Origin of the sequence: Burkholderia sp. BCC0405 (assembly GCF_902833075.1) — a bacterium.
Taxonomy (GTDB): domain Bacteria; phylum Pseudomonadota; class Gammaproteobacteria; order Burkholderiales; family Burkholderiaceae; genus Burkholderia.
The window spans coordinates 1-115,343 of record NZ_CADFEO010000025.1 but is presented as its reverse complement, the minus strand read 5'-3'; the positions used below and the strand labels follow the sequence as shown (position 1 = coordinate 115,343).

At 64.7% G+C, this 115,343-nt stretch carries 93 protein-coding genes and 1 tRNA gene (1 of these 94 running past the window's edge); 38 read left to right on the top strand and 56 right to left on the bottom strand.

What is annotated here, in order from left to right; all coding sequences use genetic code 11:
- On the bottom strand, positions 1-8 hold the beginning of the coding sequence (locus HWX36_RS31445) for an MltA domain-containing protein (protein ID WP_244136581.1). The gene continues 1,147 nt to the left of window position 1, outside the view; 8 of the gene's 1,155 nt are visible here — the first part of the coding sequence; the start codon lies at positions 6-8; the stop codon falls past the left edge of the window.
- Here HWX36_RS31445 and HWX36_RS37440 point away from each other — a divergent pair.
- On the top strand, positions 7-150 hold the full coding sequence (locus HWX36_RS37440) for a hypothetical protein (protein ID WP_226243402.1): 144 nt from the start codon (positions 7-9) through the stop codon (positions 148-150). The two genes, HWX36_RS31445 and HWX36_RS37440, sit on opposite strands and share 2 nt — an antisense overlap.
- A 22-nt stretch (positions 151-172) precedes the next feature.
- Here the strand turns inward: HWX36_RS37440 and apaG are convergent, their stop codons facing one another.
- The gene (gene apaG / locus HWX36_RS31440; protein ID WP_175957721.1) at positions 173-547 is read right to left on the bottom strand and encodes a Co2+/Mg2+ efflux protein ApaG; all 375 of its coding nucleotides are present in this window, start codon (positions 545-547) and stop codon (positions 173-175) included.
- Positions 548-724: 177 nt separating this feature from the next.
- On the opposite strand from apaG, the gene rpe reads away from it, so the two are divergent.
- The 8 genes from rpe (at position 725) to HWX36_RS31400 (ending at position 8,033) form a co-directional block, all read left to right on the top strand.
- Positions 725-1,411, top strand: coding sequence for a ribulose-phosphate 3-epimerase (gene rpe, locus HWX36_RS31435; RefSeq protein ID WP_011883156.1), 687 nt, complete (start codon positions 725-727; stop codon positions 1,409-1,411).
- A gap of 4 nt (positions 1,412-1,415) precedes the next feature.
- Positions 1,416-2,180, top strand: coding sequence for a phosphoglycolate phosphatase (locus HWX36_RS31430; protein ID WP_175957720.1), 765 nt, complete (start codon positions 1,416-1,418; stop codon positions 2,178-2,180).
- Between the two features lie 357 nt (positions 2,181-2,537).
- Complete coding sequence (gene trpE / locus HWX36_RS31425) at positions 2,538-4,031, top strand: anthranilate synthase component I (RefSeq protein ID WP_175957719.1); 1,494 nt, start codon at positions 2,538-2,540, stop codon at positions 4,029-4,031.
- A gap of 13 nt (positions 4,032-4,044) precedes the next feature.
- Positions 4,045-4,632 carry an aminodeoxychorismate/anthranilate synthase component II gene (locus tag HWX36_RS31420; protein WP_175957718.1) on the top strand — a complete coding sequence of 196 codons (588 nt, stop codon included), beginning with the start codon at positions 4,045-4,047 and terminating at the stop codon, positions 4,630-4,632.
- Positions 4,633-4,645: 13 nt separating this feature from the next.
- Entirely contained in the window at positions 4,646-5,677 is a 1,032-nt protein-coding gene (gene trpD / locus HWX36_RS31415) for an anthranilate phosphoribosyltransferase (protein WP_043191545.1), read from the top strand.
- Positions 5,678-5,706: 29 nt separating this feature from the next.
- Positions 5,707-6,492, top strand: coding sequence for an indole-3-glycerol phosphate synthase TrpC (gene trpC, locus HWX36_RS31410; RefSeq protein ID WP_175957717.1), 786 nt, complete (start codon positions 5,707-5,709; stop codon positions 6,490-6,492).
- A complete protein-coding gene (locus HWX36_RS31405; RefSeq protein WP_175957716.1) occupies positions 6,492-7,118 on the top strand; it encodes a CYTH domain-containing protein in 627 nt (208 codons plus the stop codon). Before trpC ends, HWX36_RS31405 begins: the two co-directional genes overlap by 1 nt.
- Before the next feature lie 12 nt (positions 7,119-7,130).
- Positions 7,131-8,033, top strand: a complete 903-nt coding sequence (locus HWX36_RS31400) for a uracil-DNA glycosylase (protein ID WP_175957715.1) — start codon at positions 7,131-7,133, stop codon at positions 8,031-8,033.
- 97 nt (positions 8,034-8,130) lie between these two features.
- Here HWX36_RS31400 and HWX36_RS31395 read toward each other — a convergent pair whose 3' ends face one another.
- From HWX36_RS31395 to HWX36_RS31380, 4 genes are all read right to left on the bottom strand, one after another.
- Complete coding sequence (locus HWX36_RS31395) at positions 8,131-8,727, bottom strand: NAD(P)H-dependent oxidoreductase (protein WP_175957714.1); 597 nt, start codon at positions 8,725-8,727, stop codon at positions 8,131-8,133.
- A gap of 147 nt (positions 8,728-8,874) precedes the next feature.
- Positions 8,875-10,674: a PDZ domain-containing protein gene (locus tag HWX36_RS31390; protein ID WP_175957713.1), complete on the bottom strand. Its 1,800-nt coding sequence runs from the start codon at positions 10,672-10,674 to the stop codon at positions 8,875-8,877.
- A gap of 103 nt (positions 10,675-10,777) precedes the next feature.
- Positions 10,778-11,506, bottom strand: coding sequence for a DsbC family protein (locus HWX36_RS31385; protein WP_175957712.1), 729 nt, complete (start codon positions 11,504-11,506; stop codon positions 10,778-10,780).
- Between the two features lie 90 nt (positions 11,507-11,596).
- Entirely contained in the window at positions 11,597-12,775 is a 1,179-nt protein-coding gene (locus HWX36_RS31380; RefSeq protein ID WP_175957711.1) for a UbiH/UbiF family hydroxylase, read from the bottom strand.
- 246 nt (positions 12,776-13,021) lie between these two features.
- Between HWX36_RS31380 and ychF the strand changes: the two genes are divergently transcribed.
- The gene (gene ychF, locus HWX36_RS31375; protein WP_069247026.1) at positions 13,022-14,116 is read left to right on the top strand and encodes a redox-regulated ATPase YchF; all 1,095 of its coding nucleotides are present in this window, start codon (positions 13,022-13,024) and stop codon (positions 14,114-14,116) included.
- Positions 14,117-14,612: 496 nt separating this feature from the next.
- Here the strand turns inward: ychF and gabP are convergent, their stop codons facing one another.
- The 3 genes from gabP to HWX36_RS31360 form a co-directional block, all read right to left on the bottom strand.
- Positions 14,613-16,004, bottom strand: coding sequence for a GABA permease (gabP, locus tag HWX36_RS31370; protein WP_175957710.1), 1,392 nt, complete (start codon positions 16,002-16,004; stop codon positions 14,613-14,615).
- 416 nt (positions 16,005-16,420) lie between these two features.
- Positions 16,421-16,765: an MmcQ/YjbR family DNA-binding protein gene (locus HWX36_RS31365; RefSeq protein ID WP_175957709.1), complete on the bottom strand. Its 345-nt coding sequence runs from the start codon at positions 16,763-16,765 to the stop codon at positions 16,421-16,423.
- 81 nt (positions 16,766-16,846) lie between these two features.
- Positions 16,847-18,163 (bottom strand): MFS transporter, encoded by a 1,317-nt coding sequence (locus tag HWX36_RS31360; RefSeq protein WP_175957708.1) that lies wholly within the window; start codon positions 18,161-18,163, stop codon positions 16,847-16,849.
- 193 nt (positions 18,164-18,356) lie between these two features.
- On the opposite strand from HWX36_RS31360, the gene gcvA reads away from it, so the two are divergent.
- From gcvA to ettA, 3 genes are all read left to right on the top strand, one after another.
- Complete coding sequence (gene gcvA, locus HWX36_RS31355) at positions 18,357-19,274, top strand: transcriptional regulator GcvA (protein WP_175957707.1); 918 nt, start codon at positions 18,357-18,359, stop codon at positions 19,272-19,274.
- Between the two features lie 80 nt (positions 19,275-19,354).
- Positions 19,355-19,663, top strand: a complete 309-nt coding sequence (locus HWX36_RS31350) for a DUF3761 domain-containing protein (protein WP_175957706.1) — start codon at positions 19,355-19,357, stop codon at positions 19,661-19,663.
- Positions 19,664-19,865: 202 nt separating this feature from the next.
- Positions 19,866-21,533 carry an energy-dependent translational throttle protein EttA gene (gene ettA, locus HWX36_RS31345; RefSeq protein WP_175957705.1) on the top strand — a complete coding sequence of 556 codons (1,668 nt, stop codon included), beginning with the start codon at positions 19,866-19,868 and terminating at the stop codon, positions 21,531-21,533.
- Between the two features lie 131 nt (positions 21,534-21,664).
- Here the strand turns inward: ettA and HWX36_RS31340 are convergent, their stop codons facing one another.
- From HWX36_RS31340 to HWX36_RS31325, 4 genes are read right to left on the bottom strand one after another with little or no spacing between them, the layout of a single operon-like run.
- Positions 21,665-22,288, bottom strand: coding sequence for an HAD-IA family hydrolase (locus HWX36_RS31340; RefSeq protein ID WP_175957704.1), 624 nt, complete (start codon positions 22,286-22,288; stop codon positions 21,665-21,667).
- Positions 22,285-22,836, bottom strand: a complete 552-nt coding sequence (locus HWX36_RS31335) for a cysteine hydrolase family protein (protein ID WP_175957703.1) — start codon at positions 22,834-22,836, stop codon at positions 22,285-22,287. The genes HWX36_RS31340 and HWX36_RS31335 overlap by 4 nt, the downstream gene beginning before the upstream one ends.
- Before the next feature lie 55 nt (positions 22,837-22,891).
- Positions 22,892-24,706, bottom strand: a complete 1,815-nt coding sequence (locus HWX36_RS31330) for an aminopeptidase P family protein (RefSeq protein ID WP_175957702.1) — start codon at positions 24,704-24,706, stop codon at positions 22,892-22,894.
- 18 nt (positions 24,707-24,724) lie between these two features.
- Complete coding sequence (locus HWX36_RS31325; RefSeq protein WP_175957701.1) at positions 24,725-24,979, bottom strand: hypothetical protein; 255 nt, start codon at positions 24,977-24,979, stop codon at positions 24,725-24,727.
- A 171-nt stretch (positions 24,980-25,150) separates the two neighbouring features.
- Between HWX36_RS31325 and HWX36_RS31320 the strand changes: the two genes are divergently transcribed.
- From HWX36_RS31320 to HWX36_RS31290, 7 genes are all read left to right on the top strand, one after another.
- Positions 25,151-25,912, top strand: a complete 762-nt coding sequence (locus HWX36_RS31320) for a response regulator transcription factor (RefSeq protein ID WP_175957700.1) — start codon at positions 25,151-25,153, stop codon at positions 25,910-25,912.
- A gap of 26 nt (positions 25,913-25,938) precedes the next feature.
- Entirely contained in the window at positions 25,939-27,237 is a 1,299-nt protein-coding gene (gene hemA, locus HWX36_RS31315) for a glutamyl-tRNA reductase (protein ID WP_175957699.1), read from the top strand.
- 82 nt (positions 27,238-27,319) lie between these two features.
- Positions 27,320-28,402, top strand: coding sequence for a peptide chain release factor 1 (gene prfA, locus HWX36_RS31310; protein WP_175957698.1), 1,083 nt, complete (start codon positions 27,320-27,322; stop codon positions 28,400-28,402).
- 7 nt (positions 28,403-28,409) lie between these two features.
- Positions 28,410-29,252 (top strand): peptide chain release factor N(5)-glutamine methyltransferase, encoded by an 843-nt coding sequence (gene prmC, locus HWX36_RS31305; protein ID WP_175957697.1) that lies wholly within the window; start codon positions 28,410-28,412, stop codon positions 29,250-29,252.
- Positions 29,253-29,319: 67 nt separating this feature from the next.
- Complete coding sequence (gene grxD / locus HWX36_RS31300; protein WP_006477066.1) at positions 29,320-29,631, top strand: Grx4 family monothiol glutaredoxin; 312 nt, start codon at positions 29,320-29,322, stop codon at positions 29,629-29,631.
- A gap of 19 nt (positions 29,632-29,650) precedes the next feature.
- Positions 29,651-30,247 (top strand): UbiX family flavin prenyltransferase, encoded by a 597-nt coding sequence (locus HWX36_RS31295; RefSeq protein WP_175957696.1) that lies wholly within the window; start codon positions 29,651-29,653, stop codon positions 30,245-30,247.
- A 210-nt stretch (positions 30,248-30,457) separates the two neighbouring features.
- On the top strand, positions 30,458-31,249 hold the full coding sequence (locus tag HWX36_RS31290) for a class III extradiol ring-cleavage dioxygenase (RefSeq protein ID WP_175957695.1): 792 nt from the start codon (positions 30,458-30,460) through the stop codon (positions 31,247-31,249).
- Positions 31,250-31,368: 119 nt separating this feature from the next.
- On the opposite strand, the gene HWX36_RS31285 is transcribed toward HWX36_RS31290, so the two are convergent.
- Positions 31,369-32,967 carry an APC family permease gene (locus HWX36_RS31285; RefSeq protein WP_175957694.1) on the bottom strand — a complete coding sequence of 533 codons (1,599 nt, stop codon included), beginning with the start codon at positions 32,965-32,967 and terminating at the stop codon, positions 31,369-31,371.
- 420 nt (positions 32,968-33,387) lie between these two features.
- On the opposite strand from HWX36_RS31285, the gene HWX36_RS31280 reads away from it, so the two are divergent.
- Positions 33,388-33,591: a cold-shock protein gene (locus HWX36_RS31280; protein ID WP_006477070.1), complete on the top strand. Its 204-nt coding sequence runs from the start codon at positions 33,388-33,390 to the stop codon at positions 33,589-33,591.
- A gap of 100 nt (positions 33,592-33,691) precedes the next feature.
- On the opposite strand, the gene HWX36_RS31275 is transcribed toward HWX36_RS31280, so the two are convergent.
- The 3 genes from HWX36_RS31275 to HWX36_RS31265 all read right to left on the bottom strand — a co-directional run bounded on the left by HWX36_RS31275 (position 33,692) and on the right by HWX36_RS31265 (position 37,184).
- The gene (locus tag HWX36_RS31275) at positions 33,692-34,942 is read right to left on the bottom strand and encodes an Hsp70 family protein (RefSeq protein ID WP_175957693.1); all 1,251 of its coding nucleotides are present in this window, start codon (positions 34,940-34,942) and stop codon (positions 33,692-33,694) included.
- A 188-nt stretch (positions 34,943-35,130) separates the two neighbouring features.
- Positions 35,131-35,736: a nitroreductase family protein gene (locus HWX36_RS31270; protein WP_175957692.1), complete on the bottom strand. Its 606-nt coding sequence runs from the start codon at positions 35,734-35,736 to the stop codon at positions 35,131-35,133.
- 164 nt (positions 35,737-35,900) lie between these two features.
- Positions 35,901-37,184 carry an MFS transporter gene (locus HWX36_RS31265; RefSeq protein ID WP_175957691.1) on the bottom strand — a complete coding sequence of 428 codons (1,284 nt, stop codon included), beginning with the start codon at positions 37,182-37,184 and terminating at the stop codon, positions 35,901-35,903.
- 218 nt (positions 37,185-37,402) lie between these two features.
- Between HWX36_RS31265 and HWX36_RS31260 the strand changes: the two genes are divergently transcribed.
- Positions 37,403-38,023, top strand: coding sequence for a TetR/AcrR family transcriptional regulator (locus tag HWX36_RS31260; RefSeq protein ID WP_175957690.1), 621 nt, complete (start codon positions 37,403-37,405; stop codon positions 38,021-38,023).
- Between the two features lie 55 nt (positions 38,024-38,078).
- A complete protein-coding gene (locus HWX36_RS31255) occupies positions 38,079-38,651 on the top strand; it encodes a DUF1415 domain-containing protein (RefSeq protein WP_175957689.1) in 573 nt (190 codons plus the stop codon).
- 25 nt (positions 38,652-38,676) lie between these two features.
- On the opposite strand, the gene HWX36_RS31250 is transcribed toward HWX36_RS31255, so the two are convergent.
- The 3 genes from HWX36_RS31250 to HWX36_RS31240 form a co-directional block, all read right to left on the bottom strand.
- The gene (locus HWX36_RS31250; protein WP_175957688.1) at positions 38,677-39,567 is read right to left on the bottom strand and encodes an SAM-dependent methyltransferase; all 891 of its coding nucleotides are present in this window, start codon (positions 39,565-39,567) and stop codon (positions 38,677-38,679) included.
- A gap of 89 nt (positions 39,568-39,656) precedes the next feature.
- Positions 39,657-40,790 (bottom strand): class I SAM-dependent methyltransferase, encoded by a 1,134-nt coding sequence (locus tag HWX36_RS31245; RefSeq protein ID WP_175957687.1) that lies wholly within the window; start codon positions 40,788-40,790, stop codon positions 39,657-39,659.
- 136 nt (positions 40,791-40,926) lie between these two features.
- The gene (locus tag HWX36_RS31240; RefSeq protein ID WP_175957686.1) at positions 40,927-41,421 is read right to left on the bottom strand and encodes an LEA type 2 family protein; all 495 of its coding nucleotides are present in this window, start codon (positions 41,419-41,421) and stop codon (positions 40,927-40,929) included.
- Between the two features lie 642 nt (positions 41,422-42,063).
- Between HWX36_RS31240 and HWX36_RS31235 the strand changes: the two genes are divergently transcribed.
- The gene (locus tag HWX36_RS31235; protein WP_175957685.1) at positions 42,064-44,232 is read left to right on the top strand and encodes a M1 family metallopeptidase; all 2,169 of its coding nucleotides are present in this window, start codon (positions 42,064-42,066) and stop codon (positions 44,230-44,232) included.
- Between the two features lie 163 nt (positions 44,233-44,395).
- Here HWX36_RS31235 and HWX36_RS31230 read toward each other — a convergent pair whose 3' ends face one another.
- Entirely contained in the window at positions 44,396-45,316 is a 921-nt protein-coding gene (locus HWX36_RS31230) for a LysR family transcriptional regulator (protein WP_175957684.1), read from the bottom strand.
- A 161-nt stretch (positions 45,317-45,477) separates the two neighbouring features.
- On the opposite strand from HWX36_RS31230, the gene HWX36_RS31225 reads away from it, so the two are divergent.
- Complete coding sequence (locus HWX36_RS31225) at positions 45,478-46,455, top strand: zinc-binding alcohol dehydrogenase family protein (protein ID WP_175957683.1); 978 nt, start codon at positions 45,478-45,480, stop codon at positions 46,453-46,455.
- A 24-nt stretch (positions 46,456-46,479) separates the two neighbouring features.
- A complete protein-coding gene (locus HWX36_RS31220; protein ID WP_122944340.1) occupies positions 46,480-46,632 on the top strand; it encodes a DUF1427 family protein in 153 nt (50 codons plus the stop codon).
- 24 nt (positions 46,633-46,656) lie between these two features.
- Here the strand turns inward: HWX36_RS31220 and HWX36_RS31215 are convergent, their stop codons facing one another.
- Positions 46,657-47,682, bottom strand: coding sequence for a transporter (locus tag HWX36_RS31215; protein WP_175957682.1), 1,026 nt, complete (start codon positions 47,680-47,682; stop codon positions 46,657-46,659).
- A gap of 206 nt (positions 47,683-47,888) precedes the next feature.
- Positions 47,889-48,836 carry a phage tail protein gene (locus HWX36_RS31210; protein ID WP_175957681.1) on the bottom strand — a complete coding sequence of 316 codons (948 nt, stop codon included), beginning with the start codon at positions 48,834-48,836 and terminating at the stop codon, positions 47,889-47,891.
- A 121-nt stretch (positions 48,837-48,957) separates the two neighbouring features.
- On the opposite strand from HWX36_RS31210, the gene HWX36_RS31205 reads away from it, so the two are divergent.
- The 4 genes from HWX36_RS31205 to HWX36_RS31190 all read left to right on the top strand — a co-directional run bounded on the left by HWX36_RS31205 (position 48,958) and on the right by HWX36_RS31190 (position 56,004).
- Positions 48,958-49,803, top strand: a complete 846-nt coding sequence (locus HWX36_RS31205; RefSeq protein ID WP_175957680.1) for a M15 family metallopeptidase — start codon at positions 48,958-48,960, stop codon at positions 49,801-49,803.
- A gap of 300 nt (positions 49,804-50,103) precedes the next feature.
- Positions 50,104-54,051 (top strand): type VI secretion system membrane subunit TssM, encoded by a 3,948-nt coding sequence (gene tssM, locus HWX36_RS31200; protein ID WP_175957679.1) that lies wholly within the window; start codon positions 50,104-50,106, stop codon positions 54,049-54,051.
- Entirely contained in the window at positions 54,048-55,037 is a 990-nt protein-coding gene (tagF, locus tag HWX36_RS31195; RefSeq protein ID WP_175957678.1) for a type VI secretion system-associated protein TagF, read from the top strand. The genes tssM and tagF overlap by 4 nt, the downstream gene beginning before the upstream one ends.
- 4 nt (positions 55,038-55,041) lie before the next feature.
- Positions 55,042-56,004, top strand: a complete 963-nt coding sequence (locus HWX36_RS31190) for an OmpA family protein (protein ID WP_175957677.1) — start codon at positions 55,042-55,044, stop codon at positions 56,002-56,004.
- An 82-nt stretch (positions 56,005-56,086) separates the two neighbouring features.
- Here the strand turns inward: HWX36_RS31190 and HWX36_RS31185 are convergent, their stop codons facing one another.
- From HWX36_RS31185 to HWX36_RS31125, 13 genes are all read right to left on the bottom strand, one after another.
- Positions 56,087-58,348 (bottom strand): DUF2235 domain-containing protein, encoded by a 2,262-nt coding sequence (locus tag HWX36_RS31185; RefSeq protein ID WP_175957676.1) that lies wholly within the window; start codon positions 58,346-58,348, stop codon positions 56,087-56,089.
- Positions 58,335-59,255 (bottom strand): DUF3304 domain-containing protein, encoded by a 921-nt coding sequence (locus tag HWX36_RS31180; RefSeq protein ID WP_175957675.1) that lies wholly within the window; start codon positions 59,253-59,255, stop codon positions 58,335-58,337. Before HWX36_RS31180 ends, HWX36_RS31185 begins: the two co-directional genes overlap by 14 nt.
- Positions 59,256-59,410: 155 nt before the next feature.
- Positions 59,411-60,460, bottom strand: a complete 1,050-nt coding sequence (locus HWX36_RS31175; RefSeq protein ID WP_175957674.1) for a DUF4123 domain-containing protein — start codon at positions 60,458-60,460, stop codon at positions 59,411-59,413.
- On the bottom strand, positions 60,460-63,018 hold the full coding sequence (locus tag HWX36_RS31170) for a type VI secretion system Vgr family protein (RefSeq protein ID WP_175957673.1): 2,559 nt from the start codon (positions 63,016-63,018) through the stop codon (positions 60,460-60,462). The genes HWX36_RS31175 and HWX36_RS31170 overlap by 1 nt, the downstream gene beginning before the upstream one ends.
- A 121-nt stretch (positions 63,019-63,139) precedes the next feature.
- Positions 63,140-64,261, bottom strand: a complete 1,122-nt coding sequence (tssA, locus tag HWX36_RS31165) for a type VI secretion system protein TssA (RefSeq protein ID WP_175957672.1) — start codon at positions 64,259-64,261, stop codon at positions 63,140-63,142.
- A gap of 42 nt (positions 64,262-64,303) precedes the next feature.
- Positions 64,304-66,982 carry a type VI secretion system ATPase TssH gene (tssH, locus tag HWX36_RS31160; RefSeq protein WP_175957671.1) on the bottom strand — a complete coding sequence of 893 codons (2,679 nt, stop codon included), beginning with the start codon at positions 66,980-66,982 and terminating at the stop codon, positions 64,304-64,306.
- 43 nt (positions 66,983-67,025) lie between these two features.
- Entirely contained in the window at positions 67,026-68,126 is a 1,101-nt protein-coding gene (gene tssG / locus HWX36_RS31155) for a type VI secretion system baseplate subunit TssG (RefSeq protein ID WP_175957670.1), read from the bottom strand.
- A complete protein-coding gene (tssF, locus tag HWX36_RS31150; RefSeq protein WP_175957669.1) occupies positions 68,090-69,925 on the bottom strand; it encodes a type VI secretion system baseplate subunit TssF in 1,836 nt (611 codons plus the stop codon). The genes tssG and tssF overlap by 37 nt, the downstream gene beginning before the upstream one ends.
- Before the next feature lie 76 nt (positions 69,926-70,001).
- Positions 70,002-70,487 (bottom strand): type VI secretion system baseplate subunit TssE, encoded by a 486-nt coding sequence (gene tssE / locus HWX36_RS31145; protein WP_006477092.1) that lies wholly within the window; start codon positions 70,485-70,487, stop codon positions 70,002-70,004.
- A 62-nt stretch (positions 70,488-70,549) separates the two neighbouring features.
- Complete coding sequence (locus HWX36_RS31140) at positions 70,550-71,053, bottom strand: type VI secretion system tube protein Hcp (RefSeq protein WP_006477093.1); 504 nt, start codon at positions 71,051-71,053, stop codon at positions 70,550-70,552.
- Positions 71,054-71,123: 70 nt separating this feature from the next.
- On the bottom strand, positions 71,124-72,614 hold the full coding sequence (gene tssC / locus HWX36_RS31135; RefSeq protein ID WP_011350759.1) for a type VI secretion system contractile sheath large subunit: 1,491 nt from the start codon (positions 72,612-72,614) through the stop codon (positions 71,124-71,126).
- A gap of 15 nt (positions 72,615-72,629) precedes the next feature.
- Positions 72,630-73,145: a type VI secretion system contractile sheath small subunit gene (gene tssB, locus HWX36_RS31130; RefSeq protein ID WP_006484395.1), complete on the bottom strand. Its 516-nt coding sequence runs from the start codon at positions 73,143-73,145 to the stop codon at positions 72,630-72,632.
- A 45-nt stretch (positions 73,146-73,190) separates the two neighbouring features.
- The gene (locus HWX36_RS31125; protein ID WP_175957668.1) at positions 73,191-73,817 is read right to left on the bottom strand and encodes a tetratricopeptide repeat protein; all 627 of its coding nucleotides are present in this window, start codon (positions 73,815-73,817) and stop codon (positions 73,191-73,193) included.
- Positions 73,818-74,191: 374 nt separating this feature from the next.
- Between HWX36_RS31125 and tssJ the strand changes: the two genes are divergently transcribed.
- From tssJ to icmH, 3 genes are all read left to right on the top strand, one after another.
- Positions 74,192-74,803: a type VI secretion system lipoprotein TssJ gene (tssJ, locus tag HWX36_RS31120; protein WP_011350757.1), complete on the top strand. Its 612-nt coding sequence runs from the start codon at positions 74,192-74,194 to the stop codon at positions 74,801-74,803.
- Between the two features lie 103 nt (positions 74,804-74,906).
- Positions 74,907-76,253 carry a type VI secretion system baseplate subunit TssK gene (gene tssK / locus HWX36_RS31115; protein ID WP_175957667.1) on the top strand — a complete coding sequence of 449 codons (1,347 nt, stop codon included), beginning with the start codon at positions 74,907-74,909 and terminating at the stop codon, positions 76,251-76,253.
- Positions 76,250-77,032 carry a type IVB secretion system protein IcmH/DotU gene (gene icmH / locus HWX36_RS31110; RefSeq protein ID WP_175957666.1) on the top strand — a complete coding sequence of 261 codons (783 nt, stop codon included), beginning with the start codon at positions 76,250-76,252 and terminating at the stop codon, positions 77,030-77,032. The genes tssK and icmH overlap by 4 nt, the downstream gene beginning before the upstream one ends.
- Positions 77,033-77,118: 86 nt before the next feature.
- Here the strand turns inward: icmH and HWX36_RS31105 are convergent, their stop codons facing one another.
- The 5 genes from HWX36_RS31105 to HWX36_RS31085 form a co-directional block, all read right to left on the bottom strand.
- Positions 77,119-77,436 (bottom strand): hypothetical protein, encoded by a 318-nt coding sequence (locus HWX36_RS31105; RefSeq protein WP_175957665.1) that lies wholly within the window; start codon positions 77,434-77,436, stop codon positions 77,119-77,121.
- A 287-nt stretch (positions 77,437-77,723) separates the two neighbouring features.
- Positions 77,724-78,068, bottom strand: coding sequence for a hypothetical protein (locus HWX36_RS31100; RefSeq protein WP_175957664.1), 345 nt, complete (start codon positions 78,066-78,068; stop codon positions 77,724-77,726).
- A 253-nt stretch (positions 78,069-78,321) separates the two neighbouring features.
- Positions 78,322-78,717, bottom strand: a complete 396-nt coding sequence (locus HWX36_RS31095; protein ID WP_175957663.1) for an immunity 50 family protein — start codon at positions 78,715-78,717, stop codon at positions 78,322-78,324.
- Positions 78,714-83,321 carry an RHS repeat-associated core domain-containing protein gene (locus HWX36_RS31090; protein WP_175957662.1) on the bottom strand — a complete coding sequence of 1,536 codons (4,608 nt, stop codon included), beginning with the start codon at positions 83,319-83,321 and terminating at the stop codon, positions 78,714-78,716. The genes HWX36_RS31095 and HWX36_RS31090 overlap by 4 nt, the downstream gene beginning before the upstream one ends.
- Positions 83,322-83,375: 54 nt before the next feature.
- Complete coding sequence (locus HWX36_RS31085) at positions 83,376-86,543, bottom strand: type VI secretion system Vgr family protein (RefSeq protein WP_175957661.1); 3,168 nt, start codon at positions 86,541-86,543, stop codon at positions 83,376-83,378.
- 367 nt (positions 86,544-86,910) lie between these two features.
- Here HWX36_RS31085 and HWX36_RS31080 point away from each other — a divergent pair, with 367 nt between their 5' ends.
- Positions 86,911-87,711, top strand: a complete 801-nt coding sequence (locus tag HWX36_RS31080) for a transporter substrate-binding domain-containing protein (RefSeq protein ID WP_011350749.1) — start codon at positions 86,911-86,913, stop codon at positions 87,709-87,711.
- Positions 87,712-87,770: 59 nt separating this feature from the next.
- Here HWX36_RS31080 and HWX36_RS31075 read toward each other — a convergent pair whose 3' ends face one another.
- Positions 87,771-87,974 carry a hypothetical protein gene (locus tag HWX36_RS31075; RefSeq protein WP_175957660.1) on the bottom strand — a complete coding sequence of 68 codons (204 nt, stop codon included), beginning with the start codon at positions 87,972-87,974 and terminating at the stop codon, positions 87,771-87,773.
- Between the two features lie 355 nt (positions 87,975-88,329).
- Positions 88,330-88,872 carry a hypothetical protein gene (locus HWX36_RS31070; protein ID WP_175957659.1) on the bottom strand — a complete coding sequence of 181 codons (543 nt, stop codon included), beginning with the start codon at positions 88,870-88,872 and terminating at the stop codon, positions 88,330-88,332.
- Between the two features lie 417 nt (positions 88,873-89,289).
- On the opposite strand from HWX36_RS31070, the gene HWX36_RS31065 reads away from it, so the two are divergent.
- Together HWX36_RS31065 and HWX36_RS31060 are read left to right on the top strand one after the other, a co-directional pair.
- Positions 89,290-90,375, top strand: coding sequence for a histidine kinase (locus HWX36_RS31065; RefSeq protein WP_175957658.1), 1,086 nt, complete (start codon positions 89,290-89,292; stop codon positions 90,373-90,375).
- A 1-nt stretch (position 90,376) separates the two neighbouring features.
- Positions 90,377-91,111 carry a LytTR family DNA-binding domain-containing protein gene (locus tag HWX36_RS31060; protein WP_175957657.1) on the top strand — a complete coding sequence of 245 codons (735 nt, stop codon included), beginning with the start codon at positions 90,377-90,379 and terminating at the stop codon, positions 91,109-91,111.
- A 185-nt stretch (positions 91,112-91,296) separates the two neighbouring features.
- Here the strand turns inward: HWX36_RS31060 and HWX36_RS31055 are convergent, their stop codons facing one another.
- Together HWX36_RS31055 and HWX36_RS31050 are read right to left on the bottom strand one after the other, a co-directional pair.
- Positions 91,297-91,575, bottom strand: a complete 279-nt coding sequence (locus tag HWX36_RS31055) for a hypothetical protein (protein ID WP_244136579.1) — start codon at positions 91,573-91,575, stop codon at positions 91,297-91,299.
- A gap of 351 nt (positions 91,576-91,926) precedes the next feature.
- A tRNA-Thr gene (locus HWX36_RS31050) sits at positions 91,927-92,012 on the bottom strand.
- Positions 92,013-92,157: 145 nt separating this feature from the next.
- On the opposite strand from HWX36_RS31050, the gene HWX36_RS31045 reads away from it, so the two are divergent.
- On the top strand, positions 92,158-93,522 hold the full coding sequence (locus tag HWX36_RS31045; protein ID WP_175957656.1) for an integrase family protein: 1,365 nt from the start codon (positions 92,158-92,160) through the stop codon (positions 93,520-93,522).
- Positions 93,523-93,544: 22 nt separating this feature from the next.
- On the opposite strand, the gene HWX36_RS31040 is transcribed toward HWX36_RS31045, so the two are convergent.
- The 7 genes from HWX36_RS31040 to HWX36_RS31010 all read right to left on the bottom strand — a co-directional run bounded on the left by HWX36_RS31040 (position 93,545) and on the right by HWX36_RS31010 (position 99,874).
- On the bottom strand, positions 93,545-94,000 hold the full coding sequence (locus tag HWX36_RS31040) for a hypothetical protein (protein WP_244136578.1): 456 nt from the start codon (positions 93,998-94,000) through the stop codon (positions 93,545-93,547).
- A gap of 27 nt (positions 94,001-94,027) precedes the next feature.
- Positions 94,028-95,587, bottom strand: coding sequence for an SEL1-like repeat protein (locus tag HWX36_RS31035; RefSeq protein ID WP_244136577.1), 1,560 nt, complete (start codon positions 95,585-95,587; stop codon positions 94,028-94,030).
- Positions 95,580-96,464, bottom strand: a complete 885-nt coding sequence (locus HWX36_RS31030; protein ID WP_175957655.1) for a hypothetical protein — start codon at positions 96,462-96,464, stop codon at positions 95,580-95,582. The genes HWX36_RS31035 and HWX36_RS31030 overlap by 8 nt, the downstream gene beginning before the upstream one ends.
- A gap of 167 nt (positions 96,465-96,631) precedes the next feature.
- Entirely contained in the window at positions 96,632-98,074 is a 1,443-nt protein-coding gene (locus tag HWX36_RS31025; protein ID WP_244136576.1) for a DUF746 domain-containing protein, read from the bottom strand.
- 68 nt (positions 98,075-98,142) lie between these two features.
- Entirely contained in the window at positions 98,143-98,817 is a 675-nt protein-coding gene (locus HWX36_RS31020; protein WP_175957654.1) for a DUF799 domain-containing protein, read from the bottom strand.
- A 10-nt stretch (positions 98,818-98,827) separates the two neighbouring features.
- The gene (locus HWX36_RS31015) at positions 98,828-99,199 is read right to left on the bottom strand and encodes a DUF4810 domain-containing protein (protein ID WP_175957653.1); all 372 of its coding nucleotides are present in this window, start codon (positions 99,197-99,199) and stop codon (positions 98,828-98,830) included.
- A 45-nt stretch (positions 99,200-99,244) separates the two neighbouring features.
- The gene (locus tag HWX36_RS31010) at positions 99,245-99,874 is read right to left on the bottom strand and encodes a CsgG/HfaB family protein (RefSeq protein WP_175957729.1); all 630 of its coding nucleotides are present in this window, start codon (positions 99,872-99,874) and stop codon (positions 99,245-99,247) included.
- 93 nt (positions 99,875-99,967) lie between these two features.
- Here HWX36_RS31010 and HWX36_RS31005 point away from each other — a divergent pair, with 93 nt between their 5' ends.
- Complete coding sequence (locus HWX36_RS31005) at positions 99,968-100,273, top strand: hypothetical protein (RefSeq protein ID WP_175957652.1); 306 nt, start codon at positions 99,968-99,970, stop codon at positions 100,271-100,273.
- Between the two features lie 199 nt (positions 100,274-100,472).
- Here the strand turns inward: HWX36_RS31005 and HWX36_RS37435 are convergent, their stop codons facing one another.
- From HWX36_RS37435 to HWX36_RS30985, 4 genes are all read right to left on the bottom strand, one after another.
- Complete coding sequence (locus HWX36_RS37435; RefSeq protein WP_244136575.1) at positions 100,473-101,057, bottom strand: hypothetical protein; 585 nt, start codon at positions 101,055-101,057, stop codon at positions 100,473-100,475.
- A gap of 404 nt (positions 101,058-101,461) precedes the next feature.
- Positions 101,462-103,222 carry a ShlB/FhaC/HecB family hemolysin secretion/activation protein gene (locus HWX36_RS30995; protein ID WP_175957651.1) on the bottom strand — a complete coding sequence of 587 codons (1,761 nt, stop codon included), beginning with the start codon at positions 103,220-103,222 and terminating at the stop codon, positions 101,462-101,464.
- 693 nt (positions 103,223-103,915) lie between these two features.
- Positions 103,916-104,380, bottom strand: coding sequence for a hypothetical protein (locus HWX36_RS30990; protein ID WP_175957650.1), 465 nt, complete (start codon positions 104,378-104,380; stop codon positions 103,916-103,918).
- Positions 104,381-104,402: 22 nt separating this feature from the next.
- The gene (locus HWX36_RS30985) at positions 104,403-115,175 is read right to left on the bottom strand and encodes a hemagglutinin repeat-containing protein (RefSeq protein WP_279613407.1); all 10,773 of its coding nucleotides are present in this window, start codon (positions 115,173-115,175) and stop codon (positions 104,403-104,405) included.
- Positions 115,176-115,343 lie beyond the last annotated feature (168 nt).

Sequence of the window (115,343 nt, the reverse complement as noted above, 5' to 3'; positions counted from 1 at the left end):
ACCGCCATGTCAGATTTTCTCGACCAATATCCGATGCTCATCTTCGCGCTCGAAGCCTTCGTAGCGCTTGCCCTGCTGATCTTCATCGTCGTGTGGACGTCGTCGGGCAGAAAGAAGCACGCCCGCAACCACGACCGCCAGCCGCGCTAACGCACTGACGCGCCTAGCACGCTCAATGCAGCGTGCGCGGCATGTGCAGGGCAAACTCGTCGACCGGCGCCTCGAAACGCTCGCCGTCCTCCGCCACGCAGAAGTACGCGCCACGCATCGTGCCGACCGGCGTCGCGATCACGGCCCAGCTCGTGTACTCGAAGTGCTCGCCCGGCTGCAGCAGCGGCTGGTGCCCGACGACGCCAAGCCCCTTCACCTCCTGCACGTGGTTGTCGCTGTCCGTGATGATCCAGTGACGCGCGATCAACTGCGCCGCGACCTGCCCCGTGTTGCGAATCGTCAGCGTGTACGCGAATGCGTATTGACGGCGATCGGGGTCGGATTGTTCCGGCAGGTAGCTGGTTTTCACCGAAACGGTGAATTGATACTGACTCATGGTGTTTCCGCTGGAAGATGACTGCCCGCGCCGGCATGGGCAACGGGGCCGCGGGCGCGCCGCGTTGGTTCGGCATTCTATGCGCAATCGGGCCTCGGCCGCACGGCCCGCCTCCGCGCACCGGGTCGCCGGACGGTAGAATGACGGTTTTGCGCCGCAACGTCCCGCTCCCCTGCCATGACCCAATTCCGCATCGCTCCCAGCATCCTGTCGGCCGATTTCGCACGGCTCGGCGAAGAAGTCCGCAACGTGGTCGCCGCCGGCGCCGACTGGATCCACTTCGACGTGATGGACAACCATTACGTGCCGAACCTGACCATCGGCCCGCTCGTGTGCGAAGCGATCCGCCCGCACGTGCAGGTGCCGATCGACGTGCACCTGATGGTGCGCCCGGTCGACCGGATCGTGCCCGATTTTGCGAAAGCCGGTGCAAACCTGATCAGCTTCCACCCGGAAGGCTCCGATCACATCGACCGCACGCTGTCGCTGATCCGCGACCACGGCTGCAAGGCCGGCCTCGTGTTCAACCCGGCCACGCCGCTGAATTACCTCGACCACGTGATGGATCGCCTCGACTTCGTGCTGCTGATGTCGGTCAACCCGGGCTTCGGCGGCCAGTCGTTCATTCCTGAAACGCTGAACAAGCTGCGCGAAGCACGCGCGCGCATCGACGCGTACACCGAGCGCACCGGCCGCGAGATCCTGCTGGAAGTCGACGGCGGCGTGAAGACCGACAACATCGCGGAAATCGCGGCGGCCGGTGCCGACACCTTCGTCGCGGGTTCGGCGATCTTCGGCAAGCCGGACTACCGTAAGGTGATCGACGAGATGCGCGCCGCGCTCGCTACCGTCGAGCGGAGCTGACGCCGTGGCCGAATCGTCGCTCGCCGGCCATGCGCCGGCCCGGGCCGCAACGGAAGCCGCCCCGATCCGCTTCGCCACGCCGCGCATCGATGCGGCGCTGATCGATCTCGACGGCACCATGGTCGATACGGCCGACGATTTCACGGCCGGCCTGAACGGGATGCTCGCGCGGCTCGGCGCACCGGCCACGTCGCGCGACGAGGTGATCGGCTACGTCGGCAAGGGCTCCGAACACCTGATCCAGAGCGTGCTGAAGCCGCGCTTTCCGGCCGAAGAAGCGCACGAACGCTTCGACGACGCGCTGGCGATCTACCAGACCGAGTACGCGAAGATCAACGGCCGCCACACGCGCCTCTATCCGGACGTGGCCGCCGGTCTCGACGCGCTGCGCGCAGCCGGCATCCGGCTCGCGTGCGTGACGAACAAGCCGCACCGCTTCGCGGTCGAGCTGCTCGAGCAGTACGGGCTGGCCGATCGCTTCGGCATCGTGCTCGGCGGCGACAGCGTCGCGCGCAAGAAACCCGATCCGCTGCCGATGCTGACGGCCTGCAACGCGCTCGGCGTCGCACCGGACGCGGCAGTCGCGATCGGCGACTCGGAAAACGATGCGCTGGCAGGCCGCGCGGCCGGGATGGCGACGCTGACGGTGCCGTACGGCTACAACCATGGCAAAGCTATACAAACGATAAATTCGGATGGTATAGTCGATTCGTTGCTGGTCGCAGCTCGCGCGATCTCCGCGCACAACGCCGGCCGGCCAACCCTCTGATCATTTCTTCCATCTGCATGTTTCTGAATAAAAAACGGAGTCTGAGCAGCATCGACCGGGGAGCCTGGCCCTGGCGTCGCTGGTCGCGCTAACCTCTTCGATGAGGTACGCTGAAGTACGTCTTCAGCGCCGTTTTTTATCTCGCTGCGCATCCGCGCGCCGATCGTCGCACCACCTCGAGTTCTACCGCGTCCGAACGCTTGCGTTCAGGCTCGGCCGCAGGCTCGCGACGTTCACGCCCGGAGTGCCGGCCGGCAACAGGCACTTCTCGATCGACCGCCCTTTCGCCGACGGCACCCCGCGCAGCGTCAAGTGATCCCTGGCGCCCGCGCCGCTCGTCCCGAACAGGACCGGAACATGACCGAACTCGAATTTCAATCGCTCGCGAACGAAGGCTACAACCGCATTCCGCTGATCGCGGAAGCCCTCGCCGATCTCGAAACGCCGCTGTCCCTCTATCTGAAGCTGGCCCAGCCCGAACGCTCGGGCGCCAACTCGTTCCTGCTCGAATCGGTGGTCGGCGGCGAACGCTTTGGCCGCTACTCATTTATCGGCCTACCCGCCCGTACGCTCGTGCGTACCCGCAACGGCGTGTCGGAAGTCGTGCGCGACGGCCAGGTCGTCGAGACGCATGACGGCGACCCGTTCCAGTTCATCGAGTCGTTCCAGGCGCGCTTCAAGGTGGCGCAGCGCCCGGGCCTGCCGCGCTTCTGCGGCGGTCTCGCCGGCTATTTCGGCTACGACGCGGTGCGCTACATCGAGAAGAAGCTCGCGAACACCGCGCCGCGCGACGATCTCGGCCTGCCCGACATCCAGTTGCTGCTGACCGAGGAAGTCGCGGTGATCGACAACCTCGCCGGCAAGCTGTACCTGATCATCTACGCGGACCCGAGCCAGGCCGAAGCCTATACGAAGGCGAAACAGCGCCTGCGCGAACTGAAGCAGCGCCTGCGCACGACCGTGCAGCCGCCCGTCACGTCGGCGAGCGTGCGCACCGAGACGTTCCGCGAATTCAAGAAGGACGACTATCTGGCCGCCGTGCGCCAGGCGAAGGAATACATCGCGGCCGGCGAGCTGATGCAGATTCAGGTCGGCCAGCGTCTGACGAAGCCGTACCGCGACAATCCGCTGTCGCTGTATCGCGCGCTGCGTTCGCTGAACCCGTCGCCGTACATGTACTACTACAACTTCGGCGATTTCCACGTGGTCGGCGCATCGCCGGAAATCCTCGTACGCCAGGAAAAGCGCGGCGACGACCAGATCGTCACGATCCGCCCGCTCGCCGGCACGCGCCCGCGCGGCAACACGCCCGAGCGCGACGCGGAACTCGCGACCGAACTGCTCAACGATCCGAAGGAGATCGCCGAGCACGTGATGCTGATCGACCTCGCGCGCAACGACGTCGGCCGCATCGCGGAAATCGGCTCGGTGCACGTGACCGACCAGATGGTCATCGAGAAATACTCGCACGTGCAGCACATCGTCAGCTCGGTCGAAGGCAAGCTGAAGCCCGGCATGACGAACTACGACGTGCTGCGCGCGACCTTCCCGGCCGGCACGCTGTCCGGCGCGCCGAAGGTACGTGCGATGGAACTGATCGACGAACTCGAGCCGGTCAAGCGCGGGTTGTACGGCGGCGCGGTCGGCTACCTGTCGTTCTCGGGCGAGATGGATCTCGCGATCGCGATCCGCACGGGCCTGATCCACAACGGCAACCTGTATGTGCAAGCGGCGGCGGGCGTCGTCGCGGATTCGGTGCCCGAATCCGAATGGCAAGAGACCGAAAACAAGGCGCGCGCGGTGCTGCGCGCGGCCGAACAGGTCCAGGACGGCCTCGATAGCGACTTCTGACCGGAGACTGACCATGCTGCTCATGATCGACAACTACGACTCGTTTACCTACAACCTGGTCCAGTACTTCGGCGAACTCGGCGAGGACGTGCGCACCTACCGCAACGACGAAATCACGCTCGACGAAATCGCGAGCCTGAATCCCGACGCAATCTGCCTGTCGCCCGGCCCGAGCAACCCGCAGCACGCGGGCATCACGCTCGACGTGCTGAAGGAATTCGCGGGCAAGAAGCCGATCCTCGGCGTCTGCCTCGGTCATCAGGCGATCGGCGAGGCCTTCGGCGGCCGCGTCGTGCGCGCGAAGACCATCATGCACGGCAAGGTAAGCAGGATCGAAACCGACTGCAGCGGCGTATTCGCCGACCTGCCGAAGCATTTCGACGTCACGCGCTACCACTCGCTCGCGATCGAGCGCGAATCGCTGCCCGACTGCCTCGAAGTGTCCGCCTGGACCGACGACGGCGAAATCATGGGCGTGCGCCACAAGACGCTGCCGATCGAAGGCGTGCAGTTCCACCCGGAATCGATCCTGTCCGAGCATGGCCACGCGCTGCTCGAGAATTTCCTGAAACAGGCCCGCGCCGCGGCCTCGGCCGCCTGACGGGAGCCTCACGATGACGATTACCCCGCAGGAAGCGCTGCAGCGCACGATCGAACACCGCGAAATCTTCCACGACGAGATGCTGCACCTGATGCGGCTCATCATGCGCGGCGACATGTCGCCCGTGATGGCGGCCGCGATCATCACCGGGCTGCGCGTGAAGAAGGAGACGATCGGCGAGATCGCCGCCGCCGCGACCGTGATGCGCGAATTCGCGAATCACGTCGAGGTGCAGGACAACTCGAACTTCGTCGACATCGTCGGCACCGGCGGCGACGGCTCGCACACGTTCAACATCTCGACCGCGTCGATGTTCGTCACGGCCGCGGCCGGCGCGAAGGTTGCGAAGCACGGCAACCGCGGCGTATCGAGCAAGTCCGGCAGCGCCGACGTGCTCGAGGCGCTCGGCGTGAACATCGACCTGCAGTCCGACCAGGTTGCCGCGTCGATCGCCGAAACGGGCATGGGCTTCATGTTCGCGCCGAACCATCACCCGGCGATGAAGAACATCGCGGCCGTGCGCCGCGAGCTCGGCGTGCGCACGATCTTCAACATCCTCGGCCCGCTGACCAATCCGGCCGGCGCGCCGAACCAGCTGATGGGCGTGTTCCACCCCGACCTCGTCGGCATCCAGGTGCGCGTGATGCAGCGTCTGGGCGCGCAGCACGTGCTCGTCGTGTACGGCAAGGACGGGATGGACGAGGTATCGCTCGGCGCGGCAACGCTCGTCGGCGAACTGCGCGACGGCAAGGTGCACGAATACGAGATCCATCCGGAAGACTTCGGCCTGCAGATGGTGTCGAACCGCACGCTGAAGGTGGAAAATGCCGACGAATCGCGCACGATGCTGCTCGGCGCGCTGGACAACCAGCCGGGCGTCGCACGCGAGATCGTCACGCTGAACGCCGGCACCGCGCTCTATGCGGCGAACGTCGCCGAATCGATCGCGGACGGCATCCAGCTTGCCCGCGAAGCAATCGCAAGCGGCAAGGCCCGCGCGAAAGTCGACGAACTCGTGCGCTTCACGCAGCAGTTCAAGCGCTGACTCCCCTTACGAACCAAGCAGGAATCCACATGAGCGACATTCTCGACCGAATCATCGCCGTCAAGCGCGAAGAAGTCGCGGCGGCCATGCGCAGCGCGCCGCTCGAGGCACTGAAACTGGAAGCATCCGCACGCGACCTGCGCGACTTCGTCGGCGCACTGCGCGCAAAGCATGCGGCCGGCCACGCGGCCGTGATTTCCGAAATCAAGAAGGCCAGCCCGTCGAAAGGCGTGCTGCGCGAGCATTTCGTGCCGGCCGACATCGCGCGTTCGTATGCGGAGCATGGCGCCGCGTGCCTGTCGGTGCTGACCGACGAGCAGTTCTTCCAGGGCAGCGTCCGCTATCTCGAGGAAGCGCGCGCGGCCTGCTCGCTGCCGGTGCTGCGCAAGGACTTCATCGTCGACGCGTACCAGATCATCGAAGCACGCGCGATGGGCGCGGACGCGATCCTGCTGATCGCCGCCGCGCTCGACACCCCGCTGATGCAGGATCTCGAAGCGTATGCGCACTCGCTCGGTCTCGCGGTGCTGGTCGAAGTGCACGACCGTGACGAGATGGAACAGGCGCTGACGCTCAAGACGCCACTGCTCGGCATCAACAACCGCAACCTGCGCACGTTCGAAACGTCGATCCAGACGACGCTCGACATGCTCGACATGATTCCGGCCGACCGGATCGTCGTGACCGAATCGGGCATCCTGTCGCGCACCGACGTCGACACGATGCGTGCGGCGAACGTGAACACGTTCCTCGTCGGCGAAGCGTTCATGCGCGCCGACCAGCCGGGCGAAGAGCTCGCACGGATGTTCTTCTGATGGCGATCGAAAAGGAAATCAAGCTCGCGCTGCCGGCCGGCCAGGCCGACGCCGCGCGACGCTTCTTCGAGACGCTGACCGGCGAACCCGGTCACGACATCACGCTCGCGAACGTCTATTACGACACGCCCGATCTCGCGCTGGCCCGCTCGAAGAGCGCGGTGCGCGTACGCCGCGCGCCGCAAGGCTGGCTGCAGACGTTCAAGACGGTCGGCAGCGCGGAAGGCGGCCTGCATCGCCGCCACGAATGGGAGCTGCCGGTCGCCGGCGACGCGCTCGAGATCGACGCGCTCGTCGCGGCCTGCGACGTGCCGGAAGCCGCCGCCGCGCTGAATGATGCGGCGGGCGCGCTGCACGCGCTGTTCCGCACGGATTTTTCGCGTACGCTGTGGCGCATCGCAATCGGCGGCGCAACCGTCGAAGCCGCGGTGGACCTCGGCGAGATCGTCGTCCAGGCGGAACACGAAACGCGCCGCGAACCGATCAGCGAAATCGAACTCGAACTGATCGACGGCCCGGAAGCGGCGCTCGCAACGCTCGCCGCCGAATTGCAGCAAGCGCTGCCGGGCCTCGTTCCCGACAACATCAGCAAGGCGCAGCGCGGCTACCGGCTGCGCGCGCAATAACCCGCATCACGCATGGCAACCCGCAAGACTTCCCGCGCGCCGCAACAGGCGTCGCTGTTCGACGATCCCGTGCCGGAAACGGCACCGGCCGATATTCCGTCCCAGGCGCCCGAAGCGCCCGCGGCCGGACGCAAGCCCGCAAAGAAAGCTGCACCGGCTGCGGCCCCGACGGTACCGCAACCCGCGGCCGCCGACATTCCGCACCTCGCCGCGCAATTCGACGCGCTGCCGCCGGTCTGGCGCGACGTGCTGAAACCCTTCACCGACAGCGACACCTATGCGCCGCTGTGCCGCTTCGTCGATGACGAGCGTGCGGCCGGCAAGACGGTCTACCCGACCGACGTGTTCCGCGCGCTGCGCCTGACGAGCCCGGACGACGTGAAAGTCGTGATCCTCGGCCAGGACCCGTACCACGGCGACGATCGCGGCACGCCGCAGGCGCACGGGCTCGCGTTCTCGGTGCCGCCGGCCGTGCGCACCCCGCCGTCGCTGCGCAACATCTTCAAGGAAATCGCCGCGAACTTCGGCCATGACACGCCGCGCCACGGCTGCCTCGACACCTGGGCGCGGCAGGGCGTGCTGCTGCTCAACACGGTGCTGACGGTCGAGCGCGGCGCAGCAGCGAGCCATGCGAAGCGCGGCTGGGAGCAATGCACGGACACGCTGATCCGCGAACTCGCCGGCCGCCATCGCGGGCTCGTCTTCATGCTGTGGGGCGCACACGCGCAGGCGAAACGTGCACTGTTCGACGCAAGCGCGCACTGCGTGCTCGAGGCGCCGCATCCGTCGCCGCTATCTGCGCACCGCGGCTTCCTCGGCTGCCGCCATTTCGCGCTCGCGAACGACTATCTGGTCGAGGCAGGCCGCGAGCCGATCGACTGGCGCCTGCCGGAAGTGGCGGAAACACTCGCATAACGGCCGCGCCAGCCGGCATGCAAAAACGCCGCGCCCCTTTCGGGACGCGGCGTTTTTTATCGGACGATGCTGCGAGCGCGGCGCACCCGCATCGACCTTACGCGGCGGCGATCGCTTCGCGTGCGCCGGCCAGTGCGGCGCTTTGCGCATCCGGGCCGAGGTTCAGGCCTTCCGCGAAGATGAAGCTCACGTCGGTCATGCCGACGAAGCCGAGGAACGTGCGCAGGTACGGGGTCTGGCTGTCGTTCGGCGTACCGGCGTACTTGCCGCCTCGGGCCGTCACCACGTGAACCTTCTTGCCCTTGATCAGGCCTTCCGGACCGTTCTCGGTGTAGCGGAACGTGACGCCTGCACGTGCGATCCAGTCGAAGTACGTCTTCAGTTGCGACGAGATGCCGAAGTTGTACATCGGCGCGCCGATCACGATGATGTCGGCAGCTTGCAGTTCGGCGATCAGTGCATCGCTCTTCGCGACGATCGCATTCTGTTCCGCGGTGCGGTTCTCGGCCGGCGTGAAGAACGCGCCCAGCACCGATTCGTCGAGGTGCGGCAGCGCATCGGCCAGCAGGTCGCGAACCACGACCTTCGCACCGGGGTTCGATTGTTGCAGCTTTGCCGTCAGTTCGTTGGCCAGCAGCGTGGATTGCGCACCTTGCGAACGCGCGGCGGAATTGATTTGCAGAATGGTCGTCATGTCAGGCTCCAGTAGGATTGCGCTTTGGTAGCGCGAGTGACGCCATTGTGCGTGGCCGCATGACCGCGAAAAAGCGGGTTCAGGACGACGGATTGTTGCAGCAACAGAACAATCGTTGATCGCGCCCCGATACCCGCTTCGGTCCGCTCAACCCTTCAGCCAGGCCTCGCGGGCCTTCGAGACCGCAGCCGGCTTCGCGGCCGCCGTCAGCCGGTAGCGCGTGACTTCCGGGCCGTCGAGCTTCAGTTTCGCGGTGCGCAGCTCGTCGCGCCGGAACGCGTGAACCTCGACCTTGTCACCCGGCCGATAGCGCGCGAGCAGCGCGTCGAGGTTGGTACCCGTGACGCGCAGCCCGTCGACCGCGATCAGCGTGTCGCCGGCCGACAGCCCCGCGCGATGTGCGGCGCCGCCTTCATAGACGGCCGCAAACGTGCAGTCCGCGCCACCGCGCAGGCGCGCCCCGATCGTCGGCTTCGCGGTCGCGCCGTTCGCGACATCGGGCGCGAGCGACACGCCGAACGGTGCGAGCAGTTCGGCGAGCGGCAGGTCGCGCGTGCCATGCACGGCATCGGCGAACAGGCGGCCGAGCGCAACGCCTGTCGCCTCTTCGATCAGCGCCTCGACTTCGTTTTCCTCGACGCCCGCCTGCTTGCCGCGGTAGAAATCGCGGCCGTAGCGTTGCCACAGCAGGCGCATCACGTCGTCGAGCGACTTCTTGTTGCGCGTCTGCGCGCGGATCGCGAGATCGAAGGCGAGCGCGACGAGCGAACCCTTCGTGTAGTAGCTGACGATCGCGTTGGTCGCGTTCTCGTCCTGGCGGTAGTACTTGATCCACGCGTCGAACGAGCTTTCGGCGACGCTCTGCTTCAGGCGCCCCGTGCCGCGCAGCACGCCGCCGACCGTACGGCCGAGCGCCGCGAAATAGTCGTCCTGCGACATCAGCCCGCTGCGCACGAGCATCAGGTCGTCGTAATACGACGTGAAGCCTTCGAACAGCCACAGCAGCGACGTGTAGTTTTCCTTCGTCAGGTCGTACGGCACGAACGCCGCCGGCTTGATGCGCTTCACGTTCCACGTATGGAAGTACTCGTGGCTGCAGAGACCGAGATACGTGCGATAGCCTTCCGTCGTTTCGGGCCGCCCCTTCACCGGCAGGTCGGTGCGGTTGCAGATCAGTGCGGTCGACGCGCGATGCTCGAGGCCGCCGTAGCCGTCGCTGACCGCCAGCGTCATGAACACGTAGCGGTCCATCGGCGCCTTCTTCGACTTCGGCTCGAACAGCGCGATCTGCGCTTCGCACACGCGCTTCAGGTCGGCGCGCAGACGTTCCATGTCGAGCTGTGTCACGCGCCCCGCGATCACGATGTCGTGCGGCACGCCGTGCGCGTCGAACGTCGCGAGCGCGAATTCGCCGATCGTCACCGGATGGTCGGAAAGTTCGTCGTAGTTCGACGCGCGATAGGCGCCGAACCCGTAGCGCTTGGTGCCGCGCGCCTCGGGCAGCGACGTGCCGACACGCCATGCGCGGAACGCGGAGCCGGCCGGCTTCGCGATGTCGACTTCACACGGCGCGTGCTCGCGGCCGGCGACGCTCAGGAACACGGCCGTCGCGTTGAAGAAGCCGCCCGATTCGTCGAGGTACGCGGAGCGTACCGACAGGTCCCACGCATACACGTCGTAGCGCAGCGTCAGCGTGCCGTTCACGGCTGCGGCCTGCCACGTGTGCTTGTCGGTCTTCGCGATCCGCACCTTGCGGCCCGCGTCGTTGAATGCGCCGAGCGTTACGATGTTGCGCGCGAACTCGCGCACGAGATAGCTGCCCGGAATCCACACCGGCAGCGAAAAGCGCTGGCCTTCGGGATCGGGATCAGGGACCGTCACCGACACTTCGAACAGGTGCGCGGCAAGATCTTTCGGGACAATCGAATAGCGGATCGGCTGGGTCATCGTAGCAATCGGTCGGTCGAATACGGCGGCGAAAACGAAGAGAGGCGCCGGCAGATGCGGGCGCCCCTCGCTCGCCGGGCCAAGCGGCCCGGCGTATGGTCGGTTACTTGTTCGAGGCGAGCGCCTGGTTGAGCTGGTCGGCCGATACGGCGCCCGGCAGGCGGCGGCCGTCCGGCAGGAAGATCGTCGGCGTGCCCGTGACATTCATCCCGCGGCCGAGCGCGAGGTTCTTGTCGAGCGCCGTGGTATCGCAGGTACCGGCGCCGGACGGTGCGCGATGGTCGAGCATCCAGCTCTGCCACGTTTTCGCGCGGTCGGTCGCACACCAGATCGCCTTCGACTTCGCGGTCGAATCCGGCGACAGCACCGGGTACAGGAACGTGTAGACGGTCACGTTGTCGACCGACTGCAGCGTCGTCTCGAGCTTCTTGCAGTACGGGCAGTTCGGATCGGAGAACACCGCGATCTTGCGGGCGCCGTTGCCCTTGACGACCTTGATCGCATTCGCGAACGGCAGGCTCGCGAAGTCGATCTTGTTGATTTCGGACAGGCGTGCGTCGGTCAGGTTCTTGTGCGTCCTGGCGTCGACGAGATCGCCGAGCAGCACGTAGTCGCCGGCCGCGTCGCTATAGATGATCTGCGAGCCGAGGTTCACTTCGTAAAGGCCCGCGACCGGCGATTTCGACACGCTCTTGATCGGCGCGTCGTTGCCAAGGCGGGCCTGCAGCGTGGCTTTCAGCTTGTCGGTGGTCTGGTCGGCCTGCGCGGTGCAGCCAAGCGTCGCCATCGTGACGGCCAGCGCCAGCGACGCGATGCGGATCGTTTTTTTCATCGAAATCTTCCTTCAGCTCAATCGGTGTGCACGGCACAGTGTACGCCGTAACGGAACCGTGTCCGACCGGCGAAGCCGCCGAAGGTTCGATCAGCCGAGCGCGGCCGACACGAGCCAGCGCTTCACGAACGGCTGCGCGCCGACGAAAGCCATGCCTGCGTTGCGCACGGCCTTCGCGACGGAGCCCGGCACCGCGAACAGCCGCTGCAGCCCGTCGGTCGCGACCATCAGCGCGCGGATGTCCTCGCGGCGCGAACGCTCGTAGCGGCGCAGCAGCACCGTATCGCCGAGATTGCGGAAGCTTTCCTTGCCGGCGATCGCATCGGCGAGCGCCGCGACGTCGCGCAGCCCGAGGTTCATCCCCTGCCCCGCGAGCGGGTGGATCAGGTGCGCGGCGTCGCCGACGAGCGCGACGCGGGGCGCGATCAGCTTGTCGATCGTCTGCAGCGCCAGCGGGAAGCCGGCGGCCGGCGTCACGCAGTCGAGCGTGCCGACCTGGCCGTGCGACACGCGCTCGACTTCGGCCGCGAGCTGCGCCGGATCGAGTGCGAGCAATTGGTCCGCATGCGCGGTGTGCGCGGACCAGACGAGCGACACATGGCCGTCCGGCAGCGGCAGCAGCGCGACGATCTCGCCTTCGTGGAACCACTGGTAGGCCGTCTCGCGATGCGGCAGCGACGCCTTGAAGTTCGCGACAACGCCGGTTTGCCGGTAGTCGCGCCGCTCGATCTTGGCCCCCATTTGCGAGCGCACCCACGAATGCGCGCCGTCGGCGCCAACGATGAGATCCGCTTCCAGCACCTGCCCCGACGACAGCGTGAGCACGGCCGCGTCGTCGCGCACGTCGAAGCCCTGTGCGCGCGCATCGAACCACATGAGGTTCGGCTGGAACCGCAGCGCGGCATCGAGCGACGCCTCGACCAGCGACGATTCGGCGATCCACGCGAGCTGCGGCACGGAAGCCTGGTACGCGGAGAAATGCAGTTCCGCGTGCGCATCGCCGTACACGCGCATGTCGTAGACCGGTGCGAGCCGGCTATGATCGAGCGCCTGCCAGACCCGCAGCCGCTCGAGCAGCGCCTGCGAACTGGAGGACAGCGCGTAGACGCGCGTGTCGAATGCGAGATCGGCGGGGCGCGGCGTGGCCGGCTGGGCGAGCAAGGCTGTCTTGTAGCCGGACTGGGTCAGCGCGAGCGCGGCCGTCTTGCCGACGAGCCCGCCGCCGACCACGGCGACGTCGAAGGTATGGTGGGCAGTCATGGCGGGCATTATAGCCGCGGGGCCAAACCCTTACGCGGCCGGACTTTGCGGGAAATCAGCAGAATCGCAGGCCGATGCGGCAGCGCGGCGGCCCGCCGCATCGGCCGTTCGGCGCCAGCCCGGAATCCGGGGCGTCGGCACGGTACAATAGCGCCTTTGACCGTCGGCCCGTCGCGCCCCAAGCGCCGGCCGCCCTTTTTTCCCGCGCCGCCGTGCCCTGTCCGGCCGCGCCGCCTTACCCGTCCGAAGGATTCCATGAGTCTCAAATGCGGCATCGTCGGCTTGCCCAACGTCGGCAAGTCCACCCTGTTCAATGCGCTGACCAAGGCCGGCATCGCCGCCGAGAACTACCCGTTCTGCACGATCGAGCCGAACGTCGGCATCGTCGAAGTGCCCGATACGCGCCTGAAGGCGCTCTCCGAGATCGTCAAGCCGGAGCGCGTCGTGCCGGCCGTCGTCGAGTTCGTCGACATCGCGGGCCTCGTCGCGGGCGCGAGCAAGGGTGAAGGCCTCGGCAACCAGTTCCTCGCGAACATCCGCGAAACCGACGCGATCACGCACGTCGTGCGCTGCTTCGAGGACGAGAACGTCATTCACGTCGCCGGCAAGGTCAGCCCGATCGACGACATCGAAGTGATCAACACCGAACTCGCGCTCGCCGACCTCGGCACCGTCGAGAAGGCGCTCACGCGTTATTCGAAGGCTGCGAAGTCGGGCAACGACAAGGAAGCGGCGAAGCTCGTCGCGGTGCTCGAGAAGGTGCGCGCGCAGCTCGACCAGGGCAAGGCCGTGCGCGGCCTCGCGCTGTCGGACGACGAAGAGGCGCTGCTCAAGCCGTTCTGCCTGATCACCGCGAAGCCGGCGATGTACGTCGCCAACGTGAAGGACGACGGTTTCGAGAACAACCCGCACCTCGACGCGGTCCGCAAGTACGCGGAAAGCGAGAACGCGCCGGTGGTGGCCGTGTGCGCGGCGATCGAGGCGGAAATCGCCGATCTCGACGACGCGGACAAGGAAGCGTTCCTCGCCGACATGGGCATGGAAGAGCCGGGCCTCGATCGCGTGATCCGTGCGGGCTTCAAGCTGCTCGGCCTGCAGACCTACTTCACCGCAGGCGTGAAGGAAGTACGCGCATGGACGATCCATATCGGCGACACGGCACCGCAGGCGGCCGGCGTGATCCACACCGACTTCGAGCGCGGCTTCATCCGCGCGCAGACGATCGCGTTCGACGACTACGTCACCTATAAGGGCGAACAAGGCGCGAAGGAAGCCGGCAAGATGCGCGCGGAAGGGAAGGAATATGTCGTGCACGACGGGGATGTGATGAACTTCCTGTTCAACGTCTGACGCGTCAAACGACGCTGTTTCGTGCAGCGTCACAGTCACCCCGAAAGGCCCGCGAGCAGCGGGCCTTTCTTTATTCCGGAGCGACTCATGAAGGTTGGCGGGGGCGCTCGCCGACAGTCTTTTCGTCATTTCCTTCGTAGCCTCCGTTGCGCAGATCATCTGTGCCGCAGACGCAGTTCGACCCAACCCCTTCACTCGGGCCGGACGTTCTCATTCGCCATCTGCCCCCCCTCCCGGCACGACCGCTAATCGCGCGTCGATTTCATCATTCGCTTCGGTTGTCGAAGTGATCCATGTATGAAGTTGCCGTCGTCGATGAAATCAGAAAGGTTCGATTTTTGCGACTCCAAATTTCAACGCGGCGCCCTATTGCCGAACACCCTGGGTTGCCACGGGCAAGTGCATTCGCTTACCCCGGCAAAACAAATGGCCCGACCGGCTAACGCCGATCGGGCCATTTTCATGACAGGCGGCTCACCGCGATACCATCACTGCATCACATCGCCGACACCCGCCGCCCCGCACTCGCCCGCGCATCGCGACCGCGCTTGTTCAGCCACGACGCCAGCAGCACGATCAACGCCAGCACGGCCGTCGCCCCCACTTCCATCCGGTGATCCTCGCTCACGAACATCACGGTCAGCGTGCCGCAGATGAACAGGATCACGGCCCACGTGAGCCACGGGAACAACCACATCCGCAACGTCAGGTCCGCGCCGCTCGATTCGAGCGTCTTGCGCATCCGCAGCTGCGAGATCGCGATCACGAGATACACGAGCAGCGCGATCGCGCCCGACGTCGCCAGCAGGAAGCCGAACACCTGTTCCGGCATCAGGTAGTTCGCGATCACGGTCAGGAAGCCGAACGCGGTCGATGCGAGCACGGCCGCACGCGGCGTGCCGGTCGAATCGGTGCGGTGCAGGAACGCCGGCGCGTCCTTGCGCTTGGACAGCGAGAACAGCATTCGCGACGCGGTGTACAGCGCCGAATTCAGGCAGCTCGCGACCGACACGAGCACGATCACGTCGATGATCGCCTTCGCGTTCGGGATGCCGATCAGCTCCATCGCGCGCTGATACGAGCCGTGCTTCGGCAGCAGCGGGTCGTTCCACGGCACGATGGCCGCGACGACGAGAATCGAGCCGAGATAGAACAGCGTGATGCGCCAGATCACCGAGTTGGTTGCACGCACGATCTGGCGTTGCGGGTTGTCCGATTCGGCGGCCGCGATCGTCACGATCTCGGTGCCGAGGAACGAGAACATCGTCGTCAGCATCGCCGCGAGCACCGCGCCGGCGCCGTGCGGCATGAAGCCGTCATGCACGAACAGGTTCGACACGCCCGACACGGCCGGCGCCGGGATGATGCCGACGATCGCCGCGCCGCCGATGCACAGAAACACGACGATCGCGACGACCTTGATCAGCGCGAACCAGAATTCGAATTCGCCGTAGTTCTTGACCGAGAAGAGGTTGGTCACCGTCAGCACCAGCGTGATGCCGAGCGCGAATACCCAGGTCGCGACGCCGGGGAACCATGCATTGAGGATGGTCGCGGCGGCGGTCGCCTCGATCGGGATCACGAGCACCCAGAACCACCAGTACAGCCAGCCGATCGAGAACCCGGCCCAGTGGCCGATCGCGCGATCGGCATAGGTGGAGAACGAACCGCTGTCCGGATGCGCGACGGCCATCTCGCCGAGCATGCGCATCACCAGCACGACCAGCACACCGGCGATCGCATACGCGAGGATCGACGCCGGGCCGGCTTCCGCGATGGCGTGGCCGGAGCCGACGAACAGGCCCGCGCCGATCACGCCGGCAATCGACATCATCGTCACGTGCCGCTGCTTCAGGCCCGTACCGAGGCCTGTGTTGCTTCCACTCATCTGTCTCTCTCCAAAAAACGGTTCCGGTATGGCCGGGTATCGCGTGAAGGCAGCACGGGGGATTGTGGTTCTTGAGCCGGGCCGGATGCGGCGCCTGCACGGGATGCAGGCGCGAAGCCGGATCGGGGGCCGTTCCGGAACGGCGCGCGATGCAGTCTGCGAAGCTGCGGGTGCGATGCGGCGCGCAGGGCGCCGGCGCATCGCGTGCGCCCATTCCGTCGGCTTTCGTCAGCTGCCTTCGAAGCGAAGGAGTGTAAGCATCAAACGGTTCTTCACTGAGAACCAATTGAAGAATTTCGATGGAACCACTTGTTGCATCGACGTCGATCGATGCAACGCTTGTACCCGTTCGCGGCGGCTCGCGAGCGTGCCGAAAGCCCCCGGCCACACGTGGCCGGCCGGACGCAACCGACGCGTCAGCGCGTGCCGCTCGCCCTCTCGTCGCGCCATTTGGCGGGGACGACGGCCTGCCATTCTCGCAGAAGCAGGTTTTTCACGGCGTCCGGACGGGCCGCCGACAGCCGCACCAGCACGATCGGCCAGCCGGCGTAGTGATCCGTCACGTAATACACGTCGGGTTTCGATTCGATCAGCCACGCGCGCTCGTCGGGGCCGACGCCGTTCACGACGAGCGTGTCGCCGTCCTCGCGCAGCCGCGCGAGTATCTTGCCCTTCACCCTGAGTGCGGGCGTGCCGTACGACATGCCTTCCTCGACGCCGCGCCACGCCAGTGCGATCTGCCGGACGTCGTCGAATGTCATGGGGCCTCCCGGCTGGATGCCTTCGGTGCACGATCCGGCCACCCTACCGGCATTCGCGAAGGTGCGCCGGCCGAAGCACGCCTATCCGCGCGCCGCATGCGCGGCCGTCGACACACGCCCCGTCGTCGCGACGATTGCGAACGCGATTGCATTCGCGGCGGCGCTGGCCAGGATCGGCACGAGATAGCCGCCGCCCGCGTCGTAGATGAAGCCGGCCGCGGTCGGCCCGATCAGCGTGCCGAATGCGACGCTCGTATAAAGCACGCCAATGATCCCGCTCACGTTGCGGCCGCCGAAATGGTCCATCACGACCGCCGGCAGCACCGCGACCCAGCCGCCGTAGAACACGCCGAACACGAGTGCGAACGCGGCAAGCGTCGCGACGGTGCCGGCGCCCGCCCACGTGACGAGCGCGACGGCCATGCCCGCGAACATCGCGAGCAGCGATGTGCGGCGGCCGAAGCGGTCGGCGAGGCCGCCGAGGAAGAAACGGCCGGCCGTGCTGCCGACGCCGATCGCGCCGAGCAGCAGCACGGCCGTCGACGACGAGACGCCATGATCGAGCGCGTACGGCACGAGGTGAACGAACGGGACGAACACGCCGAACGAGCAGATGAGGCATGCTGCGTAGAGGCTCGCGAACGGTCGCGACGTGACGGCTTCACGCACCGTCGCGCCGGCTGACGCCGAAGCGGCAGCCGGCCTGCGGCCCGCCGCCGCGCCGGACGCCGAAGCCCCCGCATCGCGCCCGGTGACTTTCACGCCGCCTTCCACGGGCTCATGCGCCGCCTCCCCGTCCGGCAGCAGCCCCCGTCCGCGCGGATCGTTCTCGATCAGCAGCGACATCCCCGCGCCGATCACGACCGCGATCACGGCCAGCGTGAAATACGCGCCGCGCCAGCCGGCGTGCGCGATCAACGCGGATGCGAGCGGCGGCATCACCAGCGTACCGACGCCGATCCCGGCGACCGCGAGCCCCGACGCGAAGCCGCGCCGGCGCACGAACCAGCGCTGCACGGCGCCGACGGCCGGCACGTACGCGCAGCCGACGCCGAGACCGACACCGAGCCCGTACGCGACATAGACCTGCACCAGCGTATGCGCGGCCCCGGCAGCCGCGAGCCCGATGCTCGTCAACAGCATCCCGGCGACGGCAAGCCGCCGCGAGCCGAAGCGGTCGGCCAGCGGCCCGCTGACGATGCCGAAACCGAAATACAGGAAGCCGGCCAGCGAGAACACGAGCGAGATCTGCCCGCGCGACGCGGAGAAATCCCGCTGCAGCGACTCGACGAACGCGCTGAACGTATATGCGCTGCCGAAACCGACGAACGTAACGGCGAACGCGGCCGCAACCACGTACCAGCCATAAAAAAGGCGCGACGCGCCCGGGTGGTTCATGACGATGCTCCTCTCAGGCTCCACCGGCCGCCGCACAACGACCGGATTGCCTCATGGATATAGTTGAACTATGTTGATCGCATCGGCCGCCAACCGGCAATCGCAAGGCATACGATCGAATGCGTCAACGGTACTTGTGCGTACGCGTCGTCTCAAACGATATTTCGTCGGACTTTCGATTTAGAAAAACTGAATGAATCGCTCCCGCTTGCCGCCGCTCAACGCGCTTCGCGCATTCGAAGCGGCCGCCCGCCACCTGTCGGTGAAGGCGGCCGCCGAGGAGCTGTCGGTCACGCCCGGTGCGGTGAGCCAGATGATCCGCACGCTCGAGACGCATCTCGGCGTGCAGCTGTTCGAGCGCGTCAACCGCGGCATCCTGCTCACGGCCGCCGGCCGCGACTACCTGCCGCCGGTGCGCAACGCATTCAGGCAGATCGCCGATGCGTCGCAGCGCGTGTCGGGCGCCGCCGACAGCGGCGTGCTGACGGTGAGCGTCACGCCATTCTTCGCATCCGCGTGGCTCGTCCCGCGCCTCACGCAGTTCCGGGACGCTTGCCCGGACGTCGACCTGCAGGTCGTCACCAGCCACGCGCTCGCGGATTTCTCGCGCGACGGCGTCGACGTCGCGATCCGTCATGGCCTCGGGCGCTACATCGGGCTGTGCAGCGAGCGCCTGCTGACGGTGGAAATCGTCGCGCTCGCGTCGCCCGCGCTCGTCGCGCGGCTCGGCATGCCGGCAACGCCGGCCGACCTCGTCGGCTGGCCGCAATTGCACGACGCCGAGCGCAAGGGCTGGCACATCTGGTTCGGCGCGCAGCGGATCGACGATTTCGGCCCGCCGCGCGGCCCCGCGTTCGACGATTCGGGCCTGTTGCTGCAGGCGATCGTCGCCGGCCAGGGCGCCGGGCTGCTGCCGGCCGCGATGGTGCGCGGCGAGCTGGCGAGCGGCCGGCTCGTGCAGCTCGCCGACGTCGCGTGGCTCGACGATTTCGCGTACTACCTCGTCTATCCGCCGCATCACGCGGAACGGCCGAAGGTCGCCGCATTCCGCCGCTGGATCCTCGACGCCGCGCAGGCCGACGGTGCGGCATCGATGTCCGGCGCGGCGTAGCGCCCTCCCTCACGGCGCGGTTCCTCGGCCGATCGGCTAACATGCGGCCCGACACCGATAACAACAGACCGAGAGAAACCATGGCTGCCCTGCTCCGCCGCGCGACACGCCTCGCGACCTTGTCCGCCGCGCTCTTCGTCGCGTGTGCCGCGTTGCCGCCTTCCGCGCATGCCTACCGCGCATCGCCCGGCTACGGCAACGAAGCCGATCTCGACCGCCACGACACGTATCGCAACCGCGACGGCGAAACCGTGCACGCACCCGCGCATTCGAAATCGGGCCGCGTGCCCGACGGTGCGAGCGCGCGCTGCCGTGACGGCACGTACAGCTTCAGCCGTCACCGGCGCGGCACGTGCTCGGGGCACGGCGGCGTCGCCGCGTGGCTGTAGCCTCGGCCGATCGGCCAATCCGGACCGCAGCGGCCACCCGCCGCTGTCAGCGACACTCGGCGGCGAAGTACAATAGCCGCTCGCGCCGCCGACACGCGGCGCCGCCGCCGCGCCGCGCGCGGCACGCTCCGTACCGAATCACCCGACGCCGCCACGCGCGCGCTGCGCGGCAGTCTCAACCACTTCTGAATTTCACACCGAAATGGCCCAATACGTTTTCACGATGAACCGGGTCGGCAAGATCGTGCCGCCCAAGCGCCAGATCCTGAAGGACATCTCGCTGTCGTTCTTTCCCGGCGCGAAGATCGGCGTGCTCGGCCTGAACGGCTCGGGCAAGTCGACGCTGATCCGCATCATGGCGGGCGTCGACAAGGACATCGAAGGCGAAGCGACGCCGATGCCGAACCTGAACATCGGCTACCTGCCGCAGGAGCCGCAGCTCGACCCGACGAAGACGGTGCGCGAAGCCGTCGAGGAAGGCCTCGGCGACCTGTTCCAGGCCAACAAGAAGCTCGAGGAAATCTACGCGGCGTACGCGGAGCCGGACGCCGACTTCGACGCGCTCGCGGCCGAGCAGGCGAAGTACGAAGCGATCCTCGCGTCGAGCGACGGCGGCAGCCCCGAGCAGCAGCTCGAAGTGGCCGCCGACGCCCTGCGCCTGCCGGCGTGGGACGCCAAGATCGAACACCTGTCGGGCGGTGAAAAGCGCCGCGTCGCGCTGTGCAAGCTGCTGCTCGAAAAACCCGACATGCTGCTGCTCGACGAACCGACCAACCACCTCGACGCGGAATCGGTCGACTGGCTCGAGCAGTTCCTGGTGCGCTTCCCGGGCACCGTCGTCGCGGTCACCCACGATCGCTACTTCCTCGACAACGCGGCCGAGTGGATTCTCGAACTCGACCGCGGCCACGGCATTCCGTGGAAGGGCAACTACAGCAGTTGGCTCGACCAGAAGGAAGAGCGCCTGAAGCAGGAAGAAGCGTCGGAATCGGCGCGCCAGAAGGCGATCAAGAAGGAACTGGAGTGGGTGCGCCAGAACCCGAAGGGCCGCCAGGCGAAGTCGAAGGCGCGTATCGCGCGCTTCGAGGAACTGAGCAGCCAGGAATACCAGAAGCGCAACGAGACGCAGGAAATCTTCATCCCGGCCGGCGAACGCCTGGGCAATGAAGTGATCGAGTTCAAGAACGTCAGCAAGTCGTTCGGCGACCGCCTGCTGATCGACAACCTGAGCTTCAAGATCCCGGCCGGCGCGATCGTCGGCATCATCGGCCCGAACGGCGCCGGCAAGTCGACGCTGTTCAAGATGCTGACGGGCAAGGAACAGCCGGATTCGGGCGAAGTCGTGATGGGGCCGACCGTGAAGCTCGCGTACGTCGACCAGAGCCGCGACGCGCTCGACGGCACGAAGACGGTGTTCGAGGAAATCTCGGGCGGCGCCGACGTGCTGACGGTGGGCAAGTACGAAACGCCGTCGCGCGCGTACATCGGCCGCTTCAACTTCAAGGGCGGCGACCAGCAGAAGATCGTCGGCAACCTGTCCGGCGGTGAACGCGGCCGCCTGCACCTCGCGAAGACGCTGATCTCGGGCGGCAACGTGCTGCTGCTCGACGAACCGTCGAACGACCTCGACGTCGAAACGCTGCGCGCGCTGGAAGACGCGCTGCTCGAATTCGCGGGCTCGGTGATGGTGATCTCGCACGATCGCTGGTTCCTCGACCGCATCGCGACGCACATCCTCGCGTTCGAAGGCGATTCGCAGGTCACGTTCTTCGACGGCAACTACCAGGAGTACGAAGCCGACAAGCGTGCGCGCCTGGGCGAGGAAGCCGCCAAGCCGAAGCGTCTGCGCTACAAGCCGATCAGCCGCTGACCGGCCCGGGTGCCCGCCCCGCGGCAACGCGGGGCCGCGCACCGAGGGCAGCCGCATCGGAACGCGGCACAACAAAAAAGCGGGCCGCTGGCCCGCTTTGTTCATCTGATGGCGGGCTGCTCGCCCGCCGCTTACGCGAGCGCGCCCAATTCGCGCAGCCGCGCCTCGGTCGCCGCCGCACTCGTGTGATGAATGCCGTGCCAGCCGAGCGCGGTCGCGGCCGCGGCATTCTTCGCGTTGTCGTCGATGAACACGAGTTCGTGCGGCGCGATGCCCGGCAAGTGCGGTTCGATCCGCGCATGCATCTCGCGGTAGATCGCCGGATCGGGCTTCACGAGCTTCACGCGGCCCGACACGACGATCTCCTTGAAACGCCGCAGCACCGGGAAGTTGTCCCACGCATACGGAAACGTCTGCGCGGACCAGTTCGTCAGCCCGAACAGCGGCATCCCCTGCGCGTCGAGCCGATCGACGAGCGCGGCGCCTTCATCGAGCACGCCGCCGATCATCTCGTGCCAGCGCGCGTAGAACGCGCGGATCAGCGCCTCGTGCTCCGGAAACTTCGCGACGCGCTCGGCCGTGCCTTCCTCGATCGTCTGCCCGCCGTCCTGGCGGATCACCCAGTCCATCGCGCAGACATGCGCGAGAAACCAGCGACGCTCGGCCTCGTCGGGAATCAGTTGCCGGTAAAGATAGTCGGGGCTCCAGTCGATCAACACGCCGCCGAAGTCGAACACCACGGCCTTGATCGTCATGCGAACTCCATCGCAAGAACGTCCGCGAGCGGGCGCGGCGTGACCGGGTTGCCCGACAGCGTATTGTTCTGCCATACGAAGTGATGGTGCGCGACGATCTGCGCGGCCGACAGGTGCGTACGCTCGTTCGTCGTGTGCAGGTCGGACACGACGGTCGTCCGGTAGCCGAGCAGCGCCGCGCCGCGCGCGGCCGAATCGACGCAGAACTCGGTCGCATAGCCGCAGATCAGCACCGAACGGATGCCGTGGCGGTCGAGCTGCGCCGCGAGCGGCGTGTCGTGAAACGCGTCGCTCACCTGCTTGCGCACGTGCCAGTCGTCGTTCCCGACGACCAGCCCCGCGTGCAGCTCCCAGCCCGGCGTGCCGGGCACGATGTCGTCGTCCGCATCGCCGTCGTGCTGCACGAAGCACACGGGCGCGTTCGCCGCGCGCGCCGCCGCCGTCAGCCGGTTGATGCCCGATACCACGTCATCGAGCCGGTAAGCGGGCCGCGCCCGCTCCACCAGCCCGCGCTGCATGTCGACCACGATCACTGCGGTGTCCGCCATTGCCTGCCCTCGGTTGTGTCGTTCGGCCGTGGTTCGGCCGTTGTCGCTTGCTGTGTCAGATCGGCTGCGTACGCGCGTCGAGCCACGCCTTCGCATCGCCGCTCAGGTGCCGGCCGACGCGCTCGCGCACCGTCGAGTGATACGCGTTCAGCCACGCGCGTTCTTCGTCATGCAGCATCTCGATCAGCACGCAGCGCGTGTCGATCGGGCACAGCGTCAGCGTCTCGAATGCGAGGAAATCGCCGAATTCCGTCTGCCCGGCCGCGCGGTTCACGACCAGGTTCTCGATCCGGATGCCCCACTGGCCGGGACGGTACACGCCCGGCTCGATCGACGTGATCATGCCCTCTTCCATCGCCGTATACGGCTCGGCCGGCGCGTAGTGCGAGATCACCTGCGGGCCTTCGTGCACGTTCAGGAAGTAGCCGACGCCATGCCCCGTGCCGTGGCCGTAGTCGAGCCCGGCCGCCCACATCGGCGCGCGCGCGATCGCGTCGAGCATCGGCGAGCGGATGCCGCGCGGGAAGCGGGCGCGCGACAGCGCCATCATCGACTTCAGCACGATCGTGAAATCGCGCCGCTGCAGGTCGCTGACGGTGCCGACCGGCACGACGCGCGTGATGTCGGTCGTGCCGGTCACGTACTGGCCGCCCGAATCGATCAGCAGCAGGCCGTCGCCGGCGATCGTCGCGTGCGACGCCTGCGTCGCGTGATAGTGCGGCATCGCGCCGTTTGCGTTGAAACCCGCGATCGTCGCGAAGCTCGCCGACACATAGCCGGGGCGCCGCGCACGCGCGGCCGTGAGTTTTTCCTCGATCGTCAGCTCGGTGATCGTCTCGCGGTTCACGGCCTGCTCGAACCACGTGAAGAATTCCGCGAGTGCTGCGCCGTCGTGTTCCATCGTCACGCGCACGTGCTCGATCTCGGCGGACGTCTTGCGCGACTTCGCGAACGTCGACGGATTCACGGCCTCGACGAGCTTCACGCCGGCCGGCACGGCCTCGAGCGTGCCGAACGTCACGCGGCGCGGGTCGATCAGCAGCGTCGCGCCGTCAGGCAGCGACGCAAGCGCGGCGCGCGCGGCGTCGTAGGCGCGAACGTCGACACCGTCCTTCGCGAGCGATGCGGCCAGCGCCGGCGACACCTTGCCGTCGGCGACGAACAGCGTCGCGCGATCGGCGCCGATCATTGCGTGCGCAACGAATACGGGATTGAAGTTGACGTCGGCGCCGCGCAGGTTGAACAGCCATGCGAGGTCGTCGAGCGTCGAGACGAAATGCCATTGCGCACCCTGCGCGCGCATTGCGCGGCGCACTTCGGCCAGCTTGCTCGCGCGTGTCGTGTCGGCCTGCGGCGCCGCGTGCTCGAACACCGCGTCGCCGGGCAGCCCCGGCCGCTCGGGCCAGATCGCGTCGAGCAGGTCGAGATCGGTGCGCAGCGCGATGCCGCGCGCATTCAGCGCGCCCGTCAGCCCGCGCGCGGCCGCGACGCCGAGCACGGCGCCGTCGACGCCGACCGTCGCACCCGCCGCCACGTTCTGCGCGAGCCAGTCGACGTGCGGCGCGCTCTGCTGCCCGCCCGTCATCTTCATCAGTTGCACGCCCGTGCCGGCCAGTTCGGCATCGGCCTGCACCCAGTAGCGGCTGTCGACCCACAACCCCGCGAAATCCGCGGTCACGACCAGCGTGCCGACCGAGCCGGTGAAGCCGGACAGCCAGCGGCGGGCCTGCCAGCGCTCCGGCAGGTACTCTGACAGGTGGGGATCGGCGGACGGCACGAGATAGGCGGCCAGGTCCTCGCGGGCCATGGCGCCGCGCAGCAGCGCGAGGCGGGCCGGCACCGGCGAGACTTCGGGAAGACGGGCATTCATGATTTCACCTGAGAACATTCAGCGACGGGCCGACAGTGCAACCGTCACGGCTACGACGAGGAACGCGACACCGGTGCAGACCGGCCATTCGAGCGTCTCGCCATCGTAAAACAATCCAGAGAGATTGCCGGCCATGCGGGCCGCACCCGCGCCGACGACGCCGGCGAGCACCGCGATCCACCACGCCGGCCGACCCGTGCGCCGCATCGGATGCAGCCATCGGCCGAACAGCCCGACGGCCGCTCCCAGGACAAGCATTCCAAACCAGTTCATTCGACGCCTTCTATAAATTCAGATTCGTCCCATAGGCGTGAACGTTGCCAGCGGCTAGCATCGATTCATCCATCGAACCCGAGACCAGCCGGGTGCCGCCAACATTCGAGTGTAGGGGCCGACTCGGCGTTATGGCAAGCGTGCGCCGGCTGCCGTATTGAAGAAATTCTCATGCGAATCGCTCTGATCGATCCGGACGCGCGCCACGCCGCGCTCCTGAACCGCCTGCTCTTCGCAGGCGGTCACGTGTGCCACGCGTTTCCGTCCAGTGCGGCGTTCTTCGAGTGGCTCGCCACCGGCACCTGCGACATGCTGATCACCGGCCAGTGGGCCGGCGACCAGCCGGCCGAGGAAGTCATTCCGCGCGCGCAGGCCATCCTGCCCGGGCTGCCCGCCATCGTCGTGATGCTGTTGCCGCGCGAAAGCCAAATCGTGTCGTGCCTGCACGCGGGCGCCGACGATTGCCTCGTGCGCCCCGTGAGCGGGCCCGAGATGCTCGCGCGCGTCAACGCGCTGAGCCGGCGCGCCGGCGTGCGCCGGGCGCCCACCCGCTCGCGCGAAATGTATGGCGACTACGCTTTCGACGCCACGCACTGCCTCGTTCGCTTTGGCGACGCAATCGTTTCACTCACGCCGAAGGAGTTTCGTTTCGCGCAGTTGCTGTTCACGAACCTGTCACGGCCGGTGTCGCGCGCCCATATCCTCGAAACAGTGTGGGCGCGCCGCCGCGACATGAAGTCGCGCACGCTCGATACCCACGCGTCCCGGCTGCGCAGCAAGCTGCAACTGCTTCCGGAGCGCGGCTACCGGCTGCTGCCGCTCTACGGCTATGGCTATCAACTTGACCGCGTGCCGATCGAGCCCCCAAATTCCCGGCCCCGGCACGCCGATGCCCGGTATGCGGCGGGTGAGGAAATCGCTGAAACGCTATAATATGGGGCTAAACGATAGCCCTCGATATGCAACTCCTCACGATCGGAATCAATCACCACACTGCGCCTGTCGCCCTGCGCGAACGCGTGGCGTTTCCGCTCGAGCAGATCAAGCCGGCTCTCGTCACGTTCAAGAACGTGTTTCTCGGCCCCCAGGCGCCCAATACGCCCGAAGCAGCGATCCTCTCCACCTGCAACCGCACCGAACTGTATTGCGCGACAGACGATCGCGCGGCACGCGAAGGCGCGGTCCGCTGGCTGTCGGAGTATCACCGGATTCCGGTCGACGAGCTCGCGCCGCACGTCTATGCGCTGCCGCAGTCGGAAGCGGTCCGGCACGCATTTCGCGTCGCATCCGGCCTCGATTCGATGGTGCTCGGCGAAACCCAGATTCTGGGCCAGATGAAGGACGCCGTCCGCACCGCGACGGAAGCCGGCGCGCTCGGCACCTATCTAAACCAGCTGTTCCAGCGCACGTTCGCGGTGGCGAAGGAAGTGCGCGGCACGACTGAAATCGGCACGCAGTCGGTGTCGATGGCCGCCGCCGCCGTGCGCCTCGCGCAACGGATCTTCGAAAAGGTGTCCGATCAGCGCGTGCTGTTCATCGGCGCCGGCGAGATGATCGAGCTGTGCGCGACGCACTTCGCCGCGCAAGGCCCGCGCGAACTCGTGGTTGCGAACCGCACGGCCGAACGCGGCCAGCGGCTCGCCGAGCGCTTCAACGGCCGTGCGATACCGCTCGCGGATCTGCCTGCCCGCATGCACGAATTCGACATCATCGTGTCGTGCACGGCGTCGACGCTGCCGATCATCGGCCTCGGCGCAGTCGAGCGCGCAGTGAAGGCGCGCCGCCACCGCCCGATCTTCATGGTCGACCTCGCGGTGCCGCGCGACATCGAGCCCGAGGTCGGCAAGCTGAAGGACGTGTTCCTCTACACCGTCGACGATCTCGGCGCGATCGTGCGCGAAGGCAACGCGTCGCGCCAGGCTGCCGTCGCGCAGGCCGAAGCGATCATCGAGACGCGCGTGCAGAATTTCATGCAATGGCTCGACACGCGCAGCGTCGTGCCGGTGATCCGTCACATGCATACGCAGGCCGACGCACTGCGCCGTGCCGAAGTCGACAAGGCGCAGAAGTTGCTCGCACGCGGCGACGATCCGGCCGCCGTGCTCGAAGCGCTGTCGCAAGCGCTGACCAACAAGCTGATCCACGGCCCGACGAGCGCGCTCAACCGCGTGAACGGCGCCGATCGCGATTCGCTGATCGACCTGATGCGCGGCTTCTACCAGCACGCACCGCGCTCGAACGACCAGTCCGGCCACTAGCGACGGCCGATCGCCCTGCCGCCGGCCGCGCGCCGGCCTATCCTTTCCGAATACCCCTTGCCCGGGAGCGCCGCTCCACACCATGAAGACGAGCATGCAACGCAAGCTCGACCAGCTGTCCACACGGCTGGCCGAACTGAACGACCTGCTGAGCCGCGAAAACGTCACGGCCGACCTCGACCAGTACCGCAAGCTGACGCGCGAACATGCTGAACTCGGCCCGGTGGTCGAACAGTATGCACTGTGGCGCCAGTCGCGCAGCGACGAGACGGCCGCGCAGGAGCTGCTCGGCGATCCGTCGATGCGCGACTTCGCGGAAGACGAAATCCGCCACGCGCGCGAGCGCATGACCCGCCTCGAAACCGAGCTGCAGAAGATGCTGCTGCCGAAGGATCCCAACGACGACCGCAACATCTTCCTCGAAATCCGTGCGGGCACGGGCGGCGACGAATCGGCGCTGTTCGCGGGCGACCTGCTGCGCATGTACCTGCGCTTCGCGGAGCGCCAGCGCTGGCAGGTCGAAATGATGTCGGAGAGCGCGTCGGATCTCGGCGGCTACAAGGAAGTGATCGTACGGATCGCGGGCCAGGGCGCGTATTCGCGCCTGAAGTTCGAATCGGGCGGCCATCGCGTGCAGCGCGTGCCCGCCACCGAGACGCAGGGGCGCATCCATACGTCCGCGTGCACGGTCGCGGTCATGCCGGAAGCCGACGAAATCGGCGAGGTCGAGATCAATCCGGCCGACCTGCGGATCGACACGTTCCGCGCGTCCGGCGCGGGCGGCCAGCACATCAACAAGACCGATTCGGCGGTGCGCGTCACGCACCTCCCGACCGGGATCGTCGTGGAGTGCCAGGACGACCGTTCGCAGCACAAGAACAAGGATCGCGCGCTGAAGGTGCTCGCCGCGCGCATCAAGGACAAGCAGTATCACGAGCAGCACGCGAAGGAAGCCGCAACGCGCAAGAGCCTGATCGGCTCCGGTGACCGCTCGGAACGGATCCGCACGTACAACTTCCCGCAGGGCCGGATGACCGACCACCGGATCAACCTGACGCTGTACCGGCTTGAGGCGCTCATGGACGGCGACCTCGACGAACTGATCAGCGCACTGGTCAGCGAACACCAGGCCGAACTGCTCGCGTCGCTCGGCGATGCCGACTGAGGCCGCGATGCCCGACACCACCGCCCGCGAACTGCTGCGCGCATCGCCGCTCGATGCGGTCGATGCGCGCGTGCTGCTCGCGCACGCGCTCGGCTGGACGCGCACGCAACTGATCACGCGCGGCGACGCGCCGCTCGACTCGGCCGCGGTCGAACGCTACCGCGCGCTCGAGGCACGCCGCCTGGCCGGCGAGCCCGTCGCGCAGCTCGTCGGGATGCGCGAATTCTTCGGCCGGCCGTTCGACGTGACGCCCGACGTGCTGATCCCGCGCCCTGAAACCGAACTGCTCGTCGAAGCCGCACTCGATGCGATCGACGGGCTGCCGCATCCGGCCGTGCTCGACCTCGGCACGGGCAGCGGCGCGATCGCCGTATCGATCGCCGCCGAGCGTCCCGATGCGCGCGTGTGGGCGCTCGACCGTTCGCCGGCTGCACTCGCGGTCGCGCAACGCAACGCCGGCAAGCTGCTCGACGCGCACCGTCCCGGCGGCCCGCTGCACTGGGTGGAGAGCGACTGGTACGCGGCGCTCGATCCGGCGCTCGCATTCGACGCGATCGTCAGCAACCCGCCGTACATCGCGCAGCACGATCCGCACCTCGAGCAAGGCGACCTGCGTTTCGAGCCGCGCGGCGCACTCACCGACGATGCCGACGGTCTCAGCGCAATCCGCACGATCGTCGCCGGCGCCGGCCCCCACCTGAAACCGGGCGGCACGCTCTGGATCGAGCATGGCTACGACCAGGCCGAGGCCGTGCGCGCGGTGCTCGCATCGCACGGCTTCGTCGCAGTCGAATCGCTCGCCGATCTGGCCGCCATCGAACGCACGACAGGCGGCCGCCTGCCGGGCTGATGCCCGGCCCGCCCGGTTGAAATCCGCTATCATTTCGATCTACCGCCCCGCTAAAGCAAGGTCAGTCATGGACACCCAACAACGTATCAAGCAAATCGTCGACGAAAACCAGGTCGTGCTCTTCATGAAGGGCAACGCGCAATTCCCGATGTGCGGCTTTTCGGGCCGCGCCGTCCAGGTGCTGAAGGCCTGCGGCGTCGACCAGTTCAAGACGGTCAACGTCCTCGAAGACGACGAGATCCGCCAGGGCATCAAGGCATTCTCGAACTGGCCGACCATCCCGCAGCTCTACGTGAAGGGCGAATTCATCGGCGGCTCGGACATCATGATGGAGATGTACCAGTCGGGCGAGCTGCAGCAACTGTTCGCCGCCGCGTAATACGCGTCGCCCCGTTTCGATGGCACCTCCCAGCGCGCCGCCACGCCGGCTGATCGTCGCGATCACCGGCGCCACCGGCGCGATCTACGGCGTACGGCTGCTCGACCTGCTGCGCGCCGCCGGCGGCGTCGAAACGCACCTGCTGATTTCAAACGCCGGCTGGCTCAACATCCAGCACGAACTGAAGCTGTCGAAGGCCGATGTCGAAAGCCGTGCGGACGTCGTGCATTCGGTGCGCGACGTCGGCGCGACGATCGCATCGGGGTCGTTCGCGACCGACGGGATGGTGATCGCGCCCTGCTCGATGAAGACGCTCGCGAGCGTCGCGCACGGACTGTCCGACAACCTGATCACGCGCGCCGCCGACGTCACGTTGAAGGAACGCCGCCGCCTCGTGCTGATGGTGCGCGAAACGCCGTTCAACCTGGCGCATCTGCGCAACATGACGGCCGTCACTGAAATGGGCGGCATCGTCTTCCCGCCGCTGCCCGCGTTCTACGCGATGCCGAAGACGATCGAGGAACTCGTCGACCAGACTGTCACGCGCGTGCTCGACCTGTTCGCGCTCAGCGCACCGCTGACGACGCCGTGGGCCGGCATGCGGCACGCCCAGTAAGCGCGCCTCCACCGACCCGTTCTCCGCGCATCTTCGCCGATTTCAACGGCAAATCACTCGATTTCACGAATACAACGCCCACCTGCCGTGGAACGCACAACGTCGCCCGCATTATCAACAAACAAGCGTTAATCAAATTCGGAATCGCGGATTTATCAATACCCCGTGCGCGCCTATAGTCACAGGCAAATCCCTTTGCAGGCCACCACCATGAACCGCTTGCCTTCGCTCTACCTGTCCCACGGCGCCCCGACGCTGCCGATCGACCCGACGCTGCCGTCCGGCGCATTCACGCACCTCGCTGCCGAATTGCCACGCCCGCGCGCGGTGCTGATGCTGTCCGCGCACTGGGGCACGCAGCGCCCCGTCGCCAGCATCGCCGCACATCCGGAAACGATCCACGATTTCTACGGCTTTCCGCAGGCGCTGTACGACATCCGCTACCCGGCGCCCGGCGCGCCCGACATCGCCAAGCGCGCGGCCGGGCTACTGAATGCGGCCGGCATCGAGACCGCGACGACCGAGCACGGCCTCGACCACGGTGCATGGGTGCCGATGCTGCTGATGTTCCCGGAAGCCGACGTGCCGGTGGCGCAGTTGTCGATCCAGCCGCGCGCGGATGCCGCCCACCACTTTGCGCTCGGCCGCGCGCTGCGACCGCTGCGCGACGAAGGCGTGATGGTGATCGGCTCGGGCCAGATCACGCACAACCTGCGCGCCGCCGATTTCGGTGCGGCCCCCGAGGATGCGGACCCGCGCGTCACGGAATTCACCGACTGGTTCGAGGCGAAACTGGCCGCGCGCGATGTCGACGCGCTGCTCGACTACCGCCGGCAGGCGCCGCATGCAGCGTTGATGCATCCGACCGACGAGCATCTGCTGCCGGTGTTCACGGCGCTCGGCGCGGCGGACGACGACTACCAACTCGGCATCCAGTCGCTCGGCACTTACCAGCGCGTGCTCGCGATGACGAACTACGTGTTCGCCAGCACGGCCGCCTGAGGCCTGAGCGTCGCACGGTAAGCGCCGACCGCCCAACAAAAAGCCCGCCCGAGCATCGCTCGGGCGGGCTTTTTTCCGCTGCTGGCTGCCGCCGCCGAATCCGGCGGCAGGTTCACGCGTCAGGCACCGATCCCTTCGAGGATCTCGTCTTCCGATTCACGCTCGTCGAGATACTTGGTCCGGTAGCCGGTATTCACGCCCCAGAAGTAGAACACCAGCGAAATGGCCGCGACGATCAGCATGTCCCAGCCGTACGGCAGCACGCCGTGGCCGCCGAACTCCTTGCTGCCGATCAGCGACAGCACGGCCATCGTCGGCAGGTACGCGACCAGCCACCATGCAGCCTTCAGGTCGTCACCCCAGCCGGTCCAGCCCGACTTCGCCTGGAAGTAGAAGTACACCGGCAGCGCGACGATCATCAGCAGGATGATCTCGCCCGTCAGCGGCCACTTCGCCCAGTACAGGATCAGCGACGCGCAGACGAATGCGAACGGGGCGATCAGCTTCATCAGCGGAATCGACAACGGACGCTCGATGTCGGTCGCCGCACGACGCAGCGCCATCAGGCTGATCGGGCCGGTCAGGTACGAAATCACCGTCGCCACCGAAATCACCGCCGCGAGCGAGCTCCAGCCGCGGAAGAAGAACAGGAAGATGAACGAGACCAGCAGGTTGAACCACATCGCCTGGCGCGGCACGCCGTAGAGCGGGTGCACGTTGCCGAACATCTTCGGCATCGTGTTGTTGCGCTCCATCGCATAGATCATGCGGGTGGTCGTTGCCATGTACGTCGTACCGGTGCCGCTCGGGCTGACGAATGCGTCGACGTACAGCAGGATCGCGAGCCAGTTCAGGTTCAGCGCGATCGCCAGTTCGGCGAACGGCGACTTGAAGTTGAAGTGCGACCAGCCCTGCGCGACGTCGGCCGGATTCACCGAGCCGATGTACGCCACCTGCAGCAGCACGTAGATCACGAGCGCGATCAGGATCGACGTGATCACCGCGAACGGCACGCTGCGCGACGGGTTGCGCGCTTCGCCCGCAAGGTTCACCGGGCTCTGGAAGCCGTTGAACGCGAACACGATACCGCTCGTCGCGACCGCGGTCAGCACGGCCGACCAGCCGTACGGGGCAAAGCTTGCATTCGATGCGGTGCCGAGGTTTTCCGGATGGTAGCTCGTCAGCATCAGGCCGAGGATCGTGAGGCCGGGGATCAGGAACTTGAAGATCGTGATGGTGGTGTTTGCACGGGCAAACGCCTTCACGCCCCAGTAGTTCAGCATGAAGTAGATGACGACCAGCACGGCCGACAGCAGCAGGCCGGGCGTTGTCAGCTCTCCGTTCACGAACAGCGCATGCGCCCATGGATACGGCCACGTGCTCATGTACTGGATCGACGCTTCAGCCTCGATCGGGATCACGGATACGATCGCGATCCAGTTTGCCCACGCGCTGATAAAACCGACCAGCGAACCGTGCGAATAGCGCGCGTAGCGCACCATGCCGCCCGATTCGGGGAACATTGCACCCAGCTCCGCATACGTCAGTGCAATGGCGAGAATCACGACAGCGCCAATGATCCATGCGCAGATCGCCGCCGGACCGGCAATCTTTGCGGCCTTCCAGGCGCCGAACAGCCAGCCCGAGCCGATAATCGAACCCAGCCCTGTCAGCATCAATGCAAACGGGCCGATGTTCCGTTGAATAGAACTCTTCACATCCTCTCCTGTGTCTCAAAAAGCATGGTCGGCTCGCGGTCCGGGATCGGCTCGGACAGCAACGCGCACGCAATTTTGGGGGGGCGGGCCACCCGATCAGGGCAACCCGGCCGCGCGGCGCGTAGTTTAACGGTTGCACCTGAAACGTGGCGCCAAAATCGTTCGCCCCCTACAAAAAATTCGCGCCGCTTGCAAGCTTTGTAAACCTGATATCCGCAATAACCCTGAGTCCATGGAAATACGGTTGACCACGCGATTGATAAGCCGTATAAAGAACTTCGCAGGATTTCAAGTGGCGAGTGAATTGGTTCTTTCGTAGTTCGCCCATCAACGGTACTCCGGTTGGTCCTATTACCCCTTCCTTGATTTTCCGCACCCCATGGGCTTCGGCCCCGTTTTATCTTTTTAGGAACAAGTAACATGGCAACCGGTACCGTCAAGTGGTTCAATGACGCAAAGGGCTTCGGCTTCATCACCCCGGAAGGCGGCGGCGACGATCTGTTCGCGCACTTCTCGGAAATCCGCGTCGAAGGCTTCAAGACGCTGCAAGAAAACCAGAAGGTTGAATTCGAAGTGAAGACGGGCCCGAAGGGTCTGCAAGCTGCGAACATCCGTCCGGTCTAAGCTTGGCGCGATAATTCGTGAAAAAAAGCCCCGCTTCGGCGGGGCTTTTTGTTTTTCGGCGCCGGGGCGCCCGACATGGCGGCCACTCAGCCGCCCGCATTCAACCGAACAATCGCTGCGCGTGAATGCCGAGGCCCGTCGCGACACTCGCGAGGCGGTCGCCGAACACCGGTTGCGCATCCGGGAACGCCCCCGCAAGCGCGCCCGACAGGAACGCGAGCCCCGTCGAGCCACCGGTGAAATACAGCGCGCCGACATCGCGCGGCGCAACGCCCGCAAGCCGCACCGTCTCGCGCGCGGCGTCGACGATGCGCGCGGTGTCGTCGCGGCTCGCATCGACGAGCCGGTCGGCATCGAATGCGATCTGCAGATCCTCCTCCACGTCGTTCAGGTCGATCATCGTCTCCCCGCCCGCCGCGACGCCGATCTTCGCTTCTTCCGCACGCGCCATCAGCGCATGCCCGAGCCGCTGCTCGACCACGCTCGTGAGCCGGTCGTACTGCCGCATGTCCAGGTACAGGTGCTTCATCAGCTTCAACTCGCCGAGCCGCTTCGGCGTGTAGACGGTGTTGATCAGGTGCCAGGTCGCGAGATCGAAGTAGATCTTGTTCGGCAACTCGCGCCCTTCAGGGTCGAGCGAACGGTAGCCGAATGCGGGCAGGATCGCCGCCAGTTCGACACGCCGGTCGTAGTCGGTGCCCGCGACGTGCACGCCGTGGTGGGCCAGCACGTCATCCTTGCGCTCGAGCCGCGCCATCCGCTCGGGCCCGACACGCACCAGCGAGAAGTCGGACGTGCCGCCGCCGATGTCGGCGACGAGCACGAGGCGCTCCGCCTGCTGGCGCGACTCGTAGTCGAACGCGGCCGCGATCGGTTCGTACTGGAATTGCACGTCCATGAAGCCGACCGATCGCGCAGCCGCCTCAAGCTGGTCCTGGGCGAGGCGGTCGGCACGCGGATCGTCGTCGACGAAGAACACCGGCCGGCCAAGCACCGCACGGCCGATCGGCGCACCCGCGCGGGCTTCGGCCTTGCGCTTCAGGTGCGTCAGGAAGCGCGCGATGATTTCGGTGTACGCGATCGCGCTGCCGTCGCCGAGATCGGTCGTCGTTTCCGCGAGCGGCGAGCCGAGGATGCTCTTCATCGAGCGCATCAGCCGGCCGTCGAAACCGTCGATGTAGGAGGCCAGGGCCGCACGGCCGTATTCGATCGTCTCTTCGTCGTTGTTGAAGAAGATCGCGGTGGGCAGCGTCAGGTGGTCGCCCTCGACGGGCGCGAGGCGCATGCCGTCGCCGTCGGGCAGCGCCACGGCGGAATTGGACGTGCCGAAATCGATCGCGCAGTAAGTCATGGGAAGGTGCCGCAGCAGGGCCGGCGCGAAAACGGAAAGGACGGGCTTTTTAACATGAAGCCCGCGGGATCACAACCGGGGCCAGCCACCAGGGCCGCGCAACGGGCCTCGGTGGCGACGGCGCGCACCGTGGCGCGCGGGGGGAACCTGCGGGCGGGATGCGCGATGCAGCCCGTCCGTCTGGCGGGTCAGGCTGCCGCGTCGAAACCTTTCTTCCACGCGCCCGCATAGACGACCTCGCCGATCGCATGGCGCGTGCGCGGCGCCTTCTCGCGATCGCGCAGCACCGGATCGAGCTTGTCGACGTTGCCGTAGTGACCGAGCGAGATGATCGACGGAATCGCGACGTCGGCCGGAATCGCGAACGCGTCGCGAAACGCCTTCGCGTCGAAGCCGCTCATCTGGTGGGCGGCCAGGCCCAGCGCGTGCGCCTGCAGCACCAGCGACATCGCGGCGGCGCCCGCGTCGTACAGCGCGGTGGGAGCCGGCTCACCCTTCGGCGTGAGCGTGTGCGCGGTCACCGCGATCAGCACGGGCGCGGGGGCATTCCAGCCCTGGTTGAACGGCACCAGCGTCGCGAACGCGCGTTTGAATGCGTCGTCGTCCTGCGTGCGGTCGAATACGATGAAGCGCCACGGCTGCGCGTTGTAGGCCGACGGCGCCCAGCGGGCGGCTTCGAGCACCGCGTGCAGGTCACCGGCGCTGACGGGTTCATCCGAATACGCGCGCGGGCTCCAGCGGCCCGCGATCAGGTCGTGAATCGAAACAGTAGTGGGAGCAGGTTTGACGGACATGCGGTTCCTCGCTGACATCGATGAAGGGGCGCGAACGCCTTGCGAACCGCAAGCATACCCGCTTGAGCCGATGCTCGCCCGATCCCCCCGCGCTATGCAAATCTCCGTGCGTGCATTGCCCGGCCATCCGCCGCGCGGCCGGCCGGGCCATCGAATCGCCGCGCTCAGGCCGCCTGCGCGGCTGCGCGCGACGGGCCGCGGTTGATCCGCAGCACGATCAGCGCACCGATGATGCACAGCCCGCCCGAGATCATGGACGCGACCGTGTAAGTTCCAAGGCTGGCGCGCAACAGCCCGGCGCCGAGCGCCGCGAACGCCGCGCCGAGCTGGTGGCCCGCGACGATCCAGCCGAACACGACCGGCGCCGCGGCCTTGCCGAACACGTCGGTCGCGAGCCGCACGGTCGGCGGCACGGTCGCGATCCAGTCGAGCCCGTAGAACATCGCGAACAGCGGCAACCCGAAGAAATCGATCCCGAACGCGTGCGGCAGGTAGATCAGCGACAGCCCGCGCAGGCCGTAGTACCAGAACAGCAGCACGCGATTGTCGTAGCGGTCGGACAGCCAGCCCGACAGCGTCGTGCCGAACAGGTCGAACACGCCCATCGCCGCGAGCAGCGACGCGCCCTGCACTTCGGTCATCCCGTAGTCGCTGCACATCGCGATCAGGTGCGTGCCGACATAGCCGTTGGTGCTTGCGCCGCAGATAAAGAAGCTGAAGAACAGCAGCCAGAAATCGCGCGAACGGCTCGCGGTCAGCAGCGTACGGAACGCGACCGTGAGCGGGTTCTCCTTCGCCGCTTCGGGCGCGGGCGGCGCATCGGCCGGCTCGCCGTACGGACGCAACTGTACGTCGGCCGGCCGTTCGGGCAGCAGGAACGCCACCAGCGGAATCACGATCGCGGCCGCGACCGCGACGACCAGCACGACCGGCCGCCAGCCATGGTGTTGCGCGATCGCCGCGAGCATCGGCAGGAACACGAGCTGGCCGGTGGCTGTGCTCGCGGTCAGGACGCCCATCACGAGGCCGCGCCGCGCATGGAACCAGCGCGTGACGAAGGTCGCGGACAGCGTCAGCGCAACGACGCCGGTCGAGCAGCCGACCATCAAGCCCCAGATCATCACCATCTGCCAGCTCTGCGTCATCATCGACGACAGTGCGACGCCCGCGCTCATCGTTACGAGCGCGGTGAGAATGGTCGGGCGCAGCCCGAAGCGCTGCATCGCGGCAGCCGCGAACGGGCCCGTCAGTCCGTACAGCGCGATATTCACCGAGATCGCCAGCGAAATCGCCGCGCGGCTCCAGCCGAGCTCGCGTTCGAGCGGCACCATCAGCACGCTCGGCGTCGCGCGCGTGCCGGCCGCGGCCAGCAGGATCAGGAATACCACCGCCGCCGCAAGCCATCCGTAGTGGAAGCGCCCGCCGATTCGTGTCACCGCCCAGTTCATCTTCGCGTTCTCCAGTTGGCGGCTCCCGTGCCTCCGCACCCGCGCCGCCGTCCTGCCAGGCCACCTCCGCCGCACGCTGCATCGGCTGACCCGGGCCGACGCTTGGCATTTGTCTGTCGATCCGATCGGCTTTGTTACCGATCGGTCACAAGTGTGTTGCGATCGTAGTGACCAATCGGTAACATGTCAAGCAATTCAATATGCAGTCGAGGGTCGTCATGTCGGGCATCGAGATCGCCAAACCGCTGGCGCGCCGCACGCGCCGGCCGATCGACGGCGCCACCGCGCAGGAGCACCTGCTACGCGCCGCCGAGGAGCTGTTTTACAAGGAAGGCGTTCGGACGGTGGGCGTCGAGGCGGTCGTGGAGCGTGCGGGCGTCAACAAGATGAGCCTGTACCGCCAGTTCTCGTCGAAGGACGAGCTGATCCTCGCGTACCTGGAGCGGATGGATGCGTGCTTCTTCGACCGCTTCAATACGAGCGTCGCGAAGCACCCGGGCCAGCCGAAAGCGCAGCTGATCCAGTATTTCGTCGATCTCGCCGAGCGCGCGACGCAGAAGGATTACCGCGGCTGCCCGTTCGTCAACGTCGCGGCCGAATTCCCGGATGCGTCGCACCCGGCCCGCGAGCGCGTCGCGCGGAACAAGGAACAGCTGATGAAGCGGCTCGTCGCACTGAGCGAAGACGCCGGTGCGCGGCAGCCGCAAGTGCTCGCCGGCTCGCTCGCGCTGGTCATCGAAGGCATCTACGCGGCAAGCCAGACCTACCGGCACGGTGAAACGCCGATCGGCGTCGCTCCCGCGCTCGTCACGCAGTTGATCGAAGCCGCCTGCGCGTGACGGCGCGCCCGCTACAATGCGGCCCTCGCCGCCCTTCCGCCCGACTGGTTTCACGATGACCGACACCCGCCCCGAATCGCACGACGACATCCTCGCCGCCACGCGGCACTGGCTCGCGCGCGCGGTGATCGGGCTCAATCTGTGCCCGTTCGCGAAAAGCGTCTATGTCAAGGAACAGGTGCGCTACGCGATCAGCGACGCGACGACGCTGGAAGACGCGCTCGCCGAACTCGAAACGGAGCTGCGCGCGCTCGACGCGGCGGACCCGCAGCAGGTCGACACGACGCTCGTGATCTTCCCGCATGCATTCGCCGATTTCGTCGACTACAACGACGCGCTGTTCTTTGCCGACCGGCTGGTGCGGCAACTGCGGCTCGACGGCGTGCTGCAGATCGCGAGCTTCCATCCGGACTACCGGTTCGAAGGCAGCGAGCCCGACGACATCGAGAACTATACGAACCGCGCGCCGTATCCGATCCTGCACCTGCTGCGCGAGGACAGCATCGCGCGTGCGGTCGATGCGTTCCCGGACGCATCCGCGATCTACGAAAGGAATCAGGAAACGCTGCGCCGCCTCGGCCACGACGGCTGGCGCGAATGGATGCGCCGGCCGGGCGACGACGTCTGACGCGGCGGGCCCTCCCACGCGCAGGTCAGCTGGCGGCCGGTTCGACGGCGTCGCCGCCCGACGCCGCGGCTTCCGCCACGAAGAAGCGCTCATTCAGCTCGGCAAGCCCGAACATCCCGAGGATCTCGTTCAACCGCTCGCCGGGCCGCCGGCGCGGCAGGTTCTTGTACTGCGCGATGATCAGCTCGTTCTTCATCGAATGCTCCCAGCCGACCAGTTCGGTCACGCTGACCTGGTAGCCGTGCGCTTCGAGCTGCAGGCAGCGCAGCACATTGGTGATCTGGCTGCCGAATTCGCGCGTATGCAGCGGATGCCGCCACACTTCCGTCAGCGCGTTCGCGAGCGACTTGCCCTTGTTCTTGCGCAGTACGCCCGCAACCTCTGCCTGGCAGCACGGCACGAGCACGATGTGCTGTGCGCGCTTCGCGAGCGCGAAGCGGATCGCGTCGTCGGTCGCCGTGTCGCACGCGTGCAGCGCGGTGACGACGTCGACCGTTTCAGGCAATTTCGGCGACGCGATCGAATCGGCAACCGACAGGTTCAGGAACGACATGCCGCCGAACCCGAGCCGCGCGGCAAGCTCGGCCGAGCGCGTGACCAGCTCCTCGCGGGTCTCGATCCCGTACACGTGCGACGCGAACGCCGGCGTGCCGTGCCCCGGCTGCTGCTTGAAGAACAGGTCGTACAGGATGAAGCCGAGATACGACTTGCCGGCGCCGTGATCGACGAGCGTCACGCTGCCGCGCTCGGCCTGCACGCCGGCGAGCAGCGGCTCGATGAACTGGAACAGGTGATAGACCTGCTTCAGCTTGCGGCGGCTGTCCTGGTTCAGCTTCCCGTCGCGGGTGAGGATGTGCAGTTCCTTCAGCAGCTCGACGGACTGCTCCGGGCGGATTTCGTGGGTCTTGTTCGACATCGTGAAGCGGCGCCGGGCCACGGTCGGTCGACCACGGCCCGGCGGCGGGAATTCGTGAGGAATGGCGGTAGTTTACCGAAAATGCGCGGTCAGGCTCGTGCGCCGAGCCGCCAGAGCGACGTGACCTCGGCCTGGCGGGCCGCGTGCAGCGGATCGTCGGCATCCATCGACTTCGGGTGCGCGGGGCGGATGTCGTCGCGGCCGAGCACGACGAGGCCCGCTTCGTCGATCCATTGCAGCAGCGTGTCGCGCGGCCTCAGGCCGAGATGCTCGGCGAAATCGGACAGGATCAGCCAGCCTTCGCCGCCCGGCTCGAGGTGCGCGGCGAGCCCCGCGAGGAAACCGCGCAGCATGCGGCTGTCCGGATCGTAGACCGCATATTCGATCGGTGCGCTCGGCCGGGCCGGCACCCACGGCGGGTTGCAGACCACGAGCGGCGCGCGGCCGGCCGGAAACAGGTCCGCCTCGACGACCTCGACACGACTCGCGTGGCCCAGCCGCTCGACGTTCTCTCGCGCACAGGCGAGCGCCCGTGCGTCCTGATCGGTCGCAACGACACGCTCGACGCCGCGCGACGCAAGCACGGCCGCCAACACGCCGGTGCCCGTGCCGATGTCGAACGCGAGCGACGTCGCCGGCAGCGTCGCGCGCGCGACGAGTTCGACGTATTCACCACGCACCGGCGAGAACACGCCGTAGTGCGGGTGGATCGGCGCGCCGCCGAGCGCCGGGATCGGCACGCCCTTCTTGCGCCATTCATGCGCGCCGACGAGGCCGAGCAGTTCGCGCAACGACACGACCGACGGCACGCCGCCGGGCCCGTACGCCTCTTCGCATGCGGCGCGCACGTCGGGCGCGCGGCGCAGCGGGATCGTGTAGTCGGCGTCGAGCGGGATCAGCAGCATGCCGAGCGTGCGGGCGCGCTGCGACTGCGCGAGACGATGCAGGTTGAATGCCTCGACGCCGGCCGCGGCTTTCGCCTTCTTCGGCTTGCGCTCGACACGGCGCGCCATCGCCTGCACGAGCTGGCGCGCATTCTGGAAGTCGCCCTGCCAGACGAGCGCGGTGCCCTCGCATGCAAGGCGGTAGGCCGCGTCGGCGGTGAGGCAGTCGTCGGCGGGCACCGCGCGCTTCGGCGGTTGCACGCCGGCTTCGGAGCGCCAGCGCACGGCATGATCGGCGCCATCGGCGTCGGTCCAGTGGAAAACAGGGAAATCGGTCACGCGAACTCGGTTACGGTTGGCTTCAACGGGCGGCGCGACCGGATTGCGGGCGCCGCGCGGCTCACACCTTACCGCGCTTTGCCCGCGCGGCAAAGCGCGGGAGCCCGCCCGCGCCGCGCCGCCGCGCTCGCGCGGTTCAACCGCCCCACCCCGGCATCGCGGGCAGGCGCAGCGTGCCGGCATCGTTGAAGTGCACGGTGCCGAGCACGCCGCCCGCAAGCCGGCCGCGCAGCGCATATGGCAGCTCGCCGTTCGCGGCCGCACCGGGCAGGTTCCACGCCTGCCGCGCGGCGGCGAAGGCCGACACGGAAACCGGCACGTCGAGCACGGCCTCGCCGAAACGCGGCACGGTGCCCGAGCGATCGCTGACGCCGCTCGCGAACGGCGTGCCGTTCAGGTCGAGTGCGACCGAGATGCCGTCGTATTCGATCGGCGCGTCGTTCGGGTTCTGCACGCGCAGCTTCAGGCTGAAGCGCATCTCGAGGCCCTGCCCGACGAGCGGGTCGAGCCCGGCGACCGACACGCGCACCGGGTCGCGCGTCAGCCCCGCGCAACCGCCGAGCAGGAGCACGGCGGCAAACAGCAGCAGCACGGCGCGCAGCGGCGCGATACGGAACAGGGCTCGGGTCATGGGAAGGCCTCCTAGCGGCAATCGGTGAGCGGATCGTCGCTGCATTGTACCGAGCACGCCCGCGCACGCCGGATTTCGTAGTTTTCGCAGTCGCGCGAGATCGTTAATAGATTAAAACTACGGAAATACCACCTGAACGGAAAGCACATTAATGCTTTCCAGCATTCAATGGAGCACGACGAATTCAATAGATGCAATTTCTAAATTTTTCGTTTCCTTTACCTAAAACCATCAAGTATATTTACGCATCCTTCGAGCAAGCCGACAAACCTTGAAACCGCATGACGGTGATTTTACGGAACGGCGACACGCCTTCCTGCCATCCTGCGGCCAGGCCCGGCCAGCCCCGTAGGTCGTCTGTTCAAGGGGATGGCGCGCCCGCGCAGGGCGTGCGGTTCCGTGTCGTGCGCGCGAAATCAATTCAGTACAACACGCGCCCGGCCATTTTGAACCGGCAAGTTAACCGACATCCGGAAATCCAGAGGGGGCAGTAAACCATGATTACCTTCACGTAGTCGGCCGCCGTCTTTTCGAATAATCCGTCATTGGCATTTTCATCGCTGTTGATTAGCGGCGAGGGGATTGCTTTTGCCGGCGTTTTCGCAGCACTGAACGATTCTTTCAACAATCGAGGTTTCAGTCATGTCGATCAACATTCGCAAGATGCGTTATCTGCCGATCGTCGCCGCGCTCGCGCTCGCCGGGTGCGGCGGCGACGACGGCGGCGCGGGCTCAGCTTCCGCGCTCAGCTCCGCCGGCGCGCCGCACTCGGGCTCGTCGCCCGCCGTCACCGCGCCGCCAAGCGCATCCAACGTCGACAAGAGCGTATCGCCTGTCGAGTTGCCGGATACCGTGGTACCCGTGAACTACCGGCTCTGGTTCCGCCCGAACGACGCGCTGAACGCGTTCGACGGCCGCGCCGACGTCGAAATCAAGGTGCTGAAGCCGGTCAACAACATCGTGATCGCCGGCCACCGGATCAAGTTCACGAACGGCCGCATCACGCTGCAGCCGGGCAACATCCAGCTGATCGCGACGCCGCAGGACAAGGGGGACTTCTATCAGCTGCGCCCCGTAAGCGGCACGATCTCGCCGGGCAACTATTCGCTGCACATGGAATGGTCGGGCATCATCAACTTCAAGTCGTATGACGATCCGGTCGCGAGGACCGGCGGCAGCTGCGGTAACGATCCGTATCCGGGCTGCTCGGCCGCGGAAGGCATCTTCCGCGTCGACCTGAAGGGCACCGACGGCAAGACGAGCGGCGCGATCCTCACGCAAGGCGAAACCAACCTGTCGCGCCAGTGGTTCCCCGGCTGGGACGAGCCGGCGTTCCGCCCGACCTATGAAGTGACGGCCGAAGTGCCGCAGAGCTGGCGGGTCGTGTCGAACGCGGCCGAGAAGCCGTCGACCAACGTCGGCGGCGGCTACAAGCTCGTGCAGTTCGAGAAGACCCCGCCGATGCCGTCGTACCTGCTGTTCTTCGGCGGCGGCCTGTTCGACACCTACGAGGACGACTTCACGAGCCCGCTGCCGGGCGGCAAGGGCGGCCTGCACCTGCGCGTGTTCACGCCGCCGGGCATGAGCGACTGGGCGAAGCCGGCGATGGACCGCACCAAGCAGGCGCTCGACTTCTACTACCGCTACACGGGCATTGCCCTGCCGCTCACGAAGTTCGACACGGTGGCCGCGAACGACGCGTTCAAGGAGCAGAAGGACCTGAACTTCGGCGGGATGGAGAACTGGGGGTCGATCCTCGAGTTCGCCGACGACATCCTGCCGCAGCCGGGCCAGCCGATGTCGCACTATGGCAACGAGGTGCTGACGCACGAAGTCGCGCACCAGTGGTTCGGCGATCTCGTCACGACCGACTGGTGGGACAACGTGTGGCTCAACGAGTCGTTCGCGACGTTCTTCGAGACGAAGACGACGATCCAGTTCTTCCCCGACGAGTTCAGCTGGCTCGACCAGGTGAAGAACAAGTACCGCGTGATCAATCGTGACATCGGCCCCAACGCGTTCCCGGTCGCGCCGAACTTCAACGGCTGGGCGTCGAACGACTTCGTGCTGAGCGCCAGCGCGTTCACGTACGACAAGGGCGGCCACGTGCTGAAGACGCTCGAGAACTATCTTGGCGAACAGACATTGCGCCGCGGGCTGCAGCAGTACCTGGTCGACTACTCGTTCGGCAACGGTACGCCGAAGCGCCTGTGGGATGCGCTGTCGAAGGAAAGCGGCCAGGCGATCGGCGCGATCGGCGACAGCTACGTCCGCCAGACCGGCGTGCCGCTGATCTCGCTCGACACGCAGTGCGACCTGACGAAGAACCAGACCGTCGTCACGCTGAAGCAGCAGCCGTTCCCGAACAAGAACGCGTATCCGGGCCTGCAGTGGACGGTGCCGATCACGCTCGCGTACGGCCAGGGTCTCGCGAAACGCACGACGCTCGCGCTGAAGGATACGCAGACGCAAACGCGGATCGACGGCTGCTCGGGCGTGGTCGCCGACCCGAGCGGGCTCGACTACTACGTCGTGAACTACAGCGACGCGGCCTGGAGCGGGCTGCTCACGCAGGTCAACGGCTCGACCGATCCGGTCCTGCTCGCGAACCTGAAGAGCGAAGCCGCGCTGCTCGTCGCGAACAACCTCGCGCCCGCGTCGCGCTCGACGTCGATCGGCTCGGTCGCTTCGCCGGCCGCGATGAAGCTGCGCCAGACGCCGACCTTCGGCGGCATCGAGCCGGTGACGAAGGAACGCCCGGCCCTGCAATACCAGGGCATCTTCAAGCCGCGCAAGGTAGTGACGCAGTAACGGTGCGCATCCGGCCGGCGCCGCGCAGCCTGCGGCTGCCGGCCGGCGTACCGGCTTCTCCGACCTTCGACGGGCCTCGCATGCGAGGCCCTTTTTCATGCCCGGCGCGTTGATGTCCGGCATTCGGCCGGCCGGCCGCGCGGCGTGCCGCCCGCCGTCGCCGTCATGCCCACGCGGCATCCCACGCCGGCTGCGCGAACCAGGTTGCGAGGAACGCGACGAGCCGCGACGCGCGTGCGGTGCCGCGCGCGGGCTGGCGCAACACGTGGATCGTCGCCTGCTCGGGCGCCGCCGCGAACTGCGGCAGCACCGCGCGCAAGCGTCCGTCGCGCAACGCGTCTGCCGTGAGCCAGGTCGGCAGGTGCGCAAGACCGAGCCCGTCGATCGCGGCTTCGAGCAACGCCTCCGAATGATTGCTGCGAAACCGCGGCTGCGCCGGCACGTGGCGGCGCTCGCCGAAGCGCCACGCGCCCGGCGGCGGCGCACCGTGCCATGCCAGGCAGTCGTGGCCGGCGAGCGCGTCGGGCGACTCGGGCTCTCCGCGCCGCGCGAGATACGCCGGGCTCGCGCACAGCACGCGCCGCTGCGGCGCCAGCACGGTCGCGACGAAGCGCGTGTCCTCGAGCGGGCCGATGCGCACCGCGAGATCGACGTCGGAGCCAAGCCGCGCGCCCTGCAGGTCGACCATGGAGTCGGTCAGCACCAGGTCGACCTGCAGCGCCGGATGACGCTGCATGAACGCAGCCAGCGCGGCCATCAGGTGGCGGCGGCCGAACGGCGCCGGGCAGTCGACGCGCAGCAGCCCGCTCGGCTCGTCATGCTGGCTGTGCAGGTCTTCCTGCAGGCCGCGCAGCTCGGCCAGCATCCGCGTCGCGCGCCCGTACAGCAGCTGTCCGGCCTCGGTCGGCCGCAGCGCATGCGTGGTGCGATGCAGGAGGCGGATGCCGAGCTGCGTCTCGAGCCGGTCGATGCGCCGCGTGACTGACGACGCGGCGACGCCCAGCCGGCGTGCGGCCGCCGAGAAGCTCTGCTGGTCGACCACGTCGACGAACAGCGCCAGATGCGGGGAAAGAAAGTCGTCCATTCAGTGCCTTCCGATTTGGCTATGCGTCTATCGCAAAACAATCATCCGCCTTTGCACGTTTCCGCGTCAAACCGGGACGACTAGACTGCCTTCATCCTTTTCAACCGCTGCACGCCCCGCCCCGCCGGGCCGCGCGACAGCCATCCGCCACGGAGATCATCATGCGCAGCATCCGCTTCGACGCCCCCGCCGCCGACATCGAGTCGCTCGACGCGCGGGTCAGGGAAATCGACACGCCCGTCCCGGCCGACGGCCAGATGCTGATCGAGGTGCGCGCGGCCGGCGTGAACCCGAGCGACGTGAAGGCCGCGCTCGGCCGCATGCCGCACGCGGTGTGGCCGCGCACGCCCGGGCGCGACTGGGCCGGCATCGTGCGCAGCGGCCCGGACGGCTGGATCGGCGCGCCGGTGTGGGGCTCGGGTGGCGATCTCGGCGTGCATCGCGACGGCTCGCACGCGGAGTGGCTCGTGCTCGACGCGGCGCTGGTGCGCCGCAAGCCCGCCGTGCTGACGCTCGACGAAGCGGCCGGCGTCGGCGTGCCGTTCGTCACCGCATACGAGGGCTTGCGCCGCGCCGGCATGCCGACGGCCGGCGACGTCGTGCTCGTGTTCGGCGCGAACGGGAAGGTCGGCCAGGCCGCGATCCAGCTCGCGACCGCGCACGGCGCGACCGTGATCGGCGTCGAGCGCAGCGCCGGCGGTTATCGCGGCCACGCATCGGGCGACGTGCGCATGATCGATGCGTCGAAGGAATCGGTGGCCGACGCAGTGCGCGCGGCAACCGGCGGCCACGGCGCGGACATCGTCTACAACACGGTCGGCAGCCCGTACTTCGAAGCGGCGAACGCGTCGATGGCGATCGGTGCGCGGCAGATCTTCATCTCGACGATCGACCGCAGCGTGCCGTTCGACATCTTCGCGTTCTATCGCGGCCAGCACACATTCGTGGGCGTCGATTCGCTACAGCTCGGCGGTACCACGGTCGCGCAGATCCTCGACACGCTCGCACCCGGCTTCGGCAACGGCACGCTGCGCCCGTTCCCGATCGGCGACGACTACGTCTACCCGCTCGAGCGCGCACACGACGCGTATCGCGCGGTGCTGGCCGGTGCACGCGAGCGCGTCATTCTCAAGCCCTGACACCGGACCACACGGGAGACCGCCATGATGGATTACGTGATTTCGCTCGCGGTGGGCCTCGGCGTCGGCGTGCTGTACGCGCTGCTGCACGTGCGCTCGCCGGCCCCGCCGCTCGTCGCGCTCGTGGGCCTGCTCGGGATGGTGATCGGCGAACGCGCGATCGCGCTGCTGCGCTGACGGGTCGATCCGGCGCCGGCGGCCCTAACGGTCGTCGCGCCGGCGGAACGCCCACCACGCGGCGAGCCCCGTGAAACCCGCGACGAGCAACACCATCAGCCAGAAGCCGTGCTTGTTCTCCGAGAACGGCACGCCGCCGACGTTCATCCCGAAAAAGCCGGCGACGATGTTGATCGGCAGCGCGATCACGGTCACGAGCGTCAGCGTGAACAGGGTCCGGTTGTTCTGCTCGTCGAGACGCGAACCGATCTCTTCCTGCAGCAGCTTGATCCGCTCGTTGAGCCCCGCCAGATCGGCCAGCACCAGCGAAAACTCCTCGGTCGATTCGCGCAGCTCCTGCACGTCTTCCAGATGCAGCCACGCAGGCGGTTTCGCGAGCAGCCGGAAGATCGACCCGGGCTCGGGCGCGAGCATGCGCTGCAGGCGCGTCAGCGTGCGGCGCATCGCGCCGAGTTCGATGCGGCTCGACGTGAGCCGCATCGACAGGAAGCGATCCTCGATACGGTCGACGTCGACGCTCGTGCGCCGCATGATCTGGATCAGCAGGTCGGCCTGGTCGCGCAGCAGGTGCACGAGCAGCTCGGCGGGCGACCTGAACGGCTCGCCGTCGCGCACGCACGCGCGCAGCGTGTCGACCGAGCGCAGCGGCTTGAGCCGCGCGGTGACCATGATGCGCCGCTCGACGTGGACGAACAGCGTCGCGATCTCCGACGGCGTCAGTTCGAGGTTGAACATCACGTCGTTGACGATCGCGCGCAACGCGCCGTCTTCCTGCTCGATGCGCGTCGAGCGCGAGCCTTCGTGGAGGAATTCGAAGAAGCTGTCGGGCAGCCCGAGATGCGTGCGCATCCAGCGCTCGCTCGCGCCGTGCGCGAGATTGAAGTGCAGCCAGACGAAATCGTCCGACGCGACATCGTGCTCGCGGCATGCGCGCAGCCACGCGGCAGCCGCGTCCGTATCGAGCGTCGCGCCGGATCCGCCCGGCACGAAGCGGAATCCGCACACCATGCCGGACGTATCGGCGCCGTAAGTCTGTACGATCAGGTCCATCGTGTCGAAGGTCGTGCGGCGCACGGCGCGCCGCGCAAAGCAGGCCGCGCGCCCGCGCCGGAAAAGGAAAGGAGACGTATGCCCGACGGGCATGACGCGCCGGTGACAGCGTCACGCCGCATCATGCCGGCCGATTCCGCGCCCCGAATGCAAAGCGCCGCCCAACGGGCGGCGCAGGTGCGGCGGGTCGACACGCGCGAGACGCGTTACTGCCGCGTCTCCGACTGCGCGGCGCTCGGGCACGCGGGATCCTTGCCCCAGTGCCCCTCGCAGACGCGCCAGCGGCACAGTTGATCCTCGAAGAAACCGCGCTCCGAACACTCCTTCACGCGCGACGCCAGCGAGCCGGTCGTCGCGGCCGTCCTGGTCGGCACCGCCTGCGCCTTCTGCGCGGCGAGTTTCTTGTCGGCCGGTTTCGTGCGCGCGACGAGCGCCGCGAGCAGATCCGCATCCGGATCGTCTTTCCCGCCCGCCTTCGCGGTGCGGGTCGGCGTCGCATCGCGATGCTTCTTCGCCTGCGCGAGCTCGGCCTGCTGTTCCTTGTGATGCTTGCGGGCTTCGGCCTTTGCATCGGCCTTCGTGTCGGTCTTGCCATGCGCGGCGACCTTCGCGCCCTTCGCGGCGTCGGCCTTCGCGGCTTTGGTCGTCGCGGCAGCCGCAGCGGCGGCAGCACCGGCCGTGGCCGCGCCCGATGCGTCGTCGGCGCCATTGGCGAGCGCACGCGACAGGCGGCTGTTGTCCGCGGACGATGCGGATGCAACGGTTCGGGAAGCTGCGTCGTCGTTGACGATCGTGGCCGGTTGCGCGGCGGATGCGGCGGACGCGGCATTCTGCGCGACCTGCACGGCGGCGTCGCTGGCCGCCGCGGCCTTCGCCGGGGCGGCAGCGGCAGGCGCAGCCTCGGCCGTGACGGCGGCAGCCTGCCCGCCCGGATGCTGCATGCGCCACGCGCCCCAGCCACCGACGGCAACCACCAGGGCCACGACGGCGGCGATCGGCGCCTTCAGCGAACGGCGCGGCGGTTCGGCCGGCGGCGTGACACGTCCTTCCAGATTCGCGAGAATGCGCGACTGCTGAGCTCCGTTGCCTGCCGGTTTGGTATCGGACAGCAGGCTGGGCGGAGATTTCGAATTTGAATTTTCCGGCGCACTCATTCAGCGTCTCATTGAATCCTGGTTTAATTCACCGCGATAATATAGCCCGGCCTCTCGAAGCAGCCTGATTCTAAGAGCAAGCATTGCAAAACACAATCAATTCCAATTTCCGGGGATTTCTTTGATTGCCGTCGCACTCGTCGCCTATTTCGCCCTTGCCGTAGCCGTTGCGGCACTGTTGCTTTTACCGGGTATCCGCGCGACCGTTTTCGAATCCGTCACGCAGTTTCACGGCCGCCTAACACGCCGTGCGAACGATCGCGCCGCACGTACGCGAAGTCAGATTGTTAAATCGGCAAGCGCTACGCGCGGTGCTTTAAACGACGTGCAAAATTTACTGATTCGGCGACGCTTGATGATTGTGGTGTCGGCAGGTATTCTTGCGACGCCGCCATTGGTCGCCATTGCGTTACGCGGCCGGCAATTGTTCCAGTACGACGACACGGCGCGCGTGCCCGACGAGAAGATCGCCGCGCTGCTGCAGGGCGAACAACTCGTGCCGCCCCCGCCGCTGCCGCCGGAAGTCTTCGCGACCAAGGAAGTCGAACAGGTACGCCCGGCGCTGAAGGATGCGAGCCGCGACTGGAACCTGCTGGATCCGGATTTCCGTACGCGTTTGCTGCTGGTCTACAAGATCATGCACGAACAATATGGTTATGAAATGGCGTTGCTGGAAGGCTACCGGAGCCCGGAACGGCAGAACCGGCTGGCGCAGATGGGCGGTAGCGTGACCAACGCGGCAGCCTTCCAGAGTTATCACCAATTCGGGCTGGCGGCCGACAATGCATTCCTGCGCGACGGCAAGCTGGTCATTTCCGAGAAAGATCCGTGGGCGATGCGCGGCTACCAGTTGTATGGCCAGGTCGCCGAACAGGTTGGCCTGACCTGGGGGGGCCGCTGGAAAATGATGGATCTTGGGCACGTGGAATACCATAAACCCGGTTTTAAACTGGGACGCGGCAGCTAGCCAGGGCTGCCGGACAGGAAATAATGAGGGCGGCATGGGGCTTTTTAATATCCCGGCAGGAAACGATATGGGCGGCGCAAAAAATCATGCATTCCGGTGCGCGATTTTTCCGGCCGCCGCTTCCGTTTTAAATCTCACAGCGTCCTTTCGTTAATGCGCGCGCCTTCTCCGATGCCGCGGGCGCATTGATGCCAGCCCCCTTCATCCCGCTTGACAGCATGGCGACACATCGCGGCGCCACCCTTACCGCTCGGCGCGCCTGCGTCGCCTCACCGAATCGCACCGGAACCTGAACGTCCTATGCAACGCATCCTCAACGTGCTGACTCATCCGCGTACGCTCTCGATCGTCGGGATCGTCGCGCTAGCGGCCATTCTCTTCATCGTCGCCGACATGCTGCAGCTGCCGCTCCTGTGGGCGGCGATCGCGTTCGCGGCGATCCTCGTGCTGTGGCTCGTCGTCGCGCTGTGGCGCCGCTGGCGCGTGAAGCGCGCGAACCAGCAGCTCGGCCAGGTGCTGGAAGAGCAGGCGGAAACCGGCAAGATCGCCGCGCCCGCCGCCGCCGCGCTCGCCCCCGACGCGAAGACGGCCGACCTCGACGTGCTGCGCACGCGCCTGTCGGACGCGGTGAAGACGATCAAGACGTCGAAGATCGGCCAGGTGTCGGGCGGCTCCGCGCTGTACGAACTGCCGTGGTACATCGTCATCGGCAACCCGGCCGCGGGCAAGAGCAGCGCCGTGCTCAATTCCGGCCTGCAGTTCCCGTTCGCGGACAAGAACAGCGCGGTGATCCACGGCATCGGCGGTACGCGTAACTGCGACTGGTTCTTCACGACCGAGGGGATCCTGCTCGACACGGCCGGCCGCTATTCGGTGCACGAGGAAGACCGCAGCGAATGGCTCGGCTTCCTCGGGCTGCTCAAGCGCTATCGCCCGAAGGCGCCGATCAACGGCATCATCGTCACGGCCAGCATCGCCGAACTCACCGGCAACCGCCCCGAATTCGCGATCAACCTCGCGAAGAACCTCCGCCAGCGCGTTCAGGAGCTGACCGAGAAGCTCGAAGTGTTCGCGCCGGTCTACGTGATGTTCACGAAGGCCGACCTGATCACCGGCTTCACCGAGTTCTTCAGCAGCAGCGATAAGCACGAGTACGACCGCGTGTGGGGCGCCACCCTGCCCTACGAGCCCGACGACAAGCGCGACGTCGTCGCGCAGTTCGACACGCACTTCGAGGAACTCTACGAAGGGCTGAAGGAAATCAGCGTCGCGCAGCTGTCGCTGTCGCGCGGCAACCAGCTGTCGCCGGGCCAGTTGAGCTTCCCGCTCGAATTCTCGACGATCAAGCCGTCGCTGCGCGCGTTCCTCGCGACGCTGTTCGAGAACAACCCGTTCCAGTACAAGCCGATCTTCCGCGGCTTCTACTTCACCAGCGCGCTGCAGGAAGGCGAAACCAACAGCGCGGCCGCACAGCGCATCGCGCATCGCTTCGGCCTCGACGGCACCGCGCTGCCGAAACCGCACAGCGCGTTCTCGAAGAACGGCTTCTTCCTGCGCGACCTGTTCTCGAAGGTGATCTTCGCGGACCGCCAGACGGTGCGGCAGTTCGCGAGCCCGACCAAGACGCGGCTGCGCTACGCGACCTTCTTCGGCTTCGTCGCGGCGCTCGCGCTCGCGCTCGGCGGCTGGACCTGGTCGACGATCGGCAACCAGCAGCTCGTCGCGAACGTGCAGGCCGACCTCGACAACGTCACGCGGCTGCAGCAGGGCCGCAACGACCTGCAGTCGCGCCTGCAGGCGATGGACATCCTCGAGGACCGGATCGAGCAGCTCGAGCAGTTCCGCCGCGACAAGCCGGTTTCGGTGTCGCTCGGCCTGTACCAGGGCGACCGTCTCGAGCAGCACCTGCTGACCGAGTATTACAACGGCGTGCGCCAGATCCTGCTGGCCCCGGTGTCGCAGAACCTCGCATCGTTCATGAAGGACGTGAACGCGCACCCCGAGCAGCTCGTGCCGATGACGCGCCCGCCCGAATCGGGCGCCGTGCAGGGTGGCGCGATTCCGGTTTCGACGAACGCGGCAGGCGCCGCGCCGCAAGCCGGCGCCGCCCTGGCCGCATCCGGCACCGCGCCGGCCGCAGCCGCGCCACAGCCGGCCGCACCGCAGGGCGGCCTCTACAGCGACGCGTCGCCGACCAACGTGCAGGACGCGTACAACGCGCTCAAGACGTACCTGATGCTGTCCGACAAGCGTCACGTCGAGCAGGCGCACCTGACCGACCAGCTCGCCCGCTTCTGGCGCGGCTGGCTCGAGACGAATCGCGGCAACATGCCGCGTGACGAGATGATCAAGAGCGCGGAGCGCATGATCTCGTTCTACCTGTCGCGCGTGAACGACGACGACTGGCCGATGATCGACGCGAACCTCGCGCTCGTCGACCAGACCCGCGAGAACCTGCGCCGCGTGGTGCGCGGCATGCCGGCCCGCCAGCGCGTGTACGAGGAAATCAAGGCGCGCGCATCGACCCGCTTCGCGCCGATGACCATCGCGCGCATCGTCGGCGACGGCAACCAGAGCCTCGTGGCAGGCAGCTACGCGATTCCGGGCACGTTCACGCGCGAAGCGTGGTTCGACTACGTGCAGCCGGCGATCCGCGACGCGGCGACCAAGGAACTGCAGGCGAAGGACTGGGTGCTGAACACGTCGACGCAGGACGACCTGACGCTCGAGGGCAGCCCCGAGCAGATCCAGAAGACGCTCGTCGGCATGTACAAGACCGAGTACGCGCAGCACTGGCAGAAGTTCATGCAGGGCATCGCGGTGCAGGGCTTCAGCAGCTTCGGCCAGGCCGTCGACGGGATGAACCGCCTCGGCGATCCGCAGGATTCGCCGATCCGCAAGATCCTCGAGACCGCGTACGACCAGACGTCGTGGGACAACCCGTCGCTCGCGAACGTGACGATCAAGAAGGCGCAAACGGGCGTCGTGAACTGGGTCAAGCAACTGTTCTCGCGCTCGCAGGCCGGCCAGGTGGCGGCCGCCAACATCGACATCAACGGCAATCCGGCCGAGGTGCCGATGGGTCCGATCGGCCAGGAGTTCATCGGGCTCGCGCGGATCGTCGCGACGCACGACGGCACGTCGATGCTCAAGAGCTACATGGATTCGCTGTCGAAGGTCCGCACGCGCTTCAACGTGATCAAGAACCAGGGCGACCCGGGCCCGGGCGCGCGCCAGCTGATGCAGCAGACGCTCGACGGCAACGGTTCGGAACTCGCCGATTCGCTGAAGCTCGTCGACGAGCAGATGCTGACGGGCCTCACCGATTCGCAACGCAAGTCGCTGCGTCCGCTGCTGGTGCGGCCGCTGATGCAGGCGTTCGCGGTCGTGATCCAGCCGGCCAGCGCCGAAGTCAACAAGGTGTGGAACGCGCAGGTCTACCAGCCGTTCCAGAACTCGCTCGCGACGAAGTACCCGTTCGCGGCGAACGCGAAGGTCGAGGCCGGCGCCGGCGAGATCGCGCAGGTGTTCGGTCCGGACGGCTCGATCGCGAAGTTCGTCGGCACGACGCTCGGGCCGCTCGCGGTGCGCCGCGGCGACACCCTCGCCGCCCGCACGTGGGGCGACATGGGCATCGGCCTCACGCCGGACTTCACGAACGGCTTCGCGCGCTGGGTCGCGCCGCTCGCCGGCGGTGCGGCAGGCAGCGCGGCCGCGTCGTCCGAGCCGCAGACGGTGTTCCAGATCCTGCCGCAGCCGAGCACGGGCACGACGGAATACACGATCGCGATCGACGGCCAGCAACTGCGCTACCGCAACACGCCGCCGCAGTGGACCAACTTCGTGTGGCCGAACCCGCAGGGCTCGCCGGGCGCGACGCTGTCCGCGACGACCTTCGACGGCCGCACGGTGCAGCTCGTCAACGAGCCGGGCCGCTACGGTCTCGAGAAGCTGATCAACTCGGCGCAGCGCAAGCGCCGTCCGGACGGCACCTTCGACCTGACGTGGGCGCAGGGCAGCGTGAACGTGTCGGTGACGATGCGCATCATCAGCACGTCGCAGCCGACCAGCGGGGGCGGCGACCAGCCGCAGCAGCAGAGCCTGCGCGGCCTGCAGCTGCCGTCGTCGGTCGCGGACGCGAGCGCGGGCGCCGCGCTGAACGCGACCCAGTCCGCCGGCACGGGCACGCCGGCCGCAGCGCCGGCCGTCGCGGCCGCCAACGCAACGAATGCACAGGGGGCGCAATGACGCAAACCGTACAGGCGCAGATCGCCTACTTCGGCAAGATTCCGTCGCGCGGCGACTTCGTGAAGAGCCCGCACAATCCGCAGTTGCTGCAGACGCTCGACCGCTGGATCGCGCAGGCGCTCGAACTGCTCGCGGAAGATCCGCGCTGGAAGCTCGTCTACGAGGATGCGAAGCCGATGCATTTCGCATTCCTCGGCTCGCGCAGCAAGCTCGCGATCGCGGGCCACATGGTCGCGAGCCACGACGTATCGATGCGCCGCTTCCCGTTCCTCGGCGCGACCGCGCTCGAGGTCGACCGGCCGCTCGCGTTCCTCGCGCGCAGCCCGCTCGCGTTCGCGCGGCTGTGGTCGCGCGTCGCCACGCAGATCCCGCCGCTGCTCGGCAAGGAAGAGCCGCCCGGCGCGCTGCAGGCGCTCGGCGACACGCAGGTGCCGATCGACGTCGGCGGCCCCGGCACGTCGCATGACGGCACCTTCAACGATTTCGTCGAACACCAGTCGCTGCACGGCCTCCAGGAAATGCTGCTCGAAAGCGGTCATCCCGTGCGGCTGCGCGGCGCGATGCTCGCGCTCGGCTCGCTGCTGCGGCCGGTGATGCAGAGCGGCTCGTCGCACATCGAGCGCGGCCTCACGCTGCCGCTGCCGGTCGATCCGTTCTACCGCAGCCTCGTCGCCGCGTTCTGGCTCGAACTGATCGCGCCGTTCGTCGCGCAGGCCGACTTCGAGCTCGCGATCTTCATCGGCACGATCGCCGAGCGCGAACGGCTCATCATCGGCTTCAACGGCGCGTCGGCAAAAACCTTGCTGAGCGTCGTCGACCCGCAGACCTACGCCGCCCACAACATCGACATCGACGATCCCGAGTGGATCGACGCCCATGCGCAAAACGATCACCAGATCAGCAAGCTCGTCAGCTACCTCGACCAACCGCAACTCTCGCTGCGCGTCGCCATCGACGCGTTCCGCGAAGCGTTCATCGGAGGCTGACGGGATGCATCGCACGATTCACGTCCGGCGCGCGCGCCTTTCGGCCGCCCTGTCGCCCGCCGTCGCCGCCCTCCTCGCCGCCGGGCTGTTCGCCAGCGGCGCGGCCTTCGCGCAGAACACGGGCGCGACCGTCACGCCGGTCGGCAACGGCACGGTCGCGACGACCACGCTGCCCGCGAACACCGGCGTCGCGCCGGGGACCGCCTCCAGCGCCGTCGTGCACGGCACGGCCGGCACCGCGAACACCATCACGCCGCCGCCCGCTAATGCGACGCCCGGCCAGGTGGTCGTCGGCGGCAAGGTACCCGACGAGGCGACCAAGGCCGCCGTGCTGCAGAAGCTGCGCGATACCTACGGCGCGGCGAACGTCGTCGACCAGATCGAGGTGGGGGACGTTGCAACGCCGCCGAACTGGAGCGCGAACGTGCAGAAGCTGCTCGGTACGCAGCTCAAGCAGATCAGCAAGGGGCAGCTGAAGATCAACGGCACGCAGATCGAGATGAAGGGCGAGGTGCACAACGAGGCGCAACGCCAGCAGCTCGCGAGCGACATGGCGAACACGCTGAACCCGACGTACACGATCAGGAACGGGCTGCGCGTGTCGGCGTCCGAACAGGGCGTGCTCGACCAGACGCTCGCGAACCGCACGATCGAGTTCGAGACCGGCAGCGCGACGCTCACGCCGCAGGGCAAGCTGATTCTCGACCAGATGGCGGCCGCGCTCGCGAAGATGCAGAACCGCACCGTCGACATCATCGGCCACACCGACAACTCGGGGAACCGCACGTCGAACATCGCGCTGAGCCAGGCGCGCGCGGATGCGGTGAAGGGGTATCTGATCACGAAGAACATTCCGCCGCAGCAGATGACGACGACGGGCGTCGGGCCGGATCAGCCGATCGCGCCGAACGATACGGCGGACGGGCGGGCGCGGAATCGGCGGATCGAGTTCCGGGTGGGGCAGTAGGTTTGAGGGGTGGCGGCTCACGATGAGCCGCCCCGATGTGGCGGGGAGTCAGCGGTACACGATTGCGCGCCGCTGAATGACGTCAACGTGTCGGCGGCGTCCCCTTGTAACTTTTCGCCCATTGCTGGCTCTGCTTGCTCGCCTGTTCAACCCGTTCGGCGCTGAGATCGTCGCTCTTGCGCTGCTTGTCTTCCTTCGCATAGTCGGTCTTTCCGAACACGTCCTTGTCCCGTGTCCTGAAGTACAGCGACGGCGCAAGCACGTGATCCTGCCAACTCGTCAGCAACGTGTCGTGGACGAGCATGTCGAACAGCGCCATCACCTCGGCCGGTAGCGGGTTCTTCCCCCGATACCCCTGCTCCCACGCCTTGACCAGCGCAACCTCGTCCTCATTCAGCTCGACGTGGCGGGCAAACGCAGGCGCGAGGAACAGCGGCGTATAGGTCAGCTTGTTGTTGAACGACTGCGTGAAGCGGCGCTGCTGCTGGGCCTCGTATTCCGGCCGCATCTTCTCCCACTTGCCGGTCATCTCCTTCGCCTCCTTGTCGAGGCGCTGCCAGACCGTCGTGTAGTTGCTCGGCGGGACGTCACTCCATAGATCGTTGTAACGCTTGTCCGCCGCCTGCTTCGCGAGCTTCAGCTTCTGGATCTCGGGCGAGTCCATCCGCTGGCTGCCCATCATCGCCCAGTCGAGCTTCGCCTTTGCGTCGCGCCGGTCGTAGTCAGCCTTTTCAACATTCTTGCGCCATTCGGTCGCCGGGTCCGTCACCGAATGCCGGAATTCCGGATCCTGGTATCGCACGGCAATCCAGCGCAGGAATACCTCCGCATGCGGCAGAAAGTTCACGCCCTGTGTATCCGGAACGACCTTGCGGTATGCGTCGACCAGCGCCTTGATCTTGTATTGCTTGCCTTCGTAGGTGATCGGCGTCGCAATCGAGAAGCGGCTGAATACGTCAGGCCGCCGCTTGGCCAGCGTTTCCATGTCGAGGAGTGCACTCCCGGCCTTGAGCGCTTCAAACAGCATGTCCCTGAGCGGAATGCGCATCAGCTCGGCATTGAAGCCCAGCGAGCCATGCAACGAGCCGCCCGCGATATCGCTGCTCGTTCCCGGATAGAGCCGCTGCTCGGCACGCGTCTTTTCCAGGCTGTCGAGGCGCTGGTACATGCGCATCTCGTGAGCGGCGGCGAAATGCACACATCGCTGAACGCTTGCGGGCACGGCCAGCGACCGGTCCTTGTAATTCGGCTTGATGGTTCCAAGAAACGGCAGGATGCCGATAATCTCGCCAGCCTCCTCCGACATGATCGACGACACCGCATCCAGCAGACCGACGAACTTGATTTCCAGCGATACGCCATTGATCGCAAGATCCTGGTCGTCGCGGCGTTTGTACTTGGTCGCCAGATCGTTGACGAACGTGCGTGCCAGCACGCAACCTCGATCAGCGCCAAACACCGATACCTCGATCTTTCGAATCTTCGAGGTCTGCCCCTTGACCGCCTCGATCGCCTTTTCCAGCTGGTCCTTCGCGGCAACGAGCCGTGAATCGACACCGGTACCGAAGTACGCGCTCATCACCTGAGAATCGCGCACGATCGGTACGTTTTCGATCGCGATTCCCGTAATAACCTGCCGGACTGTCGATTGCACGATCTTGAGGGGATTGTGCTTCAAGTCGTTCTTCGCGTTCCGGAACACGGCGATGCCGCCCGCCTTCGTGCGCTCCCAGATCCGCTCCGGCGACGCATCCAGCACGTTCGCGATGCGGCGCGCGGTTCGGGGAACGTTCTGGATGTCTTTCTTGAAGTCGTTGAAAGCATTCAGCATCGGCCGAAACGAGAACCCCGAGACGGACTGCTTGACTGCCGTCGTCATGCGACCTTTCACGTCCAGTTGCTTGATCGGCTGGTTCACGCGAGCGACCGACTCCCCGACACCCTTCGCTGCGTCGAGCACCTTCTTGCCGATCATTTTCCCCGCGGCGAGGCCGGCATTGAGCCACGCATTCGACTTGGCATCCGCGTTGAGATCGGTCCCGAGACCCGAATAGTAGAGCCGGAACCAGAACTGGTTCACCGGACGGTCGATGTCCGTATTGATGCGGTGCGCATCGAAAAGGCGCGAAATGTTCGAGTACAGCCCGCTGTCCGGATCGTCCTCGTCCTTGTTGCGACCGAACGCGTCGAAGAACACGCCGATACGGATCGTCGCCCCGCAGGGCAGACAGTCTCCCTTCGGATAGTTGGCCGTCGCCATCCTGTCGACGGCCATTCGAACACTCTGCGGCGTAGCATCGTCCGGATCGAGTCGAATGGCGTTTCGATCGTTAGCTCCGGCCATGACTATTCTCCTCACGTGGCGGCGGCACCAGCCCCGCCGGAATCGATGGCACCGCGACCGCCTGGAAGCGGCTCTGGCCCAGCTCCTTCACAACCGTCGGCGACAGCGCGGCGGCCGCCTTCGCGAACGCGCCCGGCTTCCCCTTGCTCGACTGAATGAGTTTCTGCACCGCCGGGTGCGCGTCGAACCGGGGATTCACCAGAAGCGCGTAATACGCGTATTGCTCGAGGTCGCTGCGATCGGTGAAGCGGTACTTGAGCCAGGCTTCCGCGACGGTTCTCGAAATCCGGCGATGCGACTGGGCATCATTGTCGTCGTACTTCTTGTCGAGCCGCTTGCCGTACCGTTTCGTCAGGTCACGCGACACGTCGACGATCGGCAATCGGGTGCTGCCCAGCATCTCACCGGGAAATGCCAATTCGACGTGACGATCGGGATAGAAGTGAACTTCGAGAATGCGCGAACCGATCGAATCCGGCTCCTTGGTCGGCGGCAACGAAACGTCCGTCTCCGCCTGCTGTTTCTTGACCTGCTCGCCCGGCCGCCAGTCGTCCGCATCGTAATACGTCCACTGAACCTTGAAATCGGTGCCCTTCAGCAAGTAGCAACAGGCGATGCTGCCCTCCCCCGCCCCAGGTTCGAGATCACCGCCGCCGCGCGCCTTGTTGCCGAACTGGTCGGTGATCGTGAACCGAACGAGGTTGTACGGCAGGTAATTCAGCGCCTCGGTCGAAATGCTGGTGTAGGTCGGATCCGACTTGCTGCATGCCGCCATCGACACGAACAACAAGCCTGCCGCGGCGACTCGCAACGCCGCGGAGAACCGTCCGCGAGCGGCGCGCGCACCGCGACGGCCTGGAACGATCGCAGGGAATTCCGGTGCAGCGTATTGCATGACATCAGGCATAAGCACTCTCTTCACATAGCCGCGGCAGCATGCCGTCGGGGCTTGCCGGCACGGCGACCAGCTTGATATTTCCGTTCGTCGAGTCGAACAGCGGCTTCTTCGGCATCCATACCGTGCGTGTATCGACCTTGCCGTCGCAAACGGCAGTCGCAGACTTACGCCACACCGTCACGTTCCTCCAGAAGGCTGCGATCGTAGTCGTCGCGAATTGCATTCCACGTCGCGTCATCGATCGTCAACAGCGCATCGTCGAGACTCTTCTCGCCGCGAGACACGGCAACAAGACAAGCCTGCACTGCCGGGTGCTCGTCGAATCGAGGGGCGACCTGCACGCCGGTCAATACGTAATACGCCGTCTGCTGCTCGTCGACGATTCCGTAGTTCGCTGCGCGTGCCAGTTGCTCGACGATCCGGTCATACAGATCCTCGTCGGACAGGTGCTCGATCGACGCCGCCATCGTCTCGCGAAACTTCAGCACGAGCTTGTCCGGATACCCGAGCTCGATCAGCTGCGCATGCTGCTGCTCGCTCAGGCCCGGCGCATCGCCCACCGGCGTCACGCCTTCGATCGCCGGCGCATCGTTGCGCCACACGACTTCATCGAGCCGCCGATCGCGATACCGGATCTCGGCGAAAGGCGCAACGAATTGCCGCTCCTGCGCATCGCTCCACACCCGCCGCAAGCGTTCGAATACGTGGTTGTCGAAGAAGAACAGGTAGTACGAGCGACCATTGGGCAACGTGTACTGCACGTACTGGCGCAGATGCGCATCGAGTGCGTCGAACGTCCACGTCGACCGCAGCCATGTCACCGCGTGCAGATCGACCGCGTCCAGCCACAGCTGACGCAGCAGCCGATGCTGCTCGGCATGCTCGTCGTCGAGCGCGTCGCGATCGAACGCGATCAGGTATGGCGCGATATCCGTATAGGCATCGAGCCCGGTATCGATCCAGAGCGACGCATAGCGCAGGCCGCGCACCGTCGCGAGCTGCACATCCAGCTCCTGATAGCCGCGCGTATCGACGAGCACATAAAGCCGCATCGCCCTGCCGTCGCCGTCCGCCTGCGCCAGCGAAGCCTTCAGTGTTTCCAGGAACGCCGGCCAAGCCGGCTCGCGCGGATTCGGCGCGGTGTCGACGGCTTCGCTTGCCTCGACCGCATCGTCCCGATCGACCACGTCGCCCGCGTCGTTGACGTTGTCCATCAATCGGCCTCGACCATCGATTCGCGCCCGCTATGCGCGTTCAGCACGCATTGCTTGCACGTGCCGCCCGGCATCGCGGGCAGCGGATACGGCATGCTCGTCGGCCCGGCGAACGTGTGCTGCGCGCCCTTGAAATCGATCTTCCCCGGCGCGTGAATCTCGATGTTGCCGCCCTTGATCCGGATATACGCACCGCCCGACGTCAGCAGGATCTCCTGCTTTGCGGCCACGTCGACATTCTCCGTCGCCGCCGCCAGCTTCACGGCCTTCTGCGCGGTGACTTCGATATTGTCCGCATGGGCCTGCACTTCGACCTTGCCCTTCGCGGCGAAGAGCTTCACTCCGGCGTTCTGCACGAACAGGCTGATGCGGTCGCGGATGCCGGCGATCAGCGACTTGCCGCTCGTGATGAAGGTGCTTTGACCGCTGACGATATTGGTCTGCCGGTCGCTCGCGAGGTGCACCGACTGCTGCGACGCCATCCCGATCCCCGACGGGCTCGCGAACAGCATCACCGGTTCCTTGAACGCATTCGCACTCCCCGTTCCGCCGCCGGCGGTCCGGCCGCCCGACGACGCCCCCGCCACGCTCTCCTGCGTCGCGTCGGTGAACGTCTTCAGCGCATCGTGACCGTCGCCGAGGCTTTCCGCCTGATGCGCTTCGCTGACCTGCGACAACGACTCGATCAGCCCCTCGGCATTGACGAGCTGCTGTTGCGTCTCGCGCACGTCGAGCGGCTGGCTGTTCGCCTGCTTCGGATGCGTCGTGACGTACAGTCCCTGCCCGGCCCGCACCGCGCCATACGCATCCGTGCGCAAGTCGAACCCCGAACCGAGATACGCGCCGCGCGTGTTGCCGTTCTGTTCGATCAGGTAGCCGAGATGGAGCAGCGAATTCGCGCTGCTGCTGAACAGTCGCGCACGGTTCTGGCCAGTCGCGTCGTCGAGCACCATCTCGTTATGCCCGGACCCCGCATACTCCTTCGACCGGAAGCCCGACAGGATGCCGTCGCTATGCCATTGCGGCTTGGCGGCCCCGTTGTAGACGCGATGCATGACGATCGGCCGGTCGCAGTCTCCGCCGAGATAGCCGATCAGCACTTCTTCGCCGACCCGAGGAATATGGACGGCGCCGTAACCGCCGCCGGTATCCGACTGCACGACACGCATCCAGCACGACGCGGTTTCGGTGCCTTGGTTCTGCCGGTCCCAGACGAACCTGACCTTGATCCGGTTCAGCTCGTCCGTATACACCTCTTCGCCCTTCGGCCCGACGACGACGGCCGTCTCGAGCTGCATCACGGGCTTCTTGTGCTCGAACGGGCTGCGATACGGCACGCTCGCGCGCTGTGCCTCGACCTCGACGAGATAGAACCCGGCCGAGCCGTCGTCATGTCCGACCTCGAACGCCACCGCCGCACCGTGTCCGGCCTTGGCCTGCGCGAGCCGCTCCTGCAGGCTGTGCGGGAAGTGCGCCTCGTGGTCCGACAACGGCAAGTTGTTCTCGATGTAGCGCGTCACGCCGATCGCCGCGAACTCGCGATCACCTTCCGGATCGCGGTCGTGCTCCGGATGGCCGGCCAGCGTGAAACGCCGGCCGGCATCGATCCCGCGCACGCCGCCCACGCCGAAGAAACGCTTCGCGCGCGACTCCCATTCCTCGAGGCGGATCTTCGACAGATGTTCGCCGCGATCCTGGCCCGGGTACGTATAGGCGCCCGTGTATTCGTAGATTTCCGCCTGATCCGGCAGATCGCCCTGGCCGGCCTTGGTCGGCAGCGTCGTGCCGTTCGGGTTGCCCGCGGACGACGGCGACTTGTAGTCGAACGTGCGCGTCGTGTGAAGCGTGCTCTGCAGGGTCCTCGACGCAGCCCATTGCGTAAAGCCGGTCGTTTCCGTGCCCGCTCCCGCGCGATCGAAGCCGACGACCTTCGGCGCCAGTTCGTCGACCGCATGCAGATCGTCGGTAATGACGAGCGTATGCGTCTTGCCGTCGTCGGCGTGCCGCCAGAAGCCGAACAGCCCTTCGTCCTCCATCAGGCGATGCACGAAGTTCCAGTCGGTTTCGCTCTGGCGGCAGTACGAGCGCGACGGCAGCGGCTTCGACAGCGCGAACTGATACCGGCCCTTGGCCTGTGGATGCGCGTCGAACACGTCGGCGAGGATCGCGTCGACGCTCTGATCCTGCCAGTACCGCATGTCGCTGCGGAACTTGAGGAAGTGCATCCACGATGCAAAGGTGAGCTGGTAGCTCGACAGGCTGCCGTCCGCGCCGAGCCTGCGCGCCGTATGGACATAGCCGTTGATCGGGCGATACGACCGGTCCGCCTGCTGGATCCACAGCGTCATCGGCTGCGCGATCAGCGTCTTGAGTTCGACGTCGCTCGCGGTGGACACGAGATCGAGCGTCACACTGAAATCGCGCCCCTGCTCGGAACGGGTCACGGCCCGGCGCGGCACGAGCGCATTGTTCGGCAAGGACGGAATGTCGGTCTTCAGCAGGCGGTCCTGCTGAATCAGGCCACCGCGCAGCGCCTGCGCGAGTTCTGTCACGTTCATGCGTCACCCATCTTCTTGTCTGCCGCGAACCCGCCGGGGCCCGCGCTCTCAGGAAAGCGCCCTTCTCTCACCGCACGACGGCGCCCGGGCACGCGTCAAGCGCGTCGCCGCGGCATCGTCGTCACGACTGCTCGTCCGGCCGCACACCCAGCAGCTCGCGAATATGCGACAGCGAGCCGTCGTCCTTCACGACGCTCTCGAGCCACTTGTGCAGCGGCATGTCGGCCCATTCGGCGGCCTTGTCGGCGAGATACGCGACCGGGCTGTGCGGCTCGGTCTGGCGGAAATAGCGGGCGACCGCGCGCAACTGGTCGACGGCCTGCGCGCGGTTCTGGATACCGGCGATCATCTGCGGCACCGGGGCGCGCGGAACGGGCTGCGGCTGCACATGAGTCTCCTCGGTCTGAATCGGATTGCCGAACACCGGCTCGATGCGTTCGGACTGCGCCTGCGGCGCCGACTGCGTGTGCGGCGCGCTGCCCGTATAGCCCTGCTCGCGCGCAAAGCGCTCGGCGAGCCGGTACACGGTCTCGAACGCGTCGCGCGCCTGCCGGAAGCTCGGCGCGGAATCGCCGGCGCGTTCGACGAGCCGATCCTCGAACGCATCGAGCGCGAATTCGAACGCCTTCAGGTTTGCGAGCAACGCCGTGTAGAACGCGATCGACGTCACGCGCCGCGACGAATCGATCTGCTCGATCGACGGCTTGCCGCGTGCGATCTCGTCCGCGTGTTCGGGGTCGCGCTTGATGGCCTGTGCGACGTGCTGCGCCACTTCCCAGTCGAGCGTGCTGAACGCGTTCGATGCGCCGTCCGTCATCGGCACCGCGCGCAGCAGCTCGGCCGTGCGGCCGGACAGCCACGCGACGTTGCCGAGCCGGTGCTCGGTGTCGTCGTCCTCGGGCAGCGGGTGCACGGTGTCCCAGAAGTCGCGGCACAGGCCCTCGAGCAGCGCATAGCCTTCGGTGAGGCCAGTGATGCCGTCCTCGAGCGCGAGCGCCTCGGTCAGCCACACGGCGAGCCGCAGGTCCTTCGTGCGCGTGCGCAGCAGTTCGCCCGCATGGTCGACCACGAAGCCCCAGTCGGCCTCCTTGATCTCGGTCACCCATTCGCCCTGGTCGAGCGTCGGATCGTCGTAGCGCCGCGCATCCTGGATCGCGTCGAATTCGTTCGAAAACAGCAGGTCGTCGCCGCTGGGCGACGCATCGCTGATCGGCGTCAGCAGCTCGGGGAGATTGATCGGCATGGTTCGGTCAGTTCATCAAATGCTTGCGTTGCACGGCCGCGCTCATTCGACGGTGTACGTGAATTCGCCGGCCTCGTCCGCGCGCACCGCGATGCGCGCGATGGCCTCGCCGTCGGCGATCCGGCCAAGCACGTGGCCCGCGATCTCCGGCAGCAGCGTGCCGTTGAGAATGTGGTCGACGTTGCGAGCGCCCGAGTCGACCTCGGTGCAGCGCGCGAGCACCGCATCGACGAGCGATTCGTCCCATTCGAACGCCGCCTTGTGGTTCGCCTCGATCCGGCGGCGGATCCGCTCGAGCTTCAGCTCGATGATCTCGGCCAGCACGTCGTCGGAAATCGGGTAGTACGGCACGACCTTCATCCGCCCGAGGAACGCGGGCTTGAAGGTCTTGTACAGCTGCGGGCGCAGCGTCTCGGCGAGCGCGTCCGGATCCGGCAGCTCCTCGGCCGGCTTGTTCAGGCACGCCTGCATCACCGCGGCGGAGCCGACGTTCGACGTCAGGATGATCAGCGTGTTGCGGAAGTCGATCTCGCGCCCTTCCGCGTCGTCCATCGCGCCCTTGTCGAACACCTGGAAGAACATCTCGAGCACGTCGGGGTGCGCCTTCTCGACCTCGTCGAGCAGCACGACGGAATACGGGTTGCGGCGCACGGCCTCGGTCAGCACGCCGCCTTCGCCGTAGCCGACGTAGCCCGGCGGCGAGCCCTTCAGGCCCGACACGCTGTGCGCCTCCTGGTACTCGCTCATGTTGATCGTGACCATCTTGCGCTCGCCGCCGTACAGGATATCGGCCAGCGCGAGCGCCGTCTCGGTCTTGCCGACGCCCGACGGCCCGACGAACATGAACACGCCGCGCGGCTTGTTCGGATCCTCGAGGTTCGCGGTCGCGGTGCGCACGCGCTGCGCGATCGCGTCGAGCGCATGGTCCTGGCCGATCACGCGCGCGGCAAGCAGCGGCTGCAGGTTCAGCACGGTGTCGATCTCGTCCTTCACCATCCGGCCGAGCGGAATGCCCGTCCACGCGGCGACGATCTCGGCCACCACGTGGCCGTCGACCTGCAGCGGCACCATCGGCTCGCCGCCCTGCAGCGCATGCAGCGCATGCAGCGCGGCGACGCGCTCGGCGAGCTTGTCGCGGGTCGCCTGCACGTCGACCGGCTGGCCGTCTTCCGACGGGCCGCGTGCCTTGTCGAGCGCTTCGCGCAACGCGGTGATCTCGGCGACGATCGCGCGCTCGGACTCGTAGCGCGCTTCATCCTTCGCCAGTTGCTCGAGCGCCGTGTCGCGCGTGCCGCGCAGCTCGCCGAGCCGCTCGTCGTGCGACGCGCCGCCGGCCGCCTCGCGCTCCAGCGACGCGATTTCCGCGTCGATCCGCTCGATGCGCTTTTTCGTGTCGTCGATCGCCGCCGGCGTCGCGCTGTGCGCCAGCGCAACCTTCGCGCACGCGGTGTCGAGCACGCTGATCGCCTTGTCCGGCAGCTGGCGGCCGCTGATGTAGCGGTGCGACAGGCGCACGGCCTCGGTGATCGCGTCGTCGAGGATCCGCACGTTGAAGTGCTTCTCCATCAGGCCGGACATCCCGCGCAGCATCGCGGCCGCGAGCGGTTCGCCCGGCTCCTCGACCTTCACGACCTGGAAGCGGCGTGCGAGCGCCGCATCCTTCTCGAAATACTTCTTGTATTCGCTCCACGTCGTCGCGGCGATCGTGCGCAGCTCGCCGCGCGCGAGCGCCGGCTTCAGCAGGTTCGCCGCGTCGTTCTGGCCGGCCTGGCCGCCCGCGCCGATGATCGTGTGCGCCTCGTCGATGAACAGGATGATCGGATGCGCGCTCTTCTTCACCTCGTCGATCACGCTCTTCAGGCGATTCTCGAACTCGCCCTTCACGCTCGCGCCGGCCTGCAGCAGCCCCATGTCGAGCACGTGCAGCGCGACGCCGCGCAACGGCGGCGGCACGTCGTCGGCCGCGATGCGCAGCGCGAGGCCCTCGACGACCGCCGTTTTGCCGACGCCGGCCTCGCCGGTCATGATCGGGTTGTTCTGGCGGCGGCGCATCAGGATGTCGATCGCCTGGCGGATCTCGGCTTCGCGGCCGATCACCGGGTCGATCTTGCCGTCGCGTGCGCGCTGCGTGAGGTTGGTCGTGTACGTGTCGAGCGCGGGCGTCTTCGACGGGCCGGCCGCGGGTGCCGCGCCGTCAGCCGCCGGCGTCACGCCGTTGTCGTCCGCATCGGCCTGGCGCGGCTCGGCCTCGCTCGACCCGGCCACGATCTCGTCGAACTTGTGCTTCAGGTCCGTCACGTTCACTTCCGCGAACTGCGACGACATCCGCTGCGCGAACTGCGCGAGATCCGGCGCGGTCAGCAGTGCGAGCAGCAGGTGGCCGGAACGGATGCGGCCGAGCTGCGAATCGAGCGACGCGATCAGCCACGCCTGCTCGAACAGCGCGATCAGGTGCACGGAAAACACCGGCGTGCGCGTGTTGCCCGTCTTCAGGCGCGTCAGCTCGCGCTCCAGATCGGCACGCAGCGCATGCGGATCGACGCGGCTTGCGCGCAGCGCGAGCGGCAGGTCGCCCGCCGGCTCCTCGAGCAACGCGAGGAACAGGTGCTCCAGATCGACCTCGTAATGGCCGCGCGCCAGGCACGCGCTTGCCGCACGCTCGGTCGCGTGACGGCACAGCGGGTTCAGTTTCGTGATCAGGGTCTTCAGAGGCGTGCTCATGGCGTCGATCTCAGGTTCGTTGCGTGTTTGTTGTCGTTCGGTATCAGTGAATCACGTGCAGTTCGTAGCGGGCGTCGGTGCGGTCCTCATGCGCGTCGCGCGTGCACAGGAACGCATCCCAGCCGAGCCGCGAGCCCGCGCCGAGCACGCTCGCGCCAACCTCGGTGCGCTTGAGCACGAGCTTCACCTCGTATTCGAGCGTGACGCCGGCGAGCAGCGTCAGCATCCGCTCCAGCGCGACGGCGTGCGCGCCGCCGGGCAGGAACGCCTCGTAGTCGCGCTTGGACAGCGGGCCGACGACGATCCGCGCGCGCATGTCGCGCTGCCAGACGCGTTCGCCGACGAGCGCCGTCGCGCCGAGCACCGCGTTGACTTCGCCGAGCACGCTCAGTTGGTCGGGCGGCACGTCGTACCACTTGCCGACGAACTGGTCGATCTTCACCGGCACGCGGAAATAGTCGGACAGCGTGCGCTGCAGGTACGCAGCCGACATCGGCCGGTGGCGCGCGGCCAGCGCATAGCCGGCAACGGCCTCGTCGAGCACGCCGCCCACGCCGGCCGCAAGGCTGTCGCGCACCTCGTCGCTCGGCACGCCCGCGATCGCGAGCAGCAGCGGCAGATAGCGCTCGTCGCGGTCGAGCTCGTAATGGAACGGCAGCCGGTATTTCTTCCACGCGGCATAGAACAGCGCGGTCGCGCGGTTCGAGAACACGTCGAAGAATGCGCGCGCCGCATGGTCGCGCTTCAGGTGCTCGCGCGCAACGATCTGCTCGGTGTAATGCAGCGGCAGCGCGCCCTGCCCGCCGAGCAGCCCGAAGAACGCGGGCGTCAGCTCGACATGGCCGAGCTCGCCCGCCGCGAGCGCCGCGCCGCGCGCCTCGCCCGTCTTGAGCTGCGTGCCGTCGCCGTCGAACGAGCGCGCGCCTTCGATCTCGCTCGGCGGAAAGCCGAGCGACAGCGTGTTGCGGAATTCGATGCGCTGCGCGACCACGTCGCCCTGCCGCCACGCGCCGGGCGCATCCGACGCCTGCCGCGCGAACAGCCCTTCGAGCACGCGCACGGCCTGGAAGAACTCGAAGCGGTGCGGCTCGTCGAGCAGCGCGTCGACTACGCCAGGATCGATTCGCCGGTTCGGGGCTTGCATCGGATGATCTCCTCGCCGGTGCGCTTCGACACCACGACTAGTTGAACGAAACTGTTGAGGTGCACGTACAGCCCGAAGAAGCTGTCGAGCACGCGCACGAACGAGGCCAGGCTCGCGCCGACGAAGTGTTCCTCGTCGATCGTCAGGCGGATCTCGATGCCGCGCACGAAGGTGGCGAACGGCTTGCCGGGCAGCCACTGCACGGCGCCGCGCTGCTCGACGCCGGCGAGGCCGTCGATCTGGCGCATCGACACGGCGGTACGCCGCAGGTCGTACAGCGTCAGCATTTCCTTCAGCGGCGCGAGGCCGTGCGCGACCAGCGACACGTGATTGAGCGCGAGGTGCGACACGAGCCGCCAGTGCGCGGCGCGGCCGCGCTCGAAGCGCACGCTCTGCGTCGGGCGGCGCAGCAGCGAAATGCCGCTCGTCTGCGCGCCGCCTTCCTGGAACAGGTCGCCGCCTTCGAGCCCGAACGCGAGCATCGACGGCAGGTCGCGGTTCGTGCAGGTGAGGTCGAGGCTCAGCGTGTCGGTCTGCGGCGAGGTCGGCTCGAAATCGATGTCGACGATCGAGATCTCGGTTTCGTAGCCGGGGCTCTTCTGCGCGACCCAGTCGTTGCGGCGCGCGAACCAGTAATGGCCGATCCGCGCCGATTCGCCGTGATGCAGCGAATAGAACGGCCGGAACTCGATCACCGATTCCTCGTGCGCCTGCTGCCTGACGAGCTTCACCGAATCGATCGAATACACCTCGTACGCGAACGCGCGCCGCGCCTCGGCGATCACCGGGTAGGACACCGCGCGGTGCGTGATGCGGATCGGCTCGCCATGCTGGCGGAACAGGTTGACGATCGGCGTGCAGAACAGCCGGAAGTGGCTCGCCGACAGCAGTTCGAGCAGCCGCGCGACGTGCGAATCGCTGCGCACGTCCTGCAGCACGAGATGCAGCGTCGCGCGCTGGCAGCGGCCGCTCGCGCGCGCGATCGCCGCGATGTCGAAGTCGACGAAATCGAACTTGTCGGGGAATGCGAAGTATTCGGTGAGCAGGCGATACGCGGGATGCGATTTCGCCGGGTAGTCGATCAGCGCGTCGTCCTCGTCGAAGCCGGCATGCGCGATCGGCAGCTTGCGCAGCGCCGTCCAGCGGCCGTTGCGCTCGGGCTCGACATACGCGCCGAGCACGTTGACGAACAGGCAGTCGGTCAGCGCGGCGACGAACGACTGCTCGCCGTGCAGGTGCGCGCGCAGCGTCGGCAGCTTCAGCGCACCGAGATCGAGCTGCGCGGCGAGCGATTCGAACGTGATCGAGATCACGCCGGTCGCATTGGACGGCAGCACGGTCGCGCTCGGCGCGAGCGCAACCGGCGTGTAGCGCGCTTCCGAGATGCGAATCGGCGCGAGCGTCACGTCATAGGCGGTGCGGAACCGGCACTGCACGCCGCGGATCGGGCGGCTCTTCAGCTCGGTGCCGCGATCGATCACGACCGGCTCGGTCTGCTGGCCGGGTGACGCCGGCGTGAACTGCGCGATCGAGCACGACGGGAACGGCCGCAGGTAGTGCGGATACAGCACTTCCAGCAGCGCTTCGGTGAATTCGGGGTAATCGTCGTCGAGCTTCTTGTTGATGCGTGCGCCAAGCAGCGCGAACGACTCGATCATCCGCTCGACGTGCGGATCCTCGCAATGCTCGCCGGACAGCGCGAGCCGCGCCGCGATCTTCGGATAGCGTTCGGCGAAATCTCGCGAATAGCGCCGCAAAAACGATAATTCGCGCTCGTAATACGGCAGCAATTCTTCCATCGACGACCCCGAACCTCAATATTTCCTGCCGGACCTGGTCCACCACCGGGCGGTCCGGCCCGCTCGGCGGCTTGATTTACTGCATTCTGGCCGCGCGTGCGCGCGTGACCGAATACTGGAGCGTCGACGGCTGCAGCATCGCGTCGAAACTCACCGGCTCTTCGGCCGGGTGCACGACGAGCAGCGCCTGGATCGCGAAGTAGAGCGCGTTGGTCGCCTGCTCGTTCAGTTCGAACGTCACCTGAACCTGCTGCAGGCGCGGCTCATGACGCGCGATCGCCTGCTGGATCGACTTGCAGATGAACGCGCGGTCGTAGTGACTCGCGAGGCTCAGCCCCGCGAAATCGTTCAGCCCGTAGGTCAGCACCGACTTCTGGCATTCCGGCAGCGCGGCCAGCTCGTTCTCGGTGTGCGCGATACGGGTGTTGAGGATCGCCTCGACGTCGCGGGCGACCGTGTTCTTGAGCTCGTCCAGCGACAATTGCCGCATCGCTGCCGAGGCCGGCAGGTGCGGTTCGTCGTCGAACAGCTTGTCGAGAAAACTGGGTTCGAATCGTTTCATCGGCCGGCGAAAACTGCGAAAACGACAACGGGACGCCGTGCGCCCCGTTGCCGCAACCGACCTTAGACCGCGTAGGTCTTGTCGTTCTTCGTCAGACTCCAGGCGCCTTGCGTGTTGCCGCCCTGGTTGCCGCCGATCTTCTGCTGGGTTTGCTTCCACTGCACAGCTGCGTACTTCAGCGAGAACGTCTCGAGCGGCAGACCTTCTTCGCGAACGCTCGGGGCGATGCTCGAGATGATCACGTACTTGAGCTTGACTTCCAGATACTGCACGCGCTTGCCTTCACCGTCAGCGCGCGAGAAATGGACCGTCACCTCGTCGAACGTGGTGCCGCCCGAAGCGTGTTGGTACAGCAGCGGGCTCGACGAATCGATTTCCTTCGTGAAAATCATGTCGCCGTGCTCGCAACGCGTCATCGTGTGACCGCCAGCGGTCGATGCGGTTGCCGAACGCGGCTGAACGATCGAGTGATCCCATGATTTCAGTTCGATCCAGCCCTGGTGGTCCTTGTCCGCGGACTCGCCCTTCACCGCGGGACTACCAAACTGCAAGTGCATATGTAACATGGCCCTTCGACTCCCCAAAGAGGTGGTTTTAACGTCCTACCCAGGCGGCCCGCCCGGGCGATCTACTCGCTTATGAATTTGCCGGTTTGGGCAGATCAGCGACAAGTCGCAGAGAAATCGAGAGTTCGTCGAGCTGAAAATGCGGGCGCAGGAACGCGACCGAACGATACGAGCCCGGCTTGCCCGGAATCTCCGACACTTGTATGGATGCCTCGCGCAGCGGAAATTGCGCTTTCTGTTCCTGCGAGGCGTTGTCGTCGAGCAGGACGTACTGCGAAATCCACCGGTTGAGGAAAGTCTCCACGTTCTGCGCCGATGCGAAGCTGCCGATCTTGTCCCGCATCATCGCCTTCAGGTAGTGCGCAACGCGCGATACCGAGAAGATGTACTGAAGCTGGGCAGACAGGACGGCGTTCGCATTCGCGCTGTCGGTACTGTATTTCTTGGGTTTCTGCACCGACTGCGCAGCGAAGAACGCGGCGTAATCTGAATTCTTGCAATGGACGAGCGGGATGAAGCCGAGGTCGCTCAGCTCCTTTTCGCGACGATCCGTGATCGCGATTTCGGTCGGGCACTTCAGCGCGACTTCACCGTCGTCGGTCTTGAACGTGTGGGTCGGCAGATCCTCGACGAGGCCGCCGCCTTCGACGCCGCGGATCGCCGCACACCAGCCGAAGTCGTCGAATGCGGCCGTCAGGCGCGCGGCGAACGCCCACGCGGCGTTGCACCACAGGTACTTGTCGTGGTCGGTGCCGTCGACGTCCTCGACGAAGTTGAAGTTCTCCGCGGTCTGGCCGTCCTTCGGATTGAACGGCAGGCGGCCGAGGAAGCGCGGCAGCGTCAGGCCGACGTAGCGCGAATCTTCGGCGTCGCGGAACGACTTCCACTTCGCATATTCGACCGTATCGAACACCTTGCCGAGGTCGCGCGGCTTGCCGAGGTCGGAGAACGACTCGAGGCCGAGCAGCTCGGGCGACGCCGACGCGATGAACGGCGCATGCGCGGCCGCCGCGACGTGCGACATCTGCTCGATGAAGTACATGTCTTCCGGCTGGCGCGAGATCTCGTAATCGCCGATCAGCGCACCGAACGGCGAGCCGCCGAACGTGCCGAACTCTTCTTCGTAGACCTTCTTGAACAGCGCGCTCTGGTCGAACTCGCTCGCGCCCTTGAAGTCGCGCACGAGGTCGCGCTTCGGTGCGTGCAGCGCCTTGATCTTGATCGTCTGGCCGGTGTTGCTTTCCTTGACCAGGTAATCCATCCCGCGCCACGTGCTTTCGAGGCGCTGGAATTCCGGCGCGTGCATCACCGCGGAAAGCTGCGTGGAAATCAGGCGGTCGAGTTCCGCGACGCGCGCGTCGATCGTGGCCGACAGGTTGTCCGACACGATCACCGTGCCGTCGAGCACCTGGTGCACGAGTTCGCCGATCAGGTCCTTCGCACGCGCGTGCTCGGAATCGGATTTCGCGACCTTGCTCTTCTCGACGATGTCGTCGAGCAGCGAAGTCCCGGCGGCGTAATCCGCGCCGCTCGCTTGGGCCGCAGCCGTTTGCTGGTTCATCTCAACACTCCGTCGTCATTCGCCGTCTTTGTCGCCGCCCGTGCCCTTCGCGAGCTCCTGCAGCTGCTGCGTGTTCTTCAGCACCTCGGACAGCAGATCCTCGAGCTTGTCGTTGCCGGCGAGCTTGTTGCGCAGGTCGGCAAGCTTCGAGCGCGCCTCGAGCAGGCGGCGCAGCGGCTCGACCTGTTCGACGACTTCGTCCGGGCTGAAATCCGACAGCGAACGGAACTTCAGGTCGACCGCGAACTTGCCGCCTTCCGGGCTCAGGCGGTTTTCCACCTGGAACGCGGCACGCGGTTCGATCGCCTTCATCACGTCGTCGAAATTGTCGCGATCGATGTTGACGAACTTACGGTCGCGCAGCTTCGGCTGCTCGATTTCGGACTGGCCCGCCAGATCGCCGACGACCCCGACGACGAACGGCAGTTCCTTCACCTCGATCGCGTCGCCCTTCTCGACCTCGTAGGTCAGTTGGACGCGCGGCGGCCGTATTTTCTGCAAGCTTTTCTGAATGCTTTCTTTCTTGGCCATCTCGACGGCTCCCAGGTTAGTTGTGGTTATCGCGTCAGTTTGCGGTCAGTTGCGCAGTGCGCCGAACGGATCCGCGCTGCCCTTCGACGCCGGCGGCGTCGGTGCGGTAGTCGCAGCCGCCTCGGCCGCCGGTGCGGCCGCGACCTTCGGACGATGAACCGGACGGCGGCCGACATACCTCTTCGGTGGCGTCTTCTGCTCCGGCGGGAACAGCGCCGATTCGCCCAGCGTATCGCGCAGCTGCTTCGCGAGCGCCTGTGCGTCGGACTTCGCGTCACCCGCGAGCGAGGAATCCTGACGCAGCTCGCCAAGCGACTGCGTTGCGATCCGCAGGCCGGCCACGGCCAGCACGCTCTTCGCCTGACGGTCGGTCGCGTCGCGCTGCAGGGCTTCCTGCGCGGCAACGATTGCCTGACCGTAGTGGTTCTGCGCGAACTGGATTTGCGCGATGCGCGACCACGGCTCCTCGCGCGTCGGATCCGACTTCGCGAGCTGCTGATACAGGCCGAGGGCCTTGTCCTGGTCCCCCGCCTTCGCAACTGCGTCCGCATCCGCCAGCGACTTGTTGAACACCTCGGCAGTCGGCGGTGCGGGAGGCTGGCTCGCGCAACCGGCGATCACGCCGCAAGCCACTACTACCCCAGACAGTTTTGCGAAGAGACGGTCTTTCATCGTTATATCCACCGGCGCGTGAGTTTTAAATCGTTGAGAATCTGGTTCTTTTGCTTTGCAAGAAGCGCGCGGGTATAGTACCGATCAATTTTTCATAATTCAATCGTCGTGTGAAGAGTAATTCCTTTTAAAACCGGGCGCTACCCCCTCCAATGGCCTATCGCGGCGGGCTCGCAGCGATTTTTCGTTCGGCCGGAAATGGGCAAGTTTTACTGGTTCCGCGACGCGCCGCCGGGGTGGCGGCAAAATTTTCCTGGCGCCTGCCACGATGCGGGCGTGCTTAATAATTGAACAGTGCAATGCCGGGGATACGCAGCGAACGCGGAAATACCCGGCAGATTTGACAGGGATAAAGGCCGCACGCCGGATATACGATGAGATCGTTGATGATTCGCTACGCGCTGCCGCTGGTTGCCTGCGCGCTCCTGGCCGGATGCGCGGCCGCCCCGCTGCTCGGCTCGGCCGCGAGCGCCGTGATGTCCGCGGCCGGTATCGGCAAGCCCGAGGTGCCCGACGCGCAGAAGCCGCCGCGCAACCTCGGCATCACGCTCGCCGCCGCGCCGAACCTGAACGCCGCGACCGACAACAAACCGCTCGCGCTCGTCGTGCGGCTCTATACGCTGAAAGACCCGACATCGTTCCAGCAGGCGCCGTTCGACGCATTTACGGATCCGACCAAGGAAAAGGCCGCGCTGGGCGCGGATTTGCTGAACGTGCGCGAAATCACGCTGATTCCGGGCCAGCGCTATACGGCGACCGAGAAGGTTTCGCGCGAAGCGCAGGCATTCGGCATCGTCGCGCTGTTCCGCGATCCCGCACTGCAACGATGGAAACTGACGTTCGACCCGGTGAAGTCGGAGAAATCCGGCATAATCATCGGCCTGCATAATTGCGCGATGACGGTCACCGACGGCACTGTCATCGCACCGCAACAGGGTGCGCCTTCGCAACCGCTGAATTTGCTTTCTTCGGTCTCCTGCGGTTAAACAATGACGCACGAATGTCAATTAACAAGAGTTAACAATTGGCGATTTAATTCGGGCACGAACAAATCGATTACATCGCAACGCGACATTAACCGGATTTGACATGAGTTATTCGGCCAAGGTGCTGTGGGGGGAAGGGCTGTTCCTCCGGCCTCAACACTTTCAGCGACAGGACGCGTACCACGAAGCGCGCCTGTTCGAATCGATCCAGGCGATCCAGCCGTACAACTGGGGCGTGCGCTCGGTGCGCATCGACCGCGATGCGCTCGGCAGCAACGTGCTGCGGGTGGCCGAGCTCGCGCTCGTGTTCCCGGACGGCGCGCTGTATGCCGCGCCGCAGGCCGACGACCTGCCGCCGCCGATCGCGCTGGACACGCTGCCTGACGGCATCAACGAATTCGTGTTCTATCTCGCGCTGCACCCGCTGCGCGAGAACGGCACCAACTACAGCGACGATCCGTCCGCCGGCTTCATGACGCGTTTCGTCAGCGAGCAGACGAGCGTCGGCGACAACTTCACCGACGCGGCCGAAGCCGACATCACGTTCCTGAAGACGCAGGTCAAGCTGATCGCACACAGCGAGCCGCGCGACCAGCTGCTGTCGGTGCCGCTCGTGCGCGTGCGCCGCACCGCGACGTCCGGTTTCGAGCTCGACGACAGCTTCGTGCCGCCGTGCCTCGCGATCGACGCGTCGCCGATCCTGCACCAGCGGCTGCGCCAGCTCGTCGACGCGCTGCAGGCGAAAGTGAACGCGCTGTACGGCTTCCACCGCGAGCCGTCGAAGAACATCATCGAGTTCCGCTCGGGCGACATCGCGTCGTTCTGGCTGCTGCACACCGCGAACGCCGCGTTCGCGACGCTCGCGCACCTGCACCAGCACTCCGCGCTGCATCCGGAGCGGCTGTTCCAGGAACTGCTGCGCCTCGCGGGCCAGCTGATGACGTTCTCGAAGGGCTACTCGCTCGCCGACCTGCCGGTGTACCGCCACGACGATCCGGGCCCGAGCTTTGCCCGTCTCGACCTGATGCTGCGCGAGCTGCTCGACACCGTGATCTCGACGCGCTACTTCGCGATCACGCTGGACGAGGTGCGCCCGTCGTTCCACCTCGGCCGCCTCGATTCCGGCAAGATCGACGACAAGACCGAGTTCTACCTGGCCGTGTCCGCGGACATGCCGAGCGTCGAGCTCGTCGACGCGGTGCCGGCCCGCTTCAAGGTCGGCGCGCCCGACGACGTCGACAAGCTCGTGCTGTCGGCGATGCCCGGCGTGCGGCTCTCGTACACGCCGCAGGTGCCGCCCGCGATTCCGGTCCGCCCCGGCGCATGCTACTTCGCGCTCGATTCGCGTAGCCCGCTGTACGAGCGCATGCTGCAGGCCCAGTCCGCGATGATCTATGCGCCGACTGGCATCAATGACCTGAAATTCGAACTGATCGCGGTCACATCATGAGCTACGCGCCTTCCCTGTTCGGCGACAACGCGCCGGCCCCCCTGCATACCCCGGCGTCGACGGACGCCTCGTTCCAGGCCCGTTCGCTGCTCGACCTGCTGTACGACGGGTTCTTCATGCTGTTCCTGCTCAAGAACGGGCGGGAGCCGGAAAGCGCGGGCGAGTTCAGCACGCGGATCCAGGAGTTCCTGTCGGATTTCGAGCGCGGCGCGAAGAAGCTGAATATCGCGGCTGAAGACGTGTACGGCGCGAAGTTCGCGTTCTGCGCGGCGATCGACGAGACGGTGCTGTCGTCGCAGTTCAAGATCCGCACGGACTGGGAACGCCGGCCGCTGCAGCTCGTGCTGTTCGGCGAGCAGCTCGCGGGCGAGAAGTTCTTCCAGTATCTCGAGGACTGCCGCGCGCAGGGCGCGGCGCGGCTGCAGTCGCTCGAGGTGTTTCACATGTGCCTGCTGCTCGGGTTCCAGGGCAAGTATCTGCTCGAAGGGCCGGAGAAGCTGGCTTACCTTACCGCGCGGCTGGGGGACGAGATCGCGCATATGAAGGGCAAGCGGGCGCCGTTCGCGCCGCATTGGCCGTTGCCGGATCAGATCGCGCACCGACTCAAGCGCGAAGTGCCGGTTTGGGCGATCGGGGCCGTGTTCGCGCTGGTCGCGCTGCTCGGGTATCTCGGGCTCAACACGTATCTGAAGGACAAGACGCTGCAGGCGCTGGCGCCTTATTCGCAGGTGATCAAGGTCGGGCCGGAGTCGGCTAATTTGACGATTTCGTTGCCTTGAGGGGTGCTGGTTGTTTGGGCAACGCCCGATGAGAAAAGGACCGCTTGGCGGTCCTTTTTTGTTTGTGGCGTGCTCGCTGCGTGACGTCAGAACAGGATGAACGCATCGTTTTCGACGTAGAACACGAACGCGTCGAACAACTGCGCCACGCTCGGTTCATCGACCTGGTCGTGCGCGTTGATCACGATGTCCTCGATCGTCGCGCTGTCCAGCGTCACTTGCCAGCCGGGCTGCCGGGCAATGGCGGGCACTGCTTCATCTTCAGCGTCTTTGGTGTCTTCGGAGAATGCACCCTCCGTGTCGAGCGTCCATGGCATCGCAGGTAGGTAGAGCCAACCGGAGAAATCGCCTGGGCGTTCAAGAATGTGTTTCAGCGACACGGCGGTCGCGAGGGTGGTCGACATGGGTATTGCGGTTGTATCGAAGTGAATGCAGCACGACTGCCGCATGATCGCGGCGGCCGCGCGTGATTATGCCAATTCCACGGCAGCACGATTGGACAGTTGCCGTCGCAGGTCAATCTGCTTGTTACCGGATGGCGGGTCGTGGTCTGCAAGGCCAACGATATGCGCGCCGTCTTCGAACGTCCAAGTCACGACCTTCGCAACGAATCCGGCATCCATTTTTTCGGTGCCTGACCGACGTTGCGCACATTCCATGCAACAGGCCGAATTCCGGCGCATTCAAGCTGCTAAGTCGGTTTCCCGAAATACACGATATCGCATGCGTCGATCCAGCCCGAGCATTCATCGGGCAGCGCGTCACGCCACATCCGGTTCGTGTCGATGCGACTGTCGGACGCGAACAGCACCACGTCTCGCATCGATGCAATGTCGATGGTCAATACGATCAGATTGCCAGCCCGCCCGGTAAATGCAGCGCGCCGGCAGGATCCGGGATCCTCGACATCATCGAAGAACACCACGCCGGACGCAGCGAGGTCAGCCTCTCGGCAATGCATGTATCCCAAGTCCGCGATCCGGACCGGGTGCGCCTGAAACGCAGCGGCAAGTGAATGGTAGTGAACCGTCGTCATGATCGGGATTGCCTCGATCCGCTCATGTCGAATCCCTGACCAGATCGAGGAAACCTCGCGGCGCGTACCGCCAGGGCCGAGCCGGTCACGCGGTCCTGTTCATATATTCGTCGAAGCACTTTTCGCAAACAGGGACAAGGCCGCCAAAGACAGAAGCATGCGCTTCTTCGAAATAAGCAACGACGGGCAACAGCATCGTGTGAGGCCCGTTGGATCGGGCCACTGAACGGGATTGGGCGTTTATTGATAGACGTTATGCGCTGCCTAAATAGCCGTAGGTAATTCCCTCCATGCGAACCCAATCGCACTTAAATGCAATCGACGCGCCCTCCTTGCAATTGATCGTTACCGAAGCAACATCGTCGGCGACATTCGGTATAAACGTCGCAACTATGTTGTCATGCCCCCACCCACTGATCGAGAGGTCGCAAACACCGATAAACGACAAGTTCAGATAGACAACGTCATAGTCTTTCGGCCATCGGTTCGGATGAGACAGTGGCTTCTGAGTGGTCATGAATTTCAATGACAGCCGAGGTTCGTCCCGCTTGAGTTGAATTTCGACGATTTCGGCGCCATCGAGCGGTGCGTTTCTCCCGTAAAATGCGGTGAGCGCTTGTGGATTCATGATCCGCTGTATCAGACTCATTTCTTGTTCCGGCAGTCGAAGTAAGAGTGATCGTCCATTCCCTGAATTTTTCCTGTTCGGGCGTTGTCTTCCGGACGCACCTTGTGATGTGACGGTTGATCGCCGACTCCCCCTTCTCCAAATACGTGGCCGGCAGAATGGTCTTGGATAACCACATTTTTACCACCAATCTGGTAAGTCAATTCCCGTGTCATGATGGACTTGTTGTTATCGCCAAGAAGCCAATCTCCACTGGAATTCGTCAACGGAACCATTTTCTGGCTAATCGGCTGCTGCGACAACGGGATGCCGAGCTGCCGACGAATATCTCTTAGGCTTGACCGGCGAGACTTTTTACATGGATCGCAAGGGCAACGGGCAAGGCCACGCGGGTCGATCCACTGCGTCGGATTGGGCGCGTATTGATAGACGTTTACGCCGCCCGCGAGCCCGATCGGGTCCTTGCTGATGAAGCGGCCGCTGTTCGGATCGTAATACCGATGTCGGTTATAAGCGAGCCCCGACTCCTCATCAACCTGCTGCCCCTGAAACCGCAGCGAATTCCTCGCCACGATTCCCGCAGCCTTCGAAGCCCGGGCAATCACCTCCCGCGCTTCCCCCCAAGCCTTGTACGACGCCTCCCACACCACATCCCCATAGTCGTCCGTGAGAAGCTGCGGCGTGCCGATCTGGTCACAGTGGTAATAGAACAGCTTTGCGCCAGCCCGCCGTTCCGGCACCTTCTGCAGCGGGTCTTCCTCCGGCACATACCGGTCGGTACTCTTCCACTCCGGCGTCTCGATCCCCTCGACCGGCTCGGCCACGTACTGCGCCAGCGGCACAAACGTGCCCGGCTCGTAGATATAGTGCGTGCCCCTCTCCCCATCGCTTTCATACGCCAACGCGTCGCCGTCCCACCCGAACACCGTGCGCTCGCCGTTCACCTCCTTCGCGATCCGGCGGCCGAACGCGTCGTAGAAATACCGCGACTGGCTCTGCCGCGACGCCTCGGCGACCCGCGCCGACCGCAGGCGATTGAATTCGTCCCACTCGTATTCCTGCTCGCCCGCCTGCGTGCGTTTGCGCACCAGGTTCCCGCGCGCGTCGTACTCGAAGTGCGTCCCCGCATAGGACTTCAACAGGTTGCCCAGCACCTTCGGCACGTCGACCGGCAGCGTGCTCTCCGCCCTCACCGGGCTCGGCCGCGACGCCGGCACCTCGCTCGCCCGCACCGGATCGACGATGTTGCTCGCCGGATCGAACGCAAACCGCTCCTTCGCGACCGGACTGATCGCCTCGATCAACCGGCCGACCGGATCGTAGCGATAGTCCGTCCCACCCTTGCGGCTGTCCTCGATGCGCGACAACTGCCCCGCCGCGTCGTAGCGATACCGACGCTCGACCAAAGGCGCAGGCGACGTCGACCGCTGAACCGTCTGCTGCAATACCCGCCCCGCCGGATCGTAGGTCGTGCGCTGCCCGACTTCGCTCGACAGCACCCGCACTGTTTCCCGGTGCAGGTCGTCACGCTCGAACTGCACGCGCTCCTCGCCGTCCAGCAGCATCCCGTGCACATGCCCCGAGCCATACATCAGCCAGTCGACCGAGTGGCCATCCGGTCGCACGGTCTTCCGCCGATTGCCGAGTTCGTCGTATTCGTGATGCCACACATAGCTGCGCCGCTCGCCGAACAGATCGTAGGCGTGATGCTCGCGCACCACATTGCCGACCGCATCGAAGAAGAACTGCACGCGGCTGTACCGATTCACCGCGTCAATCAACCGGCCGCTCGGGTCGTACGCAAATCGCTCCTCGCTCTCCCCCGCGACGCGCTTCAGCAGCCGGCCGTTCGCGTCGACGTCGATCGACGTCACGCAACCGGCCTCATCGACCGAAACGAGGCTGCCGCTGTCCGGATCGTATTGATAGCGCTTCGACTTCCCGTCGAAGCCGACTTCCTCGATCAGGCGCCCCGCCGGGTCGTAGCGAAACTGGTACGTCGCGAGGTTCGCATCGGTCAGCGCGCTCAGCCGGCCCAGGCGATCGTAGCGATACGCCAGCGTCTGCCCGAGCGCATCCGCGCGGCTCGCGATCCGGCCGGCGGCATCGTAGCTGTATCCGGTCGACCGGTTGAGCTGGTCGGTGTATCGCAACAGCCTCCCCTCGGCATCGTATTGCACCCGCTCGACGCCGGCGGGCGAACGCATCTCGGTCAACTGCCCGTTCGAACCATAGCCATAGGCAACCACGCCACCGGACGCGTCCTTTGATTCGACCACGCGGCCAACGTCGTCGTACCGCCACTCCGTCTTTTTTCCGGAGCAATCGGTATAGCTCGCCAATTGCCCCGCGTCGGTGTATTCGATCGACTTCGACCCGCCCTTGGCATCGGTGATTTTCACCGGCAGCCCCTGGCCGTTGTAGCCGTACTTCGTCGCGTGCTCGATCGGATCGATTTCCTCGACGAGGTTGCCCGCATCGTCGTACTTCCGCTGCCACGCATGCCCGTTCGGATCGACAAGGCGAACCATCTGGTCCTTGTCGTCGTATGCCATCTCGATGACGCTGCCGTCCGCGCGCTGATGCCGAACGAGGTTTCCGCGCGCATCGTATTCCCGGCGTTCGATGCTGCCGTCCTGACGGATATGCAGCACCAGATTGTGATGCGCATCGCGCCGGAACCACTCCTGATTGCCGTCCGGATAGACGATCCGGTACACGTAGCCGTGGATGTTGAAGTAGTACCGCGTCATCTGGCCCAGCGCATCGGTCACATAGGTCAGGCGGATGTTCGGGTTCCACGCGAGCCGGATATCGAGGCTGCCGTCGTCCGCGTATTCGCGGATGCACTTCGCGTCCGCATTGTTGTCGGCGTCCGCGCCGTCCCACTCCAGCGTCATGCCACGCCCCGTGCGATCGGTATAGCGCGTCACGAGGTGACGATGGTACTGATAGGTCCGGGCGTTGCGATGGCGATCGACCGCGCGCACGAGATCGCCTTCGCCGTCGTATTCGTAGCTCGCCAGCGCGCGGCGCCCGCCGTCCTTCAGCACCTGCTCGATCTGCACGATGCGACCGTGCCTGTCGTGCTCGAACGCGAGCACGTTGCCGCTCGCGTCGATCAGTCGCGCGAGGCGATCGAGCGTATCGTAGTCGAGCGTGATCGTGTTGCCAGCGCGGTCCTTCTGCATCGCGAGCCGGAATGCGTCGCCGCGGCGCTCGTACACGTGCAGCACGACGTGACCGTAGGCGATCGTTACCCACGTCTCGTCGAGACGCGACAGCGTCAGGTTCTCCGACAGGTCGTCGTGCACCGCGCCGACCGCGAGCGCCGGATAGTCGATGCTGCGCCCTTCCGCATCGCGATAGATCCACCGTCCGTTCTCGATATCGATCCGGGTCGTATACGGCGTAATCCAGCGCGCGCCCAGTTCGCCATCGTCATACGCGGCGAGCCGCGAACGATACGTACGCTCCCAGACGAGCGGCAGCGCGCCCGGCAACTCGAAATCCACGTGCGAGAACGTTTCGTCGCCGAACGCGAAATCGATCGAGGCCGGCGACGCACCCAGCCCGCATGCCTTGCATCCGCTCTTCCCCGGCCCCTCCGCCGGCGCCTGACCGTCGATCTTCTCGAGCCCTTCCTGCTCACGCGTCTTCCTCGCCTGGCTCTTCCCGCCCGGCTTGACGTCGGTACTCTGCTCGTGAAGCTTCGCGCGTGCCTTGACGCGCCCGACGGCCTCGATCAGTTGCAAAACCAGCCACATCATCTTGCCTTCTTCGCTGCCGGCCAGCGAACGGATCGACGTCGCGATCTTCGGCGCCTCCGTGCGCAGGAAGGTCACCGTGCCGCGAAACGGCTCGAGCCAGACATCCGGCGCGAGTTTCGCCATCGTGCCCGCCGTCTTGTTCGCAACCTTCTTGCCGAGCGCCTTGGTGCCCTCGTAAGCGAACTGGATGCCGTCGCTCACGCGACTCGGGCTGTACCATGGCCGGTGGTCCGCCATCTTCTTCGCGAGCGCTTGCTGGCGTTTCAGATTGGCGTTGGCATCGAAGAGCTGCCCGTGCAGCGCCTTGTCCATGCCGGTCGCCAGCGCAAGCATCAGCTCCTCGCACTTCGACGCGCATCCGTTGAGCAGTTCGACGAGGCCGGTCTTCAGCTTGTTGAGAAAATCCTCGATCTCGGTCGCGCACGTCGCGTTGATGTGCGTGACCAGCACGGAAATGAGCGCCGCGCCGAGGTTGTTGCGCGTCATCAGCAGTTCGTGGCGAACGAGCGCGAGCAGCGGGCGCGCCGACATCCGGAACGGCGCGAGCGTCGGCGGAATCGGAATGATGCCGAGCAGGTTGATCGCGAGGCTCATGTAGTCGAGCACCTGGCCGCCGCGCTTCTCGATGATTTCGGCGATATCGCCGAGCGCATCGACCATCGCCATGATGTTGCCGACGATCGGCACCGCGCCGGCAACCGTCTTCACGTCCTCGAACGTGACGTGATTGCCGCTGATCTTGCGCAGCCACGCGTCGAAGCGGTTGCCGACCACCGCGACGTCCTTCGGCGAAACGTCGCTGAGCCAGGTAACGGCCGGTTCCTTCTCTGCGCCCGGTGGAAGTTGTTGTGCCATGTCGTTCTTCGTTCAATTCGTTTTTTTCAAGACGGCTGACAAGCCACCGCCCTCTCAGGATTTCAGCGGCCCGCCAAACCCGCTCGTCGGCAGCTTCATGCCGGGCGCACCCGCAGCCGATGCGACCGTCGCCGCACCCTTGCCCGCGATCCCGGTAACACCTGGCAACGCGCCGGACGCGGCCTTGGTAACCGGCGCAGCCAAGGCCGCAAGCCCGCCTTGCCGTGCCGCCTGCACCATCCCCGCTACCTGCTTCGCGGCACCGGCCAGGCTCGAAGCCGTCTGCAACGCCGAGACTGCGCCCGCGCCGCCCAGCGCGCCTGCCGCAGCCGGCAACGCGGAACTCGCCAGACCGCCCAACGCAGCACTTGCACCGCCGCCGCTCGCGAGGCCCATGGCGGCCGTCGTCGCAGCGGGGGCCATCCCTTGCAACTGGCTGGCAAGCTGCCCCGTTGCCGCTGCCTGAGCCGCTTCCGGCGACGGTTCGACCGGCTCCGCCGGCCATTTCGCCTGCTTGAAATAGTTCGCCGGTTGGTCCGATTCGCGCGGATCCTTCCCGAACTCGACACGTACCGAGCCCGGCGGCAGCCCGCTCACGACCGTGTAGCCGCTGTTGTCGAGCGCCCCCTTCTTCAGCACGGCACCGTTCACGTCTTTCACCGTGAACAGCCCGCCCTTCACCGCCTCGCCGTTCACGTACTTGTGAAACAACTCCAACTGCCCCGGCTGATCCGGCCGCGGGCTCGGCAGCGGATACCCCATGCTCGCCGGCCCCGCGAACGTATGCGACGCACCCTTCACATCGACCGCGCCCGGCGTATGAATCTCGATGTTCCCGCCTTGAATGCGGATGTACCCGCCGCCGCTCGTCAGCAGGATCCCCTGATCGGCCGCGATCTCGATCCGGTCGGTTGCCGACACGACCTTCACCGCCTTCTGCGCGGTCACCTCGATGTTGTCCGACTGCGCCTGGATCTCCACCTTGCCCTTGCCCGCGAACAGCCTCATCCCCGCGTTCTGCACGAACAGGCTCAGCTTCTGCCCGATGCTGCCGATCAGCGACTTGCCCGCCGCCACGTGCACGCTCTGCCCGCTCGCCACGTTCACGTGATCGTTCGCGACCACATGCACCGACTGTTGCGTCGACATCCCGATTCCCGACGGGCTGCCGAACAGCATCACCGGCTCCTTGAACGCGTTCGCGTTACCCGTGCCGCCGCCTGCCGTGCGCCCGCCGGACGCGCTGCCCGACGCGCTGTCCTGCGTCGCATCCGTGAACGCGCGCATCGTGTCCTGCGCATCCTTCAGGCTTTCCGCCTGATGCTGCTCGCTCACGCCCGACATCGCCTCGATGAGGCTCTCGCCCGTCACGAGCTGCTGCTGCGCCTCCTTCACGTCGAGCGGCTGGCTGTTCGCCGCCTTCGGGTGTGTAGTCACGTACAGGCCCTGGCTCGCCCGCACCGCGCCATACGCATCCGATCGCAGATCGAACCCGCTGCCGAGATACGATCCGCGCGAATTGCCGTTCTGGTCGATGATGTAGCCCAGGTGCAGCAGGCTGTTCGCGCTGCTGCTCATCAGCTGCACGCGGTTCTGCCCGGTCGCGTCGTCCATCACGAGCTGGTTGTAGCCGCCGCCCGAATACTCCTTCGACCGATACCCGGACAGGATCCCGTCGCTATGCCACTGCGGCTGGTTCGCGCCGTTGTACACGCGCCCGACGGCCAGCGGCCGATCACAGTCGCCGCCGACGTAGTCGATCAGCACTTCCTCGCCGATGCGCGGCACGTGCACGCCGCCATAGCCGCCGCCCGTATCCGACTGCACGACGCGCACCCAGCACGACGCGTTCTCGTCGCCCGGATTCAACCGGTCCCACACGAACTGCACACGGATCCGGTTCAACGAGTCGGTGTAGACCTCTTCGCCCTGCGGCCCGACGACGATCGCCGTCTCGAGATGCATCTCCGGTTTTTTATGCTCGAACGGGCTGCGATACGGCACGCTCACGCGCTGCGCTTCGACCTCGACGAGATAGAAGCCGACCGAGCCGTCGTCGTGCGGCACGCGAAACGCGGGGTCGGCACCGTAGCCCTCCTGCGCTTGCGTCAACGCTTCGCGCAGGCTGTGCGGAAAATTCGCGCTGCTGCCCGCAACGGGCAGGTTGTTCTCGATCCACCATTCGACGCCGATCGCCGCGAATTCGCGCTGGTCGGCCGGATCGCGATCGTGCTCGGGATGGTCCGCCAGCGTGAAGCGTCGGCCGGCATCGATCGCACGCACGCCGCCCGCGCCATGGAAGCGCTTTGCCTGCGACTCCCATTCCTCCATCCTGACCTTCGTCAGATGGTCGCCGCGCGTCTGGTCCAGATACGTATAGGCGCCCGTGTACTCGTACACCTCGAGCTGATCGGGCAACTCGCCCTGACCGGCCATCGTCGGCAGCGACGTCCCTTTCGGGTTCGACGGCTGCGCGGGATTCTTGTAGTCGAACGTGCGCGTCGATCGCGTGACGCTCTGCAGCGTGCGCGTGCCCGACCATTGCGTGAACGCATCGGCTTCGCTCGCCGCACCGCCACGATAGAAGCGCACGGTCTGCGGCGACAGCGGCGCGAACGCCTGCAAGTTATCGGTAATCACGAGCGTGTGCGACTTGCCGTCGTCGGCCTGCTGCCACGCGCAGTAGAGCCCCTCGTCCTCCATCAGCCGATGCACGAAATGCCAGTCGGTGTCGTGCTGGCGCGTGTACGAGCGATTCGGCAACGGCTTCGACAGCGCAAAGCGGAAATGGCCCTTCGCCTGCGGATGCTGGTTCAGCACGTCGCTGATGATCTGGTCGACGGTCGTGTCGTTCCAGAGCCGCTGATCGCGACGGAATTTCAGGAAGTGGGTGAAATCGGCGAACGCGAGCTGATAGGTCGTGAGCCCGCCGTCGGCGCCGAGCCGGCGCGCTGTATGCACGTACCCGTTGATCGGCCGGTAACGGAGATCGCCCTGCTGGATCCACAACGTGACGGGCCGTGCGATCAGCTTTTTAAGTTCCACATCACTGTCGGTCGACAGCACGTCCAGCGTGAACTCGTACGCGCGCCCGATACGTGAGCGGCCGACTGCCCGCTGAACGGTCAGGACGTTGGCCCCCAATGGCGTATCGAGCTTCAGCAACCGATCCTGCTGAAGCAACCCGCCGCGCAATGCGGCGATTGTGTTCTGCATGTTCATGGCTACGGCCTTTTCTTCTTTTGACGCGCCCTCGGATGGCGCAGTGTTCGATTTCTCCCGCGAGATTTTACAGAGAAATTACGGCACGATTTTGAAAAATGACCTGATTTAAAAGAACATTTTCTCGACAATCGAAACCAGTCCGCGCGGGCTGGGCAGGCCGGTTGCGCGCCGCCAACCGGCACATGGCGATCCCGTCTGCGGTTTGTCGTCTCCAGCGCCTCCCGTGAAATCGCTTTCAATCAGGGCCAATTCGACTTCCTGCGCGGCGCGGTTGCGAGTAGTGTCTACCTGCCCGTATTGCGGCCCGCCGCGCCCGAGCGGCGCCCGGCGCTCACCACACCACGCTGACCACTGGAGATCTGCAATGAAACGTTCGAAGTTCCTGCTGTCGGGCCTGCTGCTCGCGTCGGCCCTCGGCTTCACGGCCGTCGCCGCGCACGCGGACGACCTGCTCGATTCGGTCAAGAAAGCCGGCGTGCTGCGCGTCGGCCTCGAAGGCACGTATCCGCCGTTCAACTCGCGCGGCACGTCGGGCCAGCTCGAGGGTTTCGACGTCGATGTCGCGAACGCCGTCGCCGGCAAGCTCGGCGTGAAGACGCAGTTCATCCCGACCGAATGGAGCGGCATCATCGCGGGCCTGCAGGCCGGCAAGTTCGACGTGATCGTCAACCAGGTCACGATCACGCCGCAGCGCAAGGAAGCGCTCGACTTCAGCGAGCCGTACACGTACTCGGCCGCGCAGCTGATCCAGCGCAAGGACGACACGCGCAACTTCAAGTCGCTCGACGACTTCAAGGGCAAGAAGCTCGGCGTGACGCTCGGTACCAACTATGACCAGATGGCGCGCACCGTGCCGGGCATCGAGGTGCAGACGTATCCGGGCGCGCCGGAGAAGCTGCGCGACCTCGCCGCGGGCCGGATCGAGGCGACGCTCGACGACCGCCTGATGCTGCCGTACATGATCAAGACGTCGAACCTGCCGCTACGCGCGGGCGCGGTGCTGAACGGCGGCAAGCAGGAAATGGCGATCCCGTTCCGCAAGGGCAACCCGAAGTTCGAGAAGGCGATCAACGACGCGCTCGATTCGCTGCGCAAGGACGGCACGCTGAAGAAGATTTCGATGCACTGGTTCGGCAGCGACGTGACCGTGCCGGTCGCGCAGTAAGCGGCTCGGCGCTTCAACGCGTCACGTTCTTCGTCTCGATGAAGGCGTGACGCGCCCCTTCAGGCCGCTTGGTCGAAGCGCGCCAGCAGCATCCGGCCGATCGGTGTCAGCGCCGGGCGCGCGGCCACGGCGTTCAGGCGCACCTGCGTATCGTCCACCAGCCGCTTCTCGACCAGCACGGCGAACGCGGGATTCGACGGATCGACGCTGTCCGGCCCACGCGCGATGCGCAACAGCATCGAGAATTCATGCGGACTCAGCATGGTCTCTGTCTCCTGATCGTCCGCGATCCGGTTCGAACCGTCGTCGATCGTATTTTCGAATGAAATGGCGCGATGCGTGACTACCGCGCCGCCGGGAGCGAGATCCCGGTCGGGCCGCCTGCGACGCGGGCACGTCGTCGCGAGCGAATTGCGCACGTTCCCGGTCCGGCGGTGTCGCCGCGACGGGAACGTGCAACGTTATGAGCGCACCGTGACGTGACCGTGACAGGAGAACGGGGTGCGGAAGAGCGCTCGTTACACACGATTTCGGTTCAATACCCTTGCGATCGACGAAGACGGACCGCATCGCATGCCTGGCCGTCAGTTGCCCCGTCCGCCGGCTGTTGCGCCCCCTTCATCGCGAATCGACCGAATACGGGAAGCCCGCACGCCCCGATCCGCTCGCATGGCGCATGCAGCGCACGACCACGTTCACCGCGCGCCCGAGTGTCATCCCGACGAGCACGCCCCATACCGCGAACGACAGCATCACGAAGCCGCTCGTCGCCGCCCACGGCGCGTGCACGGCGACCGCGTAATGGATGCCGGTTTCGGCGACGAACGTCAGCATCAGCGTGACGAGCAGGCTCGCGTCGCCAGGCAGGCGCACACGCAAGCCCGACGAGGCCGGACGGTACTCGAGCTGCCACCGGCCCGCGTGCAGCCAGCCCAGCGTCGCGCCGCCCAGGACGGCCGCCAGCGCGATCGCATTCGCGTCGACACCCGCATGCGGAAAGAGTCCGTTCAGGCTGGCGATGCCGAGCATCCCGAACGCGACCGGCGAGATCAGCGGTCGTGCCGCCGGCACCTCGCGCGGAAAACAGCGCTTGATGCCGATATAGAGCAGCACGCAGAACATGACGTAGACGTAAGGCTTCAGGTGAAAGATCGCGGACATGGTCGGGCTCGCCTGATCGGAGTGGACACGGCAACACCTTACTGCTGGGTCCCGGCAGGCGGCACGGCTTGCGACGGGACGCCGGAATTCGCGGACGAATTGCGCATCGAGGCGACGATCGCTCGGCGGATCGGGGAGATCGATGCACCCATGAGTCCGGCCGCAGGCGACTGCTGCACCGAAAGAGCCGCCTTCAACCGGCCGCTCGGCGCGTCGTGCTCGACGCGCAACCTGCAATGCCCCGTGTCCATCCGCAGCCCCTTCCACTACACTCGTGACGGAGACCGGCCAACCGTCGGCAACCGAAGCGCTTCGTCGAAGCCGCGTGCGGTTCGTCGCAACGCGCACGCTGTCGGCCCGACCGGCAGTAAGGTCAGGCCATCGGCGCATCGCGCGCCCATACCCTCCCCCGACACCATGCGAGCCACGTCCGACCCTTCGCCGATTCCACCGCCACCCGCCGGTACCTCGCCGCGGCTGTTGCGCGATCCGGCCGCGTTGCTCGCGTTCGCGTGCTTCAACTCGGTCGTCGGCCTGGGTTTCTGGGCGCTCCATTTCCAGGAACCGCTGCTGTCCTACCTCGTCGTCTCCAACGCGATCGGTTTCTGCGCGCTGCTGTTCAGCTATGCCGCCGACCGGCTGTTGCCGCGCAAGCCGGGGCTCGTGCTGAAAGCCATCGTGATCGCACCGGCCAGCGTGCTCATCGGCTTCGAGATCTCGGCGACGATCGTCGGCGGAAACGTGCCGCACGTGTTCGGACGCGCCCGCATCGGCACGTGGGACAACTACGGGCCGTCGTTTCTCATCTCGGCGATCCTGTTCGTGTGCGTGTCGCTGTTCCTGCAGTCCATGCGCATGCGTGCGACGCTCGAGACCGAGCGCCGCGAAGCCGCCGAAGCGCGCCAGGCCGAGACGGCCGCGCGCCTGGCGCTGCTGCAGGCGCAGATCGAGCCGCACTTCCTGTTCAATACGCTCGCGAACGTGCAGAGCCTGATCGAGCGCGATCCGGCTCGCGCGTCGACGATGCTCGACAGCCTGAACCGCTACCTGCGTGCGAGCCTGCGACGCACGCGCGATGCGACGTCGACGCTCGGTGAAGAACTCGAGCTCGTCGACGCGTTGCTGAAGATCGCGTCGATCCGGCTCGGCGAGCGGCTTTCGTATGCGATCGACGTGCCGACGGATCTGCACGCGCTGCCGTTCTCGCCGCTGCTGCTGCAGCCGCTCGTCGAGAATGCGCTGCTGCACGGGATCGAGCCGTCGATCGACGGCGGCGTGATCGTGATTCGCGGCAGGATGCGCGGCGAAAGCCTCGAACTGAACGTGATCGATACGGGCGTCGGGCTCGGCAAAGGCGACACGCGCCTGCATGGCGGCGTCGGGCTCGCCAACGTCGCCGCGCGCATCCGGACGCTGCACGGCGAGCGCGGCCGCGTCTGCGTCGAAACGAACGCCGCCGCCGCACATGGTGTCACCGCAACCCTGCTGATTCCGATCGACTGACATGCCGACTGCCCTCATTGCCGACGATGAACCGAACCTGTCCGCGTCGCTCGCGCAGCGGCTGGGCCAGCTTTGGCCCGAACTGGAGATCGTCGCGATGCCACGCAACGGCGTCGAAACGCTGGCCGTGCTGAACGCGTCGCCGCGCCCGGACATCGCGTTTCTCGACATCCGCATGCCCGGCATCGACGGGTTGAAGCTCGCTGCGCTGGCGCCCGACGTGCATGTCGTGTTCGTCACGGCCTACGACGAATATGCGGTCGACGCGTTCGATCGGGCAGCGGTCGACTACCTGCTGAAGCCGGTAACGGACGAGCGTCTGCTGCGCTGTATCGCGAAGCTGCAGCGCGGCGGGCCTGCGCCCGCGCAAGCCGATGCGCTCGCGCAGGCGGCGCAAGCGAGCGAGGCGGCACCGATCCGCTGGCTGACGGTTGGTGTGAAAGATGCGACGCGGCTCGTCTCGGTCGACGACGTGCTGTATTTCCAGGCGTCGGAGAAGTACACGGAAATCGTCACGGCCGGTGAACGGCTCGTGATTCGCACGCCGTTGAAGGAGTTGATGCAGCGGCTCGATCCGGAACGGTTCGCGCAGGTGCATCGCGGTGTGATCGTTGCGTACGCAGCGATCGATCGTGTCGAGCGCGATCTGCTGGGAAGGTTGCGGATTCGCGTGCACGGGCAACTGGAGATGCTGCCGGTGAGTCGTGCGTATGCGGGGTTGTTCAGGCAGATGTGATGCTATCTGCCGCCATGCCGCTTACCCGACAGATGCGGCACGGCACGATTCCGTGCGGCGGCGCGCAATTCAATTGCAGGCGTCGAGTCCGAGCACGCCCGTTCGCAGCATCACACGTCCCTTGTCCTTGATGAACGACAGACTGTATGCCCGGATTCGTTGCCCGGAGACGCACTCGGCACGACTCAGATCGATCGAATAATTGAACTCGGAAACACACTGCCCGACAGGGAGCGTCGGAGACGTACGTACCGCATCCGGACTGTGATCGTGCCCGGGATAGGCGAGGCGTAGGCCGCGAAACCGTCCGGCGATGGAAATGTCGCCCAGAAGTCGCGGTCCATCTGCCTGACCTCGGCTGGCGTCAGGCAGTCTTGTGCGAGCGGCCGGGAAAATGCGGCGGCACTGCCGCCGGCCAGCACCGAAACCAGGACGGTGACGCACCATGTCTTAACGATCTGCATTTTTCTTTTTCTGGGCAAAGGTAATGTGAAACGCGTTGTTGAGGTCTTTCGGCGTGCTCTTTTTCGAGCTCGATGCCCTTGGCCAGGCGATCCTGTGCAAAATGCGCGCTGGTCGGCGTGGGAAACAAGTATGTTAGACAGCGGTTATGAGCGACGCTCGTACCTGAAGGGAAATCGCAGACGGCCAGGACTTTCGCGTTGCCGCTTTGGAAATTTGTCAGCCGTATTGGCCGCCATTTAGGCGGGGTGACCGTATGTGGCGACAGGGAAACGGCAGTTCACTCGAACGGCAACTCGACCGCAGAAACGACGAAGGGCCGGGAGGAAAACCTCCCGGCCCTTCGTTCAATATGGTGCGGCTGCAGGACTCGAACCCGCCACCCGATGATTACAAATCATCAAGACGCGACATTTATCGGCGTTGACCAAAGAGCCACGAATTCCATGAAGCCCATAAAACATAAGGCTACCGCGGAAATTAGTCACCTTCTGACGTTGACATAGGTTACCTCAAAGTCACAGAATCGGGTTACACACCGGTTACACGGAATGTCCATGTAACCCTCACCGAGGGCAGTAACTGTGGCGAAGGTCAATTTCACGGCAGGACGCATAGAAGCGCATAAGTGCCCTGCCGGCAAATCGCAGGCATTCATCTGGGACAGCAAGGCTCCCGGTCTCGGCTTGCGTGCAACCAAGACAGGGGCGAAGGCCTACATCTTCCAGGCGAAGCTCAACGGGGAGGCCATCCGAGTCACGATAGGCGACCCCAGAAGCTGGAACATCGACCAGGCACAGGAGGAAGCCCGCCGCCTGCAGCGCCTCGTCGACGAAGGCACCGACCCGCGCGAACACGCTGCCGAGCAGCGTGCCGCCGTGGCTACGCGAAGGGCCGAAGCCGAGCGCCAAAACGTGACATTTGCCGACGCATGGGCTGCCTACCTGATCGAGCTTGAAGCGAAACCTTCTCCGAAAACGAAGCGCCCGCGCAGCGCACAGTACATCGAGGACCACCGCAAATTGGCCGCACCCGGCGGCGAGAAAAAGAAGCGCGGAAAGGGCCTGACCAGCCAAGGCCCACTGTATCCGCTCATGCCGCTGAAACTGCCCGACATAACTGGCGACACGATCGCCAGCTGGATGGAAGGCGAGGTTACCGAACGCCCAACCAGCATCGCGTACGCCTACCGCATGTTCAAGGCTTTTGCTGGTTGGTGTGAGGGGCAAACCAAATTCAAGGGATTGTTGCCGGGCGACTGCTATTCGTCTCCCAAGGTCACTGCCCTGCTGCCCAGTACGAAAACGCCCGAAGGCGACTGCTTGGAGCGCGAGCAATTGCCGGCATGGTTTAAGGCGGTGCGCGGGCTACCCAACCCCGTAGTGTCCGCTTACCTGCAAGGGGTTCTTATTACCGGCCCACGCCGCGAAGAACTAGCCGAACTGCGGTGGGAAAACGTTGATTTGCGTTGGAACAAGATAAAGCTGCGCGACAAGATTGAAGGCGCCCGTATCATCCCACTGACGCCCTATTTCCGATCGCTCCTGCTCGAACTGAAGCGTATCAATGAAACACCGCCGAGCGTCGCGCAGATGCGGACCATGACAGCAACAGGCACGTCCTGGCAACCGTCGCCATGGGTGTTCCCGAGCAGCGCGTCGGAAAGCGGCCACATCGAGGAACCGCGCTATGCCCATGGGACCGCCATCGAACAAGCGGGCCTCCCCCATGTGACGCTGCAGGGCTTGCGCCGCTCGTTTGGCACGCTGGCGGAGTGGCTGGAAATTCCCGCCGGGGTTGTGGCCCAGATTCAGGGACACAAGCCCAGCGCACTGGCCGAGAAGCACTACCGCCGCCGACCGCTCGACTTGCTACGCCAGTGGCACGCCCGTTTCGAGGCGTGGATGCTGGAGCAAGCTCAAATCAAGTTTGAACCACCAGAAGGTTAGAAACGGCGCCCCGGTACACCGATCACTTAATTTCTACATTCGGAATCGGTGATAGCCTTGTGCCATTCACGAAGCGTTGCAATCGATCCCAAGCCGCCAAGTAGCGATGTTTCGGCACCGCCGCCAACTGCTCGTCATGCACGACTAGAAGGCGCTCCACGTGGGCGGCTTCGTTCTCCTGAAGCATCCACGGCTCGTCGCACTCAGCGCGCGCGATACAGGCATCCAGCACGGCTTCCGCTCGTCTGTACAAGTCGAGATCAAAGCCCGAGGCTGTCTCGTTACGCATGTAGAACGCCAAGTAGACGACACGCAACAGGCAAGTGACCTGATCGCAATCTCCGTTTCCCGACCGAACCACAGCCAGCGCCATATGGTTCTCCAGCGACAACGATCGCACCTTTTCAGTCGACAACGGCAACAACATCTCTTTCGTCAGCCCGACGTGCCCTCCACGGCGCATCACGCTTCTTGTCATTGGTATTCCCACAAAAAACGCAAACAATCAATCGCCAGGAGCGAATGGTGCATTCAGATTGAACTGGGTTATCGCCATGCCGTCCGGTGGCTCTTTCGAAATGACAACGTCCTGATCAATTTTCCATCGCGCCGCGGCGGCGTCTCCGCGCTCGATCTGATCATGTGAAAGCATGAATTTGATTCCGTTCAAATTCGATTTCGCGCTCTCGTTACCTTGCCTCGCGGCTATGCTCATCCACGTATAGCCGCGTATCGGATCTGCCGCCACTTTCCTGCCATACACGTATGCATCGGCTAACCAGAACTGCCCGTCGGTGTTTCCCGCACGCGCTGCCATCGTAAGCCGCCGCAGTCCTTCGGCTTCGTTACGCTCGAACGGTGGCGTGCCCCACAAATAGAAGCGCCCCAACCAAGTCTGAGCATCAGTATCACCGGCTCCGGCGGCTCGCAGCATCCAGCTTTTCCCAGTCAACTCGTCCTTCGCAACGCCTCGCCCGACGAGATACAGGCGCGCCACCATGACCTGGGCCGGCGCAAATCCGGCGCGAGCCGCCTTGAGGTACCAACCGAAAGCAGTCGTCAGATCCTTGGCAACACCGTTGCCGTTGAGATACATCCAGCCTAGTGCGTTCCATCCTGCAGGTAGTCCAGCGTCTGCGGCCTTTTGGTAAGCAGCGACGGCGCGTTCACCATTTTGTTTACGGCCACCAGTCCCGAGCGCATATAGCGTCCCTAGATCAATTAACGCGCTTGTATCACCTGCCTCCCCCCCCTTCATCAGCCACTCTTCCCCAAGCGCTGCATCAACAGGTACACCAAGGCCATTAGCGTACATACGACCGATCGCGGACATTGCCAACGCCTGTTTCACGTTCGAAGCCCGCCTGTACCATCCCATCGCTTCAGCGTAGTCGATTGGCACGCCTCGGCCCTTCTCGTATGCGCTTCCAATCGCAAACTCGGCAGCTGACAGATTCCTCTTGGCCGCATCGCGATACAGGGCCAATGCCCGCGATACGTCCCGTGGAACACCGATCCCATTGTCGTACAGAGTACCTAACAAGTAGATACCAAAGTCGTTGTGCTGATCGGCAGACAGTCTGATCCAGTGAGCGGCTTGCTGCGGATCACGCGGCACTCCAACACCAGTCGCCAAGATTTGACCAAGTTGCGCTTGCGCTTGCGCATTACCCTGCGCTGCATACATTCTCAGAATTCCTACGGCCTTGGCGTTGTTCTCTGGACGCGGCACGATTAAAAGCGACATGGAGGCCCACGCCACTTGCGCATCACTGTTTCCCGTCGCAGCGGCCTGCTCGACGAGTAGCCGACCTTTGTTTAAATCTCTAGGTACGCCGAGTCCGACGAAATACAACCATCCCAATTTGGCCTCAGCACGAGCGTCCCCGGCTGCCGTGAGTCGTTTCAACTCAGAGACCGCATCTTGATAACGACCAGCCCTAATTGCAGATTCGGCATCTTCGACAGATGCTTGGACTGGCATATTGCAACTGACGGCGCTTGCAAGCGCCGTCAGTTGCAAAGCCCAAATGATTTTTTTGCTCAGGATCATGTCGTCAATCAATAGCCCAACGATCAGCGCGTGTATTCTGCTGTCGTGGCCGAAACACGAAAGTCAATGTGCTACCAAAGAGCAACAGAATTCCGACCCATGTTGTTGCTCCGGCCCATGGAACAGCATATCCCACATAGCCGGGACCAAGTGTCCCCACTAGCGTTCGGCTATACGGCACGTAACCCAGCAAAACAAAAAAGGCCGCCAATCCCGACACGAGGAGAAAAATGCCGAGACGCCACTGCTGTTCCCCGCTGCCTGTCGTAAAAACTGCAATAAGCGGAACCACTACCATCGCAATAACGACCCATAATCGCTGCGGGCCATTCGTGACCTGAGCTAACCATCCTTTGTTCGTCAACTGTAGCAGAAACACGGCGTAGTAGTACGCGGTTGTAAAGGCCCACAGCGCAGCAGTGATGGTGCTACGCCTCGTCGCGTGAATATTGCGTAAAAGCACCGCACCATTCTCTAGATACTCCCGGGTACTACGGCCATACAGTATCGACAAGATCAACAACGGCGAAATGGTGCCGCTCAACGCCAGCGGCCACGGTGCCAACATGAATGTAGCCAGCGTCCAGAGAATCGCTCCCCACGTATACACGCCGCGCCCTAACCGGCGACCAAACGAAAGCATGACAGCCGAGACCAGCGATACCATCGACCACACAATCGTTGTCGACCACAGAGCAACACGAGAAGGAGAACCAAATATCACGCTCCATCTCCCGTAGCTATGCAATAGCCAAGTGAGAAAATGGATCATCGCGAAGCCTGACTGTAGCAACACTAAGCAGACGACAATCCAAACAGCTGTATACCGCTGCTTACTAACCTGCAGACATTCCCCATCAACGTCGACTTCCGGTCGTTGGTCCTTCATTCATTTCCCTCGTATTCCTAGCGTCTGTGCGAAGCTAGATCGTGCGTTACTCGCTCCCGAAGTCAAGTTTCGGCGCCACACCCCTCATCTCACCACAGTGTCCGGCATCGATGACAACCATCGCTATTCAGGGCAATGTACGTTTTCAAAGCCACCCCTTTTCTGGCCTACGACGCCACACCACGCTCAACAAGCGACAACCACGTGCGGCTATAACGCGAACAATTGCCGCATCGGAATTTGTATTGACGCTCGCCGTTCGCCGTCGGCGGCCGGTGCGTCGGCCCCAACAGCTGAATCGGTCCAGCACTGCCACATTTCTCGCATGTCCGCAGGATAGGTTCGCGACCGATCCCCAGCCTCACCCGTGCTTCCATACGTCCGCTCGGATCGAGCACCAGCAACCATTGACGCAAGCTGTACACCCAACGATTGGCAACCGCCGAATCAACGCCGAGTTCAAGAGCAGCAGCCTTACCAGTCTCCCGCCATCCCAGCATCCGCACTAGTTGCAGAGCATGCTTGCGCATGTGCGGGCCATTCAACGGTGTGTTCGATATTCGTGTGAAGTAGGACAGACACGCACGACACCGAAAGCCCGGCAGTCCGTTCGGGCGCTGCTGCGGATGGTATTCAGTGTGGTCGCTACTACACCACGGGCATGACACTGCGGCTGTACTCTGGCTCAGTACCGCCTCGATCCGCTCGAGCAAGAACTTGGACAGCACCTCATCCTCAACTCTCTCAACGGGTCCAGCAGGCAACCGGCGTTCCGGCAGTTCCAGTTCACTCCATAGCACCTGATCCTGCGCATTCACTCCCAGCGCCGCATCACTGACGCTCGCCACGCGCACCACCACAGGCACGGGCATCTCTGGATGCACCTTCAAACGCGCTCGAATTGCCGAATCGATCGCATCATGCATCACTTCGCCTTTGATTCCCTCCCCCTGGCCCTGCAATACATCCAAAAGCCGGCTACGCCCGCACTTCGGGCAACGAATCCGTCGCCGCCGTTGAGGATCAAATCCGCCCGACAGAAAACCGCCCTCGAAGCCGCATCTCGTACAACGCGCGCTCGGTCCTATACGCACGCCAAGTCGAACGCGGGCTTCCCAGCGCCCAGACGGATCGAGTTCCAGTAGATACCGCCGAAACGCCAGCAACCACGATAGGATGGCCTTTTTTGTACGCCCCAACCGTTCGCACGCTTGCAACAGCGACATCTGCCGTGACAACAGTGGAATCATTTCCGTGCCCTTTGCAAGATTCTTCAGGTTCGCGAACGGCGTCCCTGTCAAACGGTTGAAACTCTTCTTGCATGTATGGCAAAAATAGATCGGCAGCTTACTTTTCCCGGAAGGTCGATCGGGACGAATGCGTAGCCCATCACAATGCGGACAACGCGGCACCGGTGTTGGCGACGGATGAATCAGGTCGTACCATGCCCGCATCAGGTAATCCGTCAGATCTCCGTCTTCGGTCTCGGCGTCGTCAACGGGCTCCCTTGCGGTGATCGCGCCAACCGTGGCATCAAAGCGTCGGACCGCCGCGGTCTCACAATCTCCCCGGCAGACGCTAGGCCGAGCAGGTTCATCAATTCTGGACATAGTTACGCTGCCTTAAAGCTGGCGCAACGACTCCATGTGCTGTTGCGCCCACACCGATCAAAGCAAGGTCAATCCGTTCCGTACTTCGACGATCTCGGACCATACAGCAATCCGTTCGGAGGTCCGGCCGACAGCAAGCGGTTGCTCGTCAGCGCAGCAACGTCATGGCCTTCGTCAGAAAGCGAATGAGCGACCTGCTTGACGGCTGCCTGGACCAACACGCCGACAATCCCGAATGCACCTACGTTGACATTGTTGCCCATTTCCTTACCCGTCGCCCGGCCATTTCCCTGCCAAAGCACATCGCCGTTCTTCAGATCAACGAGCTTCGCCGACGCCGCAACCACTGTCGTGCTGTCGACGATCTGATAAACGGAACCATACTGCGTCAACTTCGAATACAGAGCTGCGTCCGCTCCAAAGATCTCGCGCAGCTTGGCCGGCGACGTACCCTGGATCTCCGCTGCGTTAGTCAGGCCGTTTTGCTTGAAGGTCTCGTCCATTACGGCAACGGGCACAACGTAGTAACCGGCCTCGGCGAGCGGCAGCGTCATCTGCGACAGCATTCCGTATGTTGCCGTAACATCGTTGGTCTCGTTCACCGGCGGCAGCACGAGAATCGAACGCGGCTGACTCTTCTTGAAGGCAGTGTAGTCGGGACGCTTCGCAGGCTGCGCACATGCGCTCAACAGCGCAACAATCGACAGCACAGACAGTAGCTTGAATGAAATTGTTTTGAACATGGCCTGCACGTCACTGTTGAGCGGTTTTCTGTTGGACGGACTTCTTCTTCGTCAGGAAATCCATGTAGGCCGAGGATTCCGGGAATAGCTGCTTCTCCGCCTGAAATTCCTGCCCGGCGCGCTGCGTATCGCCAACGCTCGCATACAGCATGCCCAGATGCGCATGAAAACCTGGCGGCGGCATATTGCCCTTCGCACGAATCTCTTGCAGTGCCTGTTCAAGCGCGTCGATCTGCTCTTGCGGAGACGTCTTGCCCTTGAAGTATTCGTAAACCTGCGGCTGGTAGCCGTTCCACTGATAGAGCGGCGGCGTAGTCGGTGCCGCGCAGCCAGCGAGCAGCAAAGCTGCGGCAATCGCTGACAGCCCAATACCCCGTTTCATAGTCCTTCCTTATTCTGATGCGTGAATCGATGAGATTCGCCGCGCTTACTGCGCGGCCTTGAGCGTGCCTGCGTCGACCTGCTCAACGAGGTGATTGACGGCTTCCTGGATCGCGAGATCAAGCACCTTGCCGTTCAGCGTGGAGTCATAGCTCGCGGTGCCGCCGAAGCCGATGATCTCGCGGTTCGACAGGCTGTACTCGCCGGCGCCCTGGCTTGATGCGATGACTTCCGATGTCGTCGTGTCGACGATGTTCAGGTTGACCTTCGCATAGGCGACCTGAGTCTTGCCCTGACCGAGGATGCCGAACAGCTGCTGATCGCCGACGTCCTTCCGGCCGAACTCGGTCACGTCGCCGGTCACGACGTAGTTCGCGCCCTTCACGGCCTGCGCCTTCTTCATGAAGCCGGCTTCCTGCTTGATCTCGTCGAGATTCTCTCGATCGAGCACGTTTAAGCGCCGGCTCTGCTGCAAGCGCGTAACGAGGATCGTCTTTGCCTGTCCGCCGAGTCGGTCGATGCCATCCGAGAAGATGCCGCCCATATAGCTCGAGCGGTTGTCGAACTTGCCGACTGCAATTGCAACGGGCTTGCCGGCATACGGCTTCTGTGTGCTGCTGACGGCCGGCACGTCGAGCGTCCGCGACGATTCCGTTGCGCAGCCACTCAAGCTCATGGTAGCCGCCACGGCTATAGTCACCAACACGTGAAAGTTATTGGAAGCTTTCAATTGGTTCTCCTTGTTAAGCTTAAAAATACGGCGTCGTGTATGGATCATTTTTTCGGTCCGCCCACCATCACACCATCTTCGGAGTTGCCGCCTTCAATCTGCGTCTGTTACCAACAACTGCCCTTCCTTTCTGCTGAACGAATTGTGTCTTACGAGGCCGCGTCGAAGCTGGCCGGGATTTTTGCGACTCGTGAACTTCGCGATCGTCGCGGGCAAATGCTGCGATCGGATCTGACGGCAACTGACGCGACGCGCGACCTTGTTGATCATGGGATCGCGAAGACGATGCTTGCGGCTTCAATTGCTTTGCCGGTAGTACCTCGCTTCGTGCGTTCTTGTGTGTAGCATTCAAACTTTTCAACTCGCTTGGGCTCACCCAAGTTTCTCGATACTCAGCGAATGCCGATGTGGTCGACAGCAGCAACAGACTTCCGATTACGACGTTGCGCATCAGCGGAATCCATACCTGAAAGAGGGACGCAGACTCGACAGATTCCGCGTCCGGAGCGCCTAAACGAGGCACATCAAAATAGAAATCGAGGCGTTACTTCGTGAGACGCACCACATAGTAGCCAGCGACCTGTGCGTTTGCCGACAGGCTGTAGTTCGGCGCAACCGAGACCGATGCGCCCTGGAGCACCGACTGGTAAGTCACGGTGCCGCCCGACACGTTCGCGTACTCGATAACCGGCGGGTTTTGGGTGGGTTTGACATTCGTCGTAAAGTTCAGAAACAACGTCGAGGATGCCATCGAGCGGAGATCGCCTGAGGACTTCACCTCGTAGATGTAGTCTGCAGTCACTCCAGCGGGCGTCGGATTCGGCTTCCCAAGGCACACCGTGAAATCACCGGTAATGCCGTTGGACGGCGTCTTGATTGTCAGCGTCGCAATGCCGTCGTCGGTCGTCAGATTCATATTCACGTTTGCGACGACGCTGCTGTTTGTGAGCGTCAGCTTTTTGTAATCAGCCGGGCAGGAGAACGCGGCGTCCGTATTCGACGCCGTTTGCGAGGTCGAACCAGTCGAACTTCCCGACGCCGCGCCACCGCTGCTTCCATCGCCGCCGCCACCACATGCCGCCAGCAGAACCGCCGAGCCCATCAGACCAACCATTACCAGGTTCTTCATTTTTTCTCTCAATTGTTAAAGATAACTAACAAAACAAACAACACCCCACCTGACCGACTTGACCCAAGTCTCCCCGGGGTGACTCCCGCATAAAAAGGCGCGGCGATTCTGCTTACCGCGCAAAGCATCTAGACCCGGAGGGGAGCCTAGACGCGACCAATCAAACCCGAAATATCAATCGAGAACCAGCCGACGCTTCCGCTTCACGATAATTCGTGGCTCGGCAGTAGGCACGGGCGACCGCTCCAGCGTGGGCGGCTGAACGCACGCCTGTCGCGCCTTCTCCATCGCGCGACGCTTTCCGTTCAACCACGGGTGACGAGGTGGAAGCCGAACCGGTTGCACGTCGTTCGATACATTCGCTTGATCCAACTGACTGTCTTCCACTACAAGAGTCTCCCTACTTAAAACTGTGAAGTCAGCTGAAATCCAACCGTGACGCGCGCAGTCGGGAAGCCGGACGGCTTGTAGACCGGCGTGCCCGCAAACAGGTCATACGCGTAGGCCCCAAAGCGCGTGCCGATGCTGCCCTTCACGCCGATGACGGCGCCGGCCAACTGCGTGCCGACCAGCACGATCGGCTGCGGTCCCCATACGCGCCCGTAGTCGAGCCCTGCATACACCGCCTGCCCCGTTTGGCCGATTGGCATTTGCAGCTCGTTACGCCAGTAGAACCCACGTGCTGCCGCCAGCATTGTTTCTCCGTCGAAACCGCGCACGGTGTATCGGCTGCCGATGGTCATGTCATCGAGGTAGTACAGGGTGTTGCCCGTGTACTGTCCGTGAAACGTGCCGACATAGCGAAATGGTTGTTTTCCGATCGCGAACGGGACCGACAGGTTCGCGTCGAGCAATGCCATCTTGAAGCGATACGTCGGGCCACCATCTGCCGCAAGCGTGTCATCCTGCGCGCCGAATCCGCCGACGCCCTGCCGGTATGCGAGCGAGCCGTCAAACTGCGCGCCGTCGAAATAGTGGCGATCGGTCAGGCCCAGTTCGATGATCGTGTTGTTGCGGCGCTGCTGCGAAATCTCGGTGTCTTCGATGAAGCTTTGTCCGAAACGGCGCGACAGCCGGAAATATCCGCCAAGCACGTCATTCTGGCTGCGCGCCAGCACACGGGCCAGTTTGAAATCAACCGTCTTCGAGTTGCCGCTCGCCACGAACGTCTGGTTCACGCCCGCAATCTGCTGGTAGTAGGTGTTCGTGTTGGCGGACAGCGTGGCCGTCCAATATCCCCACGGGATCGAATAGAAGCCATTCCAGCCGTGCGAACCGAGGCGCTTGTCGCCGAACTCAAGGTCTTGGCTAACGCCGACGTTCAAGATGTCATTCAGACCGAGCGGATTGTCGATACCGATCGACAGGTTGCCTTGCAACTTGCCGGTGGCGCGGGTGCCGGAGTTGTCGATCGATGCGACGACCGTCCACGGCTTGCCGCGCTTCACGTCGAGCACGACATCGCTCTCTCCCGGCAGCTCGCCGGGAACGATCTGCATCGAGACGTCCTGACTCGTCACGCGTTTCATCTGCTCCAGACCTTGCTCAAGGTCGCGCAGGTTCAGCACTTCGCCGTCGCCGGTCGGGAATGCGGTTTTCCACGTGCCACGCAATTTTTCGTCTGCGAAGCGAATATGACGGATTACACCGGGAATCAGCGAGAGTTTGAGCGTTCCGGTCGAGAGATCTTGCTCGGGAACGAGCACGCGCGTCGTGACGTAGCCGCGCGCCAGAATAGCCTGGGACAGGCCCTTGACCAGCACGTCGACGCCTTGCTTGCCGACGCATTGCCCCGCGTAATGGCCCAGCCAATCACGAGCGAACGCGAAGCGATCCATCGGCAGGGCGGACGCGCCTTCCGCCTTCGTCGCATCAGGCAACGAGGCCGACACGTCGAGTGCAAAGCGGTCAATGCGGAAGCACGGCGATTCAACAGGAAGGGCCGGATACGCTTCGACCTTCGGCACTTCGGAGCGAACGGAAGGAGCGCGCACGGCTGCATCACGCTGCTGCGCGTCCCGTTGCTGCTGCGCCTGCCGATCCTGTTCTGCATTTGCACGCCCCGCGGCGGCTTGGTCGGCAGGCGTGGGGACCTGCTGTGCGTGTACCCCGAGCGAAACCAAGGCTGTTATTGGCAAGGCCGTCAGCCGTTTTCTCATTTTCATTCGAATTATTTTTGCCGTTAGTTATCTCGGCTTTCTATCCCAAACCGATCGGGTTTGACTGAGACTCGCTTCAGTCAAATCATGGTGATCGTAGAAATCTCGAAACATTTCCAATGCGACCGATAGATCACGACACACTGTTCGGTCATCCCACTCATGGTCCAAAAAGTTAGTGGTTCCTCGAAATGGCTCGTCACCCGGCTCCCACCACTCGCGTCGCGCTGTTTTCTCGGTCGGCGGAGTTATAGGATCATAGACAAGCCTACATTCGCCAGGATGGGAATACATCGCGAGAGAATCTCCTAGCACGAGTCGATCGACGTCCTCGCGAACGGCGATCGTCAACGTGACAGTCCCACCAAATTCAAAGGCGTGTCGAATCCATTGCTCAACCTCCTCCCACGAACTCTCCTCGCTACTGAATGAAGAAAACTCTCCAGAATGCTTGCTTGCCGCCCTTAAGCATAAAATATTTTTCAAAATTCCATCTTTAATTTCAATCACCTCATTTCCGCCACACCTGATCCATTGCGAAATCGATCTACCGAAAAAATTACAAAAGAATTTTATCCAAACCAACAGCATCGACTATTTTTACAATGATCGCCCTTTCTGCGGATATCAGAAAAACATTGAGATTGAATTTAGCGGCCGCATCTTACCCCCTGTCGGGGATGAAAACTTCCAATGGCATCAGAACACGTTGTTGTAGTCGTACATATACTCCTCGTACTCATCCATCGTCCAAATATGACCGTCCAGTTTATCCACCATCACTATACCGCCCACCTTATCCGCGCCGTCGACCCCGCTTGCAATATCGAACGCCCAAAATAACGGTGCATACCCTGACCGAGGCGACGTTCCAGCTATTAAGCAGTCGATAGATTTCGCATATCCTTCCGCAATCTCTTTAGCCTCCCCAACACCCACAATCTTACCCTCTCGGTATTCCACAGGGACACTAAAAGACAAAACTCCTTTTTTTCGCAACTCGGATACAACCGAAACCAACTTTATCCTAGAAACGTTTACGTTCATGAAGCCACTATACGACTGCTCGGCATCGTAAGAGAATCCAGTATCAAAAAGCTTGAGAAACCGGATTTCTGTTGACCTCGACTCCACGGGCAAGTAAAGATCACAAATTCTATTCATAACCCCGCCAAATAAATTGATTTCACGGATGGATAATCACGGCTTTCCCAGTTAGCGCGCTCTGCAGAGCATTCACTGGAACAGAATATGCGGAGCCAACACCAAGCGGCCACGGATCGCGAATGTAAGCCACGCCATTCTTGACAGAGTCGACAACGATTGCATGAATGCCTCCAGACTCCGTAGTCACGTTCACTATAGCCGAAGCGCCTCCTTCGGTGGCCGAGGCAATTGACGCGACCGTCGCATCCTTCGTATACGTCGCAGTCCCTGTGAAGCCGAGTTGCTGCAATCCCCCTGGTATGCTCGAGAGAGATGTACCGGTTGTATCCGTCTGGATCGCTTGCCGAATATACGACTCTGGGATGTCGGTCAGATTCGCTGCCATTCTGCAACTGGCGGCAGCGCAGGAAAAATCATACGCTTGCCCGAGTACGGACGATTTCGGCGAGTATGTCCCTAGTTGGACGCCTGTAAATAACCCTTCACCGTTCCCCGCCGTTTGGCTTACACCTGGAAGCGCCTGAACGCCGGCGGCCGCCTCCTTGCCCAACACGGCGTCAAGCACCCCCGAGACGATCTTTCCAGCCGCCCACCCGAGTGCAATGTTCTCGATAGGATATACCGGGGTCACCGCACCACTCGGCGTTGCCGCTTGCTGGATGAGGTCATGCGCAAATCCCGCCACCTGCTGATTCGTCGGACCGTTCGGATCGACGTAATACTGCGATCCAATCCCTGCGGTCTGCGGTGTTTGCCCCGGTGCGAGCGCGTGTGTGGTACCACCCGGTGTACCAAACAACGTCGAGTCATTGAATTGAGCACTCGTCGACTGGAAGGTCTTCACCGTACTGCCATCCGCTACGATCGCGCCGCTTGCGCCCGAGATCGTATAACCGGACATCTGATTGATCGCATTCTGAGCAATCTTCAGATTCTGCATAAACGTGTCGAGAGCCTGCGAATTGCCAGACGCCTGAGCCGCCTGCACCAACTGAATTTCATACTGCGTGAGCTGTGACTGTGCCTGCGCATCCACCTTCGCGCCGGCCGCCAACGTCAGCATATTGGTCCAGTAGTCGGCCAGCGTCGCTTGATCGACTGGCGTCTTGCCATTCGCGGCGGCGATGCTCTTCGCCACCGTGGAAATCATGGTGCGTTCTTGCGGGTGAAGCTGACGGTTGAACAAATCTGCGCTCAACGCACCATTCGCGCCGCTCATCGCACCGGCCGACCCACCCAGCGCACCACCCGCCGCCGCACCGGCCAGCCCCGACGCCGCATTCGCCAGCAACGTGCCGCCCAGCGTATCGCCGAGTGCATTCCCAACGGCATTGCCTGCCATGTCACCGGCCACCGTGCCAGCGACTGCCCCGGCGATATTGCCGCCACCCATCGCCGCACCGATCGCGGCTACCCCTGCGTGCGATGCGATACGCGCCGCACCGTCGTTACCCCAGAGCGCTTCCTGCTGTTGCGCCGCCGTGAAATCTGCCTGCGCCTGCGCCATCCCCGCCGTATCGCCGGCGGCGCTAGCATTGGCGTACGCCAGTCGGGCCTTGGTTTCGTCCGCGATCGCCTTGTTTTGCAACGCGTTCGCGACGTCGCCTACCACCTGCATGCCGACTTGGCCGACAGACTGCTGAACTGCGATGTCGTTCTGTACGTTCTGCGCATTGAACGTGTTCTGGACGGCACCGTTCGCATTCGCCGTGTCTCGGCTCAAACCCGCCGTGCTGTCGCGTCCGGTACCTGCGTCACCGCGTACCGTGATCGTGCCCGGACTGACGGCCGCATAGGTTGTCCCCGATGCATCACTACTCGTGCCCGCGGCCGAGAATCCGCTTGGTCCCAAGCCCTGCGAGTTCTGCGGCCCAGGTACGTTGGTCGCACCCTGCTTGACCGGCGTATTGAGATTCACACCGCCCGGCGTACTGTTCCCGAATCCGCCGCTTGCGCTGAATCCCACCGTATCGCCCGAGTAGGACGCGTGGTTCTCCAGATTCGTAAAGCCCAGCGTTTGCGTCGACAAGCTGTTCTTGTCCGGCGTCGCCGTGCTGGCGATCACGCCACCATCGAGCTGCGTATGGTTCCCGACATTCACGTTGTACCCGCCCGTGCCCGCATAGATGCCGCTTTGCTGGTTCACCGACTGGTAGTTCGAATTGATCTTCGTCTCGCCGACGCTCGCGCTACCGCTCACGGTCTGGCCGACGCAGAACGGCGGCACACAAATGCTTGCCTGGAATCCGGCGCTCGACTGCTTACTGTCGTACGTGCTGGTATCCTGCTGGCTCTGGACGTTCAGGTCGCGCCCGACACTCGCATTGACGGTGTTGCCCGACACCTCGGCCCCGCGCAGGTTCGTATCGCGTCCGCTCGTCATCGACAGCGTATCGCTCGCGGTAATCTGCGTATCCCGGTTCGTCACGCTGTTCCCGTTCGCATTGCCGTGCGCCGTGCTCGCGCCAAGTTCCAGCGTAACGCCGTTTTGCTGACCGCCGATAGCCGCGCCGATGCCGATACTGCCGCTGCTGCTGCTATTGCTGCTCGATTGCTGGCTCGTATCCTTCGCGCTCGTCAGGTTGATATCGCGCGCCGCGTTCAACTCGACGTTCTTCGCGGTAATCTGCGTTCCGCTGGCGTTGATATCGCCGTCGGTTGCAAAGCCGTTTGCATCCTTCGCACCGCTCCCCGTCGCAATCAGGGTTGCCTTGCCGCCAGCGTGCAGCGTGCTCCCGTCGTTGGCGACCGAACTGGACTGCGCTTCGCTGTGGCTGGTGCCACCGCCGATGCTGACCGTCGCCTTGATCAGCGCCTGATTCGTCGGCTGTCCGTTGCTCAAGGCGCTGCCGACTTGATACGCGTTGTATGCCGCAAGTCCGGCCTGCGCCTTGTCCAGCGCTGCCAATCGGGAGTCGCCCCCGCGCGCCGGCTGCGCAAATGCTTGATTCGCCTGTGCAATTGCATTGCCGACCGCGCCACCGAGCGCCACACTCACACCGAACTGGCTGGAATCCTGACTCATCCGGCTCTGCGTCGCATCCGTTCCCGGATCGAGATTCAGGTTCTTGCCGATCAGCGTCAGATCCTTGCCCGCACTCAGGTCGGAACCGGCGACGGTGATGTCCTGCTTCGCATCGAGCGTCACGTTACCGTTGCCGCTCACGATCTGGCTGCGCATCGTGCTTTGCGTCTGGCTTGCTGTGTCCTGCACGCTATGGCTGTTCGCGACACCGACCGAGAAACCCGTCGCGGTACCGTTGCTGCCAAGGCTGCCGACTTGGTGGCTGCTCGACTCCTGGTGCGTCACGTTTGTGTCGAGACCCGCCAGTACATTGATCGCACCTTGCGTTGCGACGAGATCGACGCCTTGCGTTCCGCTGATCCCCGAGCCGACGACATTGATATCGCCCGTCTTGCTCTTGACGATAACGCTGTTGCCCGTGACCGACGACGCAGTTTGCTGCGTCATCGTCTGGCTGCCGTCCGAATTGCTGCGGCTTGCGTTGTACGGCGACGGGCTATTGCCGCCCGTGTTCGCCCCGCCGCCGATCCAGCGAGCGACGTCACCCAGACTCGGCGTCGAAAGCAACGCAAGGCTGGAGCTGGAACTGCTCGATGACGTACTTTGCTGAACCTGATCTGTCGACGCCTGCAACGTGACATTGCGGTTCGCATCCAGCGTCGCCGTGCCGCCCGCGCTGATCGCCGAGCCAATCACCGCGATATCGCCATCCACCACGTTGCCGTTCGCGTCTTTCTGCGCACCGCCAGTCGCTTTTACGGTTACATTGCCGCCGCCCCGAACCGTACTGCCCGAATTCGTCAGGCTCGACATATCGGTCGTGCTGCTGCTACGGCTCTGACCATACGTCACCGAAATCGACGGTATATCGGCGGCGCTCGCGCCGATCTCGGTCAGAACCGATTGGCCGCGCTGGAACCCGTTGCCCGACGACGCATCGGCTTTCAGGTTACGGACGGTATCGAATGGCGTGCCAGTCACCGCGACGGTCAGGCCGCTCGAATGCGCCTCACGCTGATCGTGCGACTGTGCCGTATCTTGCCCCGGATCGATCGTGACATTTTGGCCCGTGATGCTGATGTTGCCCGTCGCGCCCGTCGTGTCGCCCGTCGCCTTGCCGGCCACGATATCGCTACCGCTGATATGGACATCCTTCCCGCCCGACACCGTCACGTTGCCTTCGACGCTGCCCACTGTACTGCGCGACTGGCTCTGCGTGGTCGAAGTGGCGTTATATCGATCGCTCTGTTCGCTCGATCCGATCGTGACGCCAAGGCCCCCGGAGCCGGACAACCCCGAATGCTTCTCCTGGTGATATTCGTTGTCCTGATACGTGTTCGTCGCCGCCGTGATGTTGACGTTGTCTTTCGCGGACAGCGCCACGTCGTGCGTCCCGACAATAGAGCTTCCGGTAACGTTGATGTCCTTTCCACTCACGACCGTCACGCCATCGGCCGAAATCGTGCTGCCATTGGCATATGTGGTGGTCTGGTCAACCCGGTTCGTCGCGCTCGCATGACTCGCGACGCCGGAGTGGCTGTGCGATTCGTCCATGTTCGACACGTGCGTCTCCGTCGCCGCGCCGACGTTCACGTTGCCGACTGCCATCAGGCTCGCATTACCTTGATCGAGCGTGATCGAACTACCGATGACGTTGATATCCTTGCCGGATGCGACGTTCAGCGTATTGCCGCTATTCAACGTCGTACCGACCACGGTCTGGTCGGACGTATGCAATGTTTCCGAATAGCTGCCGTGATGGTCGCTACCCGAACTATTGCTGTCGACCGTCGAAGTCGCGCTAGCCGTGCCGAGCGTCACGTTGCCCTTGGCCGCAATCGTCCCGCCCTGGCCGAGATTGATCTGGGCACCACTCGCAGTCAGGTCGCCCATCACGCCAATCATCGACACGCCGCCGACATTCACCACGCTGCCAACCACACCGTTGATATCGGTGTTCGAAACACCATTCGCGCGCTGCACGACCTTGTGCTCGCCGACTTGCTGCGTACCGAGGTCGTAGTTCCCGCCGACCAGCATGCCGAGATTGCCGCCTACCGTCAGCGCACCGGCGTGCTGTTCAAGGTTGCCACCCGTCGTGATCGACGCGTCGCCTGCGACATCCAGTTTCGCGATCGGCCCGAGTGTGGACGTGACGCTCGTCGCACCATCGCGGCTCACCCGCGTGTCGGTCTTCACCGCCGTATCGAGAATCAGGTCGCCGCCTGCATTCAGATTCAGGCTACCGGCCTTCACCTGTGCCGACGTCAAATCAACATTGCCCGTCGTCGTCAACGACATCAGCCCGCCGCTTTGCAGCGCGCCGAACGCGTTGTCGATCTGCTTGCCCTGAATCGACAGCGTATTGTCCGCCTTCATCGTTCCGCTGTTCGTGAAGTTCTGCGCGTCCTTCAAATCGATGTCGGTTGCAGTAATCAGCGGGCCGTTGACGTTCTGCTGGTTCGCCTGCGCGAGATACACGACCGGCACCAGTACCGACTGGCCGTCAACCACGCGCGTTTCCATCATGATCACGTTACCGGTCAGCTTCGATACCTGATCGGCGGACAGACTCGCACCAATTGGCAAATCAAGCTGCTTCTCCAGCGCCGCGCCGGCCGCCAACAGCGATTGGTACATCGTCTGGAGATCCGTGTACGGACCCAGCACTGCCCGGCCGGTCAGTGCCGTGACCTGATTGCGTACCAGTTGCTGTTCGTAGAAGCCATCACCCAAACGCTTCGGAATGTGGGTGAGGTCAACGCCGATTTGACTGAAGAAGTAGTCGCTCGAAATGAAATTCTTCTGGTTCGTAAACGCCGGGTTCGTCTCGATCACGTAGCTCGCGTTCGGCGACGGGTCCGGCCGATACAACCCACCCTGCGGAATCGTCAGGTTGTTCAGCACGTTCAGCGCCGTTGCGCTGGCGATGATCGGATCGACGGTCGTGACACCACCGTGCACCGCCGACGCGCCCGACTTCGTGCCGCTGGCGTTGCCGCTCAAGCCACCGATCGTCAACCCCGGGACGGCTTGCCCCGGCAGCAGGCCGAGCGACGGAATCGACGCGTTGCCGGCCGTATTGTTGATGCTCACGCCTGTTCCGGAAATCGTGCCGTTCGAGCCCAAGGTCGAATGGTAGTCCGGCAACGAATATTGCTTGACCGACGCCGGCGCCGCCTGCGTATAACCACCCGGGCGGCCCGTGACGAACGGCGCGTTGCCGAACGGCAACTGCCAATCGTGCTCGGTGTTGTCGTAATTGTTGTAGTGATACTGCCCGGAGTACGACACTGTCACGCTCGGCGCTTGCTGGCCGGTAGCGGCCCATCCGTCGCCATCGTAATGCTGCGGCATCTGGATATTGCCGACCGCCGTGATACTGCTCCAGTAGTTTTTCAGGTTCCCGGTCGTTGACGCATCGATATTGCCGCCCGACGCGATCTGCGCGGCCGGGCTGATGTCCGTCACGGTCGTCGCCGCCGCGCTGTCCGCAGAGTACGTCGTCTTCTGGTAGCTGCTGTTCCACTGCCCGCCATGAGGCGGATCGGTCGGAACCCCACCCACGAAATCCAGAAAAAGCGCACGCACTTCGGGCTTGCTCAGATCAACCCAAGGCACGTCCCGACCGGAGCAGGCCTCCATGTGAACCGCCACACATCCGGACATGCTAATGCCGAACTGCGCGAGCAATGCCGGATCGATCTGGCTGGTGGAAGTCTTCATCACGCGGCGCGTGCTCGTCACCTGATTGGCGTGCAGCTCCATATCGCCGCCTGACTGGATCAGCGCCGACGAGTTGTTGATCAGGGCTGCGTTCGTATAGTTGCCGCTGGCATCCTTGCCACCCGCGAGCACGACCTTGCCCATGCCGAAGATGGCCGTCGTTGCCATCGTATCGGTCGCCGTGGTGTCGTCACGGTTCTCGATGTCGTTGGCGAGGATTTCGAGCGTGCCGTTATTGTCCGACGCACCAATCAGCGCGGTCGGCCCGAGGTTCGACACCGTGCCCGTTGCGTTGAGCGACGTACTGCCGCCTACGAGCGCACCCGTATTGGTCAGGTTGGCCGATTGCGTATGCAGCAGCCCGCCCGCCGACAGGGCGCCCGAGTTAACGATATTGCCCGCGTCGACACTCAGATTGTTGACCGACTGCACGTTGCCGCTATTGTCGAACGTGCCAGGCAACGTGAAAGCAAGATCATGGCCGACGTTGAACTGATAGTCCGGCGTCACCGAAAAGTCGCCCTGCAGGTTCACGTTGGCATCGTGAGCCGCGCTGTACGTGCCACCGCCCTGCAGCGTCGGAGCCGTTACGGTCAAGTCATGCGTCGAACTGATCTGCCCGTTCGTGTTCGTGATCGCGCCGGTCGTCGTCACGTCCACGTCGCCGCTCGAATTCGCGACGTTGCCGATCTGCCCGCCGCTGTTGTCCAGCGCCGTCCCTCGAACGTGGAGGCTTGCGCCGCTCAGTTGGCCGCCCTGCGTGTTGGAAATCGATGTCGCGCTGACCGTCACGTCGCCGTTACCAGTGATCGCGCCCATGCCCGACACACCGCCCGCGTGACTATTGGTGATCTGGCTGCCGCCTTGCACGGTCATCGCGCCCGTGCCGAGGTCAGTGATGGCGCCATCCGCATTGTTGATCGACGCCGATTGAATCGCGAGCGTGCTCGTGTCACCCGCCGTCGACTGGCCAGCCTGAATGTGACCGCCCTGGTTCACCAGCGCACCGCCATTGGTGAGCGACAGGGACGCGCCGGAACGGATCAGCCCTTGCGCGTTGTTCACGTCACCTGCGATCGTTCCTTTGATGCCCCCTTGCGCCGCGAGGATACCGCCCGCGTTGTCCCAACTGCTCGCGTCGACCACCGCCTGCCCCTTGGTGACGATAGTCCCTGCCGCATTGTTCAACGCGCTCGCACCATTGCCCGGTTCGATCGTCAACGTGCCCGTGCCGGCATGCGTGATCGTCCCGCCGGCATTGTTCAATTGAGCTGGAGCGAGCGTCAGGTCCGTGCTGTTCGCCTGGATCACGCCGCCTGCGGAGTTGTCCAGCGTGTCGCTCACGTTGACGCCCATCGCCGACGATCCATACTGCGTGATCGTGCCGCCGTGGTTCGTGAGATCCGTCGCGGCCAACTGAAGCTGGTTCGCCTCCAGCTTGCCCCCGCTGTTGTTCAGCGTCGAATCGGCGGTCACCGACAGGCTCGGGGCAACGATCGAGCCACCCTGGTTCGTCATCGACCCCGTATGAATCGTCGCGTTCGTACTCGCGCCGATTTGGCGGCCGTCGTTCGTCAGCGTGCCGCTCGTCAAGCCGACAGCCGTGTTGGACAGCAGTTTGCCGTTCGTATTGTTCAACGTACCGCCAACCGCCGCCGTCAGCCCGGTTTGAGCGTTGATCGAGCCCGACGTATTGTTCAAGCTGCCGGTTTCAGCAACAACCTGACCGTTGCTCGCGATCTTGCCGCCTACGTTCGACACCGAGCCCGTGCCGTTGCCCAGTGTCAGCGTGCCGGTACCCGCGTGGACGATCGTACCGCCATCATTAACCAGCGCAGCCGGAGCGAGCGTCACGTCCGTGCTGTTGGTTTGCAGCGTGCCGCCGCTCGAATTGTCGAGCGTGCCCGAGACATTGACGGCCATCGCGCCGGTGCCGGTCTGCGTGATCGTGCCGCCATGGTTCACAACAGTGGATGCGTTCAACGCGACCTGCCCGGCCTGCACTGTGCCCGAACTGTTGTCGAGGGTCGTACCGCTCAATGCCGCCGTCTGCCCGGCAATCGTGCCGCCGCTGTTGGTCAGGTGTGCGCCGGCGTCCACCACCACGTTCTGAGCGGCCTGCAAGGACCCGCTGGTGTTGTCGACCGACTGGCCGGAAACGTGGAGATTCGTATTGGACGTGATCGTGCCGTGGTTGGCGATATTGCCGCCCTGCACGGCCACGTCGCCATTGCCGCCGATCACGCCGCCTTGCACGCCGTTCGCCGTCGTGCCGGCCGCGTTCGTGAGCTGGCCGGTCGCCGTCAATACCAGCCCGTCAGTACCGAGGGACGTGACTCGACCAGCGGTATTGTCGATCGTCGTCCCATCGACTTCGGCGTGTCCCGCACTCTGGATCGTGCCTTGATTGTTCGCGATGGCGCCGCCACGCAACGCCATCGTGCTCTGCGAAACGAGCACGCCGGACTGGTTGGCGAGTTGCCCCGCCGCCGTCACCGACAGCGGTCCCTGCGACGACACATTGCCGCCTTGGTTCGATACGTTGCCGCCCGTCAGCGTCGTGCTGCCACCGCTCGTCAGGTTACCGTGGTCATTGATGACCGTGCCCGCCGCGTTCGCCGTCACCGCCCCTTGCGCGCTCGTCGTTGCATTCGTGAGATTCACGTCGCCGTTGGTCGCGGTCAACGACAGGTTGCCGTTCGCGGCGGTCGTGCTGCCGGCGAGATTCACGCCGTAGCCTTTCGCCGTCACGTTGCCACCCGCAACGTTTTTACCGGTGGCGCTCAATTGGCTGGTCGTCGCGAGTTGCAAGTCGCCAGCTTGCGTGACGGTGCCGTTGCTGTCCACGCCTGCGCCAAGCAGTCCCGTCGAATTCAGCGAACCCGCCGTCACGCCGACGTTGTGTTGCGCGGCGAGCGTGCCGGTATTGACCACATCCGCGCCGGTATTCACTGAAACCGACTGCTGACCATAGGTCGTGCCGCTGTTCTCGACTCCACCTGCCGCCGAAATGGCGACGTTACCGGTCGACGAAATCTTTCCCGACTGAATCAGCCGCCCGTCGGTGGTCAGCGTCAGACCCATCGCGTCCGCCGCGATCGTCCCCGCGTTCCGGACACCGACGCCCCCCTCTGCCCCGACCAAAAAGATGCGATTACTGTACATACCGCCCAGTTGGCCGACGTCAATCGCGACGGCCGGCGCCGCACCGTCCCCCTGGATTCGAGTCGCCTGGAGCGTGTCGTGATTGACCTGATTCGCGCCTGCGACGACATTCAGGTTCGTCGCATAAATGGCTGCATTGGCCTGTACGGCTCTCGCTATCAGATCGACCTGATCCACATTCGTGGCGTTCAGCCCAGCGCCTTGCACGGTAATGAGACCGCGCGTGACATTGAACCCTGCGAGCGACCCATCCGCATTCAGATTCGGCGTGCCGGTCGTCAGGATTGCACGCGATGTATTGATAAATCCGCCACCATCGACCACCAAACCAGACGGATTGGAAATAATCATTTCCGCTCGTTGGCCTGCAATCTCGACGAAACCTTTCAGTTGTGAAGGGTTCGAGCTATTAACTTGGTTGATGATGATCCTGGCCGAACCGTTCGGGCTGAGGTTCGGGTTGCCGTTGATGTACCCTGCCTGCTGCGTGTTCGTCAAAACAGGTGAGTTATTGACGATAACGCCTTGTTTGGGTACGTCGAATTGCGAATAGGTATTCAGCGACACGCCCGCGCCGCTCGGCTTGGTGATGTTGACTTGTTGGAGGCCGTTCTGCGTCTGGATGACCGATGGCGCGTTCGCACCCGCACCCACGACCTGCGCACTCGACCACATCGGCGTCATGCCTGCCGCAAGCAACGCGGCGAACGCCGCGTGACGCATTCCGAACTGCGCGAGCGCATGCAGCACACCGCTTCCTGCACTCCGCGCGGCCTCACCCGCGCTCGCTTTCCCCGACGAGCTGGCAGTCTCTTCGACTGCGATCAACATGCCGCGCACGCGGCTGAATACCAGACGATATTGGTTCTTATTCATGGATGCGGCAAACGCTCATGTCGAACGTCAAGGAACGGTGGCTGGGTAATCCCCCCGTTTTGCACGGGGTTCAGAAGTAGAAACTAAGCGGCCACGGCCAACCGCTGCTTTGGCGTAAATCCGCCCAGGGCCATGTTCGGGCGGTCATGATTGTAAGTCCACATCCAA

Excerpts from the sequence above, each read along its gene's own strand:
- HWX36_RS37440 (WP_226243402.1), top strand. The coding sequence starts at position 7 with ATGTCAGATTTTCTCGACCAATATCCGATGCTCATCTTCGCGCTCGAA.
- apaG (WP_175957721.1), bottom strand. The coding sequence starts at position 547 with ATGAGTCAGTATCAATTCACCGTTTCGGTGAAAACCAGCTACCTGCCG.
- rpe (WP_011883156.1), top strand. The coding sequence starts at position 725 with ATGACCCAATTCCGCATCGCTCCCAGCATCCTGTCGGCCGATTTCGCA.
- trpE (WP_175957719.1), top strand. The coding sequence starts at position 2,538 with ATGACCGAACTCGAATTTCAATCGCTCGCGAACGAAGGCTACAACCGC.
- HWX36_RS31420 (WP_175957718.1), top strand. The coding sequence starts at position 4,045 with ATGCTGCTCATGATCGACAACTACGACTCGTTTACCTACAACCTGGTC.
- trpD (WP_043191545.1), top strand. The coding sequence starts at position 4,646 with ATGACGATTACCCCGCAGGAAGCGCTGCAGCGCACGATCGAACACCGC.
- trpC (WP_175957717.1), top strand. The coding sequence starts at position 5,707 with ATGAGCGACATTCTCGACCGAATCATCGCCGTCAAGCGCGAAGAAGTC.
- HWX36_RS31405 (WP_175957716.1), top strand. The coding sequence starts at position 6,492 with ATGGCGATCGAAAAGGAAATCAAGCTCGCGCTGCCGGCCGGCCAGGCC.
- HWX36_RS31400 (WP_175957715.1), top strand. The coding sequence starts at position 7,131 with ATGGCAACCCGCAAGACTTCCCGCGCGCCGCAACAGGCGTCGCTGTTC.
- HWX36_RS31395 (WP_175957714.1), bottom strand. The coding sequence starts at position 8,727 with ATGACGACCATTCTGCAAATCAATTCCGCCGCGCGTTCGCAAGGTGCG.
- HWX36_RS31390 (WP_175957713.1), bottom strand. The coding sequence starts at position 10,674 with ATGACCCAGCCGATCCGCTATTCGATTGTCCCGAAAGATCTTGCCGCG.
- HWX36_RS31385 (WP_175957712.1), bottom strand. The coding sequence starts at position 11,506 with ATGAAAAAAACGATCCGCATCGCGTCGCTGGCGCTGGCCGTCACGATG.
- HWX36_RS31380 (WP_175957711.1), bottom strand. The coding sequence starts at position 12,775 with ATGCCCGCCATGACTGCCCACCATACCTTCGACGTCGCCGTGGTCGGC.
- ychF (WP_069247026.1), top strand. The coding sequence starts at position 13,022 with ATGAGTCTCAAATGCGGCATCGTCGGCTTGCCCAACGTCGGCAAGTCC.
- gabP (WP_175957710.1), bottom strand. The coding sequence starts at position 16,004 with ATGAGTGGAAGCAACACAGGCCTCGGTACGGGCCTGAAGCAGCGGCAC.
- HWX36_RS31365 (WP_175957709.1), bottom strand. The coding sequence starts at position 16,765 with ATGACATTCGACGACGTCCGGCAGATCGCACTGGCGTGGCGCGGCGTC.
- HWX36_RS31360 (WP_175957708.1), bottom strand. The coding sequence starts at position 18,163 with ATGAACCACCCGGGCGCGTCGCGCCTTTTTTATGGCTGGTACGTGGTT.
- gcvA (WP_175957707.1), top strand. The coding sequence starts at position 18,357 with ATGAATCGCTCCCGCTTGCCGCCGCTCAACGCGCTTCGCGCATTCGAA.
- HWX36_RS31350 (WP_175957706.1), top strand. The coding sequence starts at position 19,355 with ATGGCTGCCCTGCTCCGCCGCGCGACACGCCTCGCGACCTTGTCCGCC.
- ettA (WP_175957705.1), top strand. The coding sequence starts at position 19,866 with ATGGCCCAATACGTTTTCACGATGAACCGGGTCGGCAAGATCGTGCCG.
- HWX36_RS31340 (WP_175957704.1), bottom strand. The coding sequence starts at position 22,288 with ATGACGATCAAGGCCGTGGTGTTCGACTTCGGCGGCGTGTTGATCGAC.
- HWX36_RS31335 (WP_175957703.1), bottom strand. The coding sequence starts at position 22,836 with ATGGCGGACACCGCAGTGATCGTGGTCGACATGCAGCGCGGGCTGGTG.
- HWX36_RS31330 (WP_175957702.1), bottom strand. The coding sequence starts at position 24,706 with ATGAATGCCCGTCTTCCCGAAGTCTCGCCGGTGCCGGCCCGCCTCGCG.
- HWX36_RS31325 (WP_175957701.1), bottom strand. The coding sequence starts at position 24,979 with ATGAACTGGTTTGGAATGCTTGTCCTGGGAGCGGCCGTCGGGCTGTTC.
- HWX36_RS31320 (WP_175957700.1), top strand. The coding sequence starts at position 25,151 with ATGCGAATCGCTCTGATCGATCCGGACGCGCGCCACGCCGCGCTCCTG.
- hemA (WP_175957699.1), top strand. The coding sequence starts at position 25,939 with ATGCAACTCCTCACGATCGGAATCAATCACCACACTGCGCCTGTCGCC.
- prfA (WP_175957698.1), top strand. The coding sequence starts at position 27,320 with ATGAAGACGAGCATGCAACGCAAGCTCGACCAGCTGTCCACACGGCTG.
- prmC (WP_175957697.1), top strand. The coding sequence starts at position 28,410 with ATGCCCGACACCACCGCCCGCGAACTGCTGCGCGCATCGCCGCTCGAT.
- grxD (WP_006477066.1), top strand. The coding sequence starts at position 29,320 with ATGGACACCCAACAACGTATCAAGCAAATCGTCGACGAAAACCAGGTC.
- HWX36_RS31295 (WP_175957696.1), top strand. The coding sequence starts at position 29,651 with ATGGCACCTCCCAGCGCGCCGCCACGCCGGCTGATCGTCGCGATCACC.
- HWX36_RS31290 (WP_175957695.1), top strand. The coding sequence starts at position 30,458 with ATGAACCGCTTGCCTTCGCTCTACCTGTCCCACGGCGCCCCGACGCTG.
- HWX36_RS31280 (WP_006477070.1), top strand. The coding sequence starts at position 33,388 with ATGGCAACCGGTACCGTCAAGTGGTTCAATGACGCAAAGGGCTTCGGC.
- HWX36_RS31275 (WP_175957693.1), bottom strand. The coding sequence starts at position 34,942 with ATGACTTACTGCGCGATCGATTTCGGCACGTCCAATTCCGCCGTGGCG.
- HWX36_RS31270 (WP_175957692.1), bottom strand. The coding sequence starts at position 35,736 with ATGTCCGTCAAACCTGCTCCCACTACTGTTTCGATTCACGACCTGATC.
- HWX36_RS31265 (WP_175957691.1), bottom strand. The coding sequence starts at position 37,184 with ATGAACTGGGCGGTGACACGAATCGGCGGGCGCTTCCACTACGGATGG.
- HWX36_RS31260 (WP_175957690.1), top strand. The coding sequence starts at position 37,403 with ATGTCGGGCATCGAGATCGCCAAACCGCTGGCGCGCCGCACGCGCCGG.
- HWX36_RS31255 (WP_175957689.1), top strand. The coding sequence starts at position 38,079 with ATGACCGACACCCGCCCCGAATCGCACGACGACATCCTCGCCGCCACG.
- HWX36_RS31250 (WP_175957688.1), bottom strand. The coding sequence starts at position 39,567 with ATGTCGAACAAGACCCACGAAATCCGCCCGGAGCAGTCCGTCGAGCTG.
- HWX36_RS31240 (WP_175957686.1), bottom strand. The coding sequence starts at position 41,421 with ATGACCCGAGCCCTGTTCCGTATCGCGCCGCTGCGCGCCGTGCTGCTG.
- HWX36_RS31235 (WP_175957685.1), top strand. The coding sequence starts at position 42,064 with ATGTCGATCAACATTCGCAAGATGCGTTATCTGCCGATCGTCGCCGCG.
- HWX36_RS31230 (WP_175957684.1), bottom strand. The coding sequence starts at position 45,316 with ATGGACGACTTTCTTTCCCCGCATCTGGCGCTGTTCGTCGACGTGGTC.
- HWX36_RS31225 (WP_175957683.1), top strand. The coding sequence starts at position 45,478 with ATGCGCAGCATCCGCTTCGACGCCCCCGCCGCCGACATCGAGTCGCTC.
- HWX36_RS31220 (WP_122944340.1), top strand. The coding sequence starts at position 46,480 with ATGATGGATTACGTGATTTCGCTCGCGGTGGGCCTCGGCGTCGGCGTG.
- HWX36_RS31215 (WP_175957682.1), bottom strand. The coding sequence starts at position 47,682 with ATGGACCTGATCGTACAGACTTACGGCGCCGATACGTCCGGCATGGTG.
- HWX36_RS31210 (WP_175957681.1), bottom strand. The coding sequence starts at position 48,836 with ATGAGTGCGCCGGAAAATTCAAATTCGAAATCTCCGCCCAGCCTGCTG.
- tssM (WP_175957679.1), top strand. The coding sequence starts at position 50,104 with ATGCAACGCATCCTCAACGTGCTGACTCATCCGCGTACGCTCTCGATC.
- tagF (WP_175957678.1), top strand. The coding sequence starts at position 54,048 with ATGACGCAAACCGTACAGGCGCAGATCGCCTACTTCGGCAAGATTCCG.
- HWX36_RS31190 (WP_175957677.1), top strand. The coding sequence starts at position 55,042 with ATGCATCGCACGATTCACGTCCGGCGCGCGCGCCTTTCGGCCGCCCTG.
- HWX36_RS31185 (WP_175957676.1), bottom strand. The coding sequence starts at position 58,348 with ATGGCCGGAGCTAACGATCGAAACGCCATTCGACTCGATCCGGACGAT.
- HWX36_RS31180 (WP_175957675.1), bottom strand. The coding sequence starts at position 59,255 with ATGCCTGATGTCATGCAATACGCTGCACCGGAATTCCCTGCGATCGTT.
- HWX36_RS31175 (WP_175957674.1), bottom strand. The coding sequence starts at position 60,460 with ATGGACAACGTCAACGACGCGGGCGACGTGGTCGATCGGGACGATGCG.
- HWX36_RS31170 (WP_175957673.1), bottom strand. The coding sequence starts at position 63,018 with ATGAACGTGACAGAACTCGCGCAGGCGCTGCGCGGTGGCCTGATTCAG.
- tssA (WP_175957672.1), bottom strand. The coding sequence starts at position 64,261 with ATGCCGATCAATCTCCCCGAGCTGCTGACGCCGATCAGCGATGCGTCG.
- tssH (WP_175957671.1), bottom strand. The coding sequence starts at position 66,982 with ATGAGCACGCCTCTGAAGACCCTGATCACGAAACTGAACCCGCTGTGC.
- tssG (WP_175957670.1), bottom strand. The coding sequence starts at position 68,126 with ATGCAAGCCCCGAACCGGCGAATCGATCCTGGCGTAGTCGACGCGCTG.
- tssF (WP_175957669.1), bottom strand. The coding sequence starts at position 69,925 with ATGGAAGAATTGCTGCCGTATTACGAGCGCGAATTATCGTTTTTGCGG.
- tssE (WP_006477092.1), bottom strand. The coding sequence starts at position 70,487 with ATGAAACGATTCGAACCCAGTTTTCTCGACAAGCTGTTCGACGACGAA.
- HWX36_RS31140 (WP_006477093.1), bottom strand. The coding sequence starts at position 71,053 with ATGTTACATATGCACTTGCAGTTTGGTAGTCCCGCGGTGAAGGGCGAG.
- tssC (WP_011350759.1), bottom strand. The coding sequence starts at position 72,614 with ATGAACCAGCAAACGGCTGCGGCCCAAGCGAGCGGCGCGGATTACGCC.
- tssB (WP_006484395.1), bottom strand. The coding sequence starts at position 73,145 with ATGGCCAAGAAAGAAAGCATTCAGAAAAGCTTGCAGAAAATACGGCCG.
- HWX36_RS31125 (WP_175957668.1), bottom strand. The coding sequence starts at position 73,817 with ATGAAAGACCGTCTCTTCGCAAAACTGTCTGGGGTAGTAGTGGCTTGC.
- tssJ (WP_011350757.1), top strand. The coding sequence starts at position 74,192 with ATGAGATCGTTGATGATTCGCTACGCGCTGCCGCTGGTTGCCTGCGCG.
- tssK (WP_175957667.1), top strand. The coding sequence starts at position 74,907 with ATGAGTTATTCGGCCAAGGTGCTGTGGGGGGAAGGGCTGTTCCTCCGG.
- icmH (WP_175957666.1), top strand. The coding sequence starts at position 76,250 with ATGAGCTACGCGCCTTCCCTGTTCGGCGACAACGCGCCGGCCCCCCTG.
- HWX36_RS31105 (WP_175957665.1), bottom strand. The coding sequence starts at position 77,436 with ATGTCGACCACCCTCGCGACCGCCGTGTCGCTGAAACACATTCTTGAA.
- HWX36_RS31100 (WP_175957664.1), bottom strand. The coding sequence starts at position 78,068 with ATGACGACGGTTCACTACCATTCACTTGCCGCTGCGTTTCAGGCGCAC.
- HWX36_RS31095 (WP_175957663.1), bottom strand. The coding sequence starts at position 78,717 with ATGAGTCTGATACAGCGGATCATGAATCCACAAGCGCTCACCGCATTT.
- HWX36_RS31090 (WP_175957662.1), bottom strand. The coding sequence starts at position 83,321 with ATGGCACAACAACTTCCACCGGGCGCAGAGAAGGAACCGGCCGTTACC.
- HWX36_RS31085 (WP_175957661.1), bottom strand. The coding sequence starts at position 86,543 with ATGAACATGCAGAACACAATCGCCGCATTGCGCGGCGGGTTGCTTCAG.
- HWX36_RS31080 (WP_011350749.1), top strand. The coding sequence starts at position 86,911 with ATGAAACGTTCGAAGTTCCTGCTGTCGGGCCTGCTGCTCGCGTCGGCC.
- HWX36_RS31075 (WP_175957660.1), bottom strand. The coding sequence starts at position 87,974 with ATGCTGAGTCCGCATGAATTCTCGATGCTGTTGCGCATCGCGCGTGGG.
- HWX36_RS31070 (WP_175957659.1), bottom strand. The coding sequence starts at position 88,872 with ATGTCCGCGATCTTTCACCTGAAGCCTTACGTCTACGTCATGTTCTGC.
- HWX36_RS31065 (WP_175957658.1), top strand. The coding sequence starts at position 89,290 with ATGCGAGCCACGTCCGACCCTTCGCCGATTCCACCGCCACCCGCCGGT.
- HWX36_RS31060 (WP_175957657.1), top strand. The coding sequence starts at position 90,377 with ATGCCGACTGCCCTCATTGCCGACGATGAACCGAACCTGTCCGCGTCG.
- HWX36_RS31055 (WP_244136579.1), bottom strand. The coding sequence starts at position 91,575 with ATGCAGATCGTTAAGACATGGTGCGTCACCGTCCTGGTTTCGGTGCTG.
- HWX36_RS31040 (WP_244136578.1), bottom strand. The coding sequence starts at position 94,000 with ATGACAAGAAGCGTGATGCGCCGTGGAGGGCACGTCGGGCTGACGAAA.
- HWX36_RS31030 (WP_175957655.1), bottom strand. The coding sequence starts at position 96,464 with ATGAAGGACCAACGACCGGAAGTCGACGTTGATGGGGAATGTCTGCAG.
- HWX36_RS31025 (WP_244136576.1), bottom strand. The coding sequence starts at position 98,074 with ATGTCCAGAATTGATGAACCTGCTCGGCCTAGCGTCTGCCGGGGAGAT.
- HWX36_RS31020 (WP_175957654.1), bottom strand. The coding sequence starts at position 98,817 with ATGTTCAAAACAATTTCATTCAAGCTACTGTCTGTGCTGTCGATTGTT.
- HWX36_RS31015 (WP_175957653.1), bottom strand. The coding sequence starts at position 99,199 with ATGAAACGGGGTATTGGGCTGTCAGCGATTGCCGCAGCTTTGCTGCTC.
- HWX36_RS31010 (WP_175957729.1), bottom strand. The coding sequence starts at position 99,874 with ATGAGCTTGAGTGGCTGCGCAACGGAATCGTCGCGGACGCTCGACGTG.
- HWX36_RS31005 (WP_175957652.1), top strand. The coding sequence starts at position 99,968 with ATGGATCATTTTTTCGGTCCGCCCACCATCACACCATCTTCGGAGTTG.
- HWX36_RS37435 (WP_244136575.1), bottom strand. The coding sequence starts at position 101,057 with ATGAAGAACCTGGTAATGGTTGGTCTGATGGGCTCGGCGGTTCTGCTG.
- HWX36_RS30995 (WP_175957651.1), bottom strand. The coding sequence starts at position 103,222 with ATGAAAATGAGAAAACGGCTGACGGCCTTGCCAATAACAGCCTTGGTT.
- HWX36_RS30990 (WP_175957650.1), bottom strand. The coding sequence starts at position 104,380 with ATGAATAGAATTTGTGATCTTTACTTGCCCGTGGAGTCGAGGTCAACA.
- HWX36_RS30985 (WP_279613407.1), bottom strand. The coding sequence starts at position 115,175 with ATGAATAAGAACCAATATCGTCTGGTATTCAGCCGCGTGCGCGGCATG.